The organism is Amycolatopsis albidoflavus, assembly GCF_039525725.1.
In the GTDB taxonomy this organism is placed as follows: domain Bacteria; phylum Actinomycetota; class Actinomycetes; order Mycobacteriales; family Pseudonocardiaceae; genus Amycolatopsis; species Amycolatopsis albidoflava.
This window is the reverse complement of the sequence record NZ_BAAAHV010000022.1, coordinates 614,912-730,254: the sequence shown is the minus strand read 5'-3', so window position 1 is coordinate 730,254 and position 115,343 is coordinate 614,912. Positions and strand designations below refer to the sequence as shown.

The 115,343-nt window shown below is 70.8% G+C and carries 105 protein-coding genes (2 of these 105 running past the window's edge); 35 read left to right on the top strand and 70 right to left on the bottom strand.

The window, feature by feature from the left end; all coding sequences use genetic code 11:
• On the top strand, positions 1–609 hold the 3' portion of the coding sequence (locus tag ABD156_RS36500) for a DUF1295 domain-containing protein (protein ID WP_344284868.1). 171 nt of this gene lie to the left of the window's left edge; the window shows 609 of its 780 coding nt (coding positions 172–780); its start codon lies off the left edge, out of view; its stop codon occupies positions 607–609.
• On the opposite strand, the gene ABD156_RS36495 is transcribed toward ABD156_RS36500, so the two are convergent.
• Entirely contained in the window at positions 596–1,039 is a 444-nt protein-coding gene (locus ABD156_RS36495; protein WP_344284865.1) for a mycothiol transferase, read from the bottom strand. The genes ABD156_RS36500 and ABD156_RS36495 overlap by 14 nt on opposite strands.
• Entirely contained in the window at positions 1,036–1,545 is a 510-nt protein-coding gene (locus ABD156_RS36490) for a DinB family protein (RefSeq protein ID WP_344284863.1), read from the bottom strand. The genes ABD156_RS36495 and ABD156_RS36490 overlap by 4 nt, the downstream gene beginning before the upstream one ends.
• Before the next feature lie 114 nt (positions 1,546–1,659).
• Between ABD156_RS36490 and ABD156_RS36485 the strand changes: the two genes are divergently transcribed.
• The gene (locus tag ABD156_RS36485; RefSeq protein WP_344284861.1) at positions 1,660–2,094 is read left to right on the top strand and encodes an OsmC family peroxiredoxin; all 435 of its coding nucleotides are present in this window, start codon (positions 1,660–1,662) and stop codon (positions 2,092–2,094) included.
• Between the two features lie 547 nt (positions 2,095–2,641).
• Here the strand turns inward: ABD156_RS36485 and ABD156_RS36480 are convergent.
• The 17 genes from ABD156_RS36480 to ABD156_RS36400 all read right to left on the bottom strand — a co-directional run bounded on the left by ABD156_RS36480 (position 2,642) and on the right by ABD156_RS36400 (position 21,367).
• Positions 2,642–3,475 carry an NAD(P)H-binding protein gene (locus ABD156_RS36480; protein WP_344284858.1) on the bottom strand — a complete coding sequence of 278 codons (834 nt, stop codon included), beginning with the start codon at positions 3,473–3,475 and terminating at the stop codon, positions 2,642–2,644.
• 95 nt (positions 3,476–3,570) lie between these two features.
• Positions 3,571–4,446 carry a cell division protein FtsQ/DivIB gene (locus tag ABD156_RS36475; protein ID WP_344284855.1) on the bottom strand — a complete coding sequence of 292 codons (876 nt, stop codon included), beginning with the start codon at positions 4,444–4,446 and terminating at the stop codon, positions 3,571–3,573.
• A complete protein-coding gene (gene murC, locus ABD156_RS36470; RefSeq protein WP_344284851.1) occupies positions 4,443–5,861 on the bottom strand; it encodes a UDP-N-acetylmuramate--L-alanine ligase in 1,419 nt (472 codons plus the stop codon). The genes ABD156_RS36475 and murC overlap by 4 nt, the downstream gene beginning before the upstream one ends.
• On the bottom strand, positions 5,854–6,978 hold the full coding sequence (gene murG, locus ABD156_RS36465) for an undecaprenyldiphospho-muramoylpentapeptide beta-N-acetylglucosaminyltransferase (RefSeq protein ID WP_344284848.1): 1,125 nt from the start codon (positions 6,976–6,978) through the stop codon (positions 5,854–5,856). Before murG ends, murC begins: the two co-directional genes overlap by 8 nt.
• On the bottom strand, positions 6,975–8,411 hold the full coding sequence (gene ftsW / locus ABD156_RS36460; protein WP_344284845.1) for a putative lipid II flippase FtsW: 1,437 nt from the start codon (positions 8,409–8,411) through the stop codon (positions 6,975–6,977). Before ftsW ends, murG begins: the two co-directional genes overlap by 4 nt.
• Positions 8,398–9,804, bottom strand: coding sequence for a UDP-N-acetylmuramoyl-L-alanine--D-glutamate ligase (gene murD, locus ABD156_RS36455; protein ID WP_344284842.1), 1,407 nt, complete (start codon positions 9,802–9,804; stop codon positions 8,398–8,400). The genes ftsW and murD overlap by 14 nt, the downstream gene beginning before the upstream one ends.
• 3 nt (positions 9,805–9,807) lie before the next feature.
• Positions 9,808–10,890 (bottom strand): phospho-N-acetylmuramoyl-pentapeptide-transferase, encoded by a 1,083-nt coding sequence (gene mraY, locus ABD156_RS36450; protein WP_344284839.1) that lies wholly within the window; start codon positions 10,888–10,890, stop codon positions 9,808–9,810.
• Entirely contained in the window at positions 10,887–12,395 is a 1,509-nt protein-coding gene (locus ABD156_RS36445; RefSeq protein WP_344284836.1) for a UDP-N-acetylmuramoyl-tripeptide--D-alanyl-D-alanine ligase, read from the bottom strand. The genes mraY and ABD156_RS36445 overlap by 4 nt, the downstream gene beginning before the upstream one ends.
• A complete protein-coding gene (locus ABD156_RS36440) occupies positions 12,392–13,951 on the bottom strand; it encodes a UDP-N-acetylmuramoyl-L-alanyl-D-glutamate--2,6-diaminopimelate ligase (RefSeq protein WP_344285348.1) in 1,560 nt (519 codons plus the stop codon). Before ABD156_RS36440 ends, ABD156_RS36445 begins: the two co-directional genes overlap by 4 nt.
• A gap of 419 nt (positions 13,952–14,370) precedes the next feature.
• Complete coding sequence (locus ABD156_RS36435; RefSeq protein WP_344284832.1) at positions 14,371–16,284, bottom strand: peptidoglycan D,D-transpeptidase FtsI family protein; 1,914 nt, start codon at positions 16,282–16,284, stop codon at positions 14,371–14,373.
• The gene (ftsL, locus tag ABD156_RS36430) at positions 16,284–16,943 is read right to left on the bottom strand and encodes a cell division protein FtsL (protein ID WP_344284830.1); all 660 of its coding nucleotides are present in this window, start codon (positions 16,941–16,943) and stop codon (positions 16,284–16,286) included. The genes ABD156_RS36435 and ftsL overlap by 1 nt, the downstream gene beginning before the upstream one ends.
• Positions 16,940–17,896 carry a 16S rRNA (cytosine(1402)-N(4))-methyltransferase RsmH gene (rsmH, locus tag ABD156_RS36425; protein WP_344284828.1) on the bottom strand — a complete coding sequence of 319 codons (957 nt, stop codon included), beginning with the start codon at positions 17,894–17,896 and terminating at the stop codon, positions 16,940–16,942. The genes ftsL and rsmH overlap by 4 nt, the downstream gene beginning before the upstream one ends.
• A gap of 192 nt (positions 17,897–18,088) precedes the next feature.
• Complete coding sequence (mraZ, locus tag ABD156_RS36420) at positions 18,089–18,520, bottom strand: division/cell wall cluster transcriptional repressor MraZ (RefSeq protein WP_009080393.1); 432 nt, start codon at positions 18,518–18,520, stop codon at positions 18,089–18,091.
• A gap of 629 nt (positions 18,521–19,149) precedes the next feature.
• Positions 19,150–19,848 carry an ESX secretion-associated protein EspG gene (locus ABD156_RS36415; RefSeq protein ID WP_344284814.1) on the bottom strand — a complete coding sequence of 233 codons (699 nt, stop codon included), beginning with the start codon at positions 19,846–19,848 and terminating at the stop codon, positions 19,150–19,152.
• On the bottom strand, positions 19,845–20,438 hold the full coding sequence (locus ABD156_RS36410; RefSeq protein ID WP_344284811.1) for a PE-PGRS family protein: 594 nt from the start codon (positions 20,436–20,438) through the stop codon (positions 19,845–19,847). Before ABD156_RS36410 ends, ABD156_RS36415 begins: the two co-directional genes overlap by 4 nt.
• Positions 20,439–20,460: 22 nt before the next feature.
• Positions 20,461–21,009, bottom strand: coding sequence for a DUF3558 family protein (locus tag ABD156_RS36405; RefSeq protein ID WP_344284808.1), 549 nt, complete (start codon positions 21,007–21,009; stop codon positions 20,461–20,463).
• On the bottom strand, positions 21,002–21,367 hold the full coding sequence (locus tag ABD156_RS36400) for a hypothetical protein (protein ID WP_344284806.1): 366 nt from the start codon (positions 21,365–21,367) through the stop codon (positions 21,002–21,004). The genes ABD156_RS36405 and ABD156_RS36400 overlap by 8 nt, the downstream gene beginning before the upstream one ends.
• Positions 21,368–21,632: 265 nt before the next feature.
• Here ABD156_RS36400 and ABD156_RS36395 point away from each other — a divergent pair, with 265 nt between their 5' ends.
• The 3 genes from ABD156_RS36395 (at position 21,633) to ABD156_RS36385 (ending at position 26,637) form a co-directional block, all read left to right on the top strand.
• Positions 21,633–22,697, top strand: coding sequence for an AAA family ATPase (locus ABD156_RS36395; protein ID WP_009080396.1), 1,065 nt, complete (start codon positions 21,633–21,635; stop codon positions 22,695–22,697).
• 33 nt (positions 22,698–22,730) lie between these two features.
• Positions 22,731–24,002: a DUF58 domain-containing protein gene (locus ABD156_RS36390; RefSeq protein ID WP_344284803.1), complete on the top strand. Its 1,272-nt coding sequence runs from the start codon at positions 22,731–22,733 to the stop codon at positions 24,000–24,002.
• A gap of 76 nt (positions 24,003–24,078) precedes the next feature.
• The gene (locus tag ABD156_RS36385; protein WP_344284800.1) at positions 24,079–26,637 is read left to right on the top strand and encodes a transglutaminase TgpA family protein; all 2,559 of its coding nucleotides are present in this window, start codon (positions 24,079–24,081) and stop codon (positions 26,635–26,637) included.
• Between the two features lie 20 nt (positions 26,638–26,657).
• Here the strand turns inward: ABD156_RS36385 and ABD156_RS36380 are convergent, their stop codons facing one another.
• The 3 genes from ABD156_RS36380 to ABD156_RS36370 form a co-directional block, all read right to left on the bottom strand.
• Entirely contained in the window at positions 26,658–27,422 is a 765-nt protein-coding gene (locus tag ABD156_RS36380) for an NAD(P)-binding domain-containing protein (RefSeq protein ID WP_344284797.1), read from the bottom strand.
• A 31-nt stretch (positions 27,423–27,453) separates the two neighbouring features.
• The gene (locus ABD156_RS36375; protein ID WP_344284794.1) at positions 27,454–27,903 is read right to left on the bottom strand and encodes a hypothetical protein; all 450 of its coding nucleotides are present in this window, start codon (positions 27,901–27,903) and stop codon (positions 27,454–27,456) included.
• Positions 27,904–27,978: 75 nt separating this feature from the next.
• On the bottom strand, positions 27,979–28,920 hold the full coding sequence (locus ABD156_RS36370; protein WP_344284792.1) for an alpha/beta hydrolase: 942 nt from the start codon (positions 28,918–28,920) through the stop codon (positions 27,979–27,981).
• A 128-nt stretch (positions 28,921–29,048) separates the two neighbouring features.
• On the opposite strand from ABD156_RS36370, the gene ABD156_RS36365 reads away from it, so the two are divergent.
• Positions 29,049–29,702: a TetR/AcrR family transcriptional regulator gene (locus ABD156_RS36365; protein ID WP_344284789.1), complete on the top strand. Its 654-nt coding sequence runs from the start codon at positions 29,049–29,051 to the stop codon at positions 29,700–29,702.
• Between the two features lie 561 nt (positions 29,703–30,263).
• Here the strand turns inward: ABD156_RS36365 and ABD156_RS36360 are convergent.
• From ABD156_RS36360 to ABD156_RS36350, 3 genes are all read right to left on the bottom strand, one after another.
• Entirely contained in the window at positions 30,264–30,668 is a 405-nt protein-coding gene (locus ABD156_RS36360) for a DUF3040 domain-containing protein (RefSeq protein ID WP_037362805.1), read from the bottom strand.
• Positions 30,669–31,794: 1,126 nt separating this feature from the next.
• Complete coding sequence (gene dinB / locus ABD156_RS36355; RefSeq protein WP_344285344.1) at positions 31,795–33,012, bottom strand: DNA polymerase IV; 1,218 nt, start codon at positions 33,010–33,012, stop codon at positions 31,795–31,797.
• Between the two features lie 157 nt (positions 33,013–33,169).
• A complete protein-coding gene (locus ABD156_RS36350; protein WP_344284784.1) occupies positions 33,170–33,895 on the bottom strand; it encodes a methyltransferase domain-containing protein in 726 nt (241 codons plus the stop codon).
• A 112-nt stretch (positions 33,896–34,007) separates the two neighbouring features.
• Between ABD156_RS36350 and ABD156_RS36345 the strand changes: the two genes are divergently transcribed.
• From ABD156_RS36345 to ABD156_RS36330, 4 genes are all read left to right on the top strand, one after another.
• The gene (locus tag ABD156_RS36345; RefSeq protein ID WP_344284781.1) at positions 34,008–34,859 is read left to right on the top strand and encodes a ParA family protein; all 852 of its coding nucleotides are present in this window, start codon (positions 34,008–34,010) and stop codon (positions 34,857–34,859) included.
• Between the two features lie 4 nt (positions 34,860–34,863).
• On the top strand, positions 34,864–35,682 hold the full coding sequence (locus ABD156_RS36340; RefSeq protein WP_344284778.1) for a DNA-formamidopyrimidine glycosylase family protein: 819 nt from the start codon (positions 34,864–34,866) through the stop codon (positions 35,680–35,682).
• A 376-nt stretch (positions 35,683–36,058) separates the two neighbouring features.
• Positions 36,059–36,631, top strand: a complete 573-nt coding sequence (locus ABD156_RS36335) for a GNAT family N-acetyltransferase (RefSeq protein ID WP_344284775.1) — start codon at positions 36,059–36,061, stop codon at positions 36,629–36,631.
• A 762-nt stretch (positions 36,632–37,393) separates the two neighbouring features.
• Positions 37,394–38,422 carry a quinone-dependent dihydroorotate dehydrogenase gene (locus tag ABD156_RS36330; protein ID WP_344284773.1) on the top strand — a complete coding sequence of 343 codons (1,029 nt, stop codon included), beginning with the start codon at positions 37,394–37,396 and terminating at the stop codon, positions 38,420–38,422.
• Positions 38,423–38,593: 171 nt separating this feature from the next.
• Here ABD156_RS36330 and ABD156_RS36325 read toward each other — a convergent pair whose 3' ends face one another.
• The 9 genes from ABD156_RS36325 to ABD156_RS36285 all read right to left on the bottom strand — a co-directional run bounded on the left by ABD156_RS36325 (position 38,594) and on the right by ABD156_RS36285 (position 52,238).
• Entirely contained in the window at positions 38,594–39,895 is a 1,302-nt protein-coding gene (locus ABD156_RS36325; RefSeq protein WP_344284770.1) for an allophanate hydrolase-related protein, read from the bottom strand.
• Between the two features lie 530 nt (positions 39,896–40,425).
• Positions 40,426–41,409, bottom strand: coding sequence for a phage shock envelope stress response protein PspM (gene pspM, locus ABD156_RS36320; RefSeq protein ID WP_344284767.1), 984 nt, complete (start codon positions 41,407–41,409; stop codon positions 40,426–40,428).
• 35 nt (positions 41,410–41,444) lie between these two features.
• Positions 41,445–42,293: a PspA/IM30 family protein gene (locus ABD156_RS36315; RefSeq protein ID WP_182893389.1), complete on the bottom strand. Its 849-nt coding sequence runs from the start codon at positions 42,291–42,293 to the stop codon at positions 41,445–41,447.
• Positions 42,294–42,547: 254 nt separating this feature from the next.
• Complete coding sequence (locus ABD156_RS36310) at positions 42,548–42,997, bottom strand: helix-turn-helix domain-containing protein (protein WP_162834710.1); 450 nt, start codon at positions 42,995–42,997, stop codon at positions 42,548–42,550.
• Positions 42,998–43,097: 100 nt separating this feature from the next.
• On the bottom strand, positions 43,098–43,562 hold the full coding sequence (locus ABD156_RS36305; protein ID WP_344284756.1) for a CinA family protein: 465 nt from the start codon (positions 43,560–43,562) through the stop codon (positions 43,098–43,100).
• Complete coding sequence (gene pgsA, locus ABD156_RS36300; RefSeq protein WP_344284753.1) at positions 43,562–44,209, bottom strand: CDP-diacylglycerol--glycerol-3-phosphate 3-phosphatidyltransferase; 648 nt, start codon at positions 44,207–44,209, stop codon at positions 43,562–43,564. The genes ABD156_RS36305 and pgsA overlap by 1 nt, the downstream gene beginning before the upstream one ends.
• Positions 44,206–45,654 (bottom strand): 30S ribosomal protein S12 methylthiotransferase RimO, encoded by a 1,449-nt coding sequence (gene rimO / locus ABD156_RS36295; RefSeq protein ID WP_344284750.1) that lies wholly within the window; start codon positions 45,652–45,654, stop codon positions 44,206–44,208. The genes pgsA and rimO overlap by 4 nt, the downstream gene beginning before the upstream one ends.
• 168 nt (positions 45,655–45,822) lie before the next feature.
• Positions 45,823–50,070 carry an AAA family ATPase gene (locus tag ABD156_RS36290; RefSeq protein ID WP_344284746.1) on the bottom strand — a complete coding sequence of 1,416 codons (4,248 nt, stop codon included), beginning with the start codon at positions 50,068–50,070 and terminating at the stop codon, positions 45,823–45,825.
• A 119-nt stretch (positions 50,071–50,189) separates the two neighbouring features.
• The gene (locus ABD156_RS36285; RefSeq protein ID WP_344284744.1) at positions 50,190–52,238 is read right to left on the bottom strand and encodes an acyltransferase family protein; all 2,049 of its coding nucleotides are present in this window, start codon (positions 52,236–52,238) and stop codon (positions 50,190–50,192) included.
• A 158-nt stretch (positions 52,239–52,396) separates the two neighbouring features.
• Between ABD156_RS36285 and ABD156_RS36280 the strand changes: the two genes are divergently transcribed.
• A complete protein-coding gene (locus ABD156_RS36280; protein WP_377927928.1) occupies positions 52,397–52,915 on the top strand; it encodes an amino-acid N-acetyltransferase in 519 nt (172 codons plus the stop codon).
• Positions 52,916–52,919: 4 nt separating this feature from the next.
• Here ABD156_RS36280 and ABD156_RS36275 read toward each other — a convergent pair whose 3' ends face one another.
• On the bottom strand, positions 52,920–53,327 hold the full coding sequence (locus tag ABD156_RS36275; RefSeq protein ID WP_344284738.1) for a hypothetical protein: 408 nt from the start codon (positions 53,325–53,327) through the stop codon (positions 52,920–52,922).
• Between the two features lie 44 nt (positions 53,328–53,371).
• Entirely contained in the window at positions 53,372–55,720 is a 2,349-nt protein-coding gene (locus ABD156_RS36270; RefSeq protein WP_344284736.1) for a DNA translocase FtsK, read from the bottom strand.
• On the opposite strand from ABD156_RS36270, the gene ABD156_RS36265 reads away from it, so the two are divergent.
• From ABD156_RS36265 to ABD156_RS36245, 5 genes are all read left to right on the top strand, one after another.
• On the top strand, positions 55,710–55,943 hold the full coding sequence (locus ABD156_RS36265; protein ID WP_344284733.1) for a hypothetical protein: 234 nt from the start codon (positions 55,710–55,712) through the stop codon (positions 55,941–55,943). The genes ABD156_RS36270 and ABD156_RS36265 overlap by 11 nt on opposite strands.
• A gap of 127 nt (positions 55,944–56,070) precedes the next feature.
• Positions 56,071–56,721 carry a hypothetical protein gene (locus ABD156_RS36260; protein ID WP_344284730.1) on the top strand — a complete coding sequence of 217 codons (651 nt, stop codon included), beginning with the start codon at positions 56,071–56,073 and terminating at the stop codon, positions 56,719–56,721.
• Between the two features lie 534 nt (positions 56,722–57,255).
• Positions 57,256–58,065: a lysophospholipid acyltransferase family protein gene (locus ABD156_RS36255; RefSeq protein ID WP_344284727.1), complete on the top strand. Its 810-nt coding sequence runs from the start codon at positions 57,256–57,258 to the stop codon at positions 58,063–58,065.
• A gap of 47 nt (positions 58,066–58,112) precedes the next feature.
• Positions 58,113–58,727 carry an NAD(P)H:quinone oxidoreductase gene (gene wrbA, locus ABD156_RS36250; protein WP_344284724.1) on the top strand — a complete coding sequence of 205 codons (615 nt, stop codon included), beginning with the start codon at positions 58,113–58,115 and terminating at the stop codon, positions 58,725–58,727.
• A gap of 41 nt (positions 58,728–58,768) precedes the next feature.
• Entirely contained in the window at positions 58,769–59,713 is a 945-nt protein-coding gene (locus ABD156_RS36245; RefSeq protein ID WP_344284721.1) for an EamA family transporter, read from the top strand.
• A gap of 222 nt (positions 59,714–59,935) precedes the next feature.
• Here the strand turns inward: ABD156_RS36245 and ABD156_RS36240 are convergent, their stop codons facing one another.
• From ABD156_RS36240 to thyX, 6 genes are all read right to left on the bottom strand, one after another.
• Positions 59,936–61,633, bottom strand: coding sequence for a ribonuclease J (locus ABD156_RS36240; protein ID WP_344284718.1), 1,698 nt, complete (start codon positions 61,631–61,633; stop codon positions 59,936–59,938).
• Entirely contained in the window at positions 61,630–62,643 is a 1,014-nt protein-coding gene (gene dapA / locus ABD156_RS36235; protein ID WP_344284715.1) for a 4-hydroxy-tetrahydrodipicolinate synthase, read from the bottom strand. Before dapA ends, ABD156_RS36240 begins: the two co-directional genes overlap by 4 nt.
• 112 nt (positions 62,644–62,755) lie before the next feature.
• Positions 62,756–64,258, bottom strand: coding sequence for a serine/threonine-protein kinase (locus tag ABD156_RS36230; RefSeq protein ID WP_344284713.1), 1,503 nt, complete (start codon positions 64,256–64,258; stop codon positions 62,756–62,758).
• 84 nt (positions 64,259–64,342) lie between these two features.
• Positions 64,343–65,584: an Nramp family divalent metal transporter gene (locus tag ABD156_RS36225; protein WP_344284710.1), complete on the bottom strand. Its 1,242-nt coding sequence runs from the start codon at positions 65,582–65,584 to the stop codon at positions 64,343–64,345.
• Between the two features lie 155 nt (positions 65,585–65,739).
• On the bottom strand, positions 65,740–66,138 hold the full coding sequence (locus ABD156_RS36220) for an ACT domain-containing protein (RefSeq protein WP_344284707.1): 399 nt from the start codon (positions 66,136–66,138) through the stop codon (positions 65,740–65,742).
• Positions 66,139–66,148: 10 nt separating this feature from the next.
• Positions 66,149–66,907 (bottom strand): FAD-dependent thymidylate synthase, encoded by a 759-nt coding sequence (gene thyX, locus ABD156_RS36215; protein WP_344284704.1) that lies wholly within the window; start codon positions 66,905–66,907, stop codon positions 66,149–66,151.
• A gap of 84 nt (positions 66,908–66,991) precedes the next feature.
• Here thyX and ABD156_RS36210 point away from each other — a divergent pair, with 84 nt between their 5' ends.
• Both ABD156_RS36210 and ABD156_RS36205 read left to right on the top strand, forming a co-directional pair.
• Positions 66,992–67,513 carry a toxin-antitoxin system HicB family antitoxin gene (locus ABD156_RS36210; RefSeq protein ID WP_344284701.1) on the top strand — a complete coding sequence of 174 codons (522 nt, stop codon included), beginning with the start codon at positions 66,992–66,994 and terminating at the stop codon, positions 67,511–67,513.
• Between the two features lie 311 nt (positions 67,514–67,824).
• A complete protein-coding gene (locus tag ABD156_RS36205; RefSeq protein ID WP_344285341.1) occupies positions 67,825–68,700 on the top strand; it encodes a DUF4097 family beta strand repeat-containing protein in 876 nt (291 codons plus the stop codon).
• Between the two features lie 571 nt (positions 68,701–69,271).
• Here ABD156_RS36205 and ABD156_RS36200 read toward each other — a convergent pair.
• Complete coding sequence (locus tag ABD156_RS36200; protein WP_344284698.1) at positions 69,272–70,486, bottom strand: winged helix-turn-helix domain-containing protein; 1,215 nt, start codon at positions 70,484–70,486, stop codon at positions 69,272–69,274.
• 50 nt (positions 70,487–70,536) lie between these two features.
• Between ABD156_RS36200 and ABD156_RS36195 the strand changes: the two genes are divergently transcribed.
• Positions 70,537–71,091 (top strand): GNAT family N-acetyltransferase, encoded by a 555-nt coding sequence (locus ABD156_RS36195; RefSeq protein WP_344284695.1) that lies wholly within the window; start codon positions 70,537–70,539, stop codon positions 71,089–71,091.
• Here ABD156_RS36195 and ABD156_RS36190 read toward each other — a convergent pair.
• Positions 71,081–71,557 (bottom strand): GtrA family protein, encoded by a 477-nt coding sequence (locus ABD156_RS36190; RefSeq protein WP_344284692.1) that lies wholly within the window; start codon positions 71,555–71,557, stop codon positions 71,081–71,083. The two genes, ABD156_RS36195 and ABD156_RS36190, sit on opposite strands and share 11 nt — an antisense overlap.
• Positions 71,558–71,709: 152 nt before the next feature.
• Between ABD156_RS36190 and ABD156_RS36185 the strand changes: the two genes are divergently transcribed.
• On the top strand, positions 71,710–72,225 hold the full coding sequence (locus tag ABD156_RS36185) for a hypothetical protein (RefSeq protein WP_344284689.1): 516 nt from the start codon (positions 71,710–71,712) through the stop codon (positions 72,223–72,225).
• Positions 72,226–72,362: 137 nt separating this feature from the next.
• On the opposite strand, the gene ABD156_RS36180 is transcribed toward ABD156_RS36185, so the two are convergent.
• The 13 genes from ABD156_RS36180 to ABD156_RS36120 form a co-directional block, all read right to left on the bottom strand.
• Positions 72,363–72,812: a tetratricopeptide repeat protein gene (locus tag ABD156_RS36180; RefSeq protein ID WP_344284686.1), complete on the bottom strand. Its 450-nt coding sequence runs from the start codon at positions 72,810–72,812 to the stop codon at positions 72,363–72,365.
• On the bottom strand, positions 72,809–73,558 hold the full coding sequence (gene dapB / locus ABD156_RS36175) for a 4-hydroxy-tetrahydrodipicolinate reductase (RefSeq protein ID WP_344284683.1): 750 nt from the start codon (positions 73,556–73,558) through the stop codon (positions 72,809–72,811). Before dapB ends, ABD156_RS36180 begins: the two co-directional genes overlap by 4 nt.
• Positions 73,555–74,919: a M16 family metallopeptidase gene (locus tag ABD156_RS36170; protein ID WP_344284680.1), complete on the bottom strand. Its 1,365-nt coding sequence runs from the start codon at positions 74,917–74,919 to the stop codon at positions 73,555–73,557. The genes dapB and ABD156_RS36170 overlap by 4 nt, the downstream gene beginning before the upstream one ends.
• A gap of 86 nt (positions 74,920–75,005) precedes the next feature.
• Positions 75,006–77,255, bottom strand: coding sequence for a polyribonucleotide nucleotidyltransferase (locus tag ABD156_RS36165; RefSeq protein WP_344284677.1), 2,250 nt, complete (start codon positions 77,253–77,255; stop codon positions 75,006–75,008).
• Positions 77,256–77,493: 238 nt separating this feature from the next.
• Positions 77,494–77,763: a 30S ribosomal protein S15 gene (gene rpsO / locus ABD156_RS36160; RefSeq protein ID WP_037812514.1), complete on the bottom strand. Its 270-nt coding sequence runs from the start codon at positions 77,761–77,763 to the stop codon at positions 77,494–77,496.
• Positions 77,764–77,927: 164 nt separating this feature from the next.
• Positions 77,928–78,407, bottom strand: coding sequence for an RNA 2',3'-cyclic phosphodiesterase (gene thpR, locus ABD156_RS36155; protein ID WP_344284672.1), 480 nt, complete (start codon positions 78,405–78,407; stop codon positions 77,928–77,930).
• 3 nt (positions 78,408–78,410) lie between these two features.
• Positions 78,411–78,887 carry a helix-turn-helix transcriptional regulator gene (locus tag ABD156_RS36150; RefSeq protein WP_344284669.1) on the bottom strand — a complete coding sequence of 159 codons (477 nt, stop codon included), beginning with the start codon at positions 78,885–78,887 and terminating at the stop codon, positions 78,411–78,413.
• A gap of 159 nt (positions 78,888–79,046) precedes the next feature.
• Positions 79,047–80,012 carry a bifunctional riboflavin kinase/FAD synthetase gene (locus ABD156_RS36145; RefSeq protein ID WP_344284666.1) on the bottom strand — a complete coding sequence of 322 codons (966 nt, stop codon included), beginning with the start codon at positions 80,010–80,012 and terminating at the stop codon, positions 79,047–79,049.
• A gap of 41 nt (positions 80,013–80,053) precedes the next feature.
• Positions 80,054–80,971 (bottom strand): tRNA pseudouridine(55) synthase TruB, encoded by a 918-nt coding sequence (gene truB / locus ABD156_RS36140; RefSeq protein ID WP_344284663.1) that lies wholly within the window; start codon positions 80,969–80,971, stop codon positions 80,054–80,056.
• Positions 80,972–81,801: 830 nt separating this feature from the next.
• On the bottom strand, positions 81,802–83,121 hold the full coding sequence (locus ABD156_RS36135; RefSeq protein ID WP_344284661.1) for an MFS transporter: 1,320 nt from the start codon (positions 83,119–83,121) through the stop codon (positions 81,802–81,804).
• A 112-nt stretch (positions 83,122–83,233) separates the two neighbouring features.
• On the bottom strand, positions 83,234–84,055 hold the full coding sequence (locus ABD156_RS36130) for a PhzF family phenazine biosynthesis protein (RefSeq protein WP_344284658.1): 822 nt from the start codon (positions 84,053–84,055) through the stop codon (positions 83,234–83,236).
• Positions 84,056–84,112: 57 nt separating this feature from the next.
• Positions 84,113–85,450 (bottom strand): MATE family efflux transporter, encoded by a 1,338-nt coding sequence (locus tag ABD156_RS36125; RefSeq protein WP_344284655.1) that lies wholly within the window; start codon positions 85,448–85,450, stop codon positions 84,113–84,115.
• Positions 85,451–85,947: 497 nt separating this feature from the next.
• Complete coding sequence (locus ABD156_RS36120) at positions 85,948–86,958, bottom strand: DHH family phosphoesterase (RefSeq protein WP_344284652.1); 1,011 nt, start codon at positions 86,956–86,958, stop codon at positions 85,948–85,950.
• Between the two features lie 25 nt (positions 86,959–86,983).
• Here ABD156_RS36120 and ABD156_RS36115 point away from each other — a divergent pair, with 25 nt between their 5' ends.
• The 3 genes from ABD156_RS36115 to ABD156_RS36105 all read left to right on the top strand — a co-directional run bounded on the left by ABD156_RS36115 (position 86,984) and on the right by ABD156_RS36105 (position 92,302).
• Positions 86,984–88,018 (top strand): TRM11 family SAM-dependent methyltransferase, encoded by a 1,035-nt coding sequence (locus tag ABD156_RS36115; RefSeq protein WP_344284650.1) that lies wholly within the window; start codon positions 86,984–86,986, stop codon positions 88,016–88,018.
• A gap of 175 nt (positions 88,019–88,193) precedes the next feature.
• Positions 88,194–91,310, top strand: a complete 3,117-nt coding sequence (locus ABD156_RS36110; RefSeq protein WP_344284647.1) for a tetratricopeptide repeat protein — start codon at positions 88,194–88,196, stop codon at positions 91,308–91,310.
• A 53-nt stretch (positions 91,311–91,363) separates the two neighbouring features.
• Complete coding sequence (locus ABD156_RS36105; RefSeq protein WP_344284644.1) at positions 91,364–92,302, top strand: pentapeptide repeat-containing protein; 939 nt, start codon at positions 91,364–91,366, stop codon at positions 92,300–92,302.
• Between the two features lie 93 nt (positions 92,303–92,395).
• Here the strand turns inward: ABD156_RS36105 and ABD156_RS36100 are convergent, their stop codons facing one another.
• The 7 genes from ABD156_RS36100 to rimP all read right to left on the bottom strand — a co-directional run bounded on the left by ABD156_RS36100 (position 92,396) and on the right by rimP (position 99,136).
• A complete protein-coding gene (locus tag ABD156_RS36100) occupies positions 92,396–93,229 on the bottom strand; it encodes an alpha/beta hydrolase (RefSeq protein WP_344284641.1) in 834 nt (277 codons plus the stop codon).
• Between the two features lie 4 nt (positions 93,230–93,233).
• Entirely contained in the window at positions 93,234–93,707 is a 474-nt protein-coding gene (gene rbfA / locus ABD156_RS36095; protein WP_344284638.1) for a 30S ribosome-binding factor RbfA, read from the bottom strand.
• A 34-nt stretch (positions 93,708–93,741) separates the two neighbouring features.
• Positions 93,742–94,035 (bottom strand): DUF503 domain-containing protein, encoded by a 294-nt coding sequence (locus tag ABD156_RS36090; protein ID WP_037812533.1) that lies wholly within the window; start codon positions 94,033–94,035, stop codon positions 93,742–93,744.
• Between the two features lie 65 nt (positions 94,036–94,100).
• Positions 94,101–97,067, bottom strand: a complete 2,967-nt coding sequence (infB, locus tag ABD156_RS36085) for a translation initiation factor IF-2 (protein WP_344284633.1) — start codon at positions 97,065–97,067, stop codon at positions 94,101–94,103.
• Positions 97,068–97,155: 88 nt separating this feature from the next.
• Positions 97,156–97,458 (bottom strand): YlxR family protein, encoded by a 303-nt coding sequence (locus tag ABD156_RS36080; protein WP_344284630.1) that lies wholly within the window; start codon positions 97,456–97,458, stop codon positions 97,156–97,158.
• 89 nt (positions 97,459–97,547) lie between these two features.
• Positions 97,548–98,606 (bottom strand): transcription termination factor NusA, encoded by a 1,059-nt coding sequence (nusA, locus tag ABD156_RS36075; RefSeq protein WP_344284628.1) that lies wholly within the window; start codon positions 98,604–98,606, stop codon positions 97,548–97,550.
• Positions 98,603–99,136: a ribosome maturation factor RimP gene (gene rimP, locus ABD156_RS36070; RefSeq protein ID WP_344284626.1), complete on the bottom strand. Its 534-nt coding sequence runs from the start codon at positions 99,134–99,136 to the stop codon at positions 98,603–98,605. The genes nusA and rimP overlap by 4 nt, the downstream gene beginning before the upstream one ends.
• Before the next feature lie 161 nt (positions 99,137–99,297).
• Between rimP and ABD156_RS36065 the strand changes: the two genes are divergently transcribed.
• Positions 99,298–100,191 (top strand): ferritin-like domain-containing protein, encoded by an 894-nt coding sequence (locus ABD156_RS36065; RefSeq protein ID WP_344285338.1) that lies wholly within the window; start codon positions 99,298–99,300, stop codon positions 100,189–100,191.
• Positions 100,192–100,239: 48 nt separating this feature from the next.
• Here ABD156_RS36065 and ABD156_RS36060 read toward each other — a convergent pair whose 3' ends face one another.
• The 5 genes from ABD156_RS36060 to ABD156_RS36040 form a co-directional block, all read right to left on the bottom strand.
• Positions 100,240–100,917 carry a hypothetical protein gene (locus tag ABD156_RS36060; RefSeq protein WP_344284623.1) on the bottom strand — a complete coding sequence of 226 codons (678 nt, stop codon included), beginning with the start codon at positions 100,915–100,917 and terminating at the stop codon, positions 100,240–100,242.
• A 45-nt stretch (positions 100,918–100,962) separates the two neighbouring features.
• On the bottom strand, positions 100,963–101,973 hold the full coding sequence (locus ABD156_RS36055; RefSeq protein WP_344284621.1) for an aminotransferase class V-fold PLP-dependent enzyme: 1,011 nt from the start codon (positions 101,971–101,973) through the stop codon (positions 100,963–100,965).
• Positions 101,974–101,983: 10 nt separating this feature from the next.
• A complete protein-coding gene (locus tag ABD156_RS36050) occupies positions 101,984–102,748 on the bottom strand; it encodes an isocitrate lyase/PEP mutase family protein (protein WP_344284618.1) in 765 nt (254 codons plus the stop codon).
• Between the two features lie 79 nt (positions 102,749–102,827).
• Positions 102,828–103,457 carry a GPP34 family phosphoprotein gene (locus ABD156_RS36045; RefSeq protein WP_344284615.1) on the bottom strand — a complete coding sequence of 210 codons (630 nt, stop codon included), beginning with the start codon at positions 103,455–103,457 and terminating at the stop codon, positions 102,828–102,830.
• Positions 103,454–104,893, bottom strand: a complete 1,440-nt coding sequence (locus ABD156_RS36040; protein WP_344284612.1) for an ArnT family glycosyltransferase — start codon at positions 104,891–104,893, stop codon at positions 103,454–103,456. The genes ABD156_RS36045 and ABD156_RS36040 overlap by 4 nt, the downstream gene beginning before the upstream one ends.
• 168 nt (positions 104,894–105,061) lie before the next feature.
• On the opposite strand from ABD156_RS36040, the gene ABD156_RS36035 reads away from it, so the two are divergent.
• Both ABD156_RS36035 and ABD156_RS36030 read left to right on the top strand, forming a co-directional pair.
• A complete protein-coding gene (locus ABD156_RS36035) occupies positions 105,062–106,273 on the top strand; it encodes a sensor histidine kinase (RefSeq protein WP_344284609.1) in 1,212 nt (403 codons plus the stop codon).
• A complete protein-coding gene (locus tag ABD156_RS36030) occupies positions 106,270–106,920 on the top strand; it encodes a response regulator (RefSeq protein WP_344284606.1) in 651 nt (216 codons plus the stop codon). Before ABD156_RS36035 ends, ABD156_RS36030 begins: the two co-directional genes overlap by 4 nt.
• A 1-nt stretch (position 106,921) precedes the next feature.
• On the opposite strand, the gene ABD156_RS36025 is transcribed toward ABD156_RS36030, so the two are convergent.
• Positions 106,922–107,599, bottom strand: a complete 678-nt coding sequence (locus ABD156_RS36025) for an IclR family transcriptional regulator (protein WP_344284603.1) — start codon at positions 107,597–107,599, stop codon at positions 106,922–106,924.
• A gap of 117 nt (positions 107,600–107,716) precedes the next feature.
• On the opposite strand from ABD156_RS36025, the gene ABD156_RS36020 reads away from it, so the two are divergent.
• From ABD156_RS36020 to fahA, 9 genes are all read left to right on the top strand, one after another.
• Positions 107,717–108,136 (top strand): nuclear transport factor 2 family protein, encoded by a 420-nt coding sequence (locus ABD156_RS36020; RefSeq protein ID WP_344284599.1) that lies wholly within the window; start codon positions 107,717–107,719, stop codon positions 108,134–108,136.
• 23 nt (positions 108,137–108,159) lie between these two features.
• The gene (locus tag ABD156_RS36015) at positions 108,160–108,993 is read left to right on the top strand and encodes an SDR family NAD(P)-dependent oxidoreductase (RefSeq protein WP_344284596.1); all 834 of its coding nucleotides are present in this window, start codon (positions 108,160–108,162) and stop codon (positions 108,991–108,993) included.
• Positions 108,986–109,780 carry an SDR family NAD(P)-dependent oxidoreductase gene (locus ABD156_RS36010; protein ID WP_344284593.1) on the top strand — a complete coding sequence of 265 codons (795 nt, stop codon included), beginning with the start codon at positions 108,986–108,988 and terminating at the stop codon, positions 109,778–109,780. The genes ABD156_RS36015 and ABD156_RS36010 overlap by 8 nt, the downstream gene beginning before the upstream one ends.
• Positions 109,777–111,183, top strand: a complete 1,407-nt coding sequence (locus ABD156_RS36005; RefSeq protein WP_344284590.1) for an FAD-dependent oxidoreductase — start codon at positions 109,777–109,779, stop codon at positions 111,181–111,183. The genes ABD156_RS36010 and ABD156_RS36005 overlap by 4 nt, the downstream gene beginning before the upstream one ends.
• A 36-nt stretch (positions 111,184–111,219) precedes the next feature.
• Complete coding sequence (locus ABD156_RS36000; protein WP_344284587.1) at positions 111,220–112,554, top strand: MFS transporter; 1,335 nt, start codon at positions 111,220–111,222, stop codon at positions 112,552–112,554.
• Between the two features lie 43 nt (positions 112,555–112,597).
• Positions 112,598–113,137: a MarR family winged helix-turn-helix transcriptional regulator gene (locus ABD156_RS35995; protein WP_344284584.1), complete on the top strand. Its 540-nt coding sequence runs from the start codon at positions 112,598–112,600 to the stop codon at positions 113,135–113,137.
• Between the two features lie 83 nt (positions 113,138–113,220).
• Positions 113,221–114,420 (top strand): homogentisate 1,2-dioxygenase, encoded by a 1,200-nt coding sequence (locus tag ABD156_RS35990; RefSeq protein ID WP_344284581.1) that lies wholly within the window; start codon positions 113,221–113,223, stop codon positions 114,418–114,420.
• Complete coding sequence (locus ABD156_RS35985; protein WP_344285335.1) at positions 114,387–115,244, top strand: hypothetical protein; 858 nt, start codon at positions 114,387–114,389, stop codon at positions 115,242–115,244. Before ABD156_RS35990 ends, ABD156_RS35985 begins: the two co-directional genes overlap by 34 nt.
• Positions 115,241–115,343: the beginning of a fumarylacetoacetase gene (fahA, locus tag ABD156_RS35980; protein ID WP_344284578.1), read on the top strand. It continues 1,067 nt past the right edge of the window; only the first 103 of its 1,170 coding nucleotides appear in the window; it begins with the start codon at positions 115,241–115,243; the stop codon falls past the right edge of the window. The genes ABD156_RS35985 and fahA overlap by 4 nt, the downstream gene beginning before the upstream one ends.

Sequence of the window (115,343 nt, the reverse complement as noted above, 5' to 3'; positions counted from 1 at the left end):
CGCCTGACGACCGCCGCGCTCACCGTCGTCTGGGGCGTCCGCCTGGCCGTCCACCTGCATCTGCGCAACCGCGGCAAGCCGGAAGACCCGCGCTACCAGCAGATTGTCGAACGCGCAGGCCAGAACCCGGGCGTCCGGATCTTCGTGCGGACCTACCTGATGCAAGCCGTGGTCCTGTGGTTCGTCTCGCTGCCGGTGCAATTCGCCATGTCCGGCACGGGTTTCGGAGTCACCGCCTGGCTGGGCGTGGCGGTCTGGCTGCTCGGCTTCGCCTTCGAAACCATCGGCGACGAACAACTCCGCCGCTTCCGCGCCAACCCAGCGAACCAAGGCGAGGTCCTGGACACCGGCCTCTGGCGCTACACCCGACACCCGAACTACTTCGGCGACGCCTGCGTCTGGTGGGGCCTCTACCTGCTGGCCTGCTCGACGTGGCCCGGTGCCGCGACAGTGCTTTCCCCGGTCGCGATGACCTTCACCCTGGCCCGCGGCACCGGCAAGCCCATGCTGGAGAAAGGCATGCGGCACACCCGTCCCGGCTACGCCGACTACATCGCCCGCACCAGCGGTTTTCTCCCGCTGCCCCCGAAAAAACTCACTCCCCGATGAGCCCCCGCAACAACTCGAGATGCCGCGAGGTCTCCTTCACCAAGTACTCGACCACCGTCGCCACCGTCACCAACTGATCGCCCGCGAACCCCACCGGATCCTCCAGCGACCGATCCGCGAGGGCCTCACGGCACAACTCGACATTGTCCTGATAAGCACTGCGCAACTCGTCGACCGGCAGGTCGAGCCCAACCGAGAACGCAGCTTCGCGCCCTGCCTCCAGCTGCTCGGCCCAGCGCTCCGGCCGCCCGGTGACAACGACGTCGTACATGGTGTTCTCCACCAACGCGAGATGCCACAAAATCCCGGCGGCGGTCATCAACTCGCCGGGCCAGCGAGCCTGCTCGTCGGTGAGCACGGAGCACTTCCACGCCACGGTCGCGCGCAGCAGTTCGAGGTCGTCGACCAGCTGCGCGCGATCGAGGCTCACTCCCCCGTGAGACCGTCGGTCAGCTCGCGCAGAAGGTCCAAGTGCCCGAGATGGCGCGCGGTCTCCTCGATCATGTGCGTGACAACCCACCGCACCGTGAGCGGTTTGTCCCCTTTGAACAGCACCGTGTCCTCGAACCCCCGAGCCGCGACCACCGCCCGGCACTTCTCGACCTCGGCCTCGTAATCAGCGAGCAGCTGCGTCATCGGCAGCTCCAACGCGACCCGGAACTCAGCGTCCCGGTCGATCTCGAGCCGATCCGCCCACTCGTCCGGCTGCCCGTCCAGCACGACGCGGAACCAGTAGTTCTCGACGAGCGTGAGGTGGCACAACAACCCGGCGATGGTGGTCAGCTCACTGGGCAAGTGCTTCCGGCGAGCCTGCTCGTCGGTGAGCCCGGAGCATTTCCACACCACGCTGGCCCGCAAGAAGTCGAGAAACCCGGTGAGCTGAGTGCGCTCGTCCCCCGCCATCGGCGGGTCAGGACGTTCAGGAGCATTGGTCACCCCAGAATTCTGCCGCACGAGGCCACCCGTTTTCGTGAATTACCTTGCGCACAATGTAATTGCGCACTACCTTCATGGGCGTACGCATTCCCGACCGCATTCAAGGAGACAGCGATGCCCAGCCGCGACGCGACCACCCACTGGACCGGCGGACTGCAGAAAGGCAAGGGCGAGGTCACCCTCGACTCGTCGAACCTGGGCACCTACGAGGTGTCCTTCCCGACCCGGTCCGGCAATCCGGACGGGCACACCAGCCCCGAGGAACTCATCGCCGCCGCCCACTCGAGCTGCCTGGCGATGAACCTCTCCGGCGTCCTGGAATCCCAGAACCTGGAAGCAGAATCGATCGACGTCTCCGCCGAGGTCACCCTGGGTCCCGCTGCCGGCGGCGGCTTCGAAATCAGCGGCATCGCCATCACCCTGCGCGCGAAACTGGCCGGCGTGACCGCCGAACAATTCGCCGAACTGGCCGAAACCGCCGAGAAGACGTGCCCGGTCTCCAAGGCCCTCTCCGGCACCACCATCTCTCTGGACGCCGCCCTGGCCTGACCTCGCGCGCCCGCCAGTTCCGTGAGGGGAACCTTCACGGACTCTGAGTCCCTCAGGGTTCCCCTCACGACCCGCGCGCCCGTTCCGGCGCCGTGAGGGGTTCCTTCACGGACTTAGATTCCCTCAAGGGGCCCTTCACGGACCCGCCCCCGCTGCCGCGACGCACCAACGCCGCATTCGACGCATCCCACCGCACCGACGCGGCATTCGGTGCGCCACACGCACCCAACGCCACATTCGGTGCATCCCCCACACCCAACGCCACATTGGGCCCCTACCCAGCCCCACCTCGCGAACCCCAACGCGACCATCCACTCAGCCGCGCGCACCCACTGCCCAACCGCAGCCAGTGCACCCGCCCAACCAGGCAGCCACACTCCCCCGCTCCCCGATACGAAGCCAAAAACGCGGCGCGGGGGTGTTTGTCAAGGCATCTTTCCCGCCTTGACAAACACCCCCGCGCCGTAGTCACAATCAAGCTTCGGGGTGCCCCACGCACCCACCGTGCGCAATGTCGCCGCCAGGCGACGAGCCGCCCCCCGAGAAATCAAGAAAACGCAGCGACATTCCCCTTGGCCCACTCAGCATAAGAAACCCCAGGCCGCCCCAGCAACTCCTCGACCACCCCAGTAGGCACCTGCGGATTAGCAGCAGTGAACTCGAACATCTCCAGCAACCAAGAAGCAATCTCCTCCGGATACCCAGCCGCACCCCACTCCGCGACCTGCTCCTCAGGAGTCAACTCCACAAACGGCACCGGCTTCCCCAACGCAACCCCGATAGCCGCAGTCATCTCCGCCAGAGAAACCCCCTCGGGCCCGCTCAACTCATAAGTCCGCCCCACATGCCCGCCAGTACTGAGCACATGAGCAGCCACCGCAGCAATATCCCCCAAATCAATAGGAGTCTGCGTAGCCGACGGATAAACGGACCGCACCTCCCCACGCTCCCGAATCGAAGCAGCCCACCCGAGCGAATTGATCATAAACGCCCCAGGCCGCAAAAACGTCCAATCAAACCCAGCAGCGGTCACCGCAGCCTCAACCGCGGCAAACCCATGCCCGCTAGAAGCCGGATGCGCATCCCCCACACTGGCCCCAGACAACGCAACCACCCGCCGAACCCCAGCCCCGGCAGCCAACTCGCAAAACCGGGAAACAGTCCGCGCATAAGGCGCCAAATAAACCGCCTCAACCCCGGTCAACGCAGCAGGCAGCGTCGAAGGCTTGGCCAGTGACCCGACCACCACCTCAACCCCGTCAGGCAACGCCGCTCGCTCCGGATCCACCGTCAACGCCCGCACCGGCACCCCGCGAGCCACCAGCTCGTCAACCACCAGCCGCCCGACGTTGCCAGTAGCACCCGTAACCAGAACCGTCATGCCCCCACCTTCTCGTATGGCGTACGAACCCGGCAAGCGTACGCCATACGAGAAATCAGGGCCACCGAACCCCGACAAGCGGCCGGGCCAACGGCCTAAGAGGTGATAGTCGGCAGCTCCGGCGCCGAAACGTCGTAGATCTTCCCCTGCTGCGTCAGCAACGCCGCCAGCACCTTCGCCTTGCGATCGGTGTTCTCCGCGTTCCCCCACCGCACAGTCTTGCCAGTGGACAGCGTGAACTCCACGCTCGCCGGAGTCTGCGCGCTCACCGTCGTGGTCTGCTTCAGCAACTGCTCCGGCAGCACCCCGAGCACAGCCGTAACCGCACGGGTGACCGGATCGTCCACCGAAACCTTCGGCAGCTTCAACTCCGGCAGCCCCGCCGGACGGGTCTTCACCGTCTTGAACACGACCCCGCCGCCGTCGACAAGATGCACCCCGTCGCCGCCGGGACCGCTGTCGAAGAACGCGATCGCGGTCCGCTCAGTCACCGCGATCTCGAGCGTCGTCGGCCACGACCGGGACACGTCGACCGTCGCGATCCCCGGCATCTGCGCCACGCGGTCGCGGATCCCGTCGACGTCCGCCCGCAGCATCGGCTGCCCGGACGGCACCGCGGCGGTCGCGCGGATCTGGTCCGCCGACACCGATTTCGCGCCCTGCACCTCGATCGTCTTCACCGAGAGCAGCGAGCTGAAGAACAGCAGATACCCCAGCGCCAGCAGGGTGACCACGGACAGCAGCGCCACCCAGCGGCGGCGGATCTCCTTGCCGCGGGTCGGCCGGGACTTCCGCGCGGACGACCGCGCCGAGCGGCTCGAGCGGCCCGAACGCGCGGCGGTCCGGGCGCGGGTGCGCTGGCGCTCCTCCTCGGTCCGCCGCCCCCGTCGTTCCCGGGCCAGGGCAGCACGCTGCTCCTCGCCCGCGCGAGGCGCGGGCGAGCGACGGCGCTGCTGCCGGGTCCCGGTCATGCTCGTCCGGCCCTCCGGTCCAGCTCGGCCAGGATCTCCGGGCCCAGCTGCGTCACGTCGCCCGCGCCCATGGTGATCGCGAGATCGCCCGGCCGCACGAGGTCCGCGACCAGGCCGGCGGCCACGTCGAAGGCGGGCTGGTAGTGCACCGGAACGGTCACCCGGTCGGCGATCAGCGCGCCGGTCACGCCCGGCACCGGCTCCTCGCGCGCGCCGAACACGTCGAGCACCACGACCTCGTCGGCCAGCGACAACGCCTCGGCGAACTCGGCCGCGAAGGTCTGCGTGCGCGAGAACAGGTGCGGCTGGAACACCACGACGACGCGTCCGCTGCCCGCCGCCGTGCGCACCGCGCGCAGCTGCGCGGCCACCTCGGTCGGATGGTGCGCGTAGTCGTCGTACACCCGCACGTCGCCCGCGCGGCCCTTGAACTCGAACCGGCGGCGCACCCCGCCGAACGCGGCGAGCCCGGCGGCCATGCCGTCCAGCGGCGCGCCGAGTTCGAGCCCGGCGAGCAGCGCGGCGACCGCGTTGAGCGCCATGTGCTCCCCCGGCACCGCGACCCGCAGGTCGTGTTCTTCGCCGTCCAGCGCGATCCGCACGACGCCGCCGTCCGGCGCGGGCGTGTAGTCGAGCACGCGCACGTCGCCCTCAGCGGAAGCGGCGCGGCCGTAACGGCGCACCCGCACTCCGGCCGCCGCGGCCTCGTCACCGAGGCGGGCCGCGCCCTCGTCGTCGGCGCACACGATCAGCAGGCCGCCCGGCTCGATCTGGCCGACGAAGTCGCTGAACACCTTCACGTACGCCTCGGCGGTGCCGTGGTGGTCGAGGTGATCGGGCTCGACGTTCGTCACCACCGCCACCGACGGCGAATAAGTGAGGAAGGACCCGTCGCTCTCGTCGGCTTCCGCGACGAACACGCCGCCCTCGCCGTGGTGCGCGTTGGCCCCGGATTCGTTGAGGTCGCCGCCGATCGCGAACGACGGGTCCATCCGGCAGTTCTGCAGCGCCACGGTGAGCATCGACGTGGTCGACGTCTTGCCGTGCGTTCCCGCGATGCACGCGACGCGGTGCCCGGCCATCAGCCCGGCCAGCGCCTGCGCGCGGTGCAGCACCGGGATGCCGCGTTCGCGGGCCGCGGCGAGCTCCGGGTTGGTCTCCTTGATCGCGGTCGACACCACGACGGCCGACGGCGGTTCGGCCAGCTCGCCGAGGTTTTCCGCGGTCTGGCCGACGAACAGGGTCGCGCCCTGCGCGCGCAGCGAAAGCAGCGCGCGCGACTCCTTGGCGTCCGACCCGGACACGGCAGCGCCGCGGGCGAGCAGGATCCGTGCGATGCCGGACATCCCGGCCCCGCCGATCCCGATCAGGTGCGCCCGGCGCAGCTGCGCGGGCAGTTCGGGCGTGTCAGGCACCGGCGGCCTCCAAAACGATGCGGGCGAGGGTCTCGTCGGCCTCGCGGTGGCCGAGCCCGACCGCGGCGGCGCTCATCGCGGCGACCCGGTCGGCGTCGGTCACCAGCGGGATCACCAGCTCGGCGACCTTTTCCGCGGTGAGGTCGGCGTCGGCGACCATGAGCGCCGCGCCGGCGTCCACCGCGGGCTGGGCGTTGACCGCCTGCTCGCCGTTGCCGTGCGGCAGCGGGACGAACACCGCGGGCAGCCCGACCGCGGACACCTCGGCCGCGGTCATCGCGCCGGACCGGCACACCACCGCGTCCGCCGCGGCGTAGGCCAGGTCCATCCGCTCCAGGTACGGCACCGGCACGTACGCCGGACGGCCGGGAAACTCTTGCACCGCAAGGGAATTCTTCGGCCCGTGCGCGTGCAGCACGCCGACGCCGGCCTCGGCGAAGTCCTTCGCCGCGCCGGAGATCGCGGAGTTGATCGACGCCGCGCCCTGCGAACCGCCGAACACCAGCAGCGTCGGCGCGTCCGGGTCCAGCTCGAAGAATTCGCGCGCCTCGGCGCGCAGCGCCGCCCGGTCCAGCGTCGTGATCGAGCGGCGCAGCGGGATGCCGACCACCTCGGCCTTCGGCAACGGCGTGCCCGGCACCGCGACCGCGACGCGGGACGCGAACCGGGCGCCGACCTTGTTGGCCAGCCCGGCCGACTTGTTCGCCTCGTGCACGACGATCGGCGTGCGGCCGCGCGCGGCGAGGTACGCCGGCAGCGCGACGTAGCCGCCGAAGCCGACCACGACGTCCGCGTGCACCCGGTCCAGCACCTCGCGGGTGCGGCGGACCGAATCGCGCACCTTCAGCGGCAGCCGGAGCAGCTCCGGCGTCGGCTTGCGCGGCATCGGGACCGGCGGGATCAGCTCCAGCGGGTACCCGCGCGCGGGCACGAGCTTGTTCTCCAGGCCGCGTTCCGTGCCGAGAGCGACCACTTCGGCGTCCGGGCGCAGCCGCTTCACGGCGTCCGCCAGCGCGAGCGCGGGTTCGATGTGCCCGGCGGTGCCCCCGCCTGCGACCACGACGACCGGCGCCCGGCCTGCCGCCGAACGCTCGGTTCCCTTGACGGGCTTGCTCACCAATGACCTCTCCGGTTCGCGGTGCTCCGGGCACCGCGGTTCGCTGTAGTCCGCCGCGCCGACCGGCGGCGTTCCTGTGCCGGGGCGGGCCGGGCCGCACGCGGCGCCGGCCGGGCCGCCTTCGTCCCGTTCCCCGCGGCGCGCGTTCCCTTGCGGGTGGACGGCGGGCGGTACGGATCGGGCGCGGGCAGCCGCAGCAGGCGTCCGAATTTACCCGGCCCGTGCGAGCGCAGTGCGGCCACCGCCTCGGGTTCGTGCCGCGCGGCGTTGGCCAGCACGCCCATGATGAGCATGGTGATCACGAGCGACGTGCCGCCGTAGGAGATCAGCGGCAGCGTGACGCCGGTGACCGGCAGCAGCCCGACCACGTAGCCGATGTTGATGGCCGCCTGCGCGACGAGGAACACCGTCAGCGTGCCCGCGACGATCCGGATCCACGGGTCGATGTTGCGGGTGGCGATGCGCAGGCCGACCACGGCGACGCCGGCGAACAGCGCCAGCACCACCGCGCAGCCCACGAAGCCCAGTTCCTCGCCGATCAGCGCGAAGATGAAGTCGTTCTGCACGTTCGGCAGGTAGCCCCAGTTCGACGCGCCCTGCCCGAGCCCCTTGCCGAACAGCCCGCCGTCGGCGAGCGCCAGCTTGGCCTGGTTCGCCTGGAACCCCTCGGCCGAGGTGTCCGCGTCCGGCGACAGGAACGACATCACCCTGGCGAGCCGGTAGGGCGCGATGATCGCCAGCACCAGCACGCCGCTCAGGCCGCCGGCCAGGATCACCCCGAAAAGCCGTTTCGGCGCGCCGGCGAACCACAGCAGGCCGAGCAGCACCACCGCGAGCGTGATCGTGCCGCCGAGGTCGGGCTGCATCATCACCAGCGCGAACATCAGCAGCGCCACCGGCACCACCGGGACCAGCAGGTGCCGCCACTGATGCAGCTTGCTGTACTTGATCACCAGGATGTGCGCGCCCCAGAACGCCAGCGCCACCTTCGCCGCCTCGACCGGCTGGAAGGTGAACACGCCGAGCTTGAACCAGCCCTGCGAGCCGTTCACGGTCGACCCGAGCGGCGTCAGCACCAGCAGCAGGAGCCCGAGGCAGATCACCGTCATCGTCGCCGACATCCGGCGGATCCGCTCGAGCCGGACCCGCAGGCCCACCCAGAACACGATCCCGCCGAGCGCGACGAACATCAGATGCCGGAAGAACAGCGCGTACACGCCGCTGCCGGTCTTCGGGTTGTACGAGGCGACCGACGACGCGGACAGCACCATCACCGCGCCGATCACGGTGAGGATGCCGGTGAGCGCGAGGACCAGGTGGAACGACGCCAGCGGCCGGGAAAGCCAGGCGGTCAGCCCGGTGCGGAGCGCGACGAACGGGCTTTCCTTGCGGACGCGCCGCGGCCGGGGCTTGTCTCCGTCAACGACTGTCATCCGCCGCCCCCGCCGCGCCGTCGGCCAGCGCACGCACCGCGGCTTCGAACGCGTCGCCGCGCGCTCCGTAGCCGCGGAACATGTCCAGCGAGGCGGCGGCGGGCGCGAGGAGCACCACGTCACCAGGACGAGCCAGGGCGCTGGCCGCATTCACCGCCGCAGTCATGGGCTCATCGTCACCCGGAAGGAGGCGGTTGCACGGGACATCCGGCGCGTGTCGCGAGAGAGCGGCTTCGATCACGGGGGAATCGGCGCCCAGCAGGACAGCCGCGCGCAGCCGTCCGCCGACCGCGGCGACGAGTTCGTCCACCGACGCGCCTTTGAGCTGCCCGCCGGCGATCCAGACCACGCTTTCGTGCGCCAGCAGCGAGCCGAGCGCGGCGTGCGGGTTGGTGGCCTTCGAGTCGTTGATGTACCGGACGCCGCCGACCTCGGCGACCTCCACCGCGCGATGCGGGGCGGGCTCGTACGCGCGCAGTCCCTTCCGCACCGCCGCGAGCGGCACTCCGTGCGCACGGGCCAGCGCGGCCGCGGCGAGCGCGTTCGCGAGGTTGTGCGGTCCGGCGGGGCGGACGTCGGCGATCTCGGCCAGTTCCTCGGCGCTCGTCTCCGGGTCGGCCCCGAAAGCGCGGTCCACCAGCAGGTCTTCGACCAGGCCCAGCTCTCCGGCGCGCGGGGTGTCGAGCACGAACCCGATCCGTCGCGCGTCGTCGGGCGCGTGCTCCTCCGCGATCCGCGTGGACCACGGGTCGTCGACGTTGTGCACGACAGCTCGGGAACGGTGGTGCGCCCGGCCTTTCGCCGCCGCGTACTCCTCCATCGAGCCGTGCCAGTCGAGATGGTCTTCGGCGAGGTTCAGCACCACCGAGGCGTCCGGCGCGATCGTGGACGACCAGTGCAGCTGGAAGCTCGACAGCTCGACGGCCAGCACCTGGTGCCCGCCGCGCACCGCGTCCAGCACCGGGTAGCCGACATTGCCGCAGGCCACCGCGTCCGCGCCGGCCGCGCGCAGGATCGATTCCAGCATCCCGACCGTGGTCGTCTTGCCGTTGGTCCCGGTGATCACCAGCCACGCGGGCGGATGCTCGCGCAGCTGCCCGATCCGCCAGGCCAGCTCGACGTCGCCGATCACCTCGATGCCCGCCTCTGCCGCCGCGACCAGCAGCGGAGACGTCGGCCGCCAGCCGGGGCTGGTCACCACGAGCGCGGTGTCCGCCGGGGGTTCGGTCAGGCCGGGCACCAGCTCGGCGTCCAGGTCGTCCAGTTCGGCGAGCCGCTCGGCGTTGCCGTCGGTGACCGTGACCCGCGCGCCCAGCTCGCGCAGCACGGGAACGACCGATTTCCCGGTGACCCCCGCGCCCGCGACCAGAACGTGTTTGCCGTCAAGCTGCAAGGCTCAGCCTCCGAAGTTGAGCTGCTCGCTGTAGAACAGCCCGAGCCCGAACATGCAGCAGATCGCCGAGAGCAGCCAGAACCGGATGATCACCGTGGTTTCGGCCCACCCGGCCAGCTCGAAGTGGTGGTGGAACGGCGCCATCCGGAACAGCCGCCGCCGCGTCGTGCGGAAGACCGCGATCTGCGTGACCACCGAGATCATCTCGACCATGAAGAGGCCGCCGATGACGATGGCGAGCAGTTCGGTGCGGGTGGTCATGGACAGCCCGGCGACGAGGCCGCCGAGGGCGAGCGAACCGGTGTCGCCCATGAAGATCTTCGCCGGAGCGGCGTTCCACCAGAGGAACCCGACGCAGGCCCCGGTGGCCGCCGCCGCCACGACGGCGAGGTCGAGCGGGTCGCGCACGTCGTAGCAGGCCGGGAGCGGCTGCGTCGAGCAGGAGAGCCGGGCCTGCCAGAACGAGATGACCACGTACGTCGCGAGCACCATCGCCGCCGCGCCGCCGGCCAGGCCGTCGAGGCCGTCGGTGAAGTTCACCGCGTTCGACCAGCCGGAGATGACGATGTAGCAGAAGATCACGAACACGACCGACGGGAACGTGATGAGCGCCAGGTCCCGGACGTAGGACAGGCTCTGCGACGCGGGCGTGAGCCCTTGGGCGTCCTTGAACTGCAGCGACAGCACCGCGAACAGGATGGTGATCACGAGCTGGCCGACCAGCTTCGCGGTCTTGTTCAGCCCGAGGTTGCGCTGCTTGCGGATCTTGATGAAGTCGTCGAGGAAACCGACCACGCCGAGTCCGACCGCGAGCATCAGCACGAGCAGGCCGGACGCCGAGGGGGCCGCCGCGCGCGAGTTGCCGATCCAGGTGATCAGGTGCGCGACGAAGTAGCCGACGACCATCGCGGTGATGATCGCGACGCCGCCCATGGTCGGCGTGCCGCGCTTCGACTTGTGCCCCTGCGGGCCTTCCTCGCGGATCTCCTGGCCGAAGCCCTGCCGCGAGAAAACCCGGATGAGGTAGGGCGTGAGCAGGATCGAGACCAGCAGACCCGCCGCGGCCGCGATCATGATGTTGATCACGCGTGACCACCGTTCGAGCGTTCAGAGTTCAACGTGGAGGGGGAATTCCCGGGATCGGCCAGCAGCGCTTCGGCCACCCGCCAGAGACCGGCGGCCTTGGACGCCTTGACCAGCACCACGTCCCCGGGACGGAGCTGATCATGCAGTACGGCGACGGCGGCCTCGACATCGGGTACCAGCACCGACTCCTCGCCCCAGGAGCCCTCCTGGAACGCGCCCTGGTGCATGGCGGCCGCTTCCTGGCCGACCACGACGAGCTTCTCGATGTTCAGCCGGACCACGAGCCGCCCGATCGAATCGTGCGCGGTCACCGAGTCCTCGCCCAGCTCGCCCATCACGCCGAGCACCGCCCAGGCGCGGCGGCCGGAGCGGCTCATCGAGGCCAGCGCCTTCAGCCCGGCCCGGACCGATTCCGGGTTGGCGTTGTACGAGTCGTTGAGGATCGTGACGCCGTCCGCGCGGGTCGTGACGTCCATCCGGCGCTCCGAGCGCCGCTGCAGGGACGACAGCCGCCGCGCGATCTCCTCGGTGGTCGCGCCCAGCTCGCGCGCGATGGCGGCGGCCGAGAGCGCATTGCCGACGTGGTGCTCGCCGTGCAGCGGCAGCGTGACCGGGGCCTCGCCCTCGGGCGTGATCAACCGGAAGGACGCGCGGGCCTCGTCGTCGACCGTGATGTCGGCGGCCCGGACCTGCGCCCCGGCCGACTCCCCCACGCCCACGACGCGGGCCTTCGTACGGCTCGCCATGGCGGCGACCAGCGGATCGTCGAAGTTCAGCACCGCGAGACCGTCTTCGGGCAGCGCCTCGACCAGCTCGCCCTTGGCCTTCGCGATGCCTTCGCGCGAGCCGAACTCGCCGACGTGCGCGCTGCCGACGTTCAGCACCGCACCGATCCGAGGCGGCGTGGTCACCGCCGCCTCGGCGATGTGCCCGACCCCGCGCGCGGACATCTCCAGCACGAGGAACTTGGTCGACGCGTCGGCCCGCAGCGCGGTCCACGGGTGGCCCAGCTCGCTGTTGAACGACCCGGGCGGCGCGACCGTCGGGCCCATCGGCTCGATCAGCTGCGCGATGACGTCCTTGGTCGAGGTCTTGCCGGACGAACCGGTGACGCCGATGACGGTCAGCCCGCCCGCCGCCAGCCGGTCGACGACGTGCCGGGCGAGCTTGGCCAGCGCGGCCAGCACAGCGGCCCCGGAGCCGTCGGTGTCGCCGGTCAGCGCGACCGACCCGGCGTTGCCCTGTCCCGGCGGCAGCGGCGGCACGACGATCGCCGGAGCGTCGACCTCCCGCGCGGCCAGCACGCCGACCGCGCCGGACTCGACCGCCTTCGCGGCGAAATCGTGTCCGTCGACGCGTTCGCCGGGCAGGGCGATGAACAGCCCGCCCGGGCCGAGCTGGCGGGTGTCGAATTCGACGCTGCCGGTCACGACAGCGGATCCGTCGGTGCGGTGCAGCCTGCCGCCGACGACGTCGGCGATCTCGGCCAGGCTCAGCTCGATCACGCGGTCACCTCGAGACGCTTGCGGATGGCGGCCTCCAGCTCGTCCCGGTCGGAGAACGGGTGCACCACACCCTGGGCCTCCTGGCCGGTCTCGTGGCCCTTGCCTGCGATCAGGACGATGTCTCCCGCCCGGGCGAGCGACACCGCGGACGCGATCGCCTCGCGCCGGTCGCCGATCTCCACGACTTCGCCGCCCGCCGCCGGCCCGACCGCGCGGGCCCCGGCCATCATCGCGGCGCGGATCGCGGCCGGGTCCTCCGAACGCGGGTTGTCGTCGGTGACGATGAGGAGATCGCTGCGGCGCACCGCGGCCTCGCCCATCATCGGGCGCTTCGCGGTGTCGCGGTCGCCGCCGCAGCCGAGCACGGTGATGATCCGGCCGTCGGTGCGGGCGCGCAGGGCGTCGAGGCCCTGTGCGACCGCGGCCGGTTTGTGCGCGTAGTCGACCACCGCGGTGAAGTCCTGGCCGAGGTAGACCCGCTCCATCCGGCCGGGCACCTCCACCGAGGCGAGCCCGGCGACGATGTCGTCGGCGTCGATGCCCGCGCTGTCCAGGATCGCCGCGGCGAGCACCGCGTTGGCGACGTTGAACGTGCCCGGCAGCGGGATCTTCGCCGCGCGGCTGAGCCCGTCCGGCCCGAGCAGCGTGAAGGTCTGCTCGCCGGCCGGGGTCGCCTCGATGTCGGCGGCCCGCCACAGCGCGTCGGCCCCGGCCTCGATCGACACGGTCACCGTCTGCGGAGTGAGCAGCGCCTGCCCCCACGCGCTGTCGACCACGACGACCTCGGTGGTCGAGCGGCCGTCGAACAGCAGGGACTTGGCGGCGAAGTACTCCTCCATGTCCTTGTGGAAGTCGAGGTGGTCCTGCGACAGGTTGGTGAACGCGCCGACCGCGAACCGGGTGCCGTTGACCCGGCCGAGCGCCAGCGCGTGGCTGGACACCTCCATCGGCACGTGCGTGACGCCGCGCTCCAGCATCACCGCGAGCAGCGCCTGCAGGTCCGGGGCCTCCGGCGTGGTGAACCCGCTGGCCAGGCGCTCGCCGGCGATCCGGGTCTCGACCGTGCCGATCAGGCCGGTGGTGCGCCCGGCGGCGCGCAGGCCCGCGTCGACCAGGTAGGAGGTGGTGGTCTTGCCGGAAGTGCCGGTGACGCCGAGGACCGACAGGTGCAGCGACGGCTCGCCGTAGATCCACGCGGCGATCTCGCCGAGCGCGGCGCGCGGGTCCGGGTGCACGAGGACCGGCACCGGCGCGTCGCGCAGCGCGGGCCGCTCGGCCCCGCTCGGGTCAGTCAGGACGGCCGCGGCTCCGGCGGCGAGCGCCTGCTCGCTGAAGTCGGCGCCATGCGCGCGGGCTCCGGGAAGGCCGGCGAACAGGTCTCCGGGCAGCACATGCTGCGCACGCAGCGTGGCGCCGGTGACGGTGAGGTCGGCGGCCTCGGGACGGTCGGCGATGAGCCGGGCTCCCGCACGGGCGAGCAGAGTGGCCAGCGGGACCGGGTCGATCCGGGCCGGCCGGGGCGGCGCGGCGGCTGCCTTGGCCGGGCTGTCCGGCAGCGAGGCGGCAGCGGGCCCGCTTCGGGGCTGGGACGAGGACACGGACACGCCGGAGAGGTTACCGAGGCCGGATCCGGGTGACCCAACGCGGTACGGCGAACGCGCGGGCGCGTCGCGAGTGTGCTAGGCGAGGCGGTCAAGATCGTTGCGGCGCAACCCTTTCCCCAGTGCCACACCGGCCCGTGTGGACGATCGCCCAGCCCCGCCCCAATGTGGCATTGGGTGCGTCCCACGCACCCAATGTGGCGTTCGGTGCGTTGAGCGCACCCAATGCCACATTGGGGGTCTTGCCAGCACCCGCCTCGCGGCTCTCGCCATTCCCGCGGAAGTCCGTGAAGGGCCCCTTGAGGGAATCAGATTCCCTCAAGGGGCCCTTCACGGACGTTCACCGTCTCGGGCGGGAAGGCTCGGCCCGGAGGTCAGCCGACGACGAGCGGAACCACCGGCGACGGCCCGTCCGACAGCGGGATCTGGTACCGCTGCGACAGGTACGACGCGATCGTGTGGAACAGCGGCCCGGCGGAATGCCCGGCGGGCGTGCTGTCCGGCGCGTCCAGCCGGATGCCCACGACGAACCGCGGGTGGTCGGCGGGCAGGATGCCGGCGAAGGTGATGTTCGCCAGGCTCGAGCTGTACGCCTTGGTGCGCGGGTCGATCTGCTGGCCGGTGCCCGTCTTGCCGGAGATCTGATACCCCTCCAGCCCGGCCGACGGCGCGGTGCCCGCGTTCGGGCTCTTGGCGTTCTGCACCACCGAACGCAGCATGTCCCGCACTGTCTTCGCGGTCTCCGGGCTCACCACGCGCTCGGTCTTCGGCGGCGCTTCCGGCGTCACCGTGCCGTCCGGGTTCTTCTTCGCCTTCACGATCCGCGGTTCGACGCGCAGGCCGTCGTTCGCGATCGCCTGGTACATCCCGGCCATCTGCACCACGGTCATCGAAAGTCCCTGCCCGATCGGCAAGTTGCCGAACGTGGACGCCGACCAGTCCTTGCGCGGCGGCACGTATCCGGAGCTTTCGCCAGGCAGGCCGATGCCGGTCTTCTGCCCGATGCCGAACTTCTTCAGCAGTTCGAGGTACCGGTCCGGGCCGACCTGCTGCGCGAGTTCCAGCGTGCCGACGTTGGAGGACTTCGCGAACACGCCGGTGGTGGTGAACGTCTGCGTTCCGTGCACCCACGCGTCGTGCACCGTCCGGTCGGCGACCTTGATCGAACCCGGCACCTCGAGCGTCGAGGTGGGCGTGGCGATCTTGTCGTCGATCGCCGCGGTCGCGGTGACCACCTTGTTCACCGAACCCGGCTCGTACGGCGTGGTGATCGGGCGGTTGTTGAGCAGGTCGTCCTTGATCGTGGAGGGGTCGTTCGGGTTGAACGTGCTCGCGTCGGCCAGCGCGTACACCTCGGACGTCTTCGCGTCCATGATCACCGCCTGGCCGCCCTTGGCCCCCGCCTTCGCGACATAGTCGCTCAGCTGGCGCTGCAGCTCGAACTGCAGGTCGGAGTCTATGGTCAGCTCGAGGTCGGAACCCGGGACAGCGGCGTTGAGCACGTGCTCGGTGCCGGGCAGGTACAGGTTGTCGTTGCCGTTCTGGGTGTTCACGATCTCGCGGCCGGGCGTGCCCGCCAGGTCCGCGTCGCGCGATTTCTCCAGTCCGATCACGCCGTGCAAGTTGTGCTTCGACACGTCGGGGTCGTCCATCCGCCAATTCGACAGACCGACGATGTTCGACGCGAGCGTGTCGCCCGGGTACTCGCGCTTGGCCCGCTTCTCGACGCTGATCCACGCATACTTCTTGACGATCTGGTCGGCCACCGACGGCTCGACATTGTCGACGAGGTAGGTGAAGGACTGCTGTTTGTGCAGCAGTGCCAGCTGTTCTGCCTCAGTGGTGAGGTGCGGGACCTTCTGCGCGATCAGCTTCGCCGCGCCGGCGACCTCGGTTTCGAAGTTGCGGCCCTTGTCCGGGTACTTCTTCGCGTACTCGTCCATCGACTTGTGCAGCGCCCGCAGGTTCACCGACAGCGTGCGGGTTTCCACGCTGAACGCCAGCTTCGCGCCGTTGCGGTCCACAATGGACCCGCGCTGGGCCGGGATGTCGATGGTGAGCGTGCGCTGCCGTTCGGCCGCCGCCGACAGCGTGGGGGCCTCGAACCACTGCACCTGCACCAGTTTCGCGCCCGCCACGACCATCAGCACGACCAGCATGATGCGCACCGCCGAAAACCGGCTGCGCTGTCCGCCGTTGCCCCGCTTCGCGACAGCACGGCGGGTGCCCGCGGCGTAGGTCCTCCGCGCGCTGCCCGCCGCCCTGGAACGGCCGCCTCCCGCTGCCATCACTGTCCTCCCGCGGTACCTGCGGCAGTGCCCGGCAGGTCTCCTTCGATGCCGCCCTCCGCCGCCGGCGGAGCAGCGGGAGTCGACGGCGGCGCGGCCGAGTCCTGCTCGTCCGGCTGGGCCTTCTTCGGTTCGCCGACAATGGTCGTCTTGCCGTCCTTGCCGACCACGATGCGCGCCGGGTCGCCGCCGGGCACCATGCCCAGCTGCTTGGCCGCGGGCGCGAGAGACGCCGGGGACTGGGCCTTCGCGACTTCGCGCTCCAGCCGGTCCTTGGTCTCCATGAGAGAAGCGCTGTCCGTGCGCAGCTTTTCGAGCCGGTACGAATCGGCGATCGCCTGCGTGGTGAACCACAGCGTCGCGGCGACCCCGACCGCCAGCAGCCCCATCATCACGAGCACGAAGGACGCGCGCGACCGCGGCCAGCGCAGCTTGAGCCGCGTGCCCACAGTCTTCGCCACGACGGTTTCCGGTTCGGCGGCAGGCCTTTTCGGCGCACGCTGGCGCAACAGGTCGGCCCGCTGCGCCCGCCGGGCGTACGCGCGCTCGGCGGCTGTCGTGCGCCGCCGCCCCGGGGCTTCCGTCTCGGTGACGGTGTTCCGCGGTGCCCGCTCCGCAGCGGTCGACGACGAGCGGCGGGACTTCGTAGGTGCGGTCATCGCGGCTCTCCGATCCGTTGTGCTGCGCGCAGCCGCACCGAGGCGGCCCGCGGGTTGTGCTCGATCTCGCTCTCGCCGGCCTTCTCCGCTCCCCGCGTGAGGAGCTTCAATTCCGGCCCGTGCCCGGGAAGCTCGACCGGAAGCCCTTCCGGCGTCCGGGATTTCGCCAGTTCCGCGAGCGCCTGCTTCACCAGCCGGTCCTCGAGGGACTGATAGGACTCGACGACGATCCGGCCGTCCATCGCCAGCGCGCCCAGCGCCGCGGGCATCGCCCGGCGCAGCACTTCCAGCTCGCCGTTGACCTCGATCCGCAGCGCCTGGAAGGTGCGCTTCGCCGGATGCCCGCCGGTGCGCCTGCTCGCCGCGGGCACCGCGGAGTAGAGCAGTTCGACCAGCCTTCCGCTGCGGGTGAACGGTTCCTTCTCCCGTTCCGCCACCACGGCGCGGACGATCCGCTGCGCGAAGCGTTCCTCGCCGTAGTCGCGCAGGATCCGGATCAGCTCACCGGGCGCGTAGGTGTTGAGCACGTCGGCGGCGGTGAACCCGGTGGTCGGGTCCATCCGCATGTCCAGCGGCGCGTCCTGCGAATAGGCGAAACCGCGTTCGGCGCGGTCGAGCTGCATCGACGAGACGCCGAGGTCGAACAGGATTCCGTCCACTTGGGACAGTCCCAGTCCGGACACCGCCTCGGGAAGTCCGTCGTAGACCGTGTGCACGAGATCGACGCGGTCGCCGTGCCGCGCGAGCCGCTCCGCGGAGCGCTCGAGCGCGGCGGGATCGCGGTCAAGGCCGATCAGCCGGAGCCGGGGAAAGGCCGCGAGCAGCGCGTCGGAATGGCCGCCGAGGCCCACGGTCGCGTCGACGAGGACGGCGTCTCGATCGGCCAGCGCGGGGGCGAACAGCTCGACGATGCGGTCCAGCAGCACCGGAACGTGCTCAGCCGCGTCCGTCATGTCTTCCCCCTTTCTGCCGCGAGTGTTTCCGGGGAAGATGCGGCGGATGCCGTCAGGTCCCTGCCCGCCCGCTTGCTGACCTGGCACCGGGGAAGGTGCGCCAGGGTCAAAGAGCGGACAGAGGCCTCACGGCATCCGCGTCGAACGGCGTACCCGCGTCCCCCGACGACGCAGGTTCGCCTGAGGCGTCTCCTAGAAGACGCCCGGCAGAACTTCCTCCCGAGCCTGTGCGTAGCTGTCCTCGTGTTCGTCCAGGTAGCCCTGCCACGCCTGGGCGTCCCAGATTTCGAGCCGGGTGATCGCGCCGATCACCACGCACTCCTTGTTCAGCCCCGCGTACCGGCGCAGCTCCGGCGCGATGGCGACGCGCCCTTGCCCGTCCGGACGTTGCTCGTCCGTCCCGGCGAACAGGTAGCGCTGGTAAGCCCGCACCGCCTCGTTCGTGAACGGGGCTTCGGCGACCTTCCTGGCCATCTGCTCGAACTCGGCACGGGGGAAGACGAAGAGACAGTGGTCCTGCCCCTTGGTGACCATCAGCCCGCCTGCCAAGGCTTCGCGGAACTTCGCGGGCAGCGTGAGCCGCCCTTTGTCGTCCAGCTTCGGGGTGTGGGTGCCGAGGAACACCGGCCTCCACCTCCCTACCGGATCCGGTTGGCTCCCCGCCCGGTTCCGGCTCGGGGGCTCCCTTCCGCCCCACTGGCCACCACCGTACCCCACTTTTCACCACAGTCAACGAGTCTTGCGCGCGTGCCACTCCGTCGAGTGGCGCGTTTGCGCAGGTCACGGAGGTGGGTCCAGGTGGGGGCCGGGTGGGGGGACCGTGGCGAAGATCCCCCGCACCGGGGTCTTCCGCAACCTCGGGACGCGTGAAACGTCCGAGTTTCGGCAGCGTGGGGACCCGTGGTGGGGGAACCGGTGGGGGCTGGTGGGGACGCGGGTGGAGCGGGGTGGGGGAACCTCAGTGGGGCCCGGTGGGGGGCGTTGTGGGGACGCCGTGCCGCTCTTGGGACGCGCGGTGGGCTGAGTGGGGGCAGCGCGGCTCGGCCTGGTCACGCCTCGGAAGCAAGTGAGCCGAGCCCGGTGGGGCGGCGTAGGAACTGGTTGCGGCCAGCCGGACGGAACCCCGCGCGACAGTGCCGGGACAGCCGCGGCGGGGCGAGGGAGGACCGCTGTCGCGCGGGGTCGTGAGTGGCAATGCCGGTTAGAACCGGCATAAACACTCACGAGCGGCCGTCCACTTCAGACCAGCCGGGTCAGCGCGGCACCAGCTCCATGACCCGCTCCACGAGCCGCGGGCTGTCCACCGGGGACACCGTCACCCACTCCTGTCCGCCGCGGCCCGGCGAGGACACCGTCGAGTAAGCCCCGGCGTCCGTGTCGAACCAGGTCAGCCCGCCGGTCCTGGACAGTTTCCCCGCCCGGTCGCGGACGTGGACGGTGAACTGCCCCGCCGCGTACACCGGCCGGGCCTGGATCGCCCGCAGCTCCTCCCCCTGTGCGCCGCCGGGCGGCTCCCCGGCCGCGGGCAGCCGGACGCCGTAGCCGGGACCGGCCGAAAGCTCGGGCAGCACGTCGACGATCGCCGAGGCCAGTTCGCTTTCCCCGATGCCGCGCACGCCGATCGTCCGCGCGGGCTGCACAGCCAGCACCGCGTTCCGTCCCCGGATCGCGGCGACCGCGCGGAACGGTTCGTCCGCAGTCATGTCCGCGAGCGCCTCGCACTCCACATATCGCTCCGCGGACGCCAGCAGCCGAAGGCTGTTCTCCAGGGATGCGTCGAGACGGCCGTCGAAGAGGCCGCGTTCGCCGAGGTTCCGGTAGACCTCCGCGCGGATCGCGGACCGGTCGGCGTCGGTCTCCCCCACGCTGCGCACCGCCAGCGGCGCGGGCGGCGCGTCGAGGCCGAGGTCGGCCCAGACGATGTCGAACGCGGACGCCGACAGGCTGATCAAGCCGGCCCCGCGCCGAGCGGCGGGACCGCCGGGAAACCGCCTTCGGGCACGAGCCCGCGCAACGCCGTGTCCCGGGTGCGCAGGACGTCGATCGCCTTCTGCCGGGCGGCCTCGGCTTCGGCGCGCCGCTCGTCCATGGCGGACGACAGCCCGGCCAGCCGCACCATGCTCCCGCTCGCGGCGGCGGAACGGATCATCGCCGCCGGGTCGAACTCCACCGGCGCGGGCATGTCCGCCCGGGCCCGCGCGGCGACCTCGGCCTGTCCGTGCACGGCCTCCCCGACCTTCGCCGACACCACGGAAGTCTCGGCCAGCCAGCCGGACGCTTTGCCGAGCACCGACCGCATCGCGTCGCCGGCGTCGCCCTGCCAGGTCTCCTCGCTGCCGGCCGACAGCGCGACCAGCCCGCCGATCGAGTCCTCGAGCCGTTGCGACAGACCGGCCCACCGCGTGCCCGATTCGCCCGCCGCCGCCGGGTCGTTGCCGTCGACCGCCTGCGCGGCCAGCGCCGCGTGGCTGAACGCTTCGTACCGGGCCGTCGGCTCGGGAGCGGCCGGGGACTCGGCGGGCACGGCCGGGGTGTCGGTCACGACTTTCCTCCTCGCACGGGGTTCACGGCAGCTTCGGCTCGAGCAGTCCGGCCACGTCGCCCGCCCGCGAGCAGGCGAGCGCGGAGTCGGCGAAGTTCGCGTTGTTCACGTCGACCTGCACGCTCTGCGCGCCGCCGACGTCGAGCAGCACCGCGCAGGTGCCGCGGCTGCCGGACACCTGCACCGCCTGGTGCGAGCCGACGTCCTTCTTGGTGCGCTTGCCGTCGGAGAGGTCGAGGTTCGCCAGTCCGTTGGTTTCGTCGAGGGTGACGGTGAGGCCGAACGTCGAGGGCACGGTCCAGTCGCACGCGCGGGCCTCGCCGATCGTCTTCGGCTTGCCCTGCCCGGTGAGCCCGGCCGACGACCGGTCCTGCGGCGAGAGCAGCGTGCACGGGTCGAGCTTGGCCAGCGACGGGGCCGAAGACGAGGGCGGCGCGGGAGCCGGCGGGCCTCCGTCCGCGGGCGCGGCGTGCGAGATGCCGGGCATCCGGCCGCACGAAACCAGCGAGACCAGCACTGCGAGCCCGGCAACGGAAAGGAGCGCGGCGCGCGCCGCGAAACGGTCAGCCACCGGTGCAGTCCACGCCTTCGGCGGCTTCGCTGTCCTGGTCGCGGTATTTCTCCAGCGCGCCGCCGATGCGTTTCTTCAGTCCGGCGATCTCTTTCCCGAACGCCGTGAGCTGGTCGACCGCGGACCCGTCGCGGCCGAGGCCGTACTTCGCCATGAACGCGCCGACCTCGCCGGCGTACCCGCCGCCCAGCGGCACCGACCGGCCGAGCACGGCGGCCTCGCGGACCATCTCGCCGACGACGTCCTGCAGCTCGCCCAGCTTCGAATAGGTCGCGGTCGCCAGTTCGGGCGTGACCGCGAACCGGCCGCCGGACAATCCCGGGAGCCCGGCTTTCCGTTCCGCCTCGGCCTCGCTCATGCGCGGATGCACCTCTTCCGACGTCGAACCGTGGTCGGGCGACTTCGTTTCGGAGCATACGACAGTGCATACGGTCAGCGGGATCACCTGAAAATGCCTCATAATCACCCGTAAGAAGGAGTGCCGGGGTGGCTGGGCGTCACCATGAAACGATCTCGGGGTTCCGCCGCCCAGTTCTCCCGGGTTTGACACACTGGGGAGAACGCTGGACAAGGCGCGCATCCCCGCCGGTTCGCGTCCAGCTATTGCGCCACCAGGAGGTCGAGTGACGTCGAGAATCCAGTCCGCTTCCCCCGCCGGAGGTCACGGCAACGGGTCCGGGCAGCCGCCGTACCCGGCGGTCGAGTCCGCGGACGGGCTGGCGCAGGTCCCGGCGGCCGGGCTCGGCGAACTGCACGACACCGCCCGCCGGATCGCCGCGAACGTGGAGCGCGTCCTCGTCGGCAAGCCGGACGTCATCCGGATCGCGCTGGTGACCCTCCTGGCCGAGGGCCACCTGCTTGTCGAGGACGTGCCGGGCGTCGGCAAGACCTCGCTCGCGAAGGCGCTCGCGCGCTCGATCGACTGCACCGTCAGCCGCGTGCAGTTCACCCCCGACCTGCTGCCCAGCGACGTCACCGGCGTCTCCATCTACAACCGGCAGACCGGCGAGTTCGAGTTCCGGCCCGGCCCGGTGTTCGCGAACATCGTGGTGGGCGACGAGATCAACCGGGCCTCGCCGAAGACGCAGTCCGCGTTGCTGGAGTGCATGGAGGAGCACCAGGTCACGGTCGACACGAGCACGTACACGCTCGGCGCGCCGTTCATGGTGATCGCGACGCAGAACCCGATCGAGATGGAGGGCACCTACGCGCTGCCCGAGGCCCAGCGCGACCGGTTCACCGCGCGGGTGTCCATCGGCTACCCCGACCAGCAGGCCGAACTGGCCATGGTCGACGAGCATTCCGGGCACAATCCGCTCGCCGACCTGACCCCGGTGTCCGACGGCGAGACGATGCTGCGGCTGATCGAGACCGTCCGCGGCGTGCACATCGCGCCGGAGGTCCGCCGGTACGCCGTGGACGTCGTGTCGGCGACCCGGCAGGTGCCGGAGATCCGGCTCGGCGCTTCGCCGCGCGCGACGCTGCACCTGGTCCGGGCCGCGCGGGCGCAGGCCGCGCTGTCCGGGCGCGACTACGTGGTGCCCGACGACCTGCACACGGTCGCCGTGCCCGTGCTGGCGCACCGGCTGGTGCTCACCACCGAGGCGCACGCCGCCCGCCGTTCGGCGACCGACGTGGTCCGCGCGGTGCTGCACCGCGTCCCCGTCCCCCAGGGCTCGGCCCGCTGAGGCGCGTCCCGCTACCCGAAACAGGGAATCCGCATGCTGCGCGCGCTGTCCGGCCTCACCACCCGAGGCCGTTGCCTCCTCGCCGCCGGGATCGCGGCCGCGGTGTGCTCGCTGGTGCTCAACGAACGCGACCTGCTGCGGGTCGCGGTGTTCGTCGTCGCCCTGCCGCTGCTGGTCGCCGCCTACATCTCGGCCACCCGGCTGCGCCTCGGCGCCGCGCGCGCCCTGCGCCCGGACCGGGTCGCGGCGGGCTCGACCGGCGAGGTCGACCTCGAGTTGTGGCGCAGCGGACGGCTGCCCGGCGGCGAGGTGTTGCTGGAGGACGGCGTGCCGTACGCGCTGGGCTCCCGGCCGCGGTTCGTGGTCGAGCGGCTGCCGCACGACCGGCGCGTGCTGCTGCGGTACCCGCTGCGGCCGGCCATGCGCGGGATCCAGCAGGTCGGCCCGCTGCGCGCGACGATCACCGATCCGTTCGGGCTGTGCGAGTTCGAACGGGAGCTGATCGGCCATTCGCGGCTGGTCGTCGTGCCGCGCGTGGTGCCGTTGTGGGGTCTGCCCGGCGGCGCCGGGGCCGGTGCGGGCGACGACGGAAGCGTCCGGCTGCATTCCGGGCAGGGCGAGCCGGACGTGATCGTGCGGCATTACCGCACTGGCGACGACATGCGGAAAGTCCACTGGCGTTCGACCGCGCGCCGCGACGAGATCATGGTCCGCATCGAGGAACGTCCTTGGCGCGGCGGCACGACAGTGCTGCTGGACCACCGCGCGGCCGCGCACCACGGAAGCGGTCCGACGGCCAGCTTGGAGTGGGCGGTGTCGTTCGCCGCTTCGGTGTCGCTGCACCTGCGGCGGACCGGCCACCGGGTCCGGCTGGTGACCGAACACGGCGTCTCGCTCGCGGACTCTCCCGGCGACGGCGGCGAAGGCTACGACAACCTGGTGCTCGACGCGCTGGCCGCGCTCCAGCCGGCGCACCAGCGAGACGTGACGCTCGGCCACGATCCGGCCGAAGGACAGGAACTGATCGCGATCCTGGGCACGGTGAGCGCGGAATCGGTGCACGAGCTGACGCGGTACCGCGCGCGCGGCGTCCGCAGCCTCGCCGTTCTCCTGGACACGCCGACCTGGGCGGGTTCGGCCTCGCCGGACCACCTCGCCGCGGCGACGAAGGAATCGGCGGAGCTGCTGCGCGGAGCGGGCTGGGGCGTCGTGGTGGCCGGGCCGAAGACGCCGATGCCCGAGGTGTGGGGGCTGCTGTGCCGCGCGGGCACCCACCGGTCGACGGTGATCGGCGGAACGCGATGAACCTGACGACGACCGTCGTGAGTGGCAATGCCGGTTCTAACCGGCTTCGCCGCTCACGAGCACGCAGGGGGAACCGATGACCACCACCGCTCCCCGCCCGTCCGGCGCGCCGCCGATCCCGCACACCCCCACCCCGCAGCCGACCGATCCGCCGCCCGCGTGGCGGAGCAGCGTGCTGCCGCCGATCGCCGCCGGGCTCGCGACGCTGTGCGCGGCCACGTCGCTGACCAGCGTCGTCTCCGGATGGGCCTGGTTCGGGTACCTCTTCGTGGCCGTCGTGCTCGTCGCGGGCACCGGCCTGGCGTTGCGCTCGCTGCGCGCGCCGACCGTCGTCGCCGGGTTCGGGCAGCTGCTCGTGCTGCTGTTCCTCATCACCGGCGCGTTCACGACGCAGGGCATCCTCACGATTTTCCCCGGCCCCACCGCTTTCGGCGAACTGCAGGCCACGCTCACCGCGGCGGCCGACCAGATCCGGACCGGCCTCCCGCCGGTCGACAGCACGCAGCCGATCCTCTGCCTGGTCACGATCGCGGTCGGGCTGGTCGCGGTGCTGGTCGACACGCTCGCCGTCGCCGCCGCGGCACCGGCCGCGACCGGGCTCGTGCTGCTCTGCGTGTACGCGGTGCCCGCCGCGTTGTCGGACGAGCTGATGCCGTGGTGGACGTTCGTGCTCGGCGCGGGTGCCTTCGCGTGTCTGCTCGCCCTCGACGGCAACCACCGGCACCGCCGCTGGCGCAACCGCGACGCGCCCGGCTCCGGCAGCATGCTGCGGCTCGCACAAGCCCCGGTGGCCGTGGTCAGCTCGGCGATCGTGCTCGGTCTGCTGGGCGGCGGGATCACCGTGGTCGGGACCGTCGGCAAGATCCCGTTCGGCTCCGGTCCCGGCGGCGACGGCGACGGAACCGGCGGGTTCGGCATCGCGCCGTTCACGCAGTTGCGCGGACTGCTCGACCAGGGCCAGAACACCGAACTGTTCCAGGTGCGAGGCCTCGGCGCGGACCGGCGGCTGATGCGCGCGTTCACCTTGGACACCTACACCCCGAACAAGGGCTGGGGCCTGCGCGCCGGCGGCCAGGCACAGAGCGGTGTCCTCGCGAACAGCACGCTGCCCGCCGCGCCCGGCGACGACGGCACCGGGGTGTCGCGGCAGATCCAGATCCAGCCGACGCGCTGGGTCGACAACTGGCTGCCGGTCTACGGGGCCCCGCGCGCGCTCCGGGGCGTGCCGCCGCAGTGGCTGTACGACCGGGTCAGCGGCTCGGTGTTCACCACGGCGAGCGAACCCGCGCCGGCGTACGTGGAAACCGCGTCGCTGAAGGAGCCGACCGCCGACGAACTGCGGGACGCCGCGCCGAAATCCGACGAGGTCCCCGCGCTGTACACGCGGATCGGCCAGGTCGACCGGCGGGTCTCGGCGCTGACCGACCAGCTCACCGCGGGCAAGACGAACAACTTCGACCGGGCCACCGCGCTGTGGCAGTACTTCAGCGCGCAGAACGGTTTCGTGTACGACACGAAGACCGCCGACGCCACCGACGCGGACGCGCTCGCGGACTTCATCCTCAAGGGAAAACGGGGCTACTGCGAGCAATACGCGTCGGCGATGGCGGTGATGCTGCGGGTCGCGCACATCCCCGCGCGCGTCGCGATCGGCTTTACCCCGGGCGTTTCCAAGGGCGACTACCAGTCGATCAGCTCGCAGGACGCGCACGCGTGGGTCGAGGCGTACTTCGGGGACAAGGGCTGGGTCAGCTTCGACCCGACCCCGCTCGCCGACGGACGCGGCATCGTCCCGCCGTACCTCGAGCAGAACACCCACAACCCGCAACAGCCCAACGCGACCGACGACCTCCCGACGGCCCCGCGCTCGGCCGCTCCGTCCACCGGCGCGTCGGCGGACAAGACCCACGACCAGGCTGCTCCCGCCGCGCCCGCGGACACCACCCCGGACGACAGCTGGCTGACCTGGCTCGCGTTGACCCTGGCCGTGCTGGGCGCCGCCGCCGTTGCCGCGTCTTATTTCCTGCGCCGCCGCCCCCGTCCCGGCCTGACCCCGTCCGGTGTCCCGCCGGGCGCCACGCCTGACGGCAACGTGCTGGTCAGAAACCCTGTCACCGCCCCGACTCCGCTGCACCTGGCCGCGTTGTGGCTGCCGCTGACCGGAGCGGTCCTGCTGGTCGCCGCGATCGGCTTGCTGGCCGGGACAGTGTCGTGGTGGTTCGCCTTGGCGGTCGTGCTGATCCTCGCGGCGACCGGCGGCCCCGCCGCGATCCGGGACCTGGTGCGCCGCCGCCACCTCCAGACGATCGCGACGCACTCCCCCACCGCGGCCGACGCGGCGTGGCGAGAGCTGAAGGCGGAGTGCGCGGACCGAGACCTGCCGATCTCCGACAGCGACACGGTCCGCGTGGCCGGCGGAAAGATCGCCGAACGCCACCGCCTGGACGAGCCCGGGCGGGAGGCGCTGCGGACGGTGCTGGGCGCGGTGGAACGCAGCTGGTACAGCGACGAGGCCGCCCCGGACGCGACTTTGGAGCCTGCTTTCGGACAGCTGCGGGACAGTCTGCGCCGGACCGCTCCGTTGTCGCTACGGGGGCGGCTGTTCCCCCGGTCGGTGCTTCGCCGACGGCGGTGAGCTTCGGTTTCGGTTGAGGCTTACCGCAGATCAGTGAGGAGCCCGTCCAGTGCCTCGGCGAGAGCCGTGGCGTTGGGCTGGTCGAACCACGTGGTGCGGATCCGCTCGTTGTTCCCCTTGGGCGTCTCGTGATCGGCGGCAAGCTGGTCCAGGGTGCGGCTCTCGTCATTCAGCGCGCGGCCGACGTTCTTGAAGAGGCTACGCACATACCGGTCGGCGACGTCCGGCGAGATGCCGTGGCCGGCGGCCCACGAGGTGAGCGTGGCGAGGTAGGCGTAGTGGGCGGTAAAAGTCCCGGTCAGCGCGGAGAAGACGTTGAAGGCGTCCTCGTCGGCGACGGGGAGCGCGCCGCCTAACTGTGCGAAGAGAGCGTCCACCTCCGAGTGCGAAGGGCAGGTCACCGTCACGGAGCCACGCTCGCGCACGGCGGGCAGCGGGATGGCCCGGACGATCGGGGCGTCGGTGGCGAGGGTCCGGCGCAGATCGTCGATGGCGACACCGGCCATCAGGCTGACGACGGTCTTGTCGTCGCCCACCTTCAGCCCGCCGAGTGCCTCGCGATGATCCTGGCGGCGCACGGCAATGATCACCAGGTCCGCGCGGTCGACGACCTCCTGATTGTCGACGCACACCTGCACGCCCTCGAAGCGCTCGGACAGTTCGGCGGCGGCGCGGGCTCCCCGGGGCGAAAGGAAGATCTCCGGCGACGCACCGCCATCGCTGCGCAAGCCCTCGACGATGGCCTTGCCGATCTCGCCCACGCCGATGATGCCTATCCGCTGCATTGGGTTGTCCTCCATGGTGCGTCGTGGCTCGTCATGTCGTCAGCCTTCTGGTCCACAACAAGGCGACCGCGAGAACGCCCGCCAGGCAGGGAATCGTCCCCGCCCAGCCCAGTTCCGGCGGCAGTCCGGTCGCGCCGGAGGTGTCTTTGGTCAGCAGTCCGGCGAGCCCGGCGCTGATGCCGAGCACGAGCAGGACGGACGCGGCGGGGCGGGCCCATTTCTTGCCTGCCTTGACGGCCCAGGCCGCCGTGAGCCAGCCAACGACGCCGAGCGCTCCGATGGCGGACAACACGACCAAGTAGGTGGTGACGGCGGAGTCGACCTGTGCCGGGGAATAGGCGGGATAGCCGGTCTGGACGTGGTCGGCGAGCAGGCGGGTGGTGCCGCGGTCGACGTAGGCGGCGATCGTCGCCAGGACGGTGAGCGCGAGACCCGCGTAGATCGCCGCGAGCGGGCCTCGTGCCTGAAGTTGTTGTGTCATCAGGATCTTCTCTCGTCAGCGCTTTCCGGTCATGGCGACGCCGTGGTCGTCGCTTCGGATCGTCGTGCTGCTCGGTCACTCCGCCAAGGCCGCGCGGAGGAACGCGAAGATCTCCGCCTGAGCGGCCTCGGCCTGCGGTTCCACACCGGGCAGAGTGAGAAACGCGTGCTTCGCGCCCGGGTATTCGGTGAGCCGCACCGAGGTTCCCGCCTCGCGCAGCCGCTCGGCGTAGCGGCGGCCGTGGTCGGCGACCGCGTCCTGGGTGGGCACCACCACGAGCGCCGGGGCGAGCCCGCTCAAGTCCTCTGTGGACAATGGCGAAACAGCCCCGGCGTCGGCTCCCGGCGGGACGGCGAGCCGCTGGAAAAGCTGCAGCAGCGGCAGTGCCCGGCTCGGGCTGTATGCGTATTCGGCGATCGAGGGGTAGTCGAACATCGTCTCTGTGACGTCGGCCACCGGGTTGACCAGCACTTGCGCCTTGAGCTCCAGCCCAGCTTCCCTGGCGCGGACAGCCGTCAGCGCGCTGATCAGCGCTCCGCAACTCTCCCCGAACACGGCCACGCGCCCCGGGTCCACGCCGAACTCCGCGGCCTGCCGCATCACGTGGCGAAGCACGTCCCAACCGTCGTCGGCAGCGTTCGCGAGCGGGCTGTCGGGAGCGAGGAGCCGATGTTCGACCGAGACGACGACCGCGGGCAACCGTGCGGTGAGGTGGCTGTTGGTCCAGTCGCACTGCGCGGCCGTGCCAACGAAACCGCCTCCATGGACGTGGACCACCAGCGGCAGGCCGGTCCGGTTTCGCGCCGGCCGGTAGACCCGCACCGGCAGGTCGCGCCCAGGCAGCGCGATCTCCCGCCACTCGATCGAGGCATCGGGATGCGGCTGTCCGAGGATCGCCCGCGCCGCGCTGGAGGCCCGGAAGCGGTTCTCCGCCTCGCGATAGACCAGCAGTTCCTCAGTCGTGATCACCGAGAAATCCGGCTCCGGCGGGCGCGTCCCGGCAGCGAGTTCGCTCATGTTTCCTTCTTCCCCAGTCGATGCGCCGGATGTGCTCCAGAGGCCGCCCAGCGCTTTGTCCTCATTATGCACACACCGTGTGCATCGGCAAGTGCATAGGATATGCTGGCCTGGACGAGAGGGGCGAGATGACTGGCCGCAGGCGATGGTCGACCGACGAAATCCTGGACACGGCGGCGGACCTGCTGCGCACGAGCGACGCCGAGTCGTTCAGCGTGCGCAAGCTCGCCGCGGCGCTCGGGACTGATCCGTCGAGCCTCTACCGGCACTTCCGCAACAAGACCGAACTCCTGCGCGCCGTCGCCGACCGGATCCTTTTGGCCGCCATGGACGGCTACCGCCCCGAAGGCGACTGGAAGCAGCGCATCACCGCGCTGGGCCTGCGCCTGCACGCAGCCTTCGGCGAGCAGCCCCAGCTAGCGACGGTGTGGGGCCGCTACGCCTCCGGCGGCACCGGATCCCGGCTGGTCATGGAGGAACTGCTGCAGGCCCTGCGCGCGTCCGGCCTGCCCGACGAGCAGGTCCCGGTGCGATACCACCGCATCGTGATCCTGCTGGCCGCGCTGATCGCGTCCGAGGCAGGCATCAGCACCATCACCGCCGAGGAGTACGAACAGGGACTGGAACAGTTCCGCGTCGCGGTGCTCGGCGCCGATCCCGAACGCTTTCCCGCCTTGGCCTTCTTCGCCCGCGACGTCCGCCCTCTCGGAGCAGACCGCCACGCCGCCTTCGAAGAAATCCTCGCCGCCCAGCTCGATCAGATCGAGGCCGAGATCCCCTGATTTCGCAGGTCCGGCACCGACGAAGCGGTCGTTGCTGCCTGCCCGCAAGTCTGGGCACTGAGAAGTCCGCCCTGTCACGGCGCTAGCCCGACCAGCACGTCAACTGTTCTGGACTCGGGGAGCCACAACGCGCCATCGGGCTCGGACTCGAACCGGCAGCCGCACAAGCCGAGGTCCGCAATGGCCCCGCCCGCCGAGCCGCCATCCGAACCGGCACGCTGAAACGTTGCCTCAGAACCATTACAACGGCAGGCCGGATCGAGCATTGACCTGCACTGAGCGCCAGCGGCTCCCGGCTCCCGGCTCCCGGCTCCCGGCTCCCGGCTCCCGGCTCCCGGCTCCCGGCTCCCGGCTCCCGGCTCCCGGCCGAGCATCCCGAACCGAGAGCGCGTCGCACCGCGTACCAGACCGAAGCGAACCGCAACCGACGCAGACCGAGCACGCGTCTTGCCCGCGGGCCGCTAGCAGGGGAACCCGTGTCCCGCTAGCCGGTGCGGTCCGTGCCCGCGCACGAGAATCCGCGCTCCGCCCCGAGGGGAGAAGCGCGGATTCGCCGTCGTGCTATTGGCCTTCGAAGCGCTGGCGGAAACGTTCCTCCATGCGCTGGGTGAAGGAGCTCTTGCGGCCGGACGGCTTCCCCCCGCCGCCTCCGTCGTCATGGCTGTTCTTGCCGCCGCTGTCGCTGTGGCGCAGCGACGTCACGGCCATCATGACCCCGAAGAACATCACGAGGAACCCGAGCACGCTGACCACCGGCACGTCGGCGACCCGCAACACCGGGATCACCACACCGAGCACCAGCAGCGCAACGCCCACCACGAACAGGGCGATCCCCTGGATGCGCCGACGGCGCGCGGGTCGGCGCAACCGGGTGCCTCGCACCGTGGATGCGAACTTGGGGTCCTCGGCATAGAGCTCGCGCTCGATCTGGTCGAGCAGCCGCTGCTCATGCTCGGAGAGTGGCATCTTTCCTCCTCCGGCACAGCTGTCGCGGGCGCCGGGCCGCGCAACGTCCTGGACCCAACAGCCAACCCCAGGCGGGGTGGCACTGTCCAGGATACGAGCCCCGCGCTCGTCCGACTACCCGATCCCCGATCCGGAAATGATCGAATCGGGGGAAATCCCGCACAATGCGGGTTGACAGTGCGTCACCGCGACGGAAGTCACCCCCATCGGCGCAGTCCAGGACCCTCCGCCGCCCTGTCGGCCTCCCCCGGGCGGGGTCCCTCGTCACGGAGAGAGAGCGTCCGCGCGCCGACCACCCGCCCTGCCGACGCCCCTCCCGGGACGATCTTCCGCCGATCGATACCCTCCGATATTTTTTCACTTGCCCACCGCCAAGATCGGCAATCGCCCACCGCGCGAACAACCCGGATCCCGCTGACTCAGAGCGACCGCCGAACCCCTAATCCGGACCCAGGCCGCCGAGCCCGCACCGGACGCTTGCTGCCGACCGAGTGCCCATCCCGGCGAATCGCCCACGAACCCGCCGAGGGGGACGAGCCCGGCGCCGGGAGGTTCAGCCGCGAACCCGGCACGACCCGCGCAACGGACCCGAGCGCCGTCGGCCGCGCGGTGACCCCGCACCTCGGCCTCGCCATGACGCCCAGCCGCTCGGGACCATGCACTTGACCCGGCGTCCAGGCCTAGCCTCTGGGCCGCGCACCTGCGCCCGCCCCGGCTCCTAACCGTTCAGCCCCACACACCTTCGCCCGGTCTCCACGCCTAGCCGCGCAGCACCATGTACCCGTCCCCACGTCTAGCCGCCCAGACCACGCACGTTCGCCCCGCGCGCCCACAGCACCACTCCGATCGGCTGGCAGACCTAGGCCAGCTCCTCAACCTGGTTCCGGCACCGCGCAAGGCGGCCGCGGGCCGACCAGCAGCACGGGTCGCGGCGCTCTCCCAACGCAAAATCCGACCTGCTCCTCCCGACCGAACGCGCCCGGCCTTCCCTGCCGACCCCGCTCCAGCACCCTCACCGAAAGCTCGGCCTCGCAGACGCCTGCTCCTCCCGACCGAACCCGCACCGCCTTCCCTGCCGACCCCGCCCCAGCCCGCACCGAAAACCCAGCCTCTCCGACCCCAGACCTCACTCCTCCCGAGGAGAAAGCAGCGAAGCTGGCCGAATCGCGGCCGAGCCGAACTTCAGTCTCGCCACGTCCGCCGCCACCTCGGCGTCCCGCCAGCGCGGCTCGTCGTTCGTGAACGACAGCTGCTCGCCCTCGTCTCCGGTGTCCAGGCCCTCCACCCGCACCCCGATCAGCCGGATCGCTCCCGTCGGCGCGTGCTCCGTCAGCAGTTCGACCGCCGTCCGGTGGATGTCGCGGGCCACGTCCGTCGCCGAGAGCACGGTGCGCGCTCGGGTGATCGTGCGGAAATCGGCGAACCGCACCTTGATCGACACCGTCCTCCCGCGCAGCCCGCGCGACCGGAGCGTCGCCCCGACCCGTTCGGACAGGCGCAGCAGCTCCAGGCTCAGCTCGTCCCGGTTCAGGACGTCGATGTCAAACGTGTGCTCGGCTCCGATGGACTTCTCCGCCGACTCCGGTTCCACGGCCCGGTCGTCATGGCCGTTCGCCAGCGCCCACAGGTGATCCCCGGCGGCCCGGCCCACCGAGCGCCGCAGCCGGGCGGGCGGGGTGGCGGCGATGTCCGCGATCGTGTGCCAGCCGTGCTGCCGCAGCTGTTCCTCGGTCCGCTTCCCCACTCCCCACAGCGCCGACACCGGCAGCGGGTGCAGGAACTCCAGCGTCTCGGCGGCGGGAACGATCACCATCCCGTCCGGCTTCGCCATCCCCGAGGCCAGCTTCGCCACGAATTTCACCTTCGCGACGCCAACCGAACACGCGATCCCGTGCTCCGCCTGCACTCGCTCCCGAATCCGCGCCCCCAGCACGCCCGGAGTCGTCCCCAGCCGCCGCAGCGCGCCTCCTACGTCCAGGAACGCCTCGTCCAGGCTCAGCGGCTCGACCAGCGGCGTCAGCTCCCGGAAAATCCCCATGACGCCGCGCGACACCTCGCCGTACAGCCCTGGCGTCGGCTGGATGCAGACCAGCTGCGGGCAGAGCCGCTTGGCCGTGGCGAACGGCATGGCCGAGCGCACGCCGAAGCGCCGCGCCGGATAGCTCGCCGCGGCGACGACCGAGCGCGGGCCGCCGCCGGACACGACGACCGGCTGGCCCGCCAGCTCCGGCCGCGTGCGCAGCTCGCACGACACGAAGAAGGCGTCCATGTCCACGTGAAGGATCGAGCAGCCGGTGTCGTCCGGCAGCTCGGTCGCGCCCGTGGTGACGCGGTAGCGGGCCATCCCGCTCGGCAGTTCGGCGTTTCTCCCCACGCCTCCGGACGCTACCCGCCGCCACCGACAATTCCCGGCGCTCGAGCCGCGGCGACCACGCTTACGGGTGGTTCGCAACGCCGCCAGGACGATTCCCGCACCGCGACGCGACCAGGAATCGAGCTTCTCAGGCCCGCCGGGCGATGGCGTGCAACCGGCCCGCGACGTCGCGCAGCGCGGGCACCGCCGAAGCGCTCAGCTCGAACTCGGCCAGTTCGTCCTCGCGGACCCCGCCCGGCACGACGTCCGAGATCACCCGGTCGCCCTGCAGCAGCGTGACCTCCAGGCCGGCGGCCTCGAGCGACTCGGTCAGCCCGGAACTGTCGTACCTGCGCAGTACGGTGTCCCCCGCGACAACCCCTTCAGTACCTTCCAGCAGCCGCTGCGCCTCGGAGATCCGGCCGGCCAGCGCGCGATGCAGCACGGCCGCGGTGCGGTTGGCCACCAGCACCGACACGGCACCGCCCGGCGAGACGGCCGTGGCGAGTGCGTCGAGCACCGCGCGCGGGTCGTCGACGACCTCCAGCAGGCCGTGCGCCAGCACCAGGTCCGCCGACCCGGCCGGGACGTGCGCGCCGAGGGCGTCGGAGTCGTCGGCGATGACCGTGATCCGGCCGGAGACGCCCTCTTCCTCGGCGCGCCGGCGCAGTGTCGCGAGCGCGTTCGGGTTCGGTTCGACCACGGTGACCAGGCATCCGGCCGAGGCGAACGGCACCGCCCAGCCGCCGCTCCCGCCGCCGACGTCGACGACGACCGGCTGCTCCACGCCGCGGGCGCGGGCGGCCCGCAGTTCGGCCTCGAGCGCCCGGCGAACAGCGCCCGAACCCCGGGCGGCCACGGTGTCGGTCTTCATGGCCGACAGGGTAATGGCCGCCGGTCACTAGCCGTGACCCGCGTGGGCGCCGCAGCGGCGTTCGCCACCTTCCGCACTACCGCCCCGGCGGGCGGCCCGTAGGCTGTGTCGAGTGCACACGGTCGCCGTTCTCAGCCTCAAGGGTGGTGTCGGCAAAACGACGGTCGCGCTCGGTATCGCGTCGGCCGCGCTGCGTAGGGGAACCCGCACGCTCGTAGCCGACCTCGACCCGCAGGGCAACGCCACCACCTCGCTCGACCCGCCGTTCACCGACGCGACGCTCGCCGACGTGCTCGAGACGCCCGCGCGGGCCGTCCTCGAACGCGCGATCGCGCCCAGCGTCTGGAGCGAGGAGATCGACGTGCTGGTCGGCGCCGAGGAGCTGGAGTCGCTCAACGAACCCGACTCCGACGGCCGCCGCCTGGAAAACCTTTCCCGAGCGCTCGACGAGCTGCACCAGCACCCGTTGCGCGAGGACCCGTACGAGCTGGCGATCATCGACTGCCCGCCGTCGCTCGGCAGGCTCACGAAATCCGCTCTCGTGGCGGCCGACAGCGCGCTCATTGTGACTGAGCCCACAATGTACGCGGTCGCGGGCGCCCAGCGCGCGCTCGAAGCGATCGAACGGATCCGCGAGGACAGCAATCCGGCGCTGCGGCCGATCGGCGTGCTGGTGAACAAGCTGCGCGTGCGGTCGTACGAGCACCAGTTCCGGGTCTCGGAGCTGCGCGAGAACTTCGGCTCCCTGGTGATGCCGACCGCGATCCCGGACCGGCTCGCGGTGCAGCAGGCCCAGGGCGCGTGCAGCCCGATCCACGAGTGGCATTCCCCTGGCGCACAGGAGATCGCGCTGACCTTCAACATGGTCCTCGCCAAGATCCTGCGCTCCAACCGCGCCGGACGGCACCGCGTGCGCGCCGAGGAAGAAGCCGCGCAGGCGGAAGTGTCGGAAACCGCGGGCTGAACTCGTGCCCGAGGGCGACACCGTATTCCTGGCCGGAAAGCTGCTCGACCGTGCACTCGCCGGGAAAACCTTGGTGCGCGGCCAGTTCCGGCACCCCGAACTGGCCACAGTGGACCTCGCGGGCCGGGAGGTCCACGGCGTCGGCACCGTCGGCAAGCACCTCTTCACGCGCTTCTCCGGCGACCTGACGCTGCACAGCCATCTGCGGATGGACGGCGAATGGAAGATCCAGCCCGCGGGCGCGAAGTGGTCGATGCCCGCCCATCATGCGCGCGTCGTGCTGATGACCGAGGACGTCCAAGCGATCGGTTTCCGGTTGCACGACCTGAAATTGGTGCCCACCGCCGAGGAACATGACCTCGTCGCACACCTCGGACCGGATCTCCTGGATCCACAATGGACAGAAGAGCACGCCGCACGGGCCGCCGCCAACCTGGCCGCGAAACCGGACCGCGAGCTCGGCGACGCACTCCTGGACCAGCGGATCATGGCCGGCGTCGGCAACCTGTACAAGTGCGAGATCTCTTTCCTGCTGCGGGTTTCCCCGTGGACCCCAGTGTCCGAAGTGGACCCCGCACGGACGGTGGCGCTCGCCCGCAAGCTGCTGGTCGCCAACGCGTGGCGGCACGAGCAAGCCACCACCGGCGACCTCCGCCGCGGCCGCCGCACCTGGGTCTACGAACGCACCCGCCAAGGCTGTTTCCGCTGCGGCGGCCCGCTGCTGGTGCGCCGGCAGGGCGACGGACCGTACCAGCGCCCGACCTGGTGCTGCCCGCGCTGCCAGCCCGGCCCCGTCCCGGCCGATGGACCGCCGCGCAAATGATGTTGCCGTACCGAGAGGTTCGCGGTTAGCGTGGCAGTACACGAGAGAGGAGGTGGTCCTAAGTTGTATTCACACAGGACGCGTGAGGTGGCTGTCCGCTAGCGGATGGCACGTGTAGGGACTTTGAGCAGCGATACAGCAAGAGCCACCTTCGGCTCATCGCCTGCTTCACGTGCTGCCTGCTGACGAATACCAGGCAGTCACCGGGTTCCCGGGGTTCTCGAGCACCGGTCCGGCTCGAGCCTGGACGCTGACGGCGTCCAGGAGGCGCCCCGGGAATTTCCATGTCCGCTTGTCAGTGAAGCGTCGCCATGTTCCCTCTCGGCGATCACCGCGACGGTTCCTGCGGAGCGGGAGAAGTCGCTAGGCTTGGGGGATGCTCAGGCCGGACTATCCGATCAGCACCGAACGCCTGCTCCTCCGCCCCTTCAGGGACGACGATCTCGATGCCCTGAACTCGTTCCAGTCCCGCGCGGACGTCGTCCGCTACCTGTACTGGGGGCCTCGCAGCCGCGCGGAGTCCGCCGCCGCGCTGGCGAAGCGCGTCCACAGCGCGACGCTGTCGGAGGAAGGCCAGTTCCTCGCCGTCGCCGTGGAACTCGCCGAAACCGGGCAGCTCATCGGCGACCTCAACCTCGAATACCTCAGCGCCGAACACCGCCAAGGCGAGATCGGCTTCGTCTTCCACCCCGACCATCACGGAAAAGGCCTGGCCCTGGAAGCGACGAGAGAAGTCCTGCGACTCGGCTTCGAAGACCTGGGGCTGCACCGCATCATCGGCCGCTGCGACGGCCGCAACACCGCGTCGGCGGCGCTGATGGAACGCCTGGGCATGCGTCAGGAAGCAAGGCTGCGGGAAAACGAAATCGTCAAAGGCGCATGGACCGACGAGTTGGTCTACGCCATGCTGGAAGACGAGTGGAAAGCCGGCGCCGCCCGGCTGAACTGATGGCCCGGGACGGCTGGTTCGCGGATGCCGCCGGGCGGGCACGAGAAGTCGGATGTTTCGGCGGGGCCCCGGCTGAAAGCTGGCCTGCCTCAAGCAGGTCTCTGGGCACGGATGCCGGGCACGATCTCAGGACGCCCACAGACTCGCTACATGCCGTGAAGGGCTCCTTGAGGGACTCTGATTCCCTCAAGGAGCCCTTCACAGACATCACCCGCTCGAGACCGCAGCAGTTGGTGCCGTGAGGGGAACCCTGAGGGACTCTGATTCCGTCAGGGTTCCCCTCACGACCCGCAATGGTCGTGAGGGGAACCCTCACGGACCTGGATTCCCTCAAGGGTGGCGCGGCTGGCCGGGTTGGCGCGCAGGTGCCGATTGATGGGTAAACGCGGGGCTGCGGGGCTGGTCAAGTTGGGCGCGCGGGCACGGCGCAAGCAAGTGCGCGCCCAACCGCAACCAACGCACCCAACGATCGAGGCACCCAGCCCCCAAACCGCACCGCTGCACCCAACGATCGAGGCACCCAGCCCCTCCCCCGCACCCCGATACGAAGCTCTCCTGCGGTCTGGGGGTGCTTGTCAAGGCATCTTTCCCGCCTTGACAAGCACCCCCAGACCGTCAGCACAATCAAGCTTCGGGGTGCCCCACGCAACCACCACGGCAATGTCGCCGCCAGGCGACGAGCCGAACCCCGGACGCGACCCCCGCCACAACACCCCCCAGCCACCCCAGCCAACCCACCCCCCATACGGCAGCATGGGCAACGTGCTCTTCGACAGGATCGTCCGCCCAGCGATGTACCGGCTCGCCTACCACGACCCCGAGGTAGTCCACGAACGCACGGTCACCCTCCTGAGCCGAGCCGGAACCGCCCTCCGCCCCATCACCAAGGCGTACCGGACGAACGATCCCACCACAGTCCTAGGCCTAACCTTCCCCAACAAAATCGGCCTAGCCGCGGGCATGGACAAAAACGGCCGAGCCCTCAACGCCTGGCCGGCCCTGGGCTTCGGCTTCATCGAAGTCGGCACAGTCACCCGCCACCCCCAGCCGGGCAACCCCAAACCCCGCCTCTTCAGCCTCCCCGCCACCGACGCGGTCATCAACCGCATGGGCTTCAACAACGACGGTGCCCAAGCCCTGGCCGACCGCCTCGCCGCGCACGGAAAACCCGCGGTACCGCTGGGAATCAGCATCGGCAAATCGAAGGTGACGCCGCTGGACGAGGCCGTCGAGGACTACCGCTACTCCCTCCGCGCGCTGCACCCCTTCGCCGACTACTTCGCGATCAACGTCAGCTCCCCGAACACCCCCGGCCTCCGTGCGCTGCAAGACAAATCCGCACTCGCCGAGCTGCTCGCCGAACTCCGCAAGACCGGCACCGAACTGGGCGGCAACACGCCCCTGCTGGTGAAAGTCGCCCCCGACCTCACCGACGACGCGCTCGCCGAACTCCTCGAAGTCTGCCTGGACCACGGCGTAGCCGGCATCATCGCGACCAACACGACTCTCTCCCGCGCCGGCATCGCCCCCGCTGAAGCCGCACTCGCCTCGGAAACCGGCGGTCTCTCCGGCCGCCCGCTGACCGAACGCTCGGCCGAAGTCGTGCGCTTCGTCCACGAAGAGACCGAGGGCAAGCTGCCGATCATCGGTGTCGGCGGCATCCTCGGCCCGGACGACGCCCGGCGCATGCTCGACGCGGGCGCGAGCCTCGTCCAGCTCTACACCGGCTTCGCCCTGCACGGCCCCGGCCTGGTCCGCCGCGTCGGCCGGGGGCTCGCGGCGGGTCGGTAGCGGGGCCTGGACTCAACGGTCGGACGGCGAAGTCTGGGCTCAGGCACACAAACCGGTTCTCCTCAACCGGCGAGCGCCCGCTCGGGAGAACCAGACGTGTGGCCTTCCCGGCCTGCTCGTCGCCAGTCGGGCGGGCCCGAGTCCGGCTGTGCGCACTCGGGCCCATCCGCCTCAGCCAGGGAACCGCGGCCCGCCAGTGCTCACGAACCGCAGGTAGCCCCGCCAGGACGCGTACCGGTCCAGACCTTCCCCGCCAACCGCGGCCGCTGGTTCGCACAGCACCGCGAGCGGCGAACTCCCGTCCTCCAACTCCACCCGGCCCACCACGAACGGCGCCGCCAACCCGGCCGCGAAACGGCCGAACGCCGCCGGAGACAAGCACCAGCGTTCGCCGTCCACGCCGGCCGAGCCGGAGACCACTCCCGGCTGCGGCGGGGTGACACCGTCGAGCAGCACCAGCCGGTACCGCTCAGCAGTCCGGACCAGACCGCCGAACCGCGCCCCGTGCAGTTCGTCGTGCAGCGGCTGCCCGCACAGGTGCGCACCGAACACCACGACGTCGACGCTCTCGCTCGGGTACGGATCCGGCGACTGCTCCCCGGTCAGCACCGAAGCCAGGTCGATGCCGATCTGGTCCTCGAACGCTCGCGTCACCACCGTGATCCCGTACGGCCGCCGGTCGCCCGGCACGGTCACCGCAGCCAGGTCGAGCGCGTTCAGGGTCGCGTCCAGGACGCCGACGGTCGGGAGGAGCAGCGCGTCCAGATCGGCCAGCAGCGAGCCGGCTCCAAGGGCGTTTCCGGCCCCGTAAAGCGCGCTGACGTCCACCGGGACCAAGACGGCACCGGAAGCCTCCAGAGAGGCAGCGGCGACGTCGAACGCCCTCCTCGCGGGCAGCGGGAGACTGGCTTCGGCGGGAATGCCGAGGCGCGGGTGCTGGCCGGTGCCGAGGCGGACGTCGGCTGGCCATTCGCGGGCACCCGGGTCCGGGCCGCCGAGCATCGCCGCGACGGCTCGCTGGGCGGTCGTGAGTCGCTGGGCGGACACCGAAACGGTCGTTCCCGGGATCAGTCCGGGCGTCGGCTTGAGGGTGAGCACCCCGGGCGGGGCGGCGATCTCTCGCGCGGAGGAATTCAGTGCCAGGTCGACGATCTCGAGACCCACCGCCGCGTTTTCCGGGTCCGCGACGGTGGTTCCGAGGACCACCGCGCCGGCGTCGGTCAGGCGGGCGAGCTCGGGCGGGGCGTCGGCGTCGACCGCGCAGACGGTTCCGGCCAGCGGGAGGTCTTCGCCCGCGTGAACGCGTTCGTCGACGGTTTTCGCTTCGACGAGCACTTCCTCCATGGTGCGCACCGAAGCCCAGAGCCCGGGGCGGTCGGCTTTCGCCAGCCGCTCGAACGCGGTGCGGACCCGCTCGTGCGAGCTGGGCGGGGGGACGGGAACAGGATCAGGTTCCGGCGGGAGCGTAGTCACGAGGGCGTCCTTTCCTCGGCGGGATCGGAGGAGTCCACTGTGTACGTCCGGCGCCGCGAACCTCAGCCCGTGACGCCGGGCCTGGCGGGTGCCAACACCGACCTCATGGGAAAAACGTTAAACCGCAGACGTTTCCGTCACCAGCAGGATCGGATTACGCGATTGTTGCGGTGTGCGGGGGAAACTCACGCACCGTCGCGGCCGGACTGTCCGGTTGCGCCGACCGGAATCCCAAACTCGGCCATCAGGACGGCGTTTCCGCCCGGCCGCGGCGATTCCCGGAGTCGGCGCGAAGCTGGGCACCCGGACCACATTCACCCCTGGATCGGGCGTTTCGCGGCGGATTACCGTGCCGCACGACCCTGGCGCCATGGCCAGCGCAGGCTGGTTTTCACCGCCAGCGCCAGCCCGGTGAGCCGGTCCGTCGCGTCGGTCAGTGCCTCCCGCGACGTGACCATGCCGTCACCGCTCGACCAGCCGCGGCGATTCCCGGAATCGCGCCGCACGACCCAGCAAACGGGCCAGGCTGGTCAGCCCAGGTCCTTCAACGCCAGCGCCAACCCCGCGAGCCGATCCGTCGCGTCCGTCAGCGCCTCCCGCGACGTCACCATCCCGTCGCTGCTCGCCGCCACCGCACGGCCGGCCGCGGCGACCAGGCCGCCGTAGCCTTCGATTCCGTCGTCGAGCTGTTCGCGCAGTTTCGCCACCGCGGCCTGCAACGCCGAACGTTCGCGCTCCGGCGCGGAATTGCGGCCCCGTTCGATCGCCTGGATCCGGTCGGCCAGGCCGCGCAGCGCGCGGGCAGCCTCGTCGGCCGTCGCGCGGGCGTCGGCGACCGAGACTTCCGGAACCGCGGTGGTGCCCAGCGAAGTCGGCACGGAAAGCTGCTTCAAGAGTTCGCGCAGCGAAGCCTCGGACTCGGCCAGCCGCTCCATCGGCTCGCGCGCGGCCGAAGCGGCGGCGGGCAGCGGCGGCGGGCCGCTGGGCGCGGCGGGAAGTTCGACCTTCTTCAGCTCTCGCAACCGCATCCCGGTGCGGACGCTGAACGTCCCGAACACCAGCGTCGCGAAACCCGAGAACACCGCCTGCCCGATCTCCGGGCCTGCCACCGCTCCGCCGAGCAGGCCAGTGGCGGTGAGCACGGTGAGGATCCCGAGCAGGATCGTGACCAGCACCCACAACGTGAGCACGCGCGAGGTGCGGCGGATCCGGCGCTGGTGCTTCGCGCTCGGCTCGTTCCAGCGCTGCCATTTGGCCCGCACCTCGGCGACCGCGGGCACCTGCCCGGCGACCGAGGAAAACGCCGCGGACGCGGCCGCGCTCGACGGGCGGCGCGGCACCGGCGGCGGCGAGACCGGACCGCGCTGACTCTGCTGCGGCTTCCCGCCGGCTTCCTCGGCCGGCGGGAAGTACCGCTGCAGTTTTTCCTGAGCGCGCTGGGCGTAGTCGGGCAACCGCTCGATGTGCTTCTCGAGCTTGGCGTTGAACTCGCTGAAGTCCCGCCGCTTGGCCATCCGCGCTACCCCCTGCGCCGCTCCTGCCCGGCCGGTCAGGCCGGGTTCTTGCCCTGTTCGGCCTGCACGCGGGCCTGGATCTCCCGCTGGATGTCGCCCGACGCGGCGGCCGGCTTGGCCGCGGCCGCGCCCGCGCCGCCGTCGGTGACCTGGGCGACCGAGTCGCCGCGCATCGACGCGCGGATCTGCTCCAGCCGCGAGTGGCCCGCCATCTGCGTGGCCGACTCCTGGACCTCCATCATGCGGCCCTGCACCGAGTTCTGCGCCAGCTCCGCCGAGCCCAGCGCGGTGGTGTAGCGCTTCTCGATCTTGTCCCGGACCTCTTCCAGCGACGGCGTGTTGCCCGGCGCGGCCAGCTGGCTCATCTGGTTCAGCGACGCGGAGACCTGCTCCTGCATCTTCGCCTGCTCCAGCTGCGAGAGCAGCTTGGTGCGCTCGGCCAGCTTCTGCTGCAGCATCGTCGCGTTGCGCTCGACGGCCTGCTTGGCCTGCGTGGCCGCCTGCAGCGACTGGTCGTGCAGCGTCTTGAGGTCTTCGATGCTCTGCTCGGCGGTGACCAGCTGCGCGGCGAAGCTCTCCGCCGCGGTCTCGAACTGGGTCGCCTTCGCCTCGTCGCCCTTGCCGCGGGCCTCGTCGGCCAGCACGAGCGCCTGGCGCGTCGAGGCCTGCAGCTTCTCGACCTCGCCGAGCTGGCGGTTGAGCTTCATCTCCAGCTGCCGCTGGTTGCCGATCACGGAGGCGGCCTGCTGCGTCAGCGCCTGGTGATTGCGCTGCGCCTCCTCGATGGCCTGCTGGATCTGTACCTTCGGGTCGGCGTGCTCGTCGATCTTCGACGAGAACGCCGCCATCATGTACTTCCAGAACTTCACGAACGGGTTGGCCATCTCCTCCGCCTGCCTTCTTGCGTCCCACGGGCCCTGATTGCTTCGGGGCGGGGCGTCGCTCCCCTAGTCGCACAACGTACCGACCCCGGCGTTGGGTTCCATCGTGTCAGGTCGGCCTCCGCCGTTCCAGGCGACCCCGGGGGAATTCAGGGTCAGCCCTGACCGGCGGTCGGGACCGGCCCGGAAGGGGAACCCCGCGCACGCCGACGGCCCCGGGGAGATCCCCGGGGCCGTACAGCGAAACAGCGCGGGCGTTACGCCGCGATCGTGGACGCCAGCTTCGGCGCGCCGATCGTGGTCCGCAACGTCGTGTTCATCCGCGGAGCGGGCTGAAGCCGCAGGTCGGAGAGGTCGTCGCCGATCAGCTCCGACACCAGGCGGCCGCCTTCGAACCCGGCCTCGCCGCGGTCGGGCACCGTCTGGCTCGGCGCGGTCTCCACCTCTTCCACCGGTGCGACCTCGACCTTGTCGAGGGCCGAAACGTCCGCGGCGACCTTGTGCAGCAGCTCGCCCAGCGGCAGTTCCAGCGCCTCGCAAATGGACGCCAGCAGCTCGCTGGAAGCTTCCTTCTGGCCGCGCTCGACCTCGGACAGGTAGCCGAGGCTCACCCGGGCGGCGCGGGAGATGTCACGCAGCGTCCGACGCTGGTTGGTGCGGGCATGACGGAGCCGATCACCGATCGCCTCGCGCAACAGCACGGTCATCACGCGCCTCCCTTCCCGAACTGGTGCCTCCTACGTTACCCAGAGCGGTGCCCCGAGTGCAGGACTTGACACGTACGTACGCCAAGGGCGAACGCCGTTTTCAGTCTAGTTGTTCCCCGAGCAGCGCGAACGCGGCGCGCACCGACGCGGTCCGAATCGTGTCCCGGTCACCGGACTCGGCCAGTTCACGCACCGTGTTCACGCCCGGTCCGCTGAGCCCGACGTACACCGTTCCCGGGGCCACGCCGTCCTGCGGATCCGGCCCCGCGACACCGGTCAGGCCGAGCCCCCAGGTCGCCCCGCAGCGCTCCCGCGCGCCGCTGGCCAGCTGCGCGGCGACCTCGGGGTGCACCGCTCCGTGTTCGGCCAGCAACTGTTCGTCGACGCCGGCCAGCGCGGCCTTCAGCTCTGTGGCGTAGACCACCAGTCCGCCGCGCAGCACCGCGCTCGCGCCCGGCACCTGGGCGAGCGTCGCGCAGACGAGACCGGCCGTGAGCGACTCCGCCGCCGCCACGGTTTCCCCCCGGCGGGTGAGGGTCGCGACCAGTTCGCGCGCTTCGGTCATCACGTGCCCATCGCGCGCCGGCCCGCGGCGCGCAGCCGGATCGCGCGGACCAGGTAGTCGACGCCGGTGATCACCGTCAGCGCCACCGCGATCCCCATCAGCGCCCAGCGCACCGGGTCCGCTCCGGCCGGGAGCGGCAGCAGATAGGTCACGATCGCGAGGATCTGCGCCATCGTCTTCGCCTTGCCGCCGCGGCTGGCCGGGATCACGCCGTGCCGGATCACCCAGAACCGCAGCAGCGTCACGCCGATCTCGCGCACCGCGATCACGATGGTGACCCACCAGCCCAGCTCCCCCAGCGCGCTGAGCCCGATCAGCGCGGCGCCGATGAGCGCCTTGTCCGCGATCGGGTCGGCGATCTTGCCGAAGTCGGTGATGAGCCCGTAGCGGCGGGCGACCCAGCCGTCGACCTGGTCGGTCGCGGACGCGATGGCGAACAGCCCGGTGGCGATCGCGCGCCACGTGGTGTCCTCGCCGTGGCCGGTGAACAGCGCCACCACGAACAACGGAACCAGCACGAGCCGCGAGATGGTGAGCAGGTTCGCCAGGTTCAGCGTCGGGACCGGGGTGGCTTCGGGCAGCTGTGCCCCGCCCTCGGAAGCGGCGCGGGGCACGCCCTCGCCCGCCCCGCTGGGCGCGGCACTCACCGGCCGGCGTCCGGCGCCGGGCGGACGACCAGGTCGACGCCGGCGGAGTCGACGACCTCGCAGCGGACGATGTCGCCCACCGCGAGCGGCTTGGTGTCTTCGTCCTCGAGGATGACGCACTCGCCGTCGACCTCGGGGGCCTGGTGCGCGGCGCGGCCGACCGCGTCGTCGCCGTCGGTGCCGTCGTGCTCGACCAGGACGTCCACGAAGGTGCCGATCCGGTCCTCGGCGCGCTGCGCGGTCAGTTCCTCGACCAGCGCCGAGATGCGCGCGACGCGCTCGGCGACCACGGCCGGATCGAGCTTGCCGTCGAAGGTCTCCGCCTCGGTGCCGTCCTCGTCGGAGTAGCCGAACACGCCGACCGCGTCGAGCCGGGCGCCGGTGAGGAACCGCTCCAGTTCGGCCAGGTCGTCCTCGGTTTCGCCGGGGAAGCCGACGATCACGTTGGTGCGGATGCCCGCCTCGGGCGAGTACTCGCGGATCTGCTCGGTGAGCGCGAGGAAGGAATCGGTGGAGCCGAACCGGCGCATCCGGCGCAGCACCTGCTCGCTGGAGTGCTGGAAGGACAGGTCGAAGTAGTCCGCGACGCCCGGCGTGGTGGCGATGGCCTGCACCAGCTGCGGCCGCGTTTCGGCGGGCTGCAGGTAGGACACGCGGACGCGCTCGATGCCGTCGATCTCGGCAAGGCGCGGCAGCAGGAGTTCGAGCGCGCGGGTGCCGTCGCGGCCGAAGTCCTTGCCGTACGACGTGGAGTTCTCGCTGACCAGGAACAGTTCCTTCGCGCCGTTCTCGGCGAGCCAGGCCGCCTCGGCGACGATCTCGTCGGGCTGGCGGGACACGAACGACCCGCGGAACGACGGGATCGCGCAGAACGAGCAGCGCCGGTCGCAGCCGGAGGCGATCTTCAGCGCGGCGACCGGGGAATCGTCCAGCCGCGTGCGCAGGACGCGCGGGCCCCAGCCGTGCTGCGCGTGCCCGGGCACCTCGACCTCGGCCGTCGCGGCGGGCCGCTGCACCGGGCTGATCGGCAGCAGCTTGCGGCGGTCGGACGGGGTGTGCGCGGCGATCGCGCGGCCGGCGACCACGTCGTCAAGGCGCGAGGACAGGTCGGCGTAGTGGTCGAAGCCGAGCACCGCGTCGGCCTCGGGCAGGCTGTCGGCGAGTTCGTTGCCGTAGCGCTCGGCCATGCAGCCGACCGCGACGACTTTGCGGCCGGTGTCGGCGGCGGCGAGCAGCGTGTCGACCGAGTCCTTCTTGGCCGATTCGACGAACCCGCACGTGTTGACCACGACGACGTCGGAGTCCTCCGGTTCGGCGGCCAGTTCCCAGCCGCCCGCGGCCAGCCGGCCCGCCAGCTCCTCGGAATCGACCTCGTTGCGGGCGCAGCCCAAGGTCACGAGGGAGACACGGCGGGCGCGAGCGGAATCAGCGGCTGGAGAAGGCACGACGTTCAGGGTAGCCGTCGCATTCGGACCGCCCCGCGACGGCGTCGCCCAGTGCGGTGACACGGTCTCCTCCGGCCGGGGTTCGCCGTCCGTGAAGGGCTCCTTGAGGGAATCAGATTCCCTCAAGGAGCCCTTCACGGACCTGCGGGGCTTGAGCACTCGAGCGGGTCACTCCGCTGTGGACACGTCCGGAACCGTCAGCAGCGTCAGCTCGGCGTCGTCGAGGGCCTCCAGGTCGACATCCGGGCCGGCCAGCCGCATCGCCTGCGCGCGGATCGCGCGTTCGAGCAGGCCACGGGCCGAACGGCCGTTCGCGAACCCGGTGCCGCGGTCGAGGCCGGCCATGAAGCCGGGCAGCGCTTCGGCGAGCCCGGCGTCGAGGCGGTAGCCCTGTTTGCCCGCCATGGCCGTGAAGATCGCGGCCAGCTGGGCGTTGTCGTAGTCGGCGAAGTGCACGGTGGCGCCGAAGCGGGACCGGAGGCCCGCGTTGGCGTCGAGGAAGCGGTCCATGTCCGCCGGGTAGCCCGCGGCGATCACGATCAGGTCCTCGCGGTGGTTCTCCATCTGCACCAGCAGTTCCGCGACCGCCTCGCTGCCGAAGTCGGTCCCGTTGGAGTAGGTCTGGACCAGGTTGTACGCCTCGTCGATGAACAGCAGCCCGCCGATCGCCCGCTCGCACACCTCGCGGGTTTTCGGCGCGGTCTGGCCGATGTACTCGCCCACCAGGTCCGGCCGCGCGACCTCGACCAGGTGCCCGGACGGCAGCACGCCCAGCTCGCGGTACAGCTGCCCCATCAGGCGCGCGACGGTCGTCTTCGCCGTGCCCGGGTTGCCGGTGAACACCAGGTGCCTGCTGCGCGCCCCGACCGGCAGCCCGGCCTTGCGGCGGCGCGCGTCCAGCCGCGTTTCCGCGACCAGCGCGCGGACCTGCGACTTCACCTCGTCCAGGCCGATCATCCCGTCGAGTTCGGCCAGCAGGTCGTCCAGCCCCCGGCGCGGTCCGGCGTCGTCGCTGACCGCGACCCCTGCTTCGCCCGGCAAGTCCGCGGCCACCAGGACGGCCAGCTGATCCGACGGTGTGTCCGGCGCGGCGGCGAGGCGGCTGGACTGTCCGCTGATCGCGGCTTCGAGCAGGCCGCGCGCGGACCGGCCGTTCGCGAACCCGCGGCCGCGCGGAATGCGGCGGATCGCCTCGGGCAGCGCCGCGGAGAGGTCGGCGGACAGCTCGTAGCCCTGGCTCTTCGCCATCACCGCGAAAATCCCGGCGAGTTCGTCGTTGGAGTAGTCCGGGAACTCGATCCGGCCGGAGAACCGCGACCGCAGCCCGGGGTTGGACTCGAGGAACTCGTCCATCTGCTTGGGATAGCCCGCGACGAAGACCACCAGGTCCTCGCGATGGTTTTCCATCTGCACCAGCAGTTCGGTGACGGCTTCCTTGCCGTAGTCGTCGTTGTCGTCGCGCACGAGGTTGTACGCCTCGTCGATGAACAGCACGCCGCCCGCGGCCCGTTCGCACACCTCGCGGGTCTTCGGCGCGGTCTGGCCGGTGAACTCGGCGACGAGATCGCCGCGGCCGACCTCGACCAGGTGGCCGGACGGAAGCACGCCCAGCTCGCGGTAGATCTGCCCGACCAGCCGCGACACGGTCGTCTTGGCCGTGCCGGGGTTGCCGGTGAAGAGCAGATGGCGACTGCGGACGGCGACCTTCATGCCCGCGTCCCGCCGCCGCGCGTCGACGGCCATTTCGTCCACCATCGACCGCACGCGCTGCTTCACCGAGTCGAGCCCGATCATCGCGTCCAGCTCGGCCAGCAGCTCCGGGAGACTGCGCCGCGGTCCGGAATCGTCCACCGCGCCCACGCCGGACTCGCCGGGACCGGGCAGGTCGGCGGCGACGAGCGTGACCAGGTCCGCGCCGCCGTCGGTGGTCAACCGGGTCGACTGCTTGCCGATCGCCGCTTCCAGCAGCACGCGCGCGGACCGGCCGTTCGCGAAGCCGCGGCCGCGCGGGATCCGCCGCACCGCTTCCGGCAGCGCCGCGAGCAGGTCCGCGGACAGCTCGTAGCCCTGGCCCTTCGCCATCGCGCGGAAGATCTGCGCCAGCTCGTCGTTGGAGTAGTCCGGGAATTCGATGGTGCCGGCGAACCGCGAGCGCAGGCCGGAGTTGGATTCCAGGAAGGCGTCCATCTCCTTGGGGTAACCGGCCGCGAAGACCACCAGGTCCTCGCGGTGGTTTTCCATCTGCACCAGCAATTCCGCGACCGCTTCCCGGCCGAAGTCGTCGTCCTTGTCGTTGACGAGGTTGTACGCCTCGTCGAGGAACAGCACGCCGCCGACGGCCCGCTGGACCGCCGCGCGGGTCTTCAGCGAGGTCTGTCCCACGTACTCGCCGACCAGGTCGGTGCGGGTCACCTCGACGACGTGGCCCTTGGGCAGCGCGCCGAGCGCCCGGTAGATCTTGCCGAGCAGCCGGGCGACCGTGGTCTTCGCTGTGCCCGGGTTCCCGGTCAGCAGCAGGTGACGGCTGCGCACGGCGACCTTCATGCCCGCTTCCCGGCGCCGCGCGTCGATCGTCATCTCCGACGTCAGCGAACGGACCCGCTCCTTGACCGCGTCGAGGCCGATCATCCCGTCCAGCTCAGCGAGCAGCTCCTCGATCGAAGATCCGCCGCGCTGTCCCGCCGCGGCCACGAGCGGCTCGATGTCCGGATGGCCGATTTCGATCCGGCTGCCCGGCATCGCGCCGCGGCTGATCGCCTGCCGCGAGGCCGCGTCCAGCAGCGCTTCCACCGTGCGGGCGCTGGGTTCCTTGGCCAGCGCGGCGAGCCGATCGCGGACGTCGCCCGGCAGGCCGAACGAGCGTTCCCGGGCGAGGACGTCCAGCAGCGCGGCGGCTTCCGCGGGCCGGTCGAACCGGGGCAGCCGGTACTGCAGCATGGTCTGCACCAGGTCGGGGGCCTCGGTGCTGAGCTGTTCGAGCACCTTTTCGGTGCCGTCCAGGATGATCAGGCGGCAGCTGTCCTGGTCGCGGGCGTAATTGCGCAGCATGCGGACCGTGGCGGCGAGGTCCTTCTCGAAGAGGGCGTCGACGCGCTCGGCCAGCAGCAGCGCGGAGCCGCCGTTCTCGATGTCGTTGATCGTCGCGGGCACCGAGCGCTCGACCGGGTCGTCGGCGTACTCGGCGAGCAGCGCGGCGCAGTCGAAGAACTCGGCGGTGTCGAACCCGACCTCGGCCTCGGTCAGCGACGCCTTCATCGCCCGGGTGAACCGGCGCTGGCCGGTGTTCGCCTCCCCCACCAGCAGGATGAACGGGTTCGGCTGTTTGGTGCCCGCCGTCATCCGGGCCGCTTCGCGCTTCTCCCACTCGGCGTAGGCGGTTTGCCATTCCTCGTACGCCTTTTCGTAGCGGGACTGCTCCTTGCGCTGCCACATCCGGTTGCCCGCGGCCAGCAGGTCGAGCGTGACCGACCGGCTGTGCCGCGCCATGTCGCCGAGCACGTTGTTGCCGGAGCCGTCCGAACCCGGCCGCTCCGGTTCGGGCGGCGGCGGCTCGCCGGGGCCGTTCGCGGTGCCGTGCCGGGTGGCGTCCGCCCAGGCGACGACCCGGGTGGCGCGCGCGACGAACTCGGCCATCGACTCGGTCCCGGCGACGAACATCCCGGTCTGGCCCAGGCTCTCCACCCGGATCTGCGGCGGCTGGGCGGGATTCGGCGCCGGGGCGACCGGCAGCGGCCCCGAAGGCGCGGGCGCGGCGGGCGACTGCGGTCCGGAAGGCGCGGGCGCGGCGGGCGGCGGCTGCGCCGGAACCTGGCCGGACCACGGGCCGCCCTGCGGCGCGGGCGGGAACCCGGGCTGCGGCGGGCGGTAGCCCTGCGGAGGCGAGGGCGGGCCGTTGTAGCCGCCCGGATTCCCTTGCGGCGCAGGCGGTCCGGCGAACCCGCCCGGGTTGCCCTGCGGTGCGGGATAGCCGCCCGGAGTGCCCTGCGGACCGGGGTAACCGCCGGGAGTCCCCTGCGGCGAGGGCGGACCGGCATAGCCTGGATTGCCTTGCGGTCCGGCGAATCCGCCCGGGTTGCCCTGCGGGCCGGGGTACGGCGGCCGGGGGCCTCCGCCGCCGCCCTGGCCCGGGTAGCCCTGCTGGCCGCCCGGGTACTGCTGCGGCGCGCCGTATCCGCCCGGGGCGGGCACGCCGGGAGCGGGAGTGCCCGGCGGCGGCACGAGGCGGGAGGTGCCGCGGTAGCCGGGATCCGACGGCGGCTGCGTGTACTGCCAGTTCCCGTCCGGCAGCCGCCGCTGCCACGCCTGGCCGGGGACGAGCAGCCATCCGACGCCGTCCGGGCCGGTCAGCGCGGCCGTCCGGCCCGCCGCCGCCTCGGACTGTGCGGCCTGGAATGCGTCCCACCCTGCGCGCGTCAAAAAAACCAGCTCCCCCTCAGGTGCCCGTGCGGCAAGCCCGCCGCCGCCCCATTGTGCCCAACCCGGGACGCTCCGCGACGGCTAGTCGCCAAAGTCGCGCGTTCGCCCCTCGCGCGCGATCACCACTGCAGGGCTTGTTTGAGCTGTTTGACCGCGATCGGCGCGAGGGTCGTGTTGAAGGTCGCGGACGGGTGGTTGTCGTCCATGTAGACCAGCACGTTCCCGACGACCGCGCGGCAGCGCTTCTGGTCGCAGTAGTAGTCGGTGAAGTCCAGGAACGACACGTTGTCCGGGATGTCCTCGACCCGCTCCCACGACGGTGCCGGAGCCACCGCGGCGGGACGCGGCACCGAGCACGACGCGTCGGTCGGGCTCTTCTGCGCGACGCAGCTGGCCATGTTGAACGCGTAACGCGGGTTGTCGCGCACGGCCACGACCGGGATGTTCGCGTCGTTCAACGCGGACCAGACGTCGACGAAGCCCTTCGGCGTCGACTCGTTCGGCCCCGGTTTGGAGTTGACCGTGCCGAGCATGACGACCGCGTCCGGGCGGGTGTCGAGCAGTTCGTCGGTGGCGGCCTTGTTCCAGTCGATGCAGCCCTTGTCCCCCGGCATCAGCTCGGAGCCCGACGAGTACGGGCACGCGCCCTTCAGCATGGTCGTGACCTGCCAGCCGTCGGAGACGACCGCGGGCCGGAAGGCGGCGAGGTACTGCTGGATGTGCGAGTCGCCGACGAGCACGATCCGCTTGGTCGGCGGCCCTTCCGGGCCCTCCGTGCAGATCTCCAGGTCCTTGTTGCGCGGCGACTTCGCGCACTGGTCCGGCGAAATGCGAGCCCAGTCGTCGGCGAGCTTCACCGTCGGCGGCACGATCGACGGCGACGGCGCGCCGCGGTAGACGAAGCCCTGCGCGTGCGCGACCGCGCCCGGGTGGTCCGGGTCGCCGATGGCGATCTCGTAGTTGGCCCGCGCGCTGCTCACGCCCTGCCAGACGCCGCTCGCGACGAGCACCGGGGCCAGCGCGAGCACGCCGAACCGGTAGGCGCCCCAGTGTTTCGCGGTGCCGATCTTCGACAGCCGGATCGGGTTCTCGATCAGGTGGTAGGTCAGGATCGAGAGCAGGAACGACACGCCGACGACGAAGGTGCCGCCGAGCAGGCCGACCGCCGGCCGGTCGCGGATGATCAGGTAGAAGACCAGCACCGGCCAGTGCCACAGGTACAGCGAGAAGCTGAGATTGCCGACGTAGCCGAGGAATTTCGAGCTGAGCCAGCGGTCCGCGCCGAGCACGCTGCCGGTCTGCCCGGCCACCAGCACCAGGCCCGCCGAGACGGTCGGCCACAGCGCGATCCAGCCGGGGAACACGCTGTCGACCTCGAGCAGGACCCCGCACAGCACCAGCCCCGCGACGCCGACCCAGCCGAGCACGATGCGCAGCAGCCGCGGCAGCGTGACCTGGTCGAGGAACATCGCCATCAGGCCGCCCAGCGCGAATTCCCACACCCGGGTGAGGCCGTGGAAGTAGGCCAGCGGCTGGTCGGCCTTGGTGAGGTAGACCGAGTACGCGAGCGAGGCGGCGAACAGGACGATCAGCAGCAGGTTCACCGTGCCGCGCAGCGACCAGCCGAGCCGGCGCACGAGCAGGCCGAGCCCGACGAACAGCAGCGGCCACACCAGGTAGAACTGGCCCTGGATGGACAGCGACCAGAAGTGCTGCACCAGGCTCGCGCTGTTGTGCTGGGCGAAGTAATCCACCGAATCGGCCGCGAGCTGCCAGTTCTCGTAGAACAGCGCCGACGCGACGACCTCGCGGATGGTCTGGAACCAGCGGTCCTGCGGCAGCAGCAGCTGCGACACGACCACGACGGTCAGCAGCACGGTCATCGCGGCCGGGAAGAGCCGCTTGATCATCCGGCCCCAGGTGGCGCGCAGCTCGATCCGGCCGCGCAGCAGCGCCCGGTAGAGCTGGCCGGTGATGAGGAACCCGGAGACGAGGAAGAACACGTCGACGCCGCCGGAGATCCGGTCGAACCACACGTGGTAGACCACGACCAGCACCGAGGCCAGCGCCCGCACGCCCTGCAGCTCAGGCCGGAACCGGGCTTGCGCGCTCGGCCCGGCGGGAGGGTTGCCTGGACGTTCCGGGGCCACCACGGTACTGCCGGACATGCAGGTTCCTCCCGAGGGCCGGTAGCAGGCCGAAAGCCGCCGACTACTGGTCATGTGCGCTCACTAGCTATACGTGACGGCGCGCGCCGTCACGCATCCGGGGTCCCCCGATGGAGCCGCTCGGCGCACCCGGTCCTCGCGGTAGTTATCTTGACCGGGTGCCCGATTCCCGCCCTCCGTCCGTCCGCCGCGCGCGGATCGCCGACGTCCGCAAGATCAAGGCCCTCGTCGACTCCGACGCGGGCCGCGTGCTCCTCGAGAAGGATCTGGTCACGCTTTACGAGGCGGTGCAGGAGTTCTGGGTCGCGATCGACGACGAGAACGGCGCCGAGGACGTGCTGGGCGCCGCCGCGCTGCACGTGCTGTGGGAGGACATCGGCGAACTGCGCACCGTGGTCGTCGACAAAGCGGCGCGCGGCCGCGGGATCGGGCGCGCGCTGGTCGGCAGGCTCGTCGAAGAGGCCCGCGAGCTGGGGCTGAAGCGGCTGTTCGTGCTGACGTTCGAGACGTCGTTCTTCTCCGGGCACGGGTTCGTCGAGATCGACGGCGCCCCGGTGTCGCACGAGGTGTACGCGGAGATGCGGCGCTCGCTCGACCCCGGCGTCGCGGAATTCCTCGACCTGCCCTACGTCAAGCCGAACACCCTGGGGAACTCGCGCATGCTGCTGGAGTTCTGAGCGCTCACGAGAACCGGACGAGAATCCGGTTCCCCGCCCCGTCCACCGCCTCGAGCTTCACCGTCGTGCCCGCGAAAGACGTCGCGTCCGGGCCCTGGCGGCCGGTGTGCAACTGGACGGACGTGTGCTCGCCGCGCCCCGGCTCGGTCAGGACCAGCGCCACGACCGCCTCCCCCGCCACGAAGCACTGCCTGCCCGGCTTGCAGCGCGAATCCGAGACCAGCTGGCGGTAGCGCACCGTCAAGTCGCGGCCGGAGACCTGCACCTCCTGGCCGGGCGTGAGCGCCACGTTCCCGCCCAGTTCAGCGGCAGGCGGTCGCGACGGCGTCTGCGCGACGGCGACCGTGCCGCCCGCGCATCCGGCCAGCGCGGCGGCCGTCCCGATACCCAGTGCGAGCTTCTTGAGGTCCATGCCCAGGGGACGAGACCGGGGCACTGCCAGGTTGCACGCGCGGCTCAGAAGTCTTCGTCCTCGCCGCCGGCGGGCGACCCGCCCGCGTCGGAGCCGCCGCGGATCATGAACAGCACCGACTCCAGCTCGTCGGGCTTGATCAGCACGTCGCGGGCCTTCGAACCCTCCGACGGGCCGACGATGCCGCGGCTTTCCAGCAGGTCCATCAGCCGTCCGGCCTTGGCGAACCCGACGCGGAGCTTGCGCTGCAGCATCGAGGTGGACCCGAACTGCGACGTGACGATGAGTTCGGCGGCCTGCAGCAGGACGTCGAGATCGTCGCCGATGTCCGGGTCGATTTCCTTCTTCTCGCCCGCCTTGGCGCTGGTGACGCCCTCGTTGTAGTCCGGCTGCGCCTGTTCCTTGGCGAAGTTGACGACCGCGGCGATTTCTTCGTCGCCGACGAACGCGCCCTGGATGCGGACCGGTTTCCCGGCGCCCATCGGCAGGTAGAGCGCGTCGCCCATGCCGATCAGCTTCTCCGCGCCCGGCTGGTCGAGGATGACCCGCGAGTCGGTGAGCGACGACGTGGCGAATGCGAGCCGCGAGGGCACGTTCGTCTTGATCAGGCCGGTGACGACGTCGACCGAGGGCCGCTGCGTCGCGAGCACCAGGTGGATGCCCGCGGCACGGGCCTTCTGGGTGATCCGGACGATGGCGTCCTCGACGTCGCGCGGGGCGGTCATCATCAGGTCGGCCAGCTCGTCGACGATCGCCATGATGTACGGGTACGGCTGGTACTCGCGTTCGCTGCCCGGCGGCGCGGTGATATCGCCGGAGCGCACCTTGGAGTTGAAGTCGTCGATGTGGCGGACCCGGTTGGCCTGCATGTCCTGGTAGCGCTGCTCCATCTCCTCGACGAGCCAGGCCAGCGCTGCGGCGGCCTTCTTCGGCTGCGTGATGATGGGCGTGATCAGGTGCGGGATGCCCTCGTACGGGGTCAGCTCGACCATCTTCGGGTCGATCAGGATCATCCGGCATTCGGCGGGCGTCGCGCGGGCCAGCAGCGACACCAGCATCGAGTTCACGAAGCTCGACTTGCCGGAACCGGTGGAACCGGCCACCAGCAGGTGCGGCATCTTCGTGAGGTTCGCGGTGACGAACTCGCCCTCGATGTCCTTGCCGAGCCCGATCAGCATCGGGTGGTTGTCCTTGACCGTGGTCGGCGCGCGCAGCACGTCGCCGAGGCGCACCATCTCGCGGTCGGAGTTGGGCACCTCGATGCCGACCGCGGACTTGCCCGGGATCGGCGCGAGCAGCCGGACGTTGTCGGTGGCCACCGCGTAGGCGATGTTCTTGGTCAGCGCGGTAATCTTCTCGACCTTCACACCCGGGCCGAGCTCGACCTCGTACCGGGTGACCGTCGGGCCCCGGGTGAAGCCGGTGACCTGCGCGTCGACGTTGAACTGGTCGAGGACGCCGGTGATCGCCTCGATCATCTGATCGTTGGCCTTGCTGCGGGACTTCGGCGCGTCGCCGAGCTTCAGCAGGTCCGGCGGCGGGAGCGCGTAGTCGCCTTCGACCGTCCGGGTGACCGACAGGGCGGGTTCCGGGGCCTTCTTCGGCTTCTTCTCCGGCACTTCGGCGGGCGGCGCGACCGGCTTGGGCGGCCGGATCGGCGTGGCGGGCTCGGCGAGCGCGGCGTCGATGTCGAGCTGCTCGCCGTCCTTGTCGGCGCTGGCCTGCCGCCGCCGCGACGGCCTCCGCAGCCGGACGGACTTCGGGTCGGCCTCGGGTTCTTCGTTGTCGTGCTCGTCTTCGTGCTGGCCGCCGCCTTCGTACTCGGCCAGCTCCTGCTCGTCGAGGCCCCAGGTGCGCAGCCGGTGCGGGATGTCGCGGACCGGCGTGCCGGTGAACACGAGCACGCCGAACAGCAGCGCGAGGATCAGCAACGGCACCGCGACCCAGGTGGTGACGCCCTTGGTGAGCAGCCCGCCGGAGAACGCGCCGAGGATGCCGCCCGCGTACATCCGGCCGTCGTTGGTGTCCGGGAGCGCGGTGAAGATGTGCAGCATCCCGAGCACGGACAACACGACCAGCACGGTGCCGATGACCATCCGCGGCCGCGTTTCCGGCTGCGGCTCGGACCGCATCAACGCGACGGCGACCACGAGCAGCACCAGCGGCAGCGTCACCGCCCCCGCGCCGAGCACTGTCCGGGTGGCGATCTCGACACCCGCCCCGATCGGCCCGGCAGCCCGCCACCAGACCCCGACCGCGGCGACGATGGCCAGCGCGATCAGCCCGAGAGCAAGCCCGTCACGACGGTGTTCCGCTTCGAGTTCCCGCGTGCGCCCCACGGTCCGGGCGAGCGAGCCGATTCCCTTGGCGGCGAGGTTCCAGGTGCTGCGCACACCCCGCCCGAACGCGCCGTTCTTGCGCCGGGGGGCTGGCCGCCGGGCACTGGACGTCCGCGGCCGGGAGCTGCTCCTGCCCCTGGCCGAGCCTTTGGACGACCTGCTCGAGGCAGCCGTCCGAGACTTCGCCGGAGTACGCGAACTACGCGCCGGTGCCTTCCCGCCGCTTCCCGCCGTGCTCCGCTTCCTCGTCGCCGACCCAGCCATGCCTCCACGGTAACGGGCGAGGACCGATAGTCACATGTGCCACTCGCAGCGCACCCGAAACAATCGTCTCCAGATCACAGTGGATCTTGTGGAAGCATCGTCGTTGCCCCTCGCCATTCCCCGGAAGCCGAGGTCCCTTGATGCCGAACCCTGCCGAGGTCGTGCGCGCGCTTGCCGACCGGACCGCTTTCGCCGCTGCACCTCGGGGTACGGGGCGGTACCACTACCGCCGGACGTCCGGGTGGCATCAGCACACCGACCGGACTACCGCTGGGCAGATTCTGTCGGCCAGCACTGAGTTCTTCGACCGCGAGGACTGGATCGCCGCGGACGGTTCCGGACGGTTGCTGATTACGCAGGGCAGCGCGGTCGTGCGGCCCAGCGGCTATTTCCCGCCCGGCGGGCTGATGGGGGACTTTCTGGTCGCGACGGATCTCTCGTCGGTGACTGCTGCGATGAGTCGCCGGATGAGTCCTGCTGGAGCGGTCAAGGCTTTCAGCACGGTTTGGCTGGTGCAGGTGGTGCCGCCGCAGTTGCAGCGGTCGTTGCTGCTGTGGCTGGCCGAGCGGCCGGGGCTGCTTGTGGAGGACGCGGACCTGCCGGGGGTTGTCGTGAGCGTCCCGGATTCGGCGTTCGCTCGTACGAGGCAGCTGGTGTTCGATCCGGAGACCGGGATGCTGCTGCAGACCCGGGATGTCGAGGACGACGGGGCGACTATCGGGGGCTGCAGTCGCTGGTTGGACACCGGGTACGCGGAATCCACCGAGTCGCGTCCGGTTGAGGCTTCCTGACCTGGGACAATCACCTAATCGCCGCCGAGTTCGTCGTCTGCGCCTCTTTCGGACATTCATGCCGTAACAGCGGCTACAACGCGGCCGCTCCAGGATCCGCCGCTCCAGCGACTTCTGGTCCAGCGTCCCCGCCGACCGGCTCTTCCGCGCCAGCGAGCGTCGCGGCGGCACCGACCACCAGTGCGTTGGCGGCGGACTCCTACTTGAAGAAGTCCGTGGGCCAGAACGCGCAAGCCCGGCATGCACACGCTGGTGCTCGACTTCACTGTCCAGATGCCCGCTGCCGACGGCGACCCGTCCGACATCTACGCCTTCGACAACGACGTTCTCAACGGCCGGCAACGGATTCCTGAACGGCAGCCTCGGCTGGGAGTGGAACTACTGACAACCGCTGCGAGCACGCTCCAGCGGCCAAGCACCTCCATCGGCCAGAGGCGCCCTGAGCAGCCACGACAGCTTCAAGAACACCCGCCGGCCCCGCCTCAGCGAGAACCGCGTTGTCCCAGGTGGATTCACCCGTGAAATGCTCTGCTCATGTTCGCGCTGCAACAGGACGAGGCTCCGCGCCGTGCCCCCGCGATCTGGCGGACGATGCTCAACATCGACCGGGGGCTGGTGAACCTCGTCGGGCGGCTCACGGTGACCGGGTCGGTGCCGAGGGAACTCCGGGGCAAGCCGCTGCTCATGACGGCCAATCACATCGGCGTGTTCGACGCCTTCGTGCTCATGGCGGCTTGCAAGCGGATCGGCATCAATCCCCGGTTCATGCTCGCCGGCGGGATTCTCGACGCTCCGGTCATCGGTCCGGCGCTCAAAGTCAGCGGGCACTTGCGCGTGGACCGGGCGAAGGCGGCGACGGCGATCGGGCAGTTCGCGGAGGCGGCGGAGGCGTTGCGGACTACGCGCGAGCCGATCGTCGTGTATCCGGAGGGGCGGATCAGCCACGATCCCGGGTTGTGGCCGGAGCGCGGCAAGACGGGGGCGGCCCGGCTCGCGCTCGCGGCGGGCGTGCCGGTGATTCCGATCAGCCAGTGGGGCGCGCACGAGGCCGTGTACTGGGGCACGGAGACCGTCAACGGGCCCGCGGATCTGCTGCCGCTGGCGAAATCCGGGTTGAGCGCGCCGTTGCGGCGGCCTCGGTTCAAAGTGCATTTCGGGACTCCGGTGGACCTGTCCGACGTCGAGCCGGAGCGGCCGGGCGCGGGCGTTCGCGCGCACGCCAAGATCATGCAGGCCATCACCGACGGCCTGGTCCCCTTGCGCCGCCACGAACCCATCCGTCCGCGCTTCTACGACCCGACCCGGCCGACCGATACGGTCAGTCCCTGGAAGCCGCAGCGCTGAGTCCGGATCGTGGGACACACCAACCTGCCCGGCTAGGGTCGCGAGGTGTGAGCACCCGCATTCTGGTCGTCTACTACAGCGCTACCGGCAACACCGCCGCCCTCGCCAGCGCGCTTGCCGAAGGGGCGGGCGAAGCCGGGGCGGAGGTACGCGTTCGCACCGTAGCCGAGACCGCGCCGCCGGAAGCCATCGCAAGCAATCGGCGGTGGCAGGCCTGGGTTGACGACGGGCCGCACCACGAACTCGCCTCGCTGGCCGATCTCGAATGGGCGGACGGGCTCGCGCTCGGCAGCCCGACCCGGTTCGGCGGGCCCGCCGCGCAGCTGAAGTCCTTTGTGGACACCACGGGCGGCCTGTGGGCGCAAGGGAAACTGGCCGACAAGGTGGCGACGTCGTTCACCTCGGCGTCCACCGCGCACGGCGGCCTCGAAGCAACCGTGTTGGCGATCAACAACATCTTCTACCACTGGGGCGCGATCGTCGTCCCCCTCGGCTACGCCGATCCGCACCTGATGGAGTCCGGCAACCCGTACGGCGGCTCGTTCGTCTCGCGCAAATCCGCGGCGCCGGACGACACCGCACTGCAGGCGCTGCGGATTCAGGGGCGACGGCTGGCGACGATCACGACACACGTCGCGACGGGCCTGAAAACCGGGGAATAACTCAGTTTCGCCGGCTCGTTCCGCTCCGTAGTGTCCCGCGCGTGACCACCGAACTCCCTGTCCTGGAACAACCCCGGGTGATCCACCGGGGCCGCGGCCTCTCGCTCGTGCTGCTCGCCGCGGTCTTCTTCAGCACGTCCGGAACGCTCGCCAAACCGGTGATGGAAGCGGGCATGACACCGGAACAGGTGGCGGTGCTGCGGATCGGGACGGCGGGTGTCCTGCTGCTGATCGGCACCGCGCTCTTCGCCCCGCACACGCTGCGGGTCCGGCGCGGGGAATGGCCGATGCTGCTGGGGTACGGCGCGCTCGGCGTGGCCGGCACGCAGCTGCTGTATTTCATCGCCGCGGAACGGATTCCGGTCGGCATCGCGATCCTGCTGGAGTTCCTGTCGCCGGTGCTGATCGCGTTGTGGGTACGCGTGGTGCGGCGGAAGCGGCTGCCGCGCATGTTGTGGTTCGGGATGGCGGTGGCGCTGCTCGGGCTGGCGCTGGTCGCGCAGGTCTGGCAAGGAATGCGGCTCGACGCGATCGGGCTGCTGGCCGGGACCGGCGCGGCGCTGTGTTCGGCCGGGTACTTCCTGCTCGGCGAACGCGCGGTCGCCGACCGCGAACCGCTCGGGCTGGTCACCTGGGGCATGGTGGTCGGCGGCGTGCTCGTGAGCGTCACCGCGCCGCCGTGGACGCTGCCGCTGGGCATGGCGAGCCAGACCGTCCCGTTCGGACCGTGGGCTCCCCCGCTCTGGCTGCTGCTGATCTGCCTCGTGGTGCTGTCGACGGCGATCCCTTACGTCGCGGGGATCTCCGCGCTGCGGCACCTGCCCGCCTCGGTGGCGAGCGTCGTCGGGCTGCTCGAACCCGTCGCGGCGGCGGCGTTCGCTTGGGCGCTGCTCGGCGAAGCGCTCGCCTGGCCGCAAGCGGTCGGCGCCGCGCTGCTGCTCGGCGGCGCGTACCTGGTCCAACGACAGACCGCCGCGGTGGCCTGACTCCCCCTGCGGGTGGAGACGGGAACCAACCTCGGGCGGGATGTGTCCTATCCGCGAGCGCGCCACACTGGAGCGAGCCGCACGAGACACCTGGGGGATCTCATGGACAACCGACCGAGCAGAGCCGAACAACGCAGAGCGCGCAACGCGCTCGCCCGCCAGGCAGCGATCGTCATGATGGCGTTGCTGCTGGCGGGCGCGCGCCGCTGAATCAGAGCTGACTCAGACCGGGATGACCGTCGGCACGATCATCGGCCGCCTGCGGTAGGTGTCGGCGACCCACCGGCCGACGACCCGGCGCACCGCCTGCGCGATGCGGTGGGTGTCGGTGATGCCCTCGGCTTCCGTCCGCGCCAGCTCCATCTCCACGAGCGGCACGACGGCGTCGAGGGCCTTCGGGTCGTCGGAGAAGCCGCGGCCGGAGATCGTCGGGCTGCTCATCGCGCGGCCGGTGTTGGAATCGACCGCCATGGTGATCGCGATGAAGCCGCCCTCGCCGAGCACGAGCCGGTCGGACAGCGTCGACTCGCCGACGTCGCCGACGGACAGCCCGTCCACGTACACGTGCCCGACCTCGACGCGGCCAGTGCGCGAGGCCTTGCCGTCGACGAGGTCCACGACCACGCCGTCCTCGGCGATCACCACGTTGTCCGGCGCGACGCCGGTGCGGATCGCGAGCTCTCCGTTGGCGCGCAAGTGTTTCCACTCGCCGTGCACCGGCATCACGTTGCTCGGCCGGACTGCGTTGTACAGGTAGAGCAGCTCGCCCGCGGACGCGTGGCCGGACACGTGCACCTTCGCGTTGCCCTGGTGCACGACGTTCGCGCCGAGCCGGGTCAGCCCGTTGACGACGCCGAACACCGCGGTCTCGTTGCCCGGGATCATCGAGCTGGCCAGCACGACGGTGTCGCCCGCGCGGATCGAGATCTGCCGGTGCTCGCCGCGCGCCATCCGCGACAGCGCGGACAGCGGCTCGCCTTGCGAACCCGTCGACACGAACAGCACCTTGCTCTCCGGCAGGTTGCTGGCCTGGTCCAGGTCCACGAGCAGGCCGTCCGGCACGTTCAGCAGGCCCAGCTCGGCCGCGATGCCCATGTTCCGGACCATCGACCGGCCCACGAACGCCACGCGGCGGCCGTGCCGGACAGCGGCGTCCAGCACCTGCTGCACGCGGTGCACGTGGCTGGCGAAGCAGGCGACGATGACGCGCTGGTCGACCTTGCGGATCACGTCGTCGACCACCGGGCCGATGTCGCGCTCGGGCATGACGAACCCGGGCACCTCGGCGTTGGTGGAGTCGACGCAGAACAGGTCGACGCCCTCGTCGCCCAGCCGCGAGAAGCCCGCGAGGTCGGTGAGCCGCCCGTCGAGCGGCAGCTGGTCGAGCTTGATGTCGCCGGTGTGCAGCACGACGCCGGCCGGCGTGCGGATGGCGACCGCGAGCGCGTCCGGGATCGAGTGGTTCACCGCGAAGAACTCGAGGTCGAACGCGCCGACCTTGCGCCGCTCCCCCTCGCGCACCTCGATCAGCTTCGGCCGCTGGCGGTGCTCCTTGGCCTTGGCCGCGAGCAGCGCGTTGGTGAAGCGCGAACCGTAGATCGGCACGTCCGGGCGCAGCCGGAGCAGGAACGGGACGGCGCCGATGTGGTCCTCGTGCCCGTGGGTGAGCACGAGGCCGTCGATGTCGTCGAGCCGGTCCTCGATCGCGCGGAAGTCCGGCAGGATCAGGTCGACGCCCGGCTGGTCGTCCTCGGGGAAGAGGACGCCGCAGTCGACGATCAGGAGCCTGCCGTCGTATTCGAAGACGGTCATGTTGCGCCCGACCTCGCCGATGCCGCCGAGCGCGACGACGCGCAGGGCTCCCTCGGGAAGTGCGGGCGGGAGGTGCGTCGGGCCGGGTCCGGCGGGAAGTGAGGTCACCGGGGCATTGTCCCAACGCTGGTGTGCGAGGTGGGGGCGGTGTAGGCCGCCTGCGAATCTGCTTGTGCCACCCGTGCACCATGCCAGTCCGAGGCCGCGCTGTCTTCCAGCGGCACGCCGCCCTGGGCGAGATCGGCCGCGATCTGCTCGAGCTGGTCGTCGAACGGGGCCACGATCGGCAGCCGCGGGTCGCCGATGTCGAACCCGCGCAGGCGCAGCGAAGCCTTGCTGAACGCGACGCCGCCGACGCGCGACATCGCCCGCAGCACCGGCAGCATCGCGCGGTGGTTCGTGCGCGCGGTGGACGTGTCGCCCGCCTCGTAGGCCTCGATCATCGCGCGGATCCGGCCCGCCACGACGTGCCCGATCACGCTGACCACGCCGACCGCGCCGACCGACAGCCACGGCAGGTTCAGGCCGTCGTCGCCGGAGTAGTAGGCGAGGTGGGTGTTCGCGATGACCTCGGAGCCGGCGATCAGGTCGCCCTTCGCGTCCTTCACCGCGACGATCCGCGGGTTCTCGGCCAGCCGCTGCAGCGTGTCGACCTCGATCGGCACGATCGAGCGCGGCGGGATGTCGTAGAGCATGACCGGCAGCTCGGTGGCGTCCGCGACCGTGGTGAAGTGCGCGAACAGCCCGGCCTGGCTCGGCCGCGAGTAGTACGGCGTGACCACGAGCAGGCCGTGCGCGCCCGCTTCGGCGGCGGCCTGGGCCTGCTCGATGCTGTGCGCGGTGTTGTTGGTGCCCGCGCCCGCCACGACAGTCGCGCGGTCGCCGACCGCCTCGACGACGGCGCGGATCAGCGCGGCCTTCTCCTGGTCGGTCGTGGTCGGGCTCTCGCCGGTGGTGCCGTTGACGACGAGGCCGTCGTTGCCGAGGTCCACAAGGTACTCGGCCAGTTCCTGGGCCCGCTTCACGTCCAGCGCCCCGGCCCGGTCGAAGGGGGTCGCCATCGCGGTGAGCACGCGGCCGAACGGACGTCCGGGCGCGGCGGCAGGTGAGGTGGACATGGCCACGACGGTACCTCCTCAGGCCGCCGAACCCGGCCTCGACCTGGTGTGCCACCGGGAACTTCGGAGAATTTCCGCCGCCGCGCCGCTCGCGGCGGAACTTCTCGCGCGGCTACTTGACCTTGGCGGTGATCTGCGCCGGGATCTGGTCGTTGCTGGTGCGCGACAGGACACAGTAGATCTTGCGGTTCGGGCCGCTGCTGCTGTCGTTGTCCGGCTGCACCTGCCACGCCTGCTGGGTCGGCACGATCGCCCGGTACGACAGGCCCGCGCGCTGCTGCTGCGGCACCACCGCGGAGTGGAACGCGGCCGCGCAGCGCGCCTCGGCGGCCCGGCTGATGTCCTCCAGCCCGGGATACGGGGCGACGATCGCGTCGCTGTCGCTCCAGCTCTCCAGCGGCAGCGGGTCGGCGACGTCGTAGACCTCGAGCGTGTGGTTCTTCTTGCAGTCGACGTTGTTGTCCGAGCTGATCACCACGCCCGGCTGGACCACCGCGTTGTAGCAGATCTGGTAGGAGGAGATCTGGGTCTTGAGGTAGCCGTCCGGGCCGTAGCTGACGGTCTCGGCCTGCTGCGCGTCCTTCTTCGGCGACCACACCGGCTTGCCGAGGAAGAACCCGCCGGCCAGCGCCGCGACCACCAGCAGCGCGATCGCGCCCGCCCACAGGCCGCGGCGGCTCTTGCCTTCCGGCTTCGCGGCCATCCGGGTCGGCTGCCCGCCCACCCGAGTCTCCTGCTGCGGCATTACCGCGGTCGCCGGACGTTGCGTCGGGCCGGTGGCGTGGGCGAGCTGCGCTCGGGCCTGCGTCGCGGTGAGCCGGGCTTCCGGATTCGCCACCAGCAGGCCGAGGATGACCGCGCCGAGCGGGCCCTGCACGCGGGTCAGGTACGGCACTTCGGTCATGATCGCGTGCAGCGTGGCGGCCGTGGTGGGCCGTTCGAACGCGACGATGCCCTCCACCGCGAAGTACAGCGTCGCGCCGAGCGACCACAGGTCCGATTCCGGCATCGCCTCGCGGCCCTCGACCCGTTCCGGGGCCATGAACGCGGGCGAGCCGACGATCATCCCGCTCGTGGTGAGCCGCGGGTCGTCGATGGCGTGTGCGATGCCGAAGTCGGTGAGCTTCACCCGGCCGTCCGGCGCGACCATGATGTTGGCCGGTTTGACGTCGCGGTGCACGATCCCGGCGGCGTGCGCGGCCTGCAGCGCGGACAGCACCCGCTCCCCGATCATCGCGGCCTGCTGCTCGGGCATCGGGCCGTGCGCGCGCACCAGGTCGGCGAGCGTGGGCGCCTCGACCAGCTCCATCACGATCCAGGTGGTGCCCTGGTCGGTGACCACGTCGTAAACCGTGACGACGGCCGGGTCGTTCAGCCGCCCGCCTGCCCGCACCTCGCGCAGGATCCGCTCGGAGAACACCGCGGCACCCTCAGCTTCCGGGAGCCGCAGTTCCTTGATCGCGACCTGCCGACCGATCACCTGGTCCTGCGCGCGCCACACGATGCCCATGCCGCCGCGGCCCAGTTCGCCGAGCAGCAGGTAGCGGCCGGCCACCACGCGGCCGGCGGGAGCCGTGCGGTTCGGGTCGTGCGGGCGGGTCTGTTCGTCGGTCACGGGGTCGGGCTCCTCGGTCGGCTTCGCGCAGATGCTAGTCGGACCGTCCGGCAGCCCTGCCGGTTCCGTCCGGTTAGGACTGTCTCAGCCGCCGAAGGTGAGCACGATCAGCACGACGTTGAGCAGGATGATCACCGCGGCGACGACCCAGGCGAGCACCGTGGTGCTCCGGCGGTTGACGTCCGCGCCCATCAGCCCGCGGTCGGCGGTGAGCCGGATCAGCGGCACGAGCGCGAACGGGATGCCGAAGGACAGCACCACCTGCGACACCACCAGCGCCGCGCTCGGATCGGTGCCCAGCGCCAGCACGACGATCGCCGGAGTGAGCGTGGCGAGCCGGCGCGCGACGATCGGAATCCTCTTGCGCAGCAAGCCTTGCATGATCATCGCGCCCGCGTACGCGCCCACCGACGTCGAGGCTAGTCCAGACGCGAGAAGCCCGATCGCGAACAGCAGCGCGACGCCCGGCCCGAGCGCGGCGGCGACTGCCCCGTGCGCGCCTTCGATGGTGTCGACGCCTTGCTGGCCTTGGAGATTCGTCGCCGCGACGAGCAGCATGCCGAGGTTCACCGCGCCGGCAAGCAGCATCGCGAACCCGACGTCGTAGCGAGTGGCGCGCAGCAGGCGGCGGCGACGCGCGGGTTCCGGTTTGCCGTGCCGGTCGCGGACCAGTCCGGAGTGGAGATACACCGCGTGCGGCATGACCGTCGCGCCGAGCATCGCTGCCGCGATCAGGACGCTGTCGCCGCCGCTGAACCTCGGCACCAGGCCGTGTGCGATCCCGGCGGCGGACGGCGGTTCGATGAACAGGCTCGCCAGGAACCCGACCGCGATCACCACCAGCAGGCCGGTCACGACGCGTTCGAACGGCCGCTGGCCGCCGCGGTCCTGCACCGCGAGCAGCACCAGCGACACCAGCCCGGTGATCAGCCCGCCCGCGACAAGCGGAAGCCCGAAAAGGAGATTGAGCGCGATCGCGCCGCCGACGACCTCGGCCAGATCGGTGGCGATCGCGACGATCTCGGCCTGCGCCCAGTACGCGAGCCGCGCGCGGCTGGACAGCCGGTCGCGCAGCGCTTCCGGCAGCGACTGGCCGGTGACGAGGCCGAGCTTCGCCGACAGGTACTGCACGAGGACGGCCATCAGGTTCGCCGCGACGATCACCCACACCAGCAGGTAGCCGTAGCGCGCGCCGGCGCTGACGTTGGCCGCCACGTTGCCCGGGTCGACGTACGCGATCGCGGCGACGAACGCGGGCCCGAGCAGCGCCCAGCCGGCCCGCAGCCGGGCCACGCCGCGCGGACGTGCCGCTTCCGCCACCGCCATGTGCGCCCACTCCCTGATATCGGTCGCCCCAACTCAAAGTTTAGGCATGCCGAACTTTGCCGGGCAAGGGTGTGCTGCGCCACGTCGCGCCAGTGGTCCGTGAAGGGCTCCTTGAGGGAATCTGATTCCCTCAAGGAGCCCTTCACGGACCTTTGTCAGGCGGGAAGGAGCACCTCGTGGCCGGCTTCGCGGAAGGCGGCTACCGCGCGGTCGAGGTCATCCGAGCGCACCAGGATGTGGTCGGTGTCGAAAGTGGACAGCGAGAACAGCGCGACGCCCGCCGCCGCCAGCTCCGACGCGAGCGCGGAAATGATGCCGGTGAGCGTGAATTCCAGCGGCCCGCGCACGGTGAACAGCCGCCAGCCGTCCTCGACCGTGCCGCCCTCGGGTTCGCGGCCGGTCGGGCAGATCACCGACAGCTCGTCAGGCGTGCGGGTCACCGACACGAGCGCGGGTTCGCCGGGTTCCAGCAGTTCGGCGGGCACGGAGGCGTCGGCGGGCAGCCGCACGACCGAGTAGGAGCCGGGACGGAGGTCGATCGTCAGGTGTTTCATCAGTGCGTTGTCAGCCTTCCAGCACTTTCGGGCTCGAGGCGATCTCGGTGCCGTCGGGCAGGGTCGAAATCGTGAAGTCGGCGAACACGTTGGCCGCCGCCTTGTGCAGCTGCCGCAGGCATTCGATGGCCAGCGAACGGATCTCGACGTCCGCGTGTTCGGTCGCGCGCATCGCGATGAAATGCCGCCACGCGCGGTAATTCCCGGTGACGACGATGCGGGTTTCGGTGGCGTTCGGCAACACGGCGCGGGCCGCCTGGCGCGCCTGCTTGCGGCGCAGGGTGGCGCTCGGCGTGTCCGCGAACTTCTCCTCTAGCCCGGCGAGCAACTCGTCGTACGCGGCGGCGCTGGCTTGCGTGGCCTTGACGAATTTCTCGTGCAGCACCGGGTCTTGCGCGATGACGTCCGGTTCGACGAACTCGGCCTCGCTCTCGGGAACATAGCGCCGCGAAAGCTGGGAGTAGGAGAAATGCCGGTGCCGGATCAGCTCGTGGGTGAGCGAACGGGAGATCCCGGACAGGTAGAAGGTGACCGACCCGTGCTCCAGCACGGCCAGGTGGCCGACGTCGATGACGTGCTCGAGGTAGCCGGCGTTGGTCGCGGTCGCCGGGTTCGGCTTCTCCCAGGATTGGTAGCAGGCGCGTCCGGCGAACTCGGCGAGCGCTTCGCCTCCGTCGGCGTCGGTGGACCAGGGCACGTCCTCGGGCGGGAAGAACTCGGTTTTCGCGATCAGCTGCACCTTGGGCGGCACCGGTCTCGCTCCCCTCATGTCGGCTCCGCCAGCCTAACCCGGCGGCACCGGTGACATCACTGCGCCTTGACGTGACGTCATCGGTGACGCCATAGTGGTGTCATGGACTTGACGCCGTATATCGCGAACCTTCGCGAAGACCTCGCGAACACGGCCTCCGCCGGGGACGAGCAGACCCGGCGGGCGGCCGCACTGCTGTCGTCTGCTCTGGAGCCGGCTGTCCGGCTCACTTTGATGAACGCGCTGTCCGACCTCGCGGCCGAGGTGACCGCCGCGTTGCCCGGCCAGGTCGTGGACGTCCGCCTGGACGGCCGGGACGTGCGCGTGGTCGTGACCGGCGGCGAGGAGCGTTCTTCTTCCGCGCCTCCCCCGCCGCCTCCCGCCCCGCCGATCGACGGCGGCGACATCTCGCGGATCACCCTGCGGCTGGTCGAGCAGATCAAGGGCCAGGCCGAACAGGCGGCGGCCGCGCAGGGCGTTTCGCTGAACACGTTCGTGGCGCAGGCCGTGCAGGGGGCGCTCGGCCAGGCGCAGCAGCACCAGCAACGGCACCAGAGCTGGCAGGACAGCGGCAGCGGCGGGGGCCGCACCGAGACCAAGCTGCACGGCTGGGTCGAAGGCTAGAAGGGGGCACCACCATGGGCGAGAACCGGGAAGACCAGGGGAAGAACACCGAGGGCCGGGTTGGGGAACCTGGCTTCGGGACGGCGGACGCGGAACCCGTGTCCAGCGGCGCTGCCGACGCCGCGGCGGGCGAAACCTCCGCAGGCGAAGACACCGTTTCGAGGGCATCGGCCGCGTCGGAGAAGGCGGACAACGAGTCCGACGCCGGGACCGCTTCGAGCGAGACCGGAGCCTCGTCGGCCAGCGCGGAGTCCACTTCGGACAGTTCAGCGGCCGGGACCGGCTCGGACTCCGCGGAACCGGGGCCGTACGTGCGGCTGCAGGACTTCGAGGCGGACGGTCCGGTGGAGCTGGACCTGGGCGTCACGATCGGGCGGGTCGAGGTCGTGCTCGGGCGGGAGTCCGGGGTGACCGTGCGGCTTCAGCACGACGCGGGCGAGCAGCCGTCGTGGGTGAATGGCGTCAGCAGCCTGCTGTCGTGGGTCGGAGAGAAGTTCGGGGACCAGTTCGGCGGCATGCCGGAGTTCTCGGTCGCCGACGCGGTGCGACAGGCGCGGATCGAGAAGACCGGCAACCGGGTCGTCGTGCGGGCCGCGAAGGCGTGGCAGCTGCGGAACGTTCCGGTGTCGGTGACGGTCCACGCGCCGGCCGGGTCGCATCTCGAGGTGCGTGCGGGATCGGCGGACGTCAAGGTGAGCGGCGCCGCGGGCCGTGCGGACATCCTCACCGGGTCCGGCGAAGTGTCGCTGGAACGCGCGGACGGCGCGGCCACCATCCGGACCGGCACGGGTGCCGTGAAGCTCGGCCCGACTCTGGCTGGTCTGCAACTGCGGAGCGGAAGCGGGTCGGTCGAAGCGGCGTCGATCGCCGGACCGGCGACGCTCGGCACCGGCACCGGAAACGTCTGGCTGGGCGCGGTCGAGGGCGACGTGATGGCCCGCACCGGCAGCGGCGACCTCTCGGTGGCCGACGCGGCTTCCGGATCGCTCGAGCTGATCACCGGCTCGGGAGAGGTACGAGTCGGGATCCGGGGCGGGGTCCGGGCGGAAGTCGAACTGGCATCGGCGGCCGGCCGGGTTTCGAGCGAGCTGGACGTCTCGGACACGCCGCCGGAGGGCGCGGTCGCGCTGAAAGTCCGCGCCCGCACCGGAACCGGCAACGCGGTGGTGACCCGCGCGGCCGGCTGACGGCGGGAACATCCCGTCCGCTCAGGCCGACACACCCGTCGCACCACACCCCGGGTGCGCCGAGCGGACGGATGCAAGGGGGAGGCGGCGGGCCGCACCGGAGACGTTCCGGGTGGCCCGCCGCTTCGTGCTGTCCGGGGAATGCCTTGTCCGCCAAGGCTTCCGGCTGGAAGCGCGTGGATGGGTTTCGTCAGTGCGGGTATTTCCTGGCACGCCAAGACTTTCCCGCCGCTGCGGAGCCGTACGCGGGATTCGGTGGCCAGTTCGAGCTGAGCTAGCTGGGATTCCCCTGCGAGCACAGTTCCCGCGGGTGCAAAGGCCTGCCGATCGCCGTCCAGTCGGGCCGAGCTGAGCGCGATGGTCCCGGAATTGTCTCCGAGTCGTCCCGCCGAACGCGCTCCCGGTCGCTGCCTGCGAGCCGTCCCTAGCCAACTCGAACCTGCGCGCGGTCCAGCGTCCGCGAGCCTTCCCGCCCAGCCTGAACGCATTCCCCAGCCACTGTCCGCAAGCCTTCCCCAGCCAAGCCGCCAGCGATCCTCCCCGCGACGTTCTCAGCTCACCCGTCTCCCCCTCACTTCACCGCGCGCCGCAACGCCCGGGCCAGATCACCCCGCTCCCCCACCACGACGCCGTCCAGCCCCTGCCATTCCGCCATCGTCCGCAGCTCCCCGGCCAGCTCCGCCGCCACCCGCGACTGGTCGACTCCGGGTTCGGCGAACGCGCCCTGCACCCGCAGCACCCCGGCCGCCCGGTCGGATTTCAGGTCCACTCGTCCCGACAGCGCACCGTCCAGCAGGAACGGAAACACGTAATACCCATGCACCCGTTTCGGTTCCGGCACGTAAATCTCGATGCGGTACCGGAACCCGAACAACCGCTCCGTCCGCGCGCGCTCCCAAATCAGCGGATCGAACGGGCATAGCAAAGCCCGCCCGGACACTGCCCGCGGCGTGCGCGCTTCGACATGCCGGTAGGCGACCGCGCGCCAATCGTCCACCTGAACCGGCTCCAGGACGCCTTCCTCGACCAGCTCTTGAACGGCTTGCCGCGAGACGGCCGGGCCAAGGCGGTAGTAGTCGCGCAGGTCGGTTTCCGTTGCCACGCCCAGAGCCCGCGCCGAACGGTCGATCAGGCCGCGAGCGCCTTCCTCCGCGGAAACCTTGCGGGACAAGATTTCCGGCGGCACCACTCGCTCCGTCAGGTCGTACAGCCGCTCGAACGATCGCCGCGTGCCGGTGCTCAGCTGGCCGACGCCGAACAGGTACTCGCACGCCTTCTTCACCACCGAGCGCTCCCACCACGCCCCCGGCCCGCGCCGGACCGCCTCGGTTTCCAGCGCCTTCTCAATTGCCCCGGCGCCGATCGGGCCCTGTTCCTTGACGATCGCCAGCACGTCGTCGAGCAGGCCGGGCACCGTGTCGACCACCCGCGTGTAGTTCCGCCACCAGCCGTCCCGTTTCGCGCCGGACTTCAGCAGCGGCCAGTCTTCGATCGGCAGCAGGCTCGCCTCGTGCGCCCACGATTCGACCAGCAGCCGCGGCCGTTTCGCGCGGTGGCTCCACGCGGCGTCGTCCACCAGCGCCGGGTCGTATCCGCCCAGGCGCGAGAACAGCGGCATGTAGTGCGCGCGCACGGCGACGTTGACCGAGTCCAGCTGCAGCAGCTGGACCCGCGACAGCACCTTGGCGAGGTGCCGCCGGGTCGGGGCGGAGGAAGGCCGGGGGTCGGCGAACCCCTGCGCGGCCAGAGCGGTGCGGCGGGCGGCGGAAAGGCTGATCGTCTGCATGATTCCGCCATGGTGCCAGCCACCCCCGACAGTTTCGGTACATTGCCCGCGTGAGTGCCGCCGAAGTCCGTCCCGCGAATCCGTCCGACGCCGCGGAGATCGCCCGCATCCAGCGGCTGACCTGGCGGGCGGCCTACGCCGACCTCCTGGGCGCCGAAGCCATCGACGAGTTCGAGAAGGCCGATCTCGAAGGCACCTGGGCGGAGACGATCGAGTATCCCGATTCCCGCGTCTACCTGGCCACCGAGGGCTCTTTCACGGTCGGCTACTGCGTCGCCGGCCCGGCCCCGCAGGACGAAGCCGCCGCGGCCGACGGGTCGCCGCCGGAGGACGCGCCCGGATTGATCGCGTCCCTGGTGGTCGAACCGCGCTGGGGCCGTCGCGGGCACGCCGGACGGTTGCTCGCGACCGCCGCCGCCGAGCTGCGCGCGAACGGCCTGAACCGCGGCATCACCTGGGTCGCGCAGTCCGACCACGCGACGCTCGGGTTCTACCGCCGCGCCGGCTGGTCCCCCGACGGCACCGTCCGCACCCTCGACACCGGCCGCGGAACGCTGCGCGAAGTCCGGCTCACCGGCACGCTGGACCTAGAACTCACACACTGACCGGCTCTTCGCGCTTCGCGAAAACCACCCAGCGCATCACCGAGTACATGAACACGCCCTCGCACGCCCCGGCGATCAGCCGTGACAGGTGGTATTCGACGCCCAGCGCGGTCAATCCGGCGCCCAGCCCGAGCAGGAACGCCGCGTAATTCACCGCGATCGCCACCACGTACAGCACCGCCTGACGGCCCACCGGCGCGTGCGAGCGGAAGTTCAGCGCGCGGTTCAACACGAAACTCAGCCCGAACGCGACCACGTACGCGACGCTGATCGAGAGCCACACCGGCCACGTGAGTCCGCCGTGGAAAAGCGTCAGCAGCGCCAGATCGACGCCGAACGTGAAGCCGTTGATCACCGCGAAACCGAGGAAACTCGGCGCGACGATCCGGGACAATCCGAACGGCAGGACGCGGACGACCGTCTCGCACAGCCGGGCGAAACGGTCGGCGATCGGCACCTCAGGCACGTCTCCGATCCTGGCAGCGGAAGGTGTCCGAGACCGGTCGGCCAGGTGATCTTCTGGGGTTGGCGCCAGGGGAAAGAGTGGGGTTAGCCCCCGTGATCTTTTCGTGATGGCTGCTAGCTTGGAGTGAGCGGCGACACGAAGGGGGTGACACGATGGGCTGGGTGCTCCTGACCCTCGGCGTCGCCTTCGGCTCGGCGATCGTGCCGCTGGTCAACGCCGAACTCTTCGTCATCGGCCTCTGCGCGAGCCAGCACAACGTCCACTGGCTGTGGCTGGGCGGCGCGGTCGCGGTCGGGCAGATCGCCGGGAAACTGCTGTACTACCTGGCCGCGCGCGGCTCGATCCGGCTGCCGAAGTTCCTGCACGACCGGCTGCACCGCGAGCGCCCGCTCACCCCGCGACGGGTCCGCTGGCAGCTGCGCACCAAGGTGATCCGCAGCAAGATCGAGGCGCTGCGCGAACGCTGCCAGCGCCATCCGCACTGGATGACCGGCACCTATGGGATCAGCTCGCTCGTCGGACTGCCGCCGTTCATGGCGACGAGCGTGCTCGCCGGGATGGTCCGGATGCGGCTGTCGACGTTCCTCGCGGCGGGGCTGGCCGGGCGATGGGTGCGATTCAGTTTGCTGGCGGCTTCGCCCGCGATGTTCGCCGGGTGGCTGCAGTAAGCCAACTGCCGCAACACTTTCCGGCGGCCATCAGCAATGCCGAGGTCCGTGAGGGGAACCCTGAGGGAATCAGAGTCCCTCAGGGCTCCCCTCACGGACTTTTCGCACGAACGCAAAGCGCGCAGCCAGAGTGAGCGTTACTTGCGTTCTGCGGCTTCCAGCTCGATCGCCTTGCGCATGGTCGCCCGAGCCCGCCGCCGGTCGCCCGCGATGTCGTAGGCGTACGCCAGCCGGTACCAGGGCCGCCAATTTTCCTGGTCCGCTTCGACTTCCGCGCGGCGCTCGTCGAACCACGCGTCCGCGGCGTCGCGGTCCACGCGGCCGGACGGGCGGCGCGGCAGGTCCGACACGTCCGGCAGGCCTCCCTCGGCGTCGAGTTGCCGCGACAGCCGCTGGATCTGCATGCCGGACCGCCACGTCACCACGACGATCCACACGCCCAGCAGCGGCAGCAGGAACACGCCGATGCCGAGCGCGATCCCGGCGGGCGTCCCGGTCGCGAGCAGCGCCACGGCCCGGTCCGCCAGCAGGACCAGGTACACCACCAGCGCCGCCGTCATCAGCAGCGCGACATTGCGGGCTTTCACAGGTCGAGCACGTTCTCCAGGCCGACCGTCAGGCCGGGGCGCGACACCACCGAACGCACGCCGAGCAGCACACCCGGCATGAACGACGTGCGGTCCAGCGAATCGTGCCGGATGGTCAGGGTTTCGCCCTCGCCGCCGAACAGGATTTCCTCGTGCGCCACCAAACCCGGCAGGCGGACCGAGTGCACGTGGACGTCCTCGACCGAAGCGCCGCGCGCACCGTCCACTTCGGACGTCGTGGCGTCCGGCCCGGGAGCGACCCCAGCCTCGGCCCGAGCGGCGGCGATCATCCGCGCGGTGTGCGCGGCGGTGCCGGACGGGGCGTCCGCCTTGCGGTTGTGGTGCAGTTCGATGATCTCCGCCGAGGCGTAGAACTTCGCCGCCTGCGCCGCGAACCGCATCGCCAGCACCGCGCCCAGCGCGAAGTTCGGCGCGATCAAAACGCCCAGCTGCGGCTTGTCCGCCAGCAGCCCGCGCAGTTCGGTGAGCCGCTCCTCGCTGAAGCCAGTGGTGCCGACGACCGCGTGCAGGTCGTGCGCGATCAGCCAGCGCAGGTTGTCCATCACCGCGTCCGGGTGCGTGAAGTCCACGACCACCTGGGCGCTTTCCAGCGGGGCGAAATCGTCGCCCGCGTCCAGCGCGGCCACCAGTTCCTGGTCCGCGGCGCCTTCCACGGCTTTTACCACGGTCGCACCCATGCGGCCGCGTGCGCCCAGCACGCCGACGCGGATCGGGGACTCGGTCATGACGCGATCACCTCGTGCAGATCGTCCGGCAGGTCGTCGGCGTGAGCGTACGGCCCCACCACCGCCGCGGACGACACCCCGCCGGGGCGCCGCAGCAGAGTGCGAGCGAGCGCACACACCTCTTCGGTCGTGACCGCGTCGATCCGCGCGATCGTGTCGTCGACGCCCAGGTACCGGGCGTAGTTCAGCTCGTTCTTGCCGATCCGGGACATCCGCGACGACGTGTCCTCCAGACCCAGCACGAGCCCGCCGCGCAACTGACCCTTGGCGCGCGCGACCTCGGCGTCGGACAGCCCGTCCGCGGCGACCGAGTCGAGCACCTCGCGGATCACGCCCGCGACCTGGCCCAGCCGCTCCGGCTGGCAGCCCGCGTACACCGACATGTGGCCGAGATCGGCGTAGCTCGCCACCGACGAATACACCTGGTACGCCAGACCCCGGCGTTCGCGGATCTCCTGGAACAGCCGGGAACTCATGCCGCCGCCGAGCGCCGCGTTGAGCACCGACAGGGTGAACCGGCGCTCATCGTGCCGCGGGAGTGCGCGGAACCCGAGCATCACGTGGGCCTGTTCGGTGTCGTCCGGGTGCAGGGCCAGCTTCGGCACGGTCTTCAGCCGCGCACGGCCGGATCGCGGCGCGACCGGGGTCGCGGCGCCGGTGAGACGTTCTTTCAGCGCGCGCTTGACCAGCCGCAGGACCTGGCCGTGTTCGACGTTTCCGGCGACCGCGAGCACCATCCGCGGCAGGGTGTAGCGGCGGCGGTAGAAGCCGCGCAGGGCGGACGGCGACATTTCGGTGATGGACTTTTCCGTGCCCAGCACCGGACGGCCCAGCGGGTGGTCGCCGATGATCGCGCCCACAAAGGTTTCGTGCAGCAGATCTTCGGGATCGTCGTCGCGCATCGCGATCTCTTCGAGGACGACGCTGCGTTCCATGTCCATGTCGCGGTCCGTGCACTGCGCTTCGAAAACCACGTCGGTGACGAGGTCGAGGGCGAGCGGCAGGTCTGCGTCCAGGACTTGGGCGTAGTAGCAGGTGTGTTCTTTCGCGGTGAAGGCGTTGAATTCGCCGCCTACCGCGTCGATTTCCTCGGCGATTTGGGTGGCATCGCGGTTGGTGGTTCCCTTGAACAGCAGGTGTTCCAGGTAATGCGCGGCGCCTGCGACCGCCAACGGCTCGTCGCGCGAACCTACGCCGACCCAGAGTCCGACCGTCGCCGAACGAGACGCTGGGACGTGCTCGGTGATCACCCGCAAGCCGCCGGGCAGCACACTCCGCTTGACTACCGCACCGTCCGAAGTGGACTCGAGCGTACGGGTGGTGCCGACGGGCTGCTCGTGCCCGGAAACCTGCCGTGCCAATGCAATCCTTTGCTCACATGCGGTAAAGGCCCCCTCCCCAGCCGGAGAGGGGGCCTTCACGGACCAAGCTTGTGCGGGGCGAAACCCTACTTGGCTTCGGCGGTCTCGGCCGGAGCGGCGTCGCCTTCGGCGGGCTTCGCGGCGTCTTCTTCCTTGACCACGATCAGGCTGATCTTGCCGCGGTTGTCGATGTCGGCGATCTCGACGCGGATCTTGTCGCCGACGTTCACGACGTCCTCGACCTTCGCGATCCGCTTGCCGTTGCCCAGCTTCGAGATGTGCACGAGGCCGTCCTTGCCCGGCAGCAGCGAGACGAACGCGCCGAACGCGGCCGTCTTCACCACGGTGCCCAGGAAGCGCTCGCCGACCTTCGGCAGCTGCGGGTTGGCGATGGCGTTGATCTTGCCGATCGCCGCCTCCGCCGACGGGCCGTCGGCCGCGCCCACGTAGATCGTGCCGTCGTCCTCGATCGAGATGTCGGCGCCGGTCTCCTCGGTGATCGAGTTGATCATCTTGCCCTTCGGCCCGATGACCTCGCCGATCTTGTCGACCGGGATCTTCACGCTGGTGACGCGCGGGGCGTACGGGCTCATCTCGTCCGGGCCGTCGATCGCCTCGGCGATGACCTCCAGGATGGTGAGGCGAGCGTCCTTCGCCTGCTTCAGCGCGGCCGCGAGGACCTCGGACGGGATGCCGTCCAGCTTGGTGTCCAGCTGCAGCGCGGTGATGATGTCCTTCGTGCCGGCGACCTTGAAGTCCATGTCGCCCAGCGCGTCCTCGGCGCCCAGGATGTCGGTGAGAGCCACGTAACGGGTCTCGCCGTCCACCTCGTCGGACACCAGGCCCATGGCGATGCCCGCGACCGGAGCCTTCAGCGGCACGCCGGCGTTGAACAGGCCCATCGTGGACGCGCAGACCGAGCCCATCGAGGTGGAGCCGTTGGAGCCCAGCGCCTCGGAGACCTGGCGGATCGCGTACGGGAACTCGTCCCGCTTCGGCAGCACCGGGACCAGGGCGCGCTCGGCGAGCATGCCGTGGCCGATCTCGCGCCGCTTCGGCGAACCGACGCGGCCGGTCTCGCCGGTGGAGAACGGCGGGAAGTTGTAGTGGTGCAGGTAGCGCTTCGTCGTCTCCGGGGAGAGCGAGTCGATCTGCTGCTCCATGCGGAGCATGTTCAGCGTGGTGACGCCCAGGATCTGGGTCTCGCCGCGCTCGAACAGCGCCGAACCGTGCGCCCGCGGGATCACGGCGACCTCGGCCGAGAGCTGGCGGATGTCGGTCAGGCCGCGGCCGTCCATCCGGATCTTCTCGGTGAGGACGCGGGTGCGCATGATCTTCTTGGTCAGCGCCTTGAACGCACCGCCGACCTCCTTGTCGCGGCCCTCGAAGGCTTCGCCCTCGCCGAGGCCGAGCTTCTCCAGGACAGTGGCCTTGACCTCGTCGGTCGCGGCGTCGCGCTCCTGCTTGCCGGCGATCTGCAGCGCCTTGGCGAGCTCGTCGGACGCGATCGCGGCGACGGCCTCGTAGATGTCCGGCTGGTAGGCCGGGTACACCGGGAAGTCCCCGGTCGGCTTGGCGGCGTCGGCGGCCAGGCGCTGCTGCGCCTCGCACAGCACGCGGATGAACGGCTTCGCGGCCTCGAGGCCCTGCGCGACGGTGGTCTCGTCCGGCGCGGTGCCGCCGTCGGCGATCAGGTCGAGCGTGTGCTCGGTGCCCTCGGCCTCGACCATCATGATCGCGACGTCGTCGCCGACGATGCGGCCCGCGACCACCATGTTGAAGGTGGCCTTCTCGAGCTGCGGCCAGGTCGGGAACGCGACCCACTGGCCCTCGATCAGCGCGACGCGCACGCCGCCGACCGGGCCGGAGAACGGCAGGCCGGCGATCTGGGTGGAGGCCGACGCGGCGTTGATCGCCAGCACGTCGTACGGGTCGTCCGGGTTGAGGCTCTGGACGGTGATGACGACCTGGATCTCGTTGCGGAGGCCGTCGGCGAAGGACGGGCGCAGCGGGCGGTCGATCAGGCGGGCGGTGAGGATCGCGTCGGTCGACGGGCGGCCCTCGCGGCGGAAGAACGCGCCCGGGATGCGGCCGGCGGCGTACATCCGCTCCTCGACGTCCACGGTCAGCGGGAAGAAGTCGAAGTGCTCCTTCGGGTGCTTCGACGCCGTGGTCGCCGACAGCAGCATGGTCTCTTCGTCCAGGTAGGCGACGACGGAGCCGGCGGCCTGCTTGGCGAGCCGGCCGGTCTCGAACCGGACGGTGCGGGTGCCGAACCGGCCGTTGTCCAGAACGGCTTCGGTCTCGAACACGGTGACTCCGGTGGAGTCGGTCATATGGTCAATCTCCTCTTTGGTTCCATCGCAGCAGCGCGAGTCTCCCACTGTGGGACCCGGTTCGCCCGAGGACGCTCGAGGAGGTGTGAGGCCGGTCTTCGATCGAAGCCCCCGGGTCCGTTGCCCGGGAACCACTACCGAGGACCGGCGAGATCGTTCCTCTAGCGCGCTCGCGCCGTGTAGGGGGTGTGCTTGCGGCGAGGGGGAGCGGCCGAAGCCGCTCCCCCTCGTCAGCACGCTATCGGCGCAGGCCGAGACGCTTGATCAGGTCCCGGTACCGCGCCACGTCCACCTTTTCCGTGTAGTTCAGCAGCCGGCGGCGACGGCCGACCAGCAGCAGGAGACCGCGACGGGAGTGGTGGTCGTGCTTGTGCGTCTTCAGGTGTTCGGTGAGGCCGATGATCCGCTTGGTCAGCAGCGCGACCTGGGCCTCGGGGGATCCGGTGTCCGAGTCGTGCAGCCCGTACTCGGCGAGGATCGTCTTCTTCTCATCGGTGGACAGCGCCACTGGTGGTGCTCCTTGTGCATCTAGTGCCGTGAGGCCCGTACCGCGCCACGCGGCCGGGTGAGACGGTCACGGCCGCCACGGACTGCAGCCGGACCCGGTTGCTGAGGTTACCAGCCGGTTGAACTGCGGCTTCAGGCGCGTACGGCTAGCTGGGCAGCACCGCCTCACCCGCGCCGCAGAGGCCAAGTCCGCAGCGTGCGGTAAGGGCTCCCGCCGCCCATCAGCTCTACCCGGTCCGCGGTCCAGACGCGGCTGCGGAAACCCGCGAGCCGTTCCGTCCAGTCGGTGGGCGACTGCGTGCGCGGGCACCGCGCCAGCGTCAGGTGCGGCCGGTAAGGACGGTCTTCGTCGTCGGCGCCCGCGGCTGCGGCGAGATCGGCGAGGTCCTCCCCCGCCACTCCCAACCACAGCACTCCCGGAAATGTTCCCGAACTCCAGAGCCGGACGTCAACGGATTTTCGGCCGTCCAGCGCCCGGTCGAGGAAGGAGGCACGTTCGGCGGGGTCGACCTCGCCGTAAAAGGCCAGCGTGACGTGCCATCCGGCCGGGTCTGACCAGCGCAGCAGCCGGTCCCGGGAACCGAGGGCACCGTCGATTTCCGCCGCGACGTCGGCGGGCGGGCGCAGCGCGGAGAACAACCGCATCGGCTACTGGCCCGAGGCTCCCGCGCGGCGGAGCAGGTCGGCGATCGCCGGGTAGTCGTCGTCGAGCAGCTTCGCCGCCTCGGCGAGGTTCTCGTCCTCGGCGACGTCGCGGATGCCCGCGAGCAGGATCTTCTCGTCCGAGTTGACCGGGATGTTGTCACGGCCGACGGTGGGCCGCGAATCGCGCACGTCCTCCAGGGCGGCCTGCATCGCGTCGCGGTCGCCCGCGGCGACCTCGGGCACCAGGATCTTGCGTTCGAGCATGATCATCCGCGCCAGCACGACCGGATTGCCGATCTTCGCCCGCCGCCCGCTCATCACCTGGCTCAGCATCGGCGCGCTGATCCCCAGCACCTCGGCCAGGAACGCCTGCGACACGTCGAAGGCCACGACCAGCCTGCGCACCCGATCGCCCAGCGGCTCCCCGTACCACTCCCGCTGCAGCGCGATGTTCCGCTGGACGATCTTGTGGTCCTCCACCTAGCTCCGCTCCCCTAGCGCTGTCGTCCCGCGGCCGCCAGCCGGAGGACTTGCTCCCCCGGCCCGGCGCCGCCGGCCCATCTTGCCACTCCGGACGCCCCCGGCGGGCCGGAACGCCCGATCCGCCCCGGGCCCGGCCCGCCCCGGGACGAGGTCCGCTCAGCTGTCGGAGCCGAGCGCTTCCCTGGTCCGGGCCACGTCCTCGTCGATCTTCTTCACGAGATCGGCCGACGCGCCGAACCGTGCTTGATCCCGCAACCGGGTGACGAAGTCCAGTGCGACGTGCTGGCCGTAGAAGTCCTCGTCGACGTCCAGCACGAACGCCTCGACGGTGCGTTCGCGGCCGGAGAACGTCGGGTTCGTGCCCACCGACACCGCCGCGCGCAGCCGCCGGTCCGGGTCGGACAGCCTGCTGAACCAGGCCGTGTAGACGCCGTCCGCGGGCACGGCGGCGAATCTCGCGGTGGACAGGTTGGCCGTCGGGTAGCCGAGGTCGTGGCCCCGGCCGTCGCCGCGGACGACGATGCCCTCCAGCCGGTGCGGGCGGCCGAGCGCGTCGGACGCGGCCACCACGTCGCCGGCGTCGATGCACGAGCGCACGTAGGTGGAGGAGAAGGTGATGTCGTTGGCGCCGCGATCGTCGTCGAGCGAACGGCCCTGCAGCTCGGCGCCGTACGCGACGAACCCGAAGCGGCGGCCGAGCTCGCGCAGCAGCGCGACGTTGCCCGCGGCCTTGGCCCCGAAGGTGAAGTTGTCGCCGACCAGCACCGCGCCCGCGTGCAGCCGGTCGACCAGCACCTCGTGCACGAACTCGTGCGGGCTGAGCCGGGACAGCTCCAGGGTGAAGGGCAGCACGCAGAAGACGTCCACGCCGAGTCCTTCGACCAGCTGGGCCTTGCGCCGCAACGTGGTCAGCTGCGCCGGATGGCTTCCCGGGCGCAGCACCTCGGACGGATGCGGGTCGAAGGTGACCACCACGCTGGGCACACCGCGTTCGGCGGCTGTCGCCACGGTGCGCTTGATCAGTTCCTGGTGCCCGCGGTGCACGCCGTCGAACACGCCGATGGTGACCACGCACCGTCCCCAGCCGCCCGGGAGGTCCCCGAGCCCACGCCACCGCTGCACTGTTGTCAACTCTCCCCGAGCAAGGTGCCTTTGCCCCCACCCTATGCGGGCAGGAGGACCACCACCGAGCGGGTCACTCCCTCGGTGTCGGAGGCCAGCGCGAGCACGTGGCCGTCCGGCGCGAACAGGCCGTAGGTGCCCTCGATTCCGCCCGCCGGGATGCGCCTGCCGTACTGGACCGCCTTGGCCGTGGCCGCGTCGAGATCCCGGCGCGGAAACGCCGCGGCGACGGCGGCGTCGAGGTCCAGGGAGAGTTCCGGTTTTTCTTCGAGCTGGTCGAGCGTGCGCGCGCGGGCGAGCGTGAACGGCCCGACTGTGGTGCGGCGCAAGGCTTTCAGGTGCCCGCCGACCCCGAGCCCGGCGCCGAGATCCCGGGCGAGCGCGCGGACGTAGGTGCCGGACGAGCATTCGACGATGGCGTCGAGTTCGATCCGGTCGCCCTCGCGACGGAGCCCCAGAACGTCGAACCGGTGCACGGTCACCGGCCGCGGCGGGAGGACGACGTCTTCTCCCGCGCGCACCCGGGCGTAGGCGCGCTTGCCGTCGATCTTGACGGCGGACACGGCGCTGGGCACCTGCTGGATGTCGCCGGTCAGCTTGGCGATGCCGTCGGCGATCTGCTCGTCAGTGACGGCGGCGAGGGTTTCCGGCGCGGCATCGGTGTCAAGCGGTTCGCCCTCGGCGTCGTCGGTGGTGGTGGACCGGCCGAGCGACAGGGTGGCGAGATAAGTCTTGCGGTCGAGGGCGAGGTGGCCGAGCAGTTTGGTGGCGCGCTCGATGCCGAGCACCAGTACGCCGGTCGCCATCGGGTCGAGCGTGCCGGCGTGGCCGACCTTGCGGGTGCCCATGATCCGCCGCGCCCGCGCGACCACGTCGTGCGACGTCATTCCCGCCGGTTTGTCGACGATGAGCAATCCGGGCGGAGGAGCGGGACGACGCGGTTCTTTCGGGCGAGACACGGCGGAAACCCTACCTAGCCGGGGTTTCGCGGGTGGCGCCCGGTTCGGGCGGGGGTTGGGACGGCTGGGGTCGGGGCGGCTGGGGTCGGCGGGTCGGGTGGGGTTGGCGGGTCGAGTGGGGGTTGGGGCGGCCGGGTTGGCGGATCGAGTGGGCCGGGATGGCGGAAGCGGCTTGGGCGGCGGTTTGGCGGGGTCGAGCGGGCCGGGATGGCGGAAGCGGCTTGGGCGGCGAGGTTTGGGCGGTGGTTCGGTTCGGCGAGTGTTCTGAGCGGTTGCCCGGTTTGGGGTTGGCGGGTCGGGTGGGGCAGGGATGACGGAAGCAGCTTGGGCGACGGAGTTTGGCTTGGGCGACAGGGTTGGCTGGCGGTTCGAGGTTCGGTTCGGCGAGTGTTCTGGACGGTTGCCGGGTTTGGACGGCGGGATGGGTTGGCGGGACTGGACGACCGGGCCAGGCACTCGATCCGAGCGAATGACCTGGGCGGGCAGATGGTCGGGCAGTCGTCCTGCGCGAGTGCCCTGGGCAGACGAATGGCTCGGGCAGTCGCTCAGGGCGAGTGCCCTGGGCGGTCGCCCCACTTCGACGGCCGATCCGGACGACCGTCCCGGGCGAACGCCCAAGGTCGTCGAACCGACCGGTTCAAGCAGCCGACCCCGAGCGACCGCTCCGGACAGCCGACCGACACCGACGACCGGCCTGGGCAACTGGCCAGGGCAACTGGCCGGGGCGAGCGTCCTGGACGAATGCCCCAGGAGGTCGGGCCGGTCGGGTCGGCTGTCTGAATCGACTTGCCGAGGGCGGCTGGCTGAACGGATCGGCGGAGGCGACTGGATCAGGCGGCAGCCACGGCCTCTTCCGGTGCGTGGTCCCAGCGGTGTCTCCGGATCTGGACCGGGACTTCCTCCCCGCGTGCCTCCGCTGCGAACACGTGGGCGCGGGCCCGCCGCCACCACACCAGCATCTTGGTGGCTCCGAATGCCAGCACGGCCACCACGACCAGCAGCGCGATCCGGAAGTTGCCGCCGGTTGCCTGGAGCAGGATGCCGATCAGCAGGGCGGTGACCGTCGTCGCGAGGAAGCCGCCGACGTTCACCACTCCGGTCGCGGTTCCGACGCGCGACAGCGGGTTGTAGTCGCGGGCGATGGCGAAGCCGATCATCGACGCCGGGCCGCCCAGGGTGAGGAAGGCGAACGCCGGGACGAGGACGCCCACCGGGACGTGGCCGTTCCAGCCGAGCAGCACCGCCCACACGATCGCGGCACCGCTGAGGTAGCCGACGACCAGCGGCACTCGCAGTGCCGGGGAGCGGCCGATCAACGCGCCCAGCAGCGGGCCGCCCGCCATCGAGCCGAACACGAACACCGTCAACAGCGCGCTCGCGGTCGCGGCGGGCAAACCCTCGCCCTGCACCAGGAACGGCATGCCCCACAACAGGGTCAGGACGTTCGGCGCGAACATCGTCGAGAAGTGCACCCAGAAACCCAGCCGGGTGCCGGGGGTTCGCCAAGCCAGCTTGACCTGCGTGGCCAGCTCCGCCGGGCGCACGGGTTCGCGCTTGCGTTCCGGCACGCCTTCCGGGGTGTCGCGGACGCGCAGCAGGACCGGCACCGAGTACAGGACCGTCACGGCGCCGACGACGAGGAAGGTGACTGTCCATCCTGGACCGTCGAGGAGCAGGGTGAGCGGGACGGTCGCGGCGAGGTTGCCGATGTAGCCGACGCACGAGGTGAAGGACGCGAGCAGCGCGTACCGGTGGGCTGGGAAGTGCGCGGCGACGAGGCGCAGGACGCTGACGAAGGTGAGCGCGTCACCGAGGCCGAGGACGCCGCGGGCCACGAGGCCGAGCGCGTAGGTGTCGGCGATGCCGAGCAGCAGCTGCCCGGAGCCCAGGATCAGGACGGCGGCGGTGAGCACGCGGCGCGGGCCGTAGCGATCGACCAGCACGCCGGTCGGGATCTGCATGGCCGCGTAGACGCCGACCTGCAGGACGGTGAAAATGCCGAGCGCGGCGGAGCCGACGCCGAAGCGTTCGGCCGCTTTCAGCCCGGCGACGCCGAACGAGGTGCGGTGGAAGACGGCGAGCAGGTACACCGTGACCGCGGTGAGCCAGATGAGCCAGGACCGGACAGGGGCGCGGCCGGCGGGCGTCAAGAGTTCCTCCAGAGAGCAGGCGAGCGTCGGACAGAGGAGGACGACGACGCTGCCGCCTCGATAGTTGTATCGCCTCAGCAACTCCGATACATAGCCGTAACCGGGGTGTGTTTCACCACAGATCCACTTCGCCTCGAATGCCGACGACCGTTTCGCCGCCGACCCAGACGTCGTCGCCGTCCCGTTCGACGTGCACTCGCCCGCGCCGGCCGAGCCGGGTGCCCTGTGCCGCGACGTACGACTCGGGCGCGATGCCCTCGCCGATCAGCCACTGGCCGAGCGCCGCGTTGAGGCTGCCGGTGACCGGGTCCTCGACGACGTCGCTGAACGCGCGGACCTCGAATGCCGTGTCGGAGCCATCCGGCTGCGCACCGGCGACGCCCACCTTGAACGAGCCGAGAGCGCCGAAGTCCGGCTCGATCGCGAGGACGGTCGCCGCGTCGCGCAGCAGCAACGCGACCCAGCCGGGACCGTTGTCCGCCCAGCGCGCGTCGAGGACGTCGGCGTCGCCGAGGTGCAGACCGCGTTTCACCGCGGCGAGGTCGGCGTCGTCCACCGGACCGCCACGACGGAGCGGAGGCGCGGCGAACGCCAGCCGGTCGCCGTCGCGACGCACCCGGACCAGGCCGGCCCCGCATTCCTGCACGAGGTGCCCGGCTTTCGGCTCTCCCCCGGCGGCCAGCCACGCCCGCGCCGACCCGAGCGTCGGATGCCCGGCGAACGGCAGCTCGCCGTGCGGGGTGAAGATCCGCACGCGGTAGTCGGCGGCCGGGTCGGACGGCTCCAGCAGGAACGTGGTCTCGCTGAGGTTCGTCCACCGGGCGAACGCGGCCATGCGCTCGTCGGGCAACCCGTCCGCGCCGTGCACGACAGCGAGCGCGTTGCCTCGGGTGAGCTCGTCGGTGAAGACGTCGACCTGGGTGAACTTCGGCATGCGCCCACCCTCGCATCCGCCGGGCGACGGCGGCGAGCGGGTTTCGCCGTTATGCCATCAGGCCTCCCTTACCGCGCCGACCACGGCCCACCGCCCGGACCGCCACCGCGCCACGACCGCCGCCAGCCGGAACACCATGAACAGCGACAAGCCGGTCCAGATCCCGCTCAATCCCCAGCCCAGCGCCAGCGACAGCCAGATCAGCGGCAGGAACCCGAGCCCGGCGCTGACGAGCGTCGCGGTGCGGAGGAAGGCGGCGTCGCCCGCACCGAGGAGTACGCCGTCGAGCGCGAACACCACACCCGCGATCGGTTGCAGCGCCACGAAGAACCACCACGCGTGCGGGATTTCGCCGAGCACTCCCGGGTCGGACGTGAACGCGTGCGGCAGAACGCTCCACAACGCCGCGAACAGCACGCACAGGAAACAGCCGAGGACGAGGCCGTATCCGGTGATCTGGTTGGCCACCCCGCGCGCCTGGCGCGCCGCTCCCGCGCCGAGCGCCGCGCCGACGAGCGATTGCGCGGCGATCGCGACCGAATCGAGCACCAGGGACAGGAACGTCCAGAGCTGCAGGACCACCTGGTGCGCCCCGACCGCCTCGGTCGACGTGCGCGCGGCCACCGCGGCGGCGGACACGAAGCACGCCTGGAAGGCGAAACTGCGCAACACCAGGTCCCGGCCGAGACCCAGTTGTGCCCGCATCACCGCGAAATCCGGCCGCAACGGCACCTTTTCCCGCACCAGCGCGGCGACGAACATCGACGCGGACACGACCTGCGCGACGACGTTCGCGATCGCCGACCCCTCCAGCCCGAGACCGGCGACGTACACCAGCACCGGGCACAGCACGGCCGAGATTCCGTTGCCCGCCAAGACATAACGCAGCGGACGGGTGGCGTCCTGCACGCCGCGCATCCAGCCGTTGCCCGCCATCGTGATGAGGATCAGCGGCGCCCCGAACAACGCGATCCGCAGCCACGACACGGCCGCCGCGGCGATCTCGTCGCTGCCGGAAAGCGCGCGGGCGATCGGCTCCGCCAGCAGTTGTCCCGCGACGAGCAGCACCAGCCCGACCAGCACACCGAGCCAGGTGGCCTGCACGCCCTCGCGGACCGCGTCGGCGCGCCTGCCCGCGCCGTGCAGCCGCGCGGTGCGCGAGGTGGTGCCGTACGACAGGAAGGTGAGCTGCGTGGAGACCTGCGACAACACCACGCCGCCCAGCGCGAGGCCCGCGAGCGGAAGCGCGCCGAGATGGCCGACGACGGCGGTGTCGACCAGCACGTAGAGCGGCTCGGCGGCGAGCACGCCGAGCGCGGGCACGGCGAGCCCGAACACTCGGCGGGGCGGGATGCGGTCACCGCTGACGGCGGTGGTCGTGGCGTTTTCGGACACGAGGATGAGAGTAGCCACCGGGTCCGACAATTCCGGCGGGGCGGAGGGCGGAGGTTCGCTGAGGTGGGTGACGGGGGTGGGAGATGTGCTTGTGGGGCAAGGGAATTCTTGTTTGAGGTGCGGCGGATTCCCGGGATGCGGGAGGGTTGATCGGCTGGCTCGGTCTTGGCGGTGGGCATGCTGGACGGGCATGCCTGGGAGCACGGGCGACCGGCGGCGTTCAGCGGGGCGGACGGTTCGGCTTTGGTGGTGAGCGCGCCGGGCGGGCATGCCCGGGAGCGGCGGCGGAACGACCGCGTCTCGGGCGGGGACGCTCTGCTGGCTCGGCTTCGGCTGCGGGCACACCGAACGGGCATACCCGGAAGCACGCGACGGACCCCCAAGGATCTCGGAGCAGAGGCCCGCGGACAGCTGCCGCAAGCCGCTAGGTGCGGGATGCGTTTCAGCATGCGGTCTCTAGGAGCGCTGGCGAACCCGCGCCAGACGCCCGCCCGGGGTCAGGAAGCTCGCAGCAGCGGTGCCCTCCCCAGCGCCTCGCGCAGCCGGTCCAGTACCTCCTCCGCGGGACCCTCCGCTGTGCACCCGGCAGCCATCCGGTGGCCTCCCCCGCCGAACTCCGCGGCGGCGGCCGATACGTCGATGTCGCCGGCGGAGCGCAGCGAGACCGTCCACACTGGACCTGGCCCGGCCTCCTTCAGCACTGCCGCGACCCCGGCCTCCCGCGTCGCGCGCACGACGTCGATCACCGACTCGACCTCTTCGAGTCGTACCGTCGCCGCGGCCGCCGCGCGGACTACCGTGTGGACGAAGCCGAAGCCTTGTGCCGCTTCGGGTTCCAGCCTCGCTTCAGAGAGGACCGTCGACAGCATCGGCAGCCACGCGAACGGGTGATCGTCGACGATTCGGCGGGCTACCTCGCCCGGGTCCGCCCCGGCTTCGAGGAGGCGCGCCGCGATCCGGTGCGTTTCGGGGCTTGCCCGGCGGAAGCCGCTGGTGTCGGTGACCACCCCGGCGTACAGGCAGCGTGCGGCGGCCGCGTCCAGTTCGACGCCCATCGCCTCGATGATCCGCGTGACCAGGATCGCCGTCGCTTCCGCGGTCTCGTCCACGACGTGGTGGGTGCCGTAGCGGCCGTTCGTCGCGTGGTGGTCGACGACCAGGACCTGCCCGCCCGCGTCGCGGACCGCGGCGACTCGCGGGGCGAGTCTGCCCAGGCGGGCCAGGGTCGGAGTGTCCAGCGCGACCAGCAGGCCGTCGGTCGGAGGGAGGGCGTCGACGGGGGTGATCAGGCCGTCGACGTCCAGCCAGGCCAGTGTTTCCGGGGCCTCGTCCGGCTCGCCGAAGGCGACCCGCACGCGCGCGCCGCCGCGATGCAGCACGTGGCCTAGGGCCAGCGCGCTGCCGAGGGCGTCGGCGTCGGGGCGCACGTGTCCGAGCAGCGTCACGTCGGTGGCCCCGGCCAGCAGTGCGGCGGCGGCCTCGATGTCCTGTACCAGGGAAGCTGTCACGAAGTGTCACGCTACGCTCTGCGGGATGCCCGAGTACGTGATCCTCAACCTTCCTTCCGCCAACCGCGTGTACGCCGCCTCGTCGCCGGCGCTGCTGCGCGCCGAGCTGGCGGCCTTCGGCGCTGGTCTTTCCGCCGAGGTGTCGGCGATCGAAGAGATCGAGCTCGGAGGCGTCGGGTACGTGAAATTCGCCTGCGCGGCTCCTCTCGGTGAGCGAGACCTGGCGCTGCTGTCGAACCTGTCCTCGCTCTACGCCCTGTTCGAACTGGGCGACGGCGTGCTGCGGCCGGTCGCCGTGCACCCGCTGGCGAAGGCGGACTCGGACCTGCTGACCATCCAGAAGTACCCGGGCAAGACCAACGAGCAGTTCACCAAACTGCTGCTCAACCTCACCCTGCTGGCAACCGCACGGCCCGCGGACTGGCCGGACCGCGAACTGCACCTGCTCGACCCGCTGTGCGGCCGCGGAACGACGCTCAACCAGGCCGTGATGTACGGCTTCGACGCCACCGGCCTGGACGTCGACGAGCGCGACTTCGAAGCGTACGAACAGTTCGTGAAGACGTGGCTGCGCACGAAACGCGTGAAGCACACCGCGGAGGCCGGGCAGCTGCGCCGCAACAAGGTCCGCCTCGGCCGTCGGCTGGACATCGAGTACGCGTTCGACAAGGACGACTACAAGGCCGGCCGCATCCGCCGGCTCAGCTACCTCAACGCGGACACCCTGACCGCCGACGAGGTCCTTCGCCCGGCGTCGGTGGACCTCATCGTGACCGACGCGCCGTACGGCGTGCAGCACGGCAGCCACCGCGACACCGGCCTGGCCCGCAGCCCGCGGGACCTCCTCGCGGCGGCGGTCCCGGTGTGGAACCGCGTGCTGCGGCCGGGCGGAGCGATGGGGATCTCGTGGAACACGCACGTGCTGCCGCGCGAGGAACTGGTGGCGATCCTGGAACGGGCGGGCCTGGCGGTGCGGACCGGCGGGCCGTACGAGGAGCTGGCGCACCGGGTGGACCAGGCGATCGTGCGCGATCTTGTGGTGGCCGGAAAGCCAGTCTGAATCCCGATCGGGAATTGCGTTACCGGGTGCACAACGTGTTCACCGAAATGAGTGAACAAGGCTTCGGCTCGGGCGAAGTCCGCCGTGCTTTTAACCCCCAGAGTTGACCGTTTGCCGCCGGGCGAGGGCGGAAAGTGGCGCGACTCCGCGCGGGTCCGGCAGTCTCGGCAACGAAATGGACACGACAGCGCAGACCACCCCGAGCCCCTTCTCCGTCCCCGCGACCGACCTGGCGACCTGCACCCCGAGCCAACTGGCGCTCGTTCCGCTCGGCGACGCCGGCCACGGCGGGAAGACGCTGCCGGAATCGACGATTTACTTCCCGCGGAAACTCGACGAGGAACTGGACTCGGTCGTGGCGGCGGCAGCAGGCGGAACGAGCCGGATGGCCACTCTTATCGGCGATCCGGCAACCGGAAAGAAACGCGCTTTGTGGGAGGCGATCCGCGCGAAGAACGACGACGGGTCTTTCCGTCTCTACGGCTGGCGGATCTGGCCGGGCCTCAGTCCCTGCACGCCGGAGGAACTGCTGGACAACGTGGACGGCCTGACCCCTCGGACAGCCTTGTGGCTCCCCTCGGCCGACCGCTACCTCATGCCCGCCGACGGCGAACTCGGCGAGAAGGTCGCCCGATGCCTGCGGAATCTCCTCGACGACGAAACCCGCGCCCCCTGCCTGATCCTCGCCACGTTGTCCCGCGAACGCTGGCAGGCCGTCAATGCGTCTCCCGACCGGACGCCGCCAGGCCAGGACCGCACCCACGCACTGCTTCTCCTGCAGCAAGGGGCACGAATCCGGGTGCCCGACTCATTCACGAAAGCCGAGCTTGTCCGGGCGCACGACTCGCCCGAACCGCGGCTGGCCGAAGCCGCGGAGAGCGCCCCGGACGGCCGGGTGATCCAGAATCTCGTGGCCGAACCGGAACTTCGCACGCGCTGTCGCGATATCGGGCCGCCGGCTCGCGCACTGCTGCACTTCGTGATCGAAGCCCGGCACGCCGGGCACGGCCAACGGCTGCCGCGCGAACTGCTGTACCGGGCCTTTCAGTCCGGTCTCGGCGGCTGCCCGCCCGATTCCGCCGAGCGATTCGCCGAGGCATTGAGCGAACTGACCGGACAGGTGCCCGGCGGGGCCGCGATCCTGGTCAGGGATTCCGGCACCGCGGCAGCCGCGTTCTGCCTTGCTGCCTCGCTCGAACGGCACTACGTGACCGGTGCGGCGAAACCAGTCCTTCCGGACGAACGACTGTGGCCCGTGCTGCTCGAAAAGGCGGACGCGGAGAATTGCCTGGCTCTGGCGAGGGAATGCGAAAACCGCTGCCTGCTGGAATTGAGCGCCAGGTTCTACGTGAAAGCAGCGGAAGGCGGCTGTCCGCGAGCACGCACCGAACTCGCCGCGATGCTGACCGGAGCGGGCCGGATCGACGACGCGATCAGCCAGTACGACGCGATCGTGCGAACCAGCAGCGATCCGGCCGACGTCGAAGACGCCATCGGAAAAGGAGCAGGCACGCTCTTCGCGGCCAAGCGGGCCAGGGACGTCCTCGACTGGCTCGGCCCGCTCGCCGCCGAAGGAAACCATGCGGCGGAAGTGCTGGTGGCGTTGGCCCACACTCAGCTCAACCAGCCGCATATGGCACTCGCGATTCATCAGCGGCTCGCGGAGAAGGGAGACCTGCATTCGGCCGCGGTCGTGGCCGAAAGCATCGCGTTTCGGGAGGACTCCCCCGAACCGGCTCCGCTCCGCGCCCTGCCGACGCCGGAGGAACTGGGCGAGGAACAGGAGCGTAGGCAGGCGCAGCTCGACGCAGCTGTCCGGTACCTGAATGAGCTGGGCGAACGCACCGGATTCGACCTGCTGCCGATGATCACGGACCTGACGGTCGACGCGATCGGCCCCAACGCGGCGGTCGCGATGCTCTCGACGGAAGCGACCCTTGGCGGCCGGCACGACGCATATCTCCTCGGTGCTCGGGTACTGGCTTGCAACGGACGGGTCGAGGACGCGCTCGACTGGGTGCTGACGGCTCGCCAGTACGACGTTCCGGGCGCGCTGGCCGCCGCCGTCGAGGTGAATCTGAGCGCAGGCCTGAACCCCACCGCGCAGCAACTCGCCCTCGAATGCGCGGCCGAGGGCGATGCGGGCCCCCTGATCGCGGTCGGCGACGCACTCTCCGCGTCGGGCCTTCCGCGCAAAGCACTCGACTGCTACTACGAGGCAGCCGAACACGAACCCCGTGCGTTGGGTGCCGCGGCACTCGCTGCCGCTCAGCACGGTCTGTTCGACGACGCCACCGCCTACTATCGGAACGCCCAGCGAGCGGGCAACGCGCCGGAACCCGCCGACATCGCCCTGCTGCTCTGCGCCTTCGGGGAATCCAGGAAATCCCGGGAATCCGAGTATTCCGGACCGGTCGCCAAAGCACTGCGGTGGCATGTCGAAAACGTCCCTCTGACGGTCGGCGCGCTGACCCCGATCGCGCAGTACATCACCGACCTCTACGCGGAGGATCTGGTGCAGGCTTACCGCACGCGCATGGACGTTTCCCGCGCGCACGCGCAACTCTGGGTCGCCGACGCGCTCGTCCACGCCGACAGCGTCCGGGAAGACGGAACCGACCGGGCGACCGCGAGCGGATCCGGCGTGGAACTCTCGTCGTCCGTCCTGCTGGTCGTGGCTTCCGGCCTCTATTCCGAAGCGGCCAATGCGGGGTCGGCGCTGGCCAAGGAAAAGGCCGTGCGGCTTTTGCTCAAGCGCCAGAGTTTCGCCGAGGCGGCGCGGCTGCTCGATTCCGGGCGCGCCGAGGCGCCTGCCCGGCTGCAGTGTCTGCTGGCGGAAGCTCTCGCCGGGCTAGGCGATCTGGACGAAGCGGAGCGGCTGGTCGAACAGCAGATCGCCGACGGCGACTTCAGTGCCGTGGCGGGAGTGGCCCGGGGATTCCTTCTGCACGGAAAGCTCGACACGGCACCGGAAAACCTCGGCAAGGCACGGGAAAACCGCCGCACGGCATGGGAACTCGCGGAGCGCGGAGTCCGCGGCGGCGACATCGATTCCCATGTCCTGCTGGCCGATCTCCGCCGCAACGAGCGCCAGCCGGGCGGAGTACTGGAGCTCTACTGCACCGCAGTGGCCCACGGCCATCCTGGTGCGCGCGTGCGCATCGACCGTTTTCTCGCGGTCCCGGAGACCGCGGACTGGAATCACAAGCAGTTCCGGAAATACGGGCTCGATCCGCGTGGGGAAATCGCGGGGGGCTGGTCTGTTCCAGACTCCCGCGAGGCTGAGCGTTGAGGGGTAAGCGGCATCGCCGCATCCTGATTCGCCGCTGTGTCCGGATGTTAGCCGTGAGCACAGCCGGAGCGACCGGTGCCGCCGCCGTGCTGTGGTTTCTGCTAGGGCCATTCGTGTCCTGGGTCGCCGGTTCCGACGTGGCGCACCTCGCGGTCGCCGAGCGGGCCGCCGCCTTGAGCGGCATACGCGGCCAGATCACCGGTCTCCTCGCCCCGCTCGGAATCGGCGTTCCGGCTTGGGTGGCGGTCAAGAAGCTTCTCCTCGACCGCGACAAGCAAGTCACCGACACCTACGCCACCGCCATCGGCCATCTCGGCTCAGAGCGTCCTTCGACGCGAGCCGGCGGCGTCCGGACGCTGGAAAGAATGTACGAGGATTCTCCGCGCGACCGGTTCCGTGTCGTCGAAACGTTGACAGACTTCTTGCGCAGTCACAGCGGACCGACTGAGCCGCTGCCGCTGGACGTCCGAGTCGCTCTGCGTGCCTTACGCACGCACCCGCCACCTCCTCAGACCCGGATCGACCTCGTCCGCGTCCAGCTTCCCGGTGCCGAGCTGCGGCTGGCCGACCTTCGCAGCACGTGCTTCGCAACGGCGAGGTTGACCGGCGCGGATTTCGGCGAGGCGCGGCTCGACGGAGCCGACTTCTCCGACGCGATCCTGACCTCGGCACGGCTGGACAGCGCAAGCTTGTCCGCTGCGGCGCTCGATCGCGCCAACTGCCGCCGCGCGAACCTGCGCGGCGCGGTGCTTGCCCGCGCCAGTCTCCGCGGCACCGATCTGACCGACGCCGTCCTTACCGGTGCCGATCTCAGCGACGCCGATCTCACTGGTGCGGTCCTGACCAGCGCGGACGTGTCGGGCGCAGTCTTCGAGCGCACCGTTCTCTCCGGCGTCGACCTGACGTCGGTGCGCGGGCTGAGCCAGGACGCGATTCGGCTGGCCCTCACGGACGCCGCCACTAGGCTTCCGCCGGAAGCGGCTGCTGGGTAGCCCGCCGTCCCGCATTCGATCGCTGTCCACGCCGACAAGTAGCCGTGTTACCAATTGCCTACACAACCCCGGCCACCCGAACCGGTGATCCCGCTACGCCAGCCGCGGCCCGACGAAACGCAGGACCTCGGGCAGGACGCCTCGCCAGTACTCCGACGTGTGCTCCCCCGGCGTGATGCGCGCGACCTCCGGCTTGGCGCTGCTGATCAGCTTCCGGTTGGCCGCCAGGAAGGGATCTCCGTCGCCGCACCACACGCCGAGGCCTCGGGTCGGGAGTTCGTCCACGTGCTGCAGGGGTTCGGCGGCCGTCCAGTCGTCCTGGGACGGGAAGATGTGCCGGGTGCGGGCGTCGGGCCAGGTGCGGAACAGGGCCGCGCTGCAGGTGGCCACGGTCCGCACGTCGCGGCGGCGGCGGGCCAGGTTCAGGGCTCCGAAGCCGCCCATGGAGATGCCGAGGACTCCGGTCATCGGGCGGAGGCCGGCTTCGGAGAGCCAGCCGGGGAGTTCGTCGGAGAGCATGCGGCGCGGGTCGTCGTCGCCGTCGGGGACCCAGTAGTGGCTGCCGTCGACCGCGACGACCGCGAACGGCCGGATGCCGGACCGCACCGCGGCGGTGAGGGCCGCGGGCAGGTCCAGGTCCATGAAGGTGCGGGCGTTCGACCCGCGGCCGTGCAGCGCGACGCAGACCGGAAGGCCGGTGCTGGGGACTCCGTCGGGCGTCATCAGCACCACGTCGACGTCCCGGCCGCGGGCCGCGGAGTGCCTGCGGTGGATCGTGATCGACGCCTTCAGGGGCGACGGGCTGGAGGCCGGGGCAGCCGAGGACGGCGCAGCCACCGGGGCGGAGCGCCCGGTGCAGGCGGAGACGAGCGCCGCGGCACTGCCGAACAGCAGGCCGCGTCGCGTGACACCGGGCTTTGACCGCATCGCTTCAGCCGCGCGTCTCCTCTTCTGCTTGCTCCTCGTCCTCTTCGGCGCGAGGAGCCTTGTAAGGGTCCGCGTCGCCCGCGGGCTGCGCGCCGGTCGCCCGGCGCGCCACCTCGGCGTCCGACTCGCGGGCCTTCGCGAGCAGTTCTTCGATGCGGCGGGCGTCGTCCGGGACGCTGTCCGCGACGAAGGTGAGCGTCGGGGTGTAGCGGACGCCGGTGCCCTGTCCCACCTTGGTGCGCAGGACGCCGCGCGCGGCTTCCAGCGCGGCCGCGGCGCTCGCGAAGTCCGGCTCCGCGTCGAGGCTTTCGCCGAGCACCGTGTAGTACACCGTGGCGTCGTGCAGGTCCGCAGTGACGCGGGCGTCGGTGATGGTCACCGAGCCCAGTCGCGGGTCCTTGACGTCGTGTTCGATCGCCGAGGCCACGATCTGCGAGATCCGCTTGGCGAGCTTGCGTGCCCGAGCGGGATCGGCCATGGCTGAGGTCTCCTTCTCCGGGTTTCCGGGTGTTCTAGTCGTCCGGGCCGAGCAGCCGGCGGCGCGCGGAGAGCAGTTCGAACTCAGGCCGTCCGGCCGCGAACCGCTCGCACGCGTCGAGCACGTCCCGGATGTGCTCGCCGTCGGGGGCGACCGCGGCGACGCCGATGAGCGCGCGCCGGTGCAGGTCCAGATGTCCCGCCTCGGCGACCGAGACGGAAAACCGCTTCCGCAGTTCGGCCACCACCGGCCGCACCACGGATCGTTTCTGCTTCAACGAATGCACGTCGTCGAGCAGCAGGTCGAGCTCTAGGGCTCCGACAAACATAGGCAGCGAAGTTGTGCCGCGAACGCGGTCCGGGGTGTGCGCTCAGCACACCCCGGACCGTTAGCTCACGCGCGGGGCTTCTCCCGCTGTTCGTAGGTCTCGATCACGTCGTCGACCTTGATGTCGCTGTACGAGCCCAGCGTGAGACCGCACTCGTACCCTTCCCGGACCTCGACCACGTCGTCCTTGAACCGGCGCAGCGAGTTGATCGGCAGGTTCTGCGCGATGACGTTGCCGTCGCGCAGGAGGCGGGCCTTGGCGTTGCGCCGGATCTCGCCGGACATGACCAGGCAACCCGCGATCGTGCCGATCTTGGAGGACTTGAAGACGTCCCGGACCTCGGCGCGGCCCAGTTCGACCTCTTCGTACTCCGGCTTGAGCATGCCCTTCAGAGCCTGCTCGATCTCCTCGATCGCCTGGTAGATGACCGTGTAGTAGCGCACGTCGACGCCCTCGCGGGTGGCCCGCTCGGTCGCCTTGCCCTGCGCCCGGACGTTGAACCCGAGGACGATCGCGTCGGACGCGGTCGCCAGGTCGATGTCCGATTCGGTCACGCCGCCGACGCCGCGGTGCACGACGTGCAGTTCGACGTCTTCGCCGACGTCCAGCTGCAGCAGCGCCGCTTCGAGCGCCTCGACGGTACCCGAGTTGTCGCCCTTGATGATCAGGTTGAGGCTGCTCGTCTCCTTCAAGGCGGAGTCGAGGTCCTCGAGGCTGACCCGCTTGCGGCGCGACGCGTTGAGCGCGTTGCGGGTGCGAGCGGAGCGGCGCTCGGCGATCTGCCGGGCGACGCGGTCCTCGTCGACCACCAGGAAGGTGTCGCCCGCTCCCGGCACCGAGGTGAACCCGATGACCTGGACCGGACGCGAGGGCAGCGCCTCGGTGACGTCCTCGTTGTGCTCGTCGACCATCCGGCGGACGCGGCCGTAGGCGTCGCCCGCCACGACCGAGTCGCCCACGCGCAGCGTGCCGCGCTGGACCAGGACGGTGGCCACCGGGCCGCGGCCGCGGTCGAGGTGCGCCTCGATCGCGACGCCCTGGGCCTCCATGTCCGGGTTGGCCCGGAGGTCCAGAGCGGCGTCCGCGGTCAGCAGGATCGCCTCGAGCAGCCCGTCGATGTTGATGTTCTCCCGTGCGGAGATCTCGACGAACATCGTGTCGCCGCCGTATTCCTCGGCGATGAGGTTGTACTCGGTGAGCTGCTGCCGGATCTTGTCCGGGTTCGCGCCCTCCTTGTCGATCTTGTTGATCGCGACCACGATCGGGGCCTTCGCGGCCTGCGCGTGGTTGATCGCCTCCACCGTCTGCGGCATGACGCCGTCGTCGGCCGCCACCACGATCACCGCGATGTCGGTCGAGTTCGCGCCTCGGGCACGCATGGCGGTGAACGCCTCGTGACCCGGGGTGTCGATGAAGGTGATCAGGCGCGGGTTGCCCTCGAGCTCGGTCTCGATCTGGTAAGCGCCGATGTGCTGGGTGATCCCGCCGGCCTCGCTCTCGCGGACCTTCGTCTTGCGGATCGTGTCCAGCAGCCGGGTCTTACCGTGGTCGACGTGACCCATGATGGTCACGACCGGCGGCCGGACCTGCAGGTCCTCCTCGCCGCCGGCGTCGTCGCCGTAGGTGATGTCGAAGGTCTCGAGCAGCTCGCGGTCCTCCTCCTCGGGGGAGACGACCTGGACGACGTAGTTCATCTCGCCGCCGAGCAGCTCGAGGATGTCGTCCGACACGGACTGCGTCGCGGTGACCATCTCGCCGAGGTGGAAGAGCACCTGCACCAGCGAAGCCGGGTTGGCGTCGATCTTCTCGGCGAAGTCGGTCAGCGAAGCGCCGCGCGGCAGCCGGATCGTCTCGCCCTGCCCCTTGGGCAGGCGGACGCCGCCGACGCTGGGCGCCTGCATGTTGTCCATGTACTCCTGGCGCTTCTGCCGCTTCGACTTGCGGCCCTTGCGCGAGGGCCCGCCGGGACGGCCGAACGCACCGGCCGTGCCGCCGCGGCCGCCAGGGCCGCCACGACCGCCGCCGCCGCCGCGGAAACCGCCGCCGCCGGCCGGGGCGCCACCGCCGCCGCCCGGACGGAAGCCGCCGCCGCCACCGCCGCCGCCACCGGGACGGAAACCGCCGCCACCGCCGCCGCCACCGGGGCCGCCGCGGAAACCGCCGCCACCGCCACCGGGACGACCGCCGCCGCCACCGCCGGGGCCGCCACGACCGCCGCCGGGGCCGCCACGGCCGCCTGCCGGTCCGGCCGGACGGGCACGGCCCGGCATCATGCCGGGGTTCGGGCGCGGGGGCATGTTGCCCGGGCTCGGCCGGTTGCCGCCGCCCTGCCCGCCGGGACGCGGCGGACGCTCTCCGCCGCCCTGGCCGCCGCCCGGACGCGGGGGACGGTTTTCGCCGCCCTGGCCGGGGCCGGGACGCGGGGCGGGCGGACGCGGGGCCGGGGAACCGGAACCGACGCCGAACGGGTTGTTGCCGACGCGCGGAGGCCGCGGGCCGGGGCGCGGGCCGCTGGGCTTGGGGCCCTGCGGCTTGGGCGGCACGACCGAACCGGCGGACGACGAGTCCTGCTGCTTCGGGGCCGGCTTGGGCGCGGCGGGCTCGGCCTTGGCGGCCGGGACCTCCTGCGCCGGGGCCGGCTGGGCCGGTGCGGGCGGGCGCGGACCGGGGCGCGGGCCGCCGGGCTTCGGGCCCGGTGCGGCGGCCGGCTTCGCGGCCTGCGGACCCGGCTTCACGGCCGGGGCCTGCTGCTGCGCGGGAGCCGGCTGGGCCGGAGCCTGCGCGGGCGCGCTCTGCTGCTGGGCGGGCGGCTTCGGGGCCGCCGGAGCGGGGGGCCGCGGTCCCGGCGTGGGGCCGGGCTTCTTCCCGCCCTTGGCGGGGTACGCGTCGCGGAGCCGGCGGGCGACGGGCGCCTCGACGGTGGACGACGCGGACTTCACGAACTCGCCCTGCTCCTTGAGCTTGGCGAGAACTTCTTTGCTGGTGATCCCGAGCTCCTTAGCGAGCTCGTGTACACGGGCCTTGCCTGGCACAGCTCTCCTCATCTAGGGGAGGCCAGGCGGGGACCCGCTGACCTCGTCCTTATCGTCGCGCGTTCATGGCTTCAGCTTCACGGCTGACTCATGACGGGTCGACCTGCTTCCTTGTTTCTCGCGACCCCGGGTGTGTCCCGGAGTCGTCGTCCGCGGCGAACGCCGCGTGGTCGTGCAGCCCCGCGGCCTCGAGCGCGCCCTGGACTCGAAGAGCCCGGGGGAACGCCCGTTTCCGCTCGGCTTTGGCCAGGCAGCCCGTGCCGGGGTGCAGCCACGCTCCCCGGCCCGGCAGCCGCCGACGTTCGTCGACGACCAGCCGCCCGTCCGCCGCGACCACGCGCAGCAGTTCACCGGTCAAGTCCCGTTTCCGGCAGCCGACACACGTGCGCACCGGCGACTGCCGGTGACGCTGGAGGTCGGGGGTGTCCCCAGTAGCCCTTCGCGGGTCTTGAACCGTTGTCGAGTCTAGCGCCTGCACCTTCAGTCGGCCGAACCGGTTGCCGCGGCGGGCCGCGCCTGGCCGGCGTGGTCTTGCTCACCCTCGGCCGGACCGGCCGGTTCGGCGGGCGCCGCGTCGCTCCGGATGTCGATCCGCCAGCCGGTGAGCCGGGCCGCCAGCCGGGCGTTCTGGCCTTCCTTGCCGATCGCGAGCGACAGCTGGAAGTCCGGCACGACGACCCTCGCCGTCTTGGCCCGCTCGTCCACGACACGTACCGAGACAACCTTCGCGGGCGACAATGCATTCCCGACGAACTTGGCCGGGTCGTCGGACCAGTCGATGATGTCGATCTTCTCGCCGGCGAGCTCGCTCATCACGTTGCGCACGCGCGCGCCCATCGGGCCGATGCAGGCGCCCTTGGCGTTCACGCCGGGGATGGTGGAGCGCACGGCGATCTTCGACCGGTGCCCCGGTTCGCGGGCGACCGCGGCGATCTCGACGGTGCCGTCGGCGATCTCCGGGACCTCCAGCGCGAACAGCTTGCGCACCAGGTTCGGGTGCGAGCGCGACAGCATGATCTGCGGGCCGCGGTTGCTGCGCGACACGCCGAACACGAACGCCTTGATCCGGGTGCCGTGCTCGTAGGACTCCCCCGCGACCTGTTCGGCCTGCGGCAGCACGCCCTCGGTGTCGCCGACCTGGATCACGACCATGCCGCGGGCGTTGGCGCGCGCGTCGCGCTGCACCACCCCGGCCACGATCTCGCCCTCCTTGGCGGAGAACTCGCCGTAGGTCTTCTCGTGCTCGGCGTCGCGCAGCCGCTGCAGGATGACCTGGCGCGCGGTGGTGGCGGCGATCCGGCCGAAGCCCTCGGGGGTGTCGTCCCACTCCTCGTCGACCTCGCCCTCGGAGGTGAGGGTGTGCGCGAGGACGCGGACGAGCCCGGTCTTGCGGTCGATGTCGATGCGGGCGTGCGACTGGTGGCCCTCGGTGTGCTTGTACGCGGTGAGCAGCGCGGTCTCGATGGCCTCGATGACCGTGTCGAAGGGGATGTCCTTGTCCCGTTCGATCGCCCGCAGCGCGGCGATGTCCACGTTCACTTCGACTCCTCCTTCTTGTCCTTGTCGCCTTCGGCAGCGCCGTCTTCGGTCAGCTGTTTCAGGTCTTCGGCGGGCGGTTGCTTGAATTCGACTTCCACCACGGCCTTCGCGACGGATTGGTAGTGCACGTCCTTGATCCGGCCGTCCACGAGCGCGCGCACGCTCTTCTCGCCGGCGTGCCCGACGCGGGCGAGGTAGGCCGCGCCCTCGACGGGCGTGATCTTGACGAGGCGGAAGCGGGCGCGCCGCCAGTGCCGCTGCTGGGTGAGCGGCCGGTCGAGGCCGGGAGAGGTGACCTCGAGCGTGTAGGCGCTCGCCAGCACGTGCTCGTTCTCGTCGAGGGCGGCCGAGACGGTGCGGCTCACCTCGGCGACCTCGTCCAGCCCGACGCCGTCGTCGGAGTCGACGACCACCTTCACCAGCTGTCGCCGTCCGGCTTGCTGCACCTCGAGCGAGTCGAGGTCGAAACCCGCGGTCGTGACGGCTTCGGCCACGATCGGCTCCAGCCGGCTGGCGAGTTCGTTGGGCACGTGGAGCACTCCTGTTCGGCCGTCGTGACGCGGGCTGGTCACGGCTGTGGTCGGTGAAGGTCAAGCTTATCCTGCGCCCCCGCGAAGACGCGCGAGCGGCGGCGCACCCGGGCGGCCTGGCAGGATGGGCCGACGTGACCGCAGACCTCTCCCGGCGCGCCGTGCTGCGTCTGGGCGCACTGAGCGCCACTGTCGCCGCGGCTGTGCCGCTCGCCGCCTGCTCGGGCGGCTACGACGACGCCCCCGATCCGCTGGCCCCGCTGCTGGCGATGGCCGAGGCCGACGCCGCCGCGGCCAGGAAGCTCCCGTCCGGCGGCGACGCGGCCGGCCAGGTGGCCGACGCCAGAGCCGCGCAGGCGGCCGCGCTGAAGGCCGAGGTGGACCGGCTGAACCGGCCCAAGAAGGCGGCGAACGTCCCGCCCGCGCCCGCTGACCTCGGCGGGTTCAAGGACCGGCTGGCCGCCGCGCGCAAGCAGGCCGAGGACTTGGTGGCAGCGCTGCCGGCGTACCGGGCCGGGCTCGTCGCGTCGGTGGCCGCCGGATGCGCCGGACTGCAGCGGATCGCGCCGGAACTCGGGCCGGGGGCCGACGCGAAGGCGGCGGCCGCGCCGTCGTCGGTGCCGAAGGACGCCGTGGACTCGCTGCAGAAGGCGCTGGCGGCCGAGCACGCGTCGCTGTGGGTGTACGGGCTGGTGACGGCTTTCCTGCCGGGTGACTTCGGGGACGCGGTGAAGGCTGGGCGCGCGGAGCACACCGCGCGGCGCGATGTGGTGACGCAGATGATCACTTCGGCTTCGGCGACGCCGGTGGCGCCTGAAGCCGCGTACGTGCCGCCTAAGCCGGTCACGGACACTGCTTCGGCTGCTGCGCTCGTGGCGAGCGCGGAGGCGGATACGGCGGCGGCTTGGCTTGCCGTGCTTACGCATACCGATGACGCGGGGTTGCGCGGGATGGCGTTGCAGGCGTTGGTGGCTGCTTCGCGGCGCGGGATGCCTTGGCGGCAAGAGGCGGGTTTGAAACCTGCTGCGGTGGCGTTGCCGGGGCAGGCTTCGTAGCAAAAGCGCGCAGGCCGGACGTGACCGGCCTGCGCGCTCAAGAGGACCTCAGCGGAGCTTCCCGGACAGTTTCACCGCGTTCTTCGCGATCCGGCTCAGCAGCTGCTTGTCGTGGTGGCCATAGTAGAAATCGGTGAGCACGATCGTCACCTCGGAGCCGCTGGCCTTCGACTCGTACGCGGCCTGGTCGCCGCTCAGTTTCGGGGCGTCGGTGTCGTGGAAGGTGCCGTCGCGGACCAAGTCGCTCACGTTGCCCGTGCCGTCCCGGTCGGTGAGCTGTTTCAGCTCCGTCGCCTTCGCCGCGTCGGGCATCGTCACCAGCACGACCGAGACCAGCGCCTTCGCGTCGCCGGACTGCACGGTGTACAGCGCCCGCGCCAGGGACTTGCACGGGTTGTCCTGGAAGAACTTCTTGGCGCCCGAGTACGCGTTGGCGACGCAGTCGGTGGCCTTGACCGGGCCTTCGGCCAGCTTGTAGTCGAAGGCGGGCTTCGTCGTCGCCGGAGGCTCGGCGACCGGCTCGGCAGGCGTGCTGTCGTGCCGGATCAGGTACCAGACGAGTCCGGCCACGACGGCGATCGCCACGAGTCCGGCTCCGCGCAGCAGCAGAGTGCGGTTGTTGCGCGGCGGGCCGGACGGCGGCGGGCCCGGTTGCGCGGGCACGGCCGGGATCGGGGCCGTGTCCGAAAGGCCGGGGGTACCGGGGGTGAACTGCGGGTGCGACACGCGACCACCGTAGTTCACCCCCTTCCCGGCGCGGAGCCCAGACGCTCAGCCCAGCGCTCCCAGAACCCGTTCGACGTCGTCAGGGCCGTTGTAGAGGTGGAAACCGACCCGTACCCGCCCGTTGCGGACGCTCGCGACGACCCCGGCTTCGGCGAGCCGCGCCGGATCGGCTTCCAGCGCCACGATCGCGCTTCCCTGCGGTTCCAGCCCCGCCGCGGCGCGCAGGGAATCGGCCAGAGCGGCGTTGTGTTCGCGCACCGCGGCGATATCCAGTGACGCGAAGTAGTCGAACGCTTCCGCTGCGCCGACGTGCGACAGCCACACCGGCGAAAGGTCGAATCCGCGCGCGTTTCCGGCCAGGCGCAGTGGCATTCCGTATACCGAGGACCACGGATCGTCGCCGGCGTACCAGTTCGCGGCGACCGGACGCGTTCGTTCGTGCGCTCGCGGGTGCACCGCGAGCCAGGCGCAGCCGCGCGGCGAGAACAGCCATTTGTAGCCCGCGCAGACGATCCAGTCCGCCCACGCGACGTCCAGCGGAAGCCAGCCCGCGGCTTGCGTGACGTCGATCAGGACCGGCACGCCCGCGGCTTCGGAGGCGGCGCGCAGCGCGGCGGTGTCGAGGAGCGCGCCGTCGGCGGACTGCGCGAGGCTGACCGCGATGAGGTCGTGGCCCTCGACGTGCTGCGCCAGTTTGGCGAGCGGCGCTTCGGTGACGTTCGCCCGCTGCGCGAACGGGAACGTGACACTGGTGAATTCGTTCTCGGCGACCAGAACGCGGGCATCCGGAGCCAGGCCGGCCGCGACGTTCGCGACCAGTTGCGACACCGACGCGCCGATCGCCACCCGGTCCGCCGGGACGCCCGCGAGCCGCGCGAATCCGTTGCGGGAGCGGGATACCGCCTCGTCGAAGTCCGACGGGCTGTCCTGCCCGGTGCGCCACCGGGCGACTGCGGCGTCGATCGCTTCGGCGACGGGCGTCGGCGGGATGCCGATGCTGGGCGTGTTGAGGTATCCGGCGGGGACAGCGAAGTCGGTGTTTCCTCCGAAGATCATATCGTGCAGATTACGGGAGCAGCGCCGTGATCTCACCGTACGACGGCGGCCTCAACGGCAGCTCTGCCTCATCCCGCACCGAGTCCACTGTGGCGAGCGCGGCGGAAAGCGCTACGCGATAAGGAGTCGAGCCCAGACTGACCCTCGCCACACCCAACGAAGCCAATTCCGAGAAAGTGGCTTTCCCCGGCAGATACAGCAAGTTCACCGGCACTTCGGCCGCTTCGACCAACTCCGTCACGTCCGCGGGATCGTGCAGTCCGGGGACGAAGACGCAGTCCGCACCGGCGTCGGCGTAGGCACGGACCCGGGTGATGGCGTCCGCGACCGGGCCCGCGCCGAGCCAATGCGTGTCGGTGCGGGCGTTGAGGAACATGCCCGGGACTCGTTCGCGCACCTTGGCCAGCAGGGCCGCCTGGACGACGATCGGGGCGAGGGTGTCGCCTCGGCCGTCTTCCAGGTTCACACCGGCTACCCCGGCGTCGGCGAGTTCCGCGACGAGGTCCGCGACTTCGGCGGGATCCGCGCTGAATCCGTCCGCGAGGTCGACGCTGACCAAAATGTCCAGCGGTGCCGCCGATTTCGCCAGTGCGACGGTCGCGGCGCGGGATTCCGGAGCGCCGTCGGCGAGCCCGGCGGCGGCCGAGACGCCGAGGCTGGTGGTGCCGACTGCCGGGTGGCCCGCGGCGGCGAGGGCGGCGGCGAAGCCGAACTCCCAGACGTTCGGCAGCAGCAGCGGACGGCCGGGGATGTGCAACGCGGCGAAGGAGGTCATGTCCGCCACGGTACGACGTCGACGCTTCGGCGGCGGCCGAACCGTCGGTCAGCCCCCTCGGCTGACCGACGGCCCCAGCTCAGCCTCCGGAACCGCCGGAGAACGCGGCGATCCGTGCCGCTCGTCGGCCCGCTACCGCCTTGCGCAGCGCGGGCACCACTGGTCCGGCGAGCTTCTCCAGTTCTGCCAGCCGGTCGGCATGGTGCCGCGCGTCCGATCGGGACATCCCGGCTCCGGAGGCTGCGGCCAGGGCGGCCAGCGCCGCGGTCGGGGCGTCCACTTCGGACAGCGGGGCCGTCAAGGCGTGGTCGAGTTGCGCGTGCGCGTCGCGTACTCGTGTGGGATCGGAGGGCAGGAAAACCCTGCGGTGCAAGACCGCACTGCTGCCTTCTTCGAGCAAACCCGCCGCGGACAGCTGCGTTTCCAGCGACTGCAGCGTGTCGTTCTTTCCACGCCGCAGCGACGCGCGCCAGGACGCCGGACTGTGCGCGCGGACGTCGGCGAGCAGGTCGTCGAGCAGGAGGTCGCCGGTCGGGGCGGCATCGGTCGGCTCGGCGTGGCCACGCTGGTCGCGGAGGTTGCCGCGCAGCACCAGGTCGGTCACCGCGGCCGCGCGGACCAGCAGGGCCGCATTGGAGCGGCGGGAGATCGGGCCGCCGCCGGGGTCGCAGGCGAGAAAATACGCTCGCGCGGGCAAGGAGTCGCTCATTGTTTCTTCACCTCTGGCCAGATCGTTTCCCAAGATTGCTTCCGCCCGGTGTACAGCCACATCAGTCCGGGCACCACTTCGGTCACCGAAGAGAAGTACGGTCTCAGCAACGCCGGATCGAAGCCCGCGAAAAGCACGTTCTTCGCGGAATCCGGCGGCCGGTCGAAGTACCAGTATCCTCGGTGTCCACTGTAGACATTGTTGATCCCGTACCGCGGCCCGTAGTACTCAACGGCCGCGGCGAACGGGTAGATTTCCCCGTATACGGCGGTTTCCCGCCGTACCGAATCAGGCAGGGATCGGTACGTCTGCCCGACGGCGTCCGCCAACTGCTGCTGCGCGGTCTCCCCTGCCGCGAAGACCGTGCCGAGCGAAATCGGTCCGAACGACGTCGTTTTCATCGACGCTGGCCACACCGGAAGCCCGGCCACGGTGATCGCCGCCGAAAGCGCGAAGGCGATTCCGACCGGGATTTTCCACCAGCGCACGAGATTCCGCCGCGAAAGCTCTGTCGCGGCGGCGGCGAACGGCAGCGAATAGAGGCTCATCAAGTAGTACGACCGTCCGTGCGTCCCGATGATCACCGCCACGACCAGCAGCAACGCCATCGCGAGGTACCGGTACGGCACCAGGTCCGGCGAACGGAACAGCCGCCACATTCCGTACAGCAGGGCCAGCACGCCGATTCCCATCCCCGCGCTTAGCAAACCGTCGCGCGCGAAAGTGAGATAGCCGGGGAATTCGGCCGCGACGACTTCGCCCATCCGGGTGTAGGCCCAGCCGTGCGTGGCTTGCCAGAAGAACGTCGGCAGGGTGGCCACAACGGCGATCAGCGCGCCCAGCCACAGCTTCGGCCGCGACACCAGCTTCCGCGGCCCGAGAACGAGCGCGGACACCAGCACCGCGCCCCACAGCGCGGGAATCAGGAATTTCGTCTGCAGCGACACCGCGGTGACCACTCCGGCCCACACGAGCAGGCCGTCGCGCCGGGTCCGGGTCCAGCGCACGAGCAGGAACACCACGAGCGTCCAGAAAAACGGATCCAGCGCGTAGGTGGCGACCCAGTGGCTGATGATGATCAACCCCGACGTCGCGTACGCCCCGGCTGCCATCACCTGAGCTCCGCGACCGCCGCCGAGTTCGCGGGCGGTCAGAGCGGTCACCACGACCCCGGCGCCGGCCGCGAGCGCCATCGGCAGCCGCAGCGCGACCAGCGAACCGGGGAACCACTGGTCTAATGCGCCGGCCAGCAGCGGGACGAGCGGCGGCTGGTCGAAATACCCCCAGGCCAGGTGATCTCGACCAGCCACGAGGAAGTACAGCTCGTCGAAGCCGTGCGCGTACCGGGTGCTCGTCGCCACCAGCAGCGCGACGGCGGCCGCCGCGACCGCCAGCACCGGCAGCCGGGCGAACGGCGGGGTTCCTTCGCTCGTCATGGCGTCGAGTCCACCGCGCCGGGCGGGTGCGGGGTAAGCGCGCTCGGTAGCGACTCGGAGCGACGAAAGTGGATCACTTCCGTCCGAGCCGCAACTTTCGGTGGTAGCCGCCCACCCGGGCGATGCGGATCCGGCGCGGCGCGGTCGGCGAACGGATACCGTGACCAGGTGACCAGCACGTGCCGTTCCTGGCCGCGGTCGACCGACTGGCTCTGGCTGGGCGGCGCCGCGCTGGCGTTCGCCTGCCTCGACTTCGGGCTCTTTCTCGCCGCCGGGCCCACCACCGGATTCCTCGGCCCGTACGCGACGCTCGTCCTGGAGCTGGTTTGCGACGCGTCCCTGCTTCTCCTGGCGCGCTTCCCGAACGCGGTGGCCGGGCTGCTGATCGTGGCCTCGCTGGCGATGCTCGCGTCCGACCTCTTCTCCCCCGGCCTGCTCGTGCCCACGCGCCAGCCGACGCTGATGACTGTTCCCACGATCACGCCGATCGTGCTGGCGCAGCTCGTCCGGCAGCTGGACCGGCGACGGCTGTTGTGGATCGCCGGATTCCTGGCGCTGCTGGCGACGCGGCCGTGGAACCCGGCCTGGAACACGACGCCGTTCGGGCTGCTGAGCACCGCGCTTCCGGTCGCGGTCTCGCTGTATTTCGAGGCGCGTCGACAGTTGCTGAGTTCCTTGCGGGACCGGGCCGAACGCGCGGAACGCGAGCAGCATCTGCTCGCCGAACAGGCATTGGCGGCCGAGCGGCGGCGGCTGGCGAGCGAGATGCACGACGTGGTCACCCATCGGTTGAGCCTGATGGTGCTGCACGCGGGCGCGCTCGGCGTGACCTCGCCGGATCCAGCGGTGAAATCGGCCGCCGAGGACATCCGGCGCGAGGGCGCGCACGCCTTGGACGAGCTCCGCGACCTGGTCGGCGTGCTGCGCAATGGCACCGGAATCGAGCCGCCGGTGCCGAATCCGCCGCTTCCCGGCGAGGTCGCGGACCTGGTCGCCGAATCGGTCGCGGTCGGCATCGCGACCGAGCTTTCGGTGACCGGCGACCGGACCTCGGTGTCGCCGACCGTCGCGCGCACTGCGTATCGCGTGGTGCAGGAGGCGCTCACCAACATCCGCAAGCACGCGCCGGGCTGTTCGGCGACGGTTTCGCTGCGCTATCACCCAGGCGGACTGGACGTGGCCGTCGCCAACACCCGCGCGACCCAGCCGCCGGACGCGACGCTCGCGGGCAGCGGCTCCGGCGCGGGGCTGAGCGGGCTGCGCCAGCGGGTCGAACTGGTCGGCGGGACCTTCGAGGCGGGCCCCGTGCCGGGCGGCGGGTTCCGGATCGGTGCGATACTTCCCGCCTACGTCCCGACCACGGAAGGTGCTGCCCGGTGATCACGGTCGTGGTGGCCGACGACGAGCCGATGGTGTGCGCGCACCTGCGCACGATCCTCGGTTCGGCCGGCGACATCGAGGTAGTCGCGCAGGCGCGGGACGGCGCCGAGGCGGTCGAGGAAGTGGTCCGGCACCGGCCCTCGGTGGTGCTGATGGACCTGCGGATGCCCGGCGTGGACGGGCTGGCCGCGATCGAGCGGATCTGCGCGCTGCCGGAACCGCCCGTGGTCGTCGCGCTGACGACGTTCGACGCGGACACCTACGTCATCCGCGCGCTGCGCGCGGGCGCGGCCGGGTTCCTGGTGAAGTCGACGCCGCCGGAAGACCTGATCGGCCTGGTCCGGGTCGCCGCGGACGGGCACACCGTGCTGTCGCCGTCGGCCGCGCGCCGGTTGGTGGCGCTGTCGTCGGACGGCCACCGCCGCGACGACGAAGCCCGCCGCCGGACCGCCGGGTTGACCGACCGGGAGCGGGATGTGTTGGCGTGCCTGGGAGAAGGACTGTCCAATGCGGACATCGCGGGCCGGCTGCATCTGGCGGAGGCGACGGTGAAGAGTTATGTGTCGCGGATGCTGGTGAAGCTCGACTGCACGAACCGGACGCAGGCGGGGTTGCTGGCGCACGAGGCTGGGCTCGTTGGCCGGTAGCTTATTTCAGCAGCGAGCCCAAGCGTTGCGCTGAGGCCACCACCAAGCGGCCCAGCTCGTCCGGGTCCGGGGCCTCGAACAGCGAGAGCCCGATACTCGTGCCCGGCGCGTCACGACCGGTCGGCACCACAGCGGAAATCCCCGTGATCCCCGGCGCGATTTCCCCCACCGACACCGCATAACCCCGGGTCCGAGCGCGCGTGATCTCCTCGCGCTCCCCCTCCACCGGCGGCTCGGCCGAAAGCAGCGCGAGCCCGGCCGAACCGCGGCCTATCGGGTCGAGCTGGCCGCTGCGGAACGACACGTGCATCCGCGCCTGGCGCGGTTCCACGATCATCAGCATCCGCACCTGCTCCGCATTCTCGCGGACCACCAGGTGCGCCGACGCGCGGCCGGCGTCCGAGAGTTCCTCCAGCACCGGGCGCGCGAGCGTGCGCAGGTCCTGCTCCACCGGTTCGGCGAGGCGCACGAGGCCGGTGCCGAGCGAGATCCGCTTGAACCGGTCGCGCCGGCAGAGGTGGTGCGCCTCCAGCGTGCGCACCAGCCGGTGCGCGACCGTCCGGTGCACGCCGATCCCCTCGGCGATCTCGGTCATCGTGAGCCCCTGCGGATGCTCCACCAGCAGCTCCAGCACCTGAAGCCCGTGGCTCAGCGTCTTCGACGTCCCCGTTTCGGACACACGACTCCCTTGACGACAGCTTGTCCGGCGACCTACTGTTCCTACATATCGCACGGTGCGTGCGAATATAGCACGTTTGCCGCTCGAGGCAACTCCCCGCGGATCGAGGTCCCTGACATGAGCGAAGTCCCCGTCGAGGACGTGCTGGCGGTGCATCAGCTCTACGGCCGCCAGAGTCACGCCATCGACTCCGGGCAGGCCGCGCGCTGGGCCGCCACGTTCGCCCCGGACGGGGAGTTCGTCTCGCCCAGCTATCCGGAACCCGCTGTCGGCACGGCCGCGCTGACCGCGTTCGCCGAGCGGTTCCACACCGGGTGCGTGGAGTCCGGCGAGCGGCTGCGGCACGTGGTGTCCACAGTGGAAGTCCGGTTAGGACAGTCCGGGCATACTTTGCGAGCGCTCGCCTATCTGCAGATCGTCGGGACGCCGGAAGGCGGCTCCCCGCGACTGCACCGGCTCACCGTGCTGGACGACGAACTCGTGCGCACCGCGGAAGGCTGGCGCGTGCGCCGTCGCACCGTGCACCGCGAGCCCTGAGAAACAACGAGGAGAAAACCCAGATGACCACTCTCGAGCCCACCGGCCCCGGCCGGGTGCTGCACCAGCCCGCGACCGCGCGGTATCCGGAGATGCCGGGCAAGGTCGCCGTGGTCACCGGCGCGGCCCGCGGCATGGGCGCGCGGTTCGCCGCCGGTCTCGCCACGCGCGGGGTGCACGTGGTGGGCGGCGATCTCGACGCCGCCGCGATGACCGCCACCGCCGACGAGCTGACCGAGGCGCTGGCCGCCGAGTCCATTGAGGACAAGCCGGGCCGGATCGTCGCGTCCTCTTTGGACGTCACCCGCGCCGAGGACCACGTCGCGCTCGCCCAGCGCGCGATCGACGAGTTCGGCCGCATCGACTTCTGGGTCAACAATGCCGGGATCTTCCCGTTCGCCGAGGTTCCGGACATCACCCCGGAGCAGATCCGCTCGACGCTTTCGGTGAACGTCGAGGGCGTGCTGTTCGGCGCGCAGGCCGCGGCCGCGCGGATGGAACCGGGCAGCGCGATCGTCAACATGGCGTCGGTGTCCGCGGTCCGCGTGCGCAAGGGCCGCGCGGCGTACTGCAGCTCGAAGGCGGCCGTCGCGCACCTCACCGAATCGCTCGCGGTGGAACTCGGCGACCAGGGCATCCGGGTCAATTCCATTGCCCCGGGCTACATCGACACCGAGATGACCCGCTGGATCCAGGACGACGCACCCGCGCTGGCGAAGGCGCTGGACGCGGTTCCGCTGCACCGGATCGGCTCGCCGGAAGAGGTGTGCAGCGTGCTGCTGTTCCTGCTTTCTGACAGCTCGCGCTACGTGACCGGGCACAGCCTCGCGGTCGACGGCGGCTCCCGGCATGTCTGACGCCACCGAAGCCGTGCGCTATCCGGACGTCGTGCTCGTGACGGGCGCGGCGAACGGGATGGGCGCTCAGCACGCCCGCGCGCTCGGCGAACGCGGCGTGCACGTCTGCGTCGCGGATTTCGCTGGTGCGGACGAAATCGCGGACGAGATCCGCGCGGCTGGCGGTGCGGCGACTCCGTACACAATGGACGTTGTCGAACCAGCACAGTGGACTCGCGTACTCGACCGGATCCGTTCCGAGCACGGTTCGCTCGGCGGGCTCGTGAACAACGCGGGGATCTCCCGGCGGCTGGAATTCCAGGACACCACCGCGGAAGTCTGGGACCGCGTGCTGGCGGTGAACCTGTCCGGGCCGTTCCACGGGATGCGCGCGGCGGCGCCGCTGATGCGCGATTCGGGCGGCGGTTCGATCGTGAACATCTCGTCGATCTCCGGCCAGATCGGCTACTTCTCCCCCGCCTACTCGGCGAGCAAATGGGGGTTGACCGGATTGTCGAAGTCCGCCGCGGGCAATTTCGCGAAGTGGCGGATCCGGGTCAACTCCGTCCATCCCGGACTGGTCGACACCGGGCTGCTGGCCGGCGCCGACGCGTTCGTCAAGTCCGCTGTGGACAGTGTGCCCGCCGGAAGGATGGCCGACCCCCAGGAAATCACCGACACGGTGCTGTTCCTGCTGTCGGACCGGTCCACCTACTTGACCGGGAGCGAGGTCACTGTGGACGGCGGTCTCGTCTCCAACGGTCTCTACCATCGCATTCTCGCCGAAACCGGAGGTGATCTCGGATGAGCGTCGACGCTGACGTGGTGGTGATCGGCGGTGGCGGCGCGGGGCTGGCCGCCGCCGTCTCCGCGGCCGAGCACGGTGCCTCGGTGATGCTGTTCGAGTCGGAGAAAGACCTCGGCGGCTCGACCCAACTGTCCGCGGGGATGCTCACCGCGGCGGGCACGAGCGTCCAGCGCGAACTGGGTATCGAGGACACGCCGGAGCGGTTCTTCCAGCACTACCTGGACCTCAATCAGTGGCAGCTGAAACCCGGTCTGCTCAAGACGTTTTGCCGTGAAGCCGGTCCGGCCGTCGAATGGCTGATCGGGCTCGGCGCGGAGATCCCGGCGAAGGTGTCGCACGACGCGCATACGCCGGGGCTGACCCGCGCGGGCGTCGAGGACGTCTGGCGCGGGCACGTGCCAAAGGACCAGGGTTACGGCCTCGTCCAGGTGCTTGACCGCGCGCGCCGCACGGCAGGGGCCGAAGCGGTGCTGAACACCCGGGTCGAACGGCTGCTCGTGGAGGATGGCCGGGTCGCCGGCGTGGTCGCCGACGGCATCGAGGTCCGCGCGAACTCGGTGATCGTGACCAGCGGCGGATTCGCCCAGGATCCCGCCCTGCGCTCGCGGTACTACGCGGACGCGGACGCGGCGGGCGAGGATCTGTTCGTCGTCGCCGCGCCCGGTTCCCGAGGCGACCATTTCGCGTTCGGCGAGCAGGTGTCCGCCTCGATCACCGGCGAGGGCTGGGGATTGCTGCTGCCGACCGCGTATTTCCAGCGCCTGCACCACTGGCAGTCGGGCTTCCCGCCGCGCTCGCGCGTGCTGGTGAACGCGCACGGCCGCCGGTTCATGGACGAGGACGCGTCGTACGCGGTGTCCAGCGGCATCATCTCCGCGCAAGACGGTCCAGTGTGGATGGTCTTCGACGACCGAGCGCGCCGCGATCTCCCGCCGGGCTACGCGCATTGGAACGCCGACCACGTACTGTCCGAAGCGGACGCCGGCCGCACCTTGCGCGCCGACACGCTGGAGGCCTTGGCGGGCAAGATGAACGTGCCCGCCGACGCTCTCCGGGCCACTGTGGACAGATGGAACGTCCAGCTCCCCACTGGCGAGGACCCGGAGTTCCTGCGGCACGAAACCCTGTCCGCCAAGGGCGCGACCGAACCGCCCGCGAAAATCGCCACCGGACCGTTCTTCGCCGCTCGCACGCTGCCCGCCGAACTGGTCTGCACGCACGCCGGGCTGGAGATCGACTCCAGCGCCGCCGTGCTCGACGTCCGCGGCGACCGGGTGCCCGGACTGTTCGCCGCGGGCGAGGCCGGCGCGGGCGTGCTCGGCTTCCGCTACGTCGGCGGCGGCAACGCGGTCGCCAACGCCGTCACCATGGGCCGCATCGCCGGTCGCTCCGCCGCCGCCTGACCCTTCAGAGTTACTGCTCACCGTCGAGGAGAACCCATGTCCGTCCCCGCCGCAGCCGCCACCACGGCGGACTCCCCGCTGGCCAGACGCACCGTCCGCAAGGTCGGCGTGCGCGTCATGCCGATCGTCCTGCTGCTCTACATCTTCAACTACATGGACCGGGCGAACATCGGCTACGCCCAGCTCGGCATGGCCAAAGAGCTCACCATCACGGCCGCGACCTTCGGCGTCGCGTCGGCGATCTTCTTCCTCGCCTACGTGGTGTTCGAGGTCCCCAGCAACATGATCATGAAGAAGGTCGGGGCCCGGCTGTGGCTCAGCCGGATCGCGGTCAGCTGGGGCATCGTGACCGTGCTGACCGGGTTCGTCGCGAGCGTGACGCACCTGATGATCGCGCGGATCCTGCTCGGCATCGCCGAAGCCGGCCTGTTCCCCGGGCTCCTGCTGTACTTGACCTTCTGGTTCCGCGGCAAGGAACGCGGCCGGGCCATCGCGACGCTCGCGCTCGCGCAGCCGATCGCGCTGATCCTCGGCAGCCTCTTCGGCGGCTGGATCCTCGACCACGTGCACTGGGCAGGCATGAGCAGCTGGCAGTGGGTGTTCATCCTGCAGGGCGCGCCCGCGGTGCTGATCGGTCTGCTGACCTTCTTCTACCTGCCGAACAAGCCCGCCGACGCGAAGTTCCTGACCGCCGAGGAACGCACCTGGCTGCAGGCCGAGATCGACCGCGAGTACGTGCCGGAGGAGAAGGAAACGTTCCTCGGCCAGCTGCGCGCGGTCCGTGACGGCAAGGTGATGCTGCTGGCGATCTCCAACCTCTTCATCGCCTGCGGCCTGTACGGGCTGACGTTCTTCCTGCCGCTGATCGTGAAGCAGCTCGACCCGAAGTACTCCTCGACCAACATCGGCCTGCTCGGCGCGATCCCGTACGTCGTCGGCGCGATCGGCATGCTGCTGCTCGCCCGCAACTCCGACCGCACCGGCGAGCGCAAGGGACACGTGATCGGCACCGTGCTGGTGGCGGCGATCGGGTTCTTCGGCGCGATCCAGTTCAAGACCGTGCCGACGTTGTCGCTGATCAGCCTGTCGCTGGCGGCGATCGGCGTGCTCGGCTACCTCGCGCCGTACTGGGCGATGGCCGCGCGGGTGCTGTCGAAGGAACACACGGCGGTCGGGCTGGCCGCGATCAACTCGATCGCCGCGCTCGGCGGGTTCTTCGGGCCGTATGCGATCGGGCTCGCGGCCACCGAGACCGACGTGACGGTGGGGCTGTACTTCCCGATCGGCTGCCTGATCGTCGCTGCGGTGATGCTGGCGTTCCTCAAGGTGCCGCGCGACGCGGGCGCTCGCCTGTCTCGCCCGGTAAAGTAGTTTCGAGTTTGATTATCCCGGCGGCGCGGGTAGCGTGCTGTCCATGCAGGACTCCGCCGCGCCGCCGGACCCGGACTCGCTCGACTTCTGGTCGTTCATCGCGCTGGCCAACCGCAGGCTCGCCGACGAGTTCGGGTTCCGCCACCAGCTGGCGACCGAGGTGCTGCTGACGCTGAACCGGGCGTCGAACCTGGTGACCTACGACCTCGAATCCGCCGTGCACCGGCCGCGCGGGCGGTCGTGGTCGGCGTTTCGCGTGCTGTTCGTCGTGTGGCTGGCCGGGCCGCTCGAACCGTCCGCCGCCGCCCGGCTCACCGGCATGAGCCGGGCGGCGGTGTCGAATCTGGCGAAAACCCTGGTCAGCGAAGGTTTGCTGACGCGGAAGCCGGGCGAGACCGACGGCCGTTCGGTGCGGCTCTCGCTCACCGAGGCCGGGCAGGCCGAGATGCTCGAGGTGTTCGAGGCGCAGAACGAACGCGAGGCCGGGTGGGTCGAGGTGCTCACCGAGGCCGAGCAGCGCGTGCTGGTGATGCTGCTGGACAAGCTCATCTCCGGCCGGGCCGGGTTCGCGACCCGCCGCTGACCCCTTTCGCCGGCTCAGCCAGTGGACTAGGCTGAACTGAAAGTAGTACATACTTTAATCACTTCGCGCCGAGGAGGCGACCCATGGCCTACTACCGCAGCGCGGGCAGCATCCCGCCTAAGCGGCACACGCAGCACCGCACGCCCGAAGGCGGGCTCTATTCCGAGGAGCTGATGGGCGAGGAGGGCTTCTCGTCGGACTCGTCGCTGCTGTATCACCGCGGCATCCCGTCCGCGATCGTCGACGCGACGCCGTGGGAGCTCCCGGACCAGACGCTCACCGAGAACCGGCCGCTCAAGCCGTTGCACCTCAAGCTGCACACGCTGTTCCCGGGCCAGGAATGGAAGAGCGCGGACGTCGTGAACAACCGGCGGCTCGTGCTCGGCAACGGCGACGTGCGCATCTCCTACGTCGCCGCCGGCGAGGCTTCTCCGTTGTACCGCAACGCGATCGGCGACGAGTGCGTGTACGTCGAGTCCGGTGAAGCGGTCGTCGAGACGGTGTTCGGCGCACTTCCCGCCCGCGCCGGCGATTACGTGATCCTCCCCCGCGCCACCACGCACCGCTGGGTGCCGAAGGGCACAGAACCGTTGCGCGCCTACGTGATCGAGGCGAACTCGCACATCGCGCCGCCGAAGCGCTACCTCTCGCGCTACGGCCAGTTGCTGGAGCACGCGCCGTACTGCGAGCGCGACCTGCACGGCCCGGCCGAGCCGCTGCTCGCGGAAGGCACCGACGTCGAGGTGCTGGTGAAGCACCGCGGCTCGCGCGGCGTCGTCGGCACGCGCTACGTGTACCCGACGCACCCGTTCGACGTCGTCGGGTGGGACGGCTGCCTCTACCCGTACACGTTCAACGTCTCCGACTTCGAGCCCATCACCGGCCGCGTGCACCAGCCGCCGCCCGTGCACCAGGTGTTCGAGGGCAACAACTTCGTCATCTGCAACTTCGTCCCGCGCAAGGTCGATTACCACCCGCTGTCGATCCCGGTGCCGTACTACCATTCCAATGTGGACTCCGACGAGGTGATGTTCTACTGCGGCGGAAACTACGAGGCGCGCAAGGGTTCCGGCATCGGCCAGGGCTCGATCAGCCTGCACCCCGGCGGGCACAGCCACGGCCCGCAGCCGGGCGCGGTGGAGCGCTCGATCGGCGCGGAGTTCTTCGACGAGCTGGCCGTCATGGTCGACACGTTCCGCCCGCTGGAAATCGGCGAGGGCGGCCACGCGAGCGACGACCCCGGCTACGCCTGGACCTGGGCAGGACGGGGACCGCAGTCGTGACCGACGCACTGACCCGCGGCCTGCTGGACGACGCGGCGGTCTTCCCGCCCGGCCTCGCACCGCTGCCGGATGCCGTCGCCGCGCACGACCGGCACACCTCCGCCGAGTACGCCGCGATGGTCGGCCCGCTGGTGGTCGCCGCTTCCGGTTTGGCTGAGCTGGCCGAAGTCGTCGCAGGCCGCTCGACGCCCCTGCCGCTGACCGTGACGCTGCCCGCCGGACCGGATGGGATCGCCGACGTGCTCAAGGCCGTCGACGGTCTGCCGGTGTCGGTCGAATCGCTGGAAATCGCGGTGCCGCAAGGAATGAGCGTCACCGAGTTCTTGTCCGCAGTGGACGGTTGCCCGGTTCCCGTCGCCGTGGAGATCCCGCGCGACGACCGCCGGGTTTCGTTGCTGCGGGCGCTTTCCGGCACCCCGCACAAGGCGAAGTTCCGCACCGGCGGCACGTCCGCCGAGTACTACCCGGACGAAGCCGAACTGGCCGCCGCGATCCGCGCGACCGCCGACGCGGGCGTCCCGTTCAAAGCGACGGCGGGCCTGCACCACGCGATCCGCAACACCGATCCGACGACCGGTTTCGAGCAACACGGGTTCCTCAACCTGCTTCTTGCCGCTGAGGCGGTCGATCGGGGTGCCGAGGACGAGGAAGTCGTTGCGCTGCTTGGCGAACGCGACGCCACCGCGGTCGCCGACCGCATCCGCGCACTGGCTCCCGAACGCCTGGCCGCGGCCCGCGCGCAGTTCACCTCGTTCGGCACCTGCAGCATCACCGACCCGCTCACCGAACTGACAGACCTAGGCCTGATCGGAGCCACCGCATGACCGTGCTCGACATCCCCGCCGGCTCCCCCTTCGGCGTCGAAAACCTGCCGTACGGCGTTTTCTCGGCAGGCGACGGCAGCCCCCGAGTGGGCGTGCGCG

Bases quoted from the DNA above. Each gene is read 5' to 3' on its own strand.
- ABD156_RS36485 (WP_344284861.1), top strand. From the start codon at position 1,660: ATGCCCAGCCGCGACGCGACCACCCACTGGACCGGCGGACTGCAGAAA.
- ABD156_RS36480 (WP_344284858.1), bottom strand. From the start codon at position 3,475: ATGACGGTTCTGGTTACGGGTGCTACTGGCAACGTCGGGCGGCTGGTG.
- ABD156_RS36475 (WP_344284855.1), bottom strand. From the start codon at position 4,446: ATGACCGGGACCCGGCAGCAGCGCCGTCGCTCGCCCGCGCCTCGCGCG.
- ftsW (WP_344284845.1), bottom strand. From the start codon at position 8,411: ATGACAGTCGTTGACGGAGACAAGCCCCGGCCGCGGCGCGTCCGCAAG.
- ABD156_RS36435 (WP_344284832.1), bottom strand. From the start codon at position 16,284: ATGGCAGCGGGAGGCGGCCGTTCCAGGGCGGCGGGCAGCGCGCGGAGG.
- ftsL (WP_344284830.1), bottom strand. From the start codon at position 16,943: ATGACCGCACCTACGAAGTCCCGCCGCTCGTCGTCGACCGCTGCGGAG.
- rsmH (WP_344284828.1), bottom strand. From the start codon at position 17,896: ATGACGGACGCGGCTGAGCACGTTCCGGTGCTGCTGGACCGCATCGTC.
- ABD156_RS36400 (WP_344284806.1), bottom strand. From the start codon at position 21,367: ATGAGCGAGGCCGAGGCGGAACGGAAAGCCGGGCTCCCGGGATTGTCC.
- ABD156_RS36390 (WP_344284803.1), top strand. From the start codon at position 22,731: ATGCTGCGCGCGCTGTCCGGCCTCACCACCCGAGGCCGTTGCCTCCTC.
- ABD156_RS36385 (WP_344284800.1), top strand. From the start codon at position 24,079: ATGACCACCACCGCTCCCCGCCCGTCCGGCGCGCCGCCGATCCCGCAC.
- ABD156_RS36380 (WP_344284797.1), bottom strand. From the start codon at position 27,422: ATGCAGCGGATAGGCATCATCGGCGTGGGCGAGATCGGCAAGGCCATC.
- ABD156_RS36375 (WP_344284794.1), bottom strand. From the start codon at position 27,903: ATGACACAACAACTTCAGGCACGAGGCCCGCTCGCGGCGATCTACGCG.
- ABD156_RS36370 (WP_344284792.1), bottom strand. From the start codon at position 28,920: ATGAGCGAACTCGCTGCCGGGACGCGCCCGCCGGAGCCGGATTTCTCG.
- ABD156_RS36365 (WP_344284789.1), top strand. From the start codon at position 29,049: ATGACTGGCCGCAGGCGATGGTCGACCGACGAAATCCTGGACACGGCG.
- ABD156_RS36360 (WP_037362805.1), bottom strand. From the start codon at position 30,668: ATGCCACTCTCCGAGCATGAGCAGCGGCTGCTCGACCAGATCGAGCGC.
- dinB (WP_344285344.1), bottom strand. From the start codon at position 33,012: ATGGCCCGCTACCGCGTCACCACGGGCGCGACCGAGCTGCCGGACGAC.
- ABD156_RS36350 (WP_344284784.1), bottom strand. From the start codon at position 33,895: ATGAAGACCGACACCGTGGCCGCCCGGGGTTCGGGCGCTGTTCGCCGG.
- ABD156_RS36335 (WP_344284775.1), top strand. From the start codon at position 36,059: ATGCTCAGGCCGGACTATCCGATCAGCACCGAACGCCTGCTCCTCCGC.
- pspM (WP_344284767.1), bottom strand. From the start codon at position 41,409: ATGGCCAAGCGGCGGGACTTCAGCGAGTTCAACGCCAAGCTCGAGAAG.
- ABD156_RS36315 (WP_182893389.1), bottom strand. From the start codon at position 42,293: ATGGCCAACCCGTTCGTGAAGTTCTGGAAGTACATGATGGCGGCGTTC.
- ABD156_RS36310 (WP_162834710.1), bottom strand. From the start codon at position 42,997: ATGACCGTGCTGTTGCGCGAGGCGATCGGTGATCGGCTCCGTCATGCC.
- ABD156_RS36305 (WP_344284756.1), bottom strand. From the start codon at position 43,562: ATGACCGAAGCGCGCGAACTGGTCGCGACCCTCACCCGCCGGGGGGAA.
- ABD156_RS36285 (WP_344284744.1), bottom strand. From the start codon at position 52,238: ATGTCCGGCAGTACCGTGGTGGCCCCGGAACGTCCAGGCAACCCTCCC.
- ABD156_RS36275 (WP_344284738.1), bottom strand. From the start codon at position 53,327: ATGGACCTCAAGAAGCTCGCACTGGGTATCGGGACGGCCGCCGCGCTG.
- ABD156_RS36260 (WP_344284730.1), top strand. From the start codon at position 56,071: ATGCCGAACCCTGCCGAGGTCGTGCGCGCGCTTGCCGACCGGACCGCT.
- ABD156_RS36255 (WP_344284727.1), top strand. From the start codon at position 57,256: ATGTTCGCGCTGCAACAGGACGAGGCTCCGCGCCGTGCCCCCGCGATC.
- dapA (WP_344284715.1), bottom strand. From the start codon at position 62,643: ATGTCCACCTCACCTGCCGCCGCGCCCGGACGTCCGTTCGGCCGCGTG.
- ABD156_RS36225 (WP_344284710.1), bottom strand. From the start codon at position 65,584: ATGGCGGTGGCGGAAGCGGCACGTCCGCGCGGCGTGGCCCGGCTGCGG.
- ABD156_RS36220 (WP_344284707.1), bottom strand. From the start codon at position 66,138: ATGAAACACCTGACGATCGACCTCCGTCCCGGCTCCTACTCGGTCGTG.
- thyX (WP_344284704.1), bottom strand. From the start codon at position 66,907: ATGAGGGGAGCGAGACCGGTGCCGCCCAAGGTGCAGCTGATCGCGAAA.
- ABD156_RS36210 (WP_344284701.1), top strand. From the start codon at position 66,992: ATGGACTTGACGCCGTATATCGCGAACCTTCGCGAAGACCTCGCGAAC.
- ABD156_RS36200 (WP_344284698.1), bottom strand. From the start codon at position 70,486: ATGCAGACGATCAGCCTTTCCGCCGCCCGCCGCACCGCTCTGGCCGCG.
- ABD156_RS36185 (WP_344284689.1), top strand. From the start codon at position 71,710: ATGGGCTGGGTGCTCCTGACCCTCGGCGTCGCCTTCGGCTCGGCGATC.
- dapB (WP_344284683.1), bottom strand. From the start codon at position 73,558: ATGACCGAGTCCCCGATCCGCGTCGGCGTGCTGGGCGCACGCGGCCGC.
- ABD156_RS36165 (WP_344284677.1), bottom strand. From the start codon at position 77,255: ATGACCGACTCCACCGGAGTCACCGTGTTCGAGACCGAAGCCGTTCTG.
- thpR (WP_344284672.1), bottom strand. From the start codon at position 78,407: ATGCGGTTGTTCTCCGCGCTGCGCCCGCCCGCCGACGTCGCGGCGGAA.
- ABD156_RS36130 (WP_344284658.1), bottom strand. From the start codon at position 84,055: ATGCCGAAGTTCACCCAGGTCGACGTCTTCACCGACGAGCTCACCCGA.
- ABD156_RS36115 (WP_344284650.1), top strand. From the start codon at position 86,984: ATGCCCGAGTACGTGATCCTCAACCTTCCTTCCGCCAACCGCGTGTAC.
- ABD156_RS36110 (WP_344284647.1), top strand. From the start codon at position 88,194: ATGGACACGACAGCGCAGACCACCCCGAGCCCCTTCTCCGTCCCCGCG.
- ABD156_RS36100 (WP_344284641.1), bottom strand. From the start codon at position 93,229: ATGCGGTCAAAGCCCGGTGTCACGCGACGCGGCCTGCTGTTCGGCAGT.
- rbfA (WP_344284638.1), bottom strand. From the start codon at position 93,707: ATGGCCGATCCCGCTCGGGCACGCAAGCTCGCCAAGCGGATCTCGCAG.
- ABD156_RS36090 (WP_037812533.1), bottom strand. From the start codon at position 94,035: ATGTTTGTCGGAGCCCTAGAGCTCGACCTGCTGCTCGACGACGTGCAT.
- ABD156_RS36055 (WP_344284621.1), bottom strand. From the start codon at position 101,973: ATGATCTTCGGAGGAAACACCGACTTCGCTGTCCCCGCCGGATACCTC.
- ABD156_RS36050 (WP_344284618.1), bottom strand. From the start codon at position 102,748: ATGACCTCCTTCGCCGCGTTGCACATCCCCGGCCGTCCGCTGCTGCTG.
- ABD156_RS36045 (WP_344284615.1), bottom strand. From the start codon at position 103,457: ATGAGCGACTCCTTGCCCGCGCGAGCGTATTTTCTCGCCTGCGACCCC.
- ABD156_RS36040 (WP_344284612.1), bottom strand. From the start codon at position 104,893: ATGACGAGCGAAGGAACCCCGCCGTTCGCCCGGCTGCCGGTGCTGGCG.
- ABD156_RS36020 (WP_344284599.1), top strand. From the start codon at position 107,717: ATGAGCGAAGTCCCCGTCGAGGACGTGCTGGCGGTGCATCAGCTCTAC.
- ABD156_RS36015 (WP_344284596.1), top strand. From the start codon at position 108,160: ATGACCACTCTCGAGCCCACCGGCCCCGGCCGGGTGCTGCACCAGCCC.
- ABD156_RS36010 (WP_344284593.1), top strand. From the start codon at position 108,986: ATGTCTGACGCCACCGAAGCCGTGCGCTATCCGGACGTCGTGCTCGTG.
- ABD156_RS36005 (WP_344284590.1), top strand. From the start codon at position 109,777: ATGAGCGTCGACGCTGACGTGGTGGTGATCGGCGGTGGCGGCGCGGGG.
- ABD156_RS36000 (WP_344284587.1), top strand. From the start codon at position 111,220: ATGTCCGTCCCCGCCGCAGCCGCCACCACGGCGGACTCCCCGCTGGCC.
- ABD156_RS35995 (WP_344284584.1), top strand. From the start codon at position 112,598: ATGCAGGACTCCGCCGCGCCGCCGGACCCGGACTCGCTCGACTTCTGG.
- ABD156_RS35990 (WP_344284581.1), top strand. From the start codon at position 113,221: ATGGCCTACTACCGCAGCGCGGGCAGCATCCCGCCTAAGCGGCACACG.